The organism is Muribaculum sp. An289, from assembly GCF_002159555.1.
GTDB classification, from domain to species: domain Bacteria; phylum Bacteroidota; class Bacteroidia; order Bacteroidales; family UBA932; genus Merdivivens; species Merdivivens faecigallinarum.
The window spans coordinates 1-115,343 of sequence record NZ_NFIV01000004.1 but is presented as its reverse complement, the minus strand read 5'-3'; the positions used below and the strand labels follow the sequence as shown (position 1 = coordinate 115,343).

General features: G+C 49.9%; 95 protein-coding genes, 1 tRNA gene and 2 pseudogenes (1 of these 98 running past the window's edge). 57 read left to right on the top strand and 41 right to left on the bottom strand.

Going from position 1 to position 115,343, the window contains the following annotated elements:
* The 12 genes from B5F83_RS04450 to B5F83_RS04395 all read left to right on the top strand — a co-directional run.
* A protein-coding gene (locus tag B5F83_RS04450; protein WP_087277069.1) for an NADH:ubiquinone reductase (Na(+)-transporting) subunit B crosses the window boundary here: on the top strand, positions 1 to 507 show its final stretch. It extends 693 nt beyond the left edge of the window; 507 of the gene's 1,200 nt are visible here — the last part of the coding sequence; its start codon lies beyond the left edge, outside the window; it ends in the stop codon at positions 505 to 507.
* A gap of 11 nt (positions 508 to 518) precedes the next feature.
* Entirely contained in the window at positions 519 to 1,292 is a 774-nt protein-coding gene (nqrC, locus tag B5F83_RS04445; RefSeq protein WP_087277066.1) for an NADH:ubiquinone reductase (Na(+)-transporting) subunit C, read from the top strand.
* 3 nt (positions 1,293 to 1,295) lie between these two features.
* Entirely contained in the window at positions 1,296 to 1,919 is a 624-nt protein-coding gene (locus B5F83_RS04440) for an NADH:ubiquinone reductase (Na(+)-transporting) subunit D (protein ID WP_087277063.1), read from the top strand.
* Between the two features lie 21 nt (positions 1,920 to 1,940).
* Positions 1,941 to 2,549: an NADH:ubiquinone reductase (Na(+)-transporting) subunit E gene (nqrE, locus tag B5F83_RS04435; protein WP_087277060.1), complete on the top strand. Its 609-nt coding sequence runs from the start codon at positions 1,941 to 1,943 to the stop codon at positions 2,547 to 2,549.
* A gap of 18 nt (positions 2,550 to 2,567) precedes the next feature.
* Positions 2,568 to 3,827: an NADH:ubiquinone reductase (Na(+)-transporting) subunit F gene (gene nqrF, locus B5F83_RS04430; protein WP_087277057.1), complete on the top strand. Its 1,260-nt coding sequence runs from the start codon at positions 2,568 to 2,570 to the stop codon at positions 3,825 to 3,827.
* 447 nt (positions 3,828 to 4,274) lie between these two features.
* Positions 4,275 to 4,547 (top strand): hypothetical protein, encoded by a 273-nt coding sequence (locus B5F83_RS10530; protein ID WP_158094151.1) that lies wholly within the window; start codon positions 4,275 to 4,277, stop codon positions 4,545 to 4,547.
* A gap of 624 nt (positions 4,548 to 5,171) precedes the next feature.
* Positions 5,172 to 5,477, top strand: a complete 306-nt coding sequence (locus tag B5F83_RS04420) for a hypothetical protein (RefSeq protein ID WP_087325251.1) — start codon at positions 5,172 to 5,174, stop codon at positions 5,475 to 5,477.
* Between the two features lie 82 nt (positions 5,478 to 5,559).
* Positions 5,560 to 5,778 (top strand): hypothetical protein, encoded by a 219-nt coding sequence (locus tag B5F83_RS04415; RefSeq protein ID WP_087277051.1) that lies wholly within the window; start codon positions 5,560 to 5,562, stop codon positions 5,776 to 5,778.
* Between the two features lie 899 nt (positions 5,779 to 6,677).
* On the top strand, positions 6,678 to 7,916 hold the full coding sequence (locus B5F83_RS04410) for a DUF3575 domain-containing protein (RefSeq protein ID WP_239383824.1): 1,239 nt from the start codon (positions 6,678 to 6,680) through the stop codon (positions 7,914 to 7,916).
* A complete protein-coding gene (locus B5F83_RS04405; protein ID WP_087277045.1) occupies positions 7,913 to 8,854 on the top strand; it encodes a DUF5119 domain-containing protein in 942 nt (313 codons plus the stop codon). The genes B5F83_RS04410 and B5F83_RS04405 overlap by 4 nt, the downstream gene beginning before the upstream one ends.
* 29 nt (positions 8,855 to 8,883) lie before the next feature.
* Positions 8,884 to 10,107, top strand: coding sequence for a fimbrillin family protein (locus B5F83_RS04400; protein ID WP_087277042.1), 1,224 nt, complete (start codon positions 8,884 to 8,886; stop codon positions 10,105 to 10,107).
* A 68-nt stretch (positions 10,108 to 10,175) separates the two neighbouring features.
* A complete protein-coding gene (locus B5F83_RS04395) occupies positions 10,176 to 13,073 on the top strand; it encodes a fimbrillin family protein (protein WP_087277039.1) in 2,898 nt (965 codons plus the stop codon).
* Positions 13,074 to 13,085: 12 nt separating this feature from the next.
* On the opposite strand, the gene B5F83_RS10630 is transcribed toward B5F83_RS04395, so the two are convergent.
* The gene (locus B5F83_RS10630) at positions 13,086 to 13,262 is read right to left on the bottom strand and encodes a LuxR C-terminal-related transcriptional regulator (RefSeq protein WP_158094150.1); all 177 of its coding nucleotides are present in this window, start codon (positions 13,260 to 13,262) and stop codon (positions 13,086 to 13,088) included.
* Positions 13,250 to 13,579 carry a hypothetical protein gene (locus B5F83_RS10625; protein ID WP_158094149.1) on the bottom strand — a complete coding sequence of 110 codons (330 nt, stop codon included), beginning with the start codon at positions 13,577 to 13,579 and terminating at the stop codon, positions 13,250 to 13,252. Before B5F83_RS10625 ends, B5F83_RS10630 begins: the two co-directional genes overlap by 13 nt.
* 137 nt (positions 13,580 to 13,716) lie before the next feature.
* Between B5F83_RS10625 and B5F83_RS04385 the strand changes: the two genes are divergently transcribed.
* The 7 genes from B5F83_RS04385 to B5F83_RS04355 all read left to right on the top strand — a co-directional run bounded on the left by B5F83_RS04385 (position 13,717) and on the right by B5F83_RS04355 (position 23,017).
* Positions 13,717 to 14,106 carry a hypothetical protein gene (locus tag B5F83_RS04385; protein WP_143822458.1) on the top strand — a complete coding sequence of 130 codons (390 nt, stop codon included), beginning with the start codon at positions 13,717 to 13,719 and terminating at the stop codon, positions 14,104 to 14,106.
* Complete coding sequence (locus B5F83_RS04380; protein WP_087277030.1) at positions 14,081 to 15,691, top strand: BACON domain-containing carbohydrate-binding protein; 1,611 nt, start codon at positions 14,081 to 14,083, stop codon at positions 15,689 to 15,691. The genes B5F83_RS04385 and B5F83_RS04380 overlap by 26 nt, the downstream gene beginning before the upstream one ends.
* Before the next feature lie 1,430 nt (positions 15,692 to 17,121).
* Positions 17,122 to 18,555 (top strand): aspartate ammonia-lyase, encoded by a 1,434-nt coding sequence (gene aspA, locus B5F83_RS04375; protein WP_087277027.1) that lies wholly within the window; start codon positions 17,122 to 17,124, stop codon positions 18,553 to 18,555.
* A gap of 251 nt (positions 18,556 to 18,806) precedes the next feature.
* Positions 18,807 to 19,559 (top strand): DUF2400 family protein, encoded by a 753-nt coding sequence (locus tag B5F83_RS04370; protein ID WP_158094148.1) that lies wholly within the window; start codon positions 18,807 to 18,809, stop codon positions 19,557 to 19,559.
* Positions 19,560 to 19,582: 23 nt separating this feature from the next.
* Positions 19,583 to 21,019 (top strand): TldD/PmbA family protein, encoded by a 1,437-nt coding sequence (locus B5F83_RS04365; RefSeq protein ID WP_087277021.1) that lies wholly within the window; start codon positions 19,583 to 19,585, stop codon positions 21,017 to 21,019.
* A 42-nt stretch (positions 21,020 to 21,061) separates the two neighbouring features.
* Entirely contained in the window at positions 21,062 to 22,411 is a 1,350-nt protein-coding gene (locus B5F83_RS04360; RefSeq protein ID WP_087277018.1) for a metallopeptidase TldD-related protein, read from the top strand.
* Between the two features lie 27 nt (positions 22,412 to 22,438).
* Entirely contained in the window at positions 22,439 to 23,017 is a 579-nt protein-coding gene (locus B5F83_RS04355) for a peptidylprolyl isomerase (RefSeq protein ID WP_087277014.1), read from the top strand.
* A gap of 41 nt (positions 23,018 to 23,058) precedes the next feature.
* Here B5F83_RS04355 and B5F83_RS04350 read toward each other — a convergent pair.
* The 5 genes from B5F83_RS04350 to B5F83_RS04330 form a co-directional block, all read right to left on the bottom strand.
* Positions 23,059 to 23,132, bottom strand: a tRNA-Arg gene (locus B5F83_RS04350).
* A 33-nt stretch (positions 23,133 to 23,165) separates the two neighbouring features.
* Positions 23,166 to 23,540, bottom strand: coding sequence for a 50S ribosomal protein L19 (gene rplS / locus B5F83_RS04345; protein ID WP_087277011.1), 375 nt, complete (start codon positions 23,538 to 23,540; stop codon positions 23,166 to 23,168).
* Between the two features lie 170 nt (positions 23,541 to 23,710).
* Positions 23,711 to 24,916 (bottom strand): molecular chaperone DnaJ, encoded by a 1,206-nt coding sequence (gene dnaJ / locus B5F83_RS04340; RefSeq protein WP_087277008.1) that lies wholly within the window; start codon positions 24,914 to 24,916, stop codon positions 23,711 to 23,713.
* A gap of 48 nt (positions 24,917 to 24,964) precedes the next feature.
* A complete protein-coding gene (locus tag B5F83_RS04335) occupies positions 24,965 to 25,576 on the bottom strand; it encodes a nucleotide exchange factor GrpE (protein WP_087277005.1) in 612 nt (203 codons plus the stop codon).
* 185 nt (positions 25,577 to 25,761) lie between these two features.
* Entirely contained in the window at positions 25,762 to 26,838 is a 1,077-nt protein-coding gene (locus B5F83_RS04330; RefSeq protein WP_204207328.1) for a DUF362 domain-containing protein, read from the bottom strand.
* A 205-nt stretch (positions 26,839 to 27,043) separates the two neighbouring features.
* Between B5F83_RS04330 and B5F83_RS04325 the strand changes: the two genes are divergently transcribed.
* Positions 27,044 to 28,417: an MATE family efflux transporter gene (locus B5F83_RS04325; RefSeq protein ID WP_158094147.1), complete on the top strand. Its 1,374-nt coding sequence runs from the start codon at positions 27,044 to 27,046 to the stop codon at positions 28,415 to 28,417.
* Positions 28,407 to 28,934, top strand: a complete 528-nt coding sequence (locus tag B5F83_RS04320; protein WP_087276996.1) for a DUF2148 domain-containing protein — start codon at positions 28,407 to 28,409, stop codon at positions 28,932 to 28,934. The genes B5F83_RS04325 and B5F83_RS04320 overlap by 11 nt, the downstream gene beginning before the upstream one ends.
* A 65-nt stretch (positions 28,935 to 28,999) precedes the next feature.
* On the opposite strand, the gene zupT is transcribed toward B5F83_RS04320, so the two are convergent.
* Both zupT and B5F83_RS04310 read right to left on the bottom strand, forming a co-directional pair.
* Positions 29,000 to 29,794 carry a zinc transporter ZupT gene (zupT, locus tag B5F83_RS04315; protein WP_087276993.1) on the bottom strand — a complete coding sequence of 265 codons (795 nt, stop codon included), beginning with the start codon at positions 29,792 to 29,794 and terminating at the stop codon, positions 29,000 to 29,002.
* On the bottom strand, positions 29,794 to 30,438 hold the full coding sequence (locus B5F83_RS04310; RefSeq protein WP_087276990.1) for a nitroreductase family protein: 645 nt from the start codon (positions 30,436 to 30,438) through the stop codon (positions 29,794 to 29,796). The genes zupT and B5F83_RS04310 overlap by 1 nt, the downstream gene beginning before the upstream one ends.
* 179 nt (positions 30,439 to 30,617) lie before the next feature.
* Between B5F83_RS04310 and B5F83_RS04305 the strand changes: the two genes are divergently transcribed.
* A complete protein-coding gene (locus tag B5F83_RS04305; protein WP_239383823.1) occupies positions 30,618 to 30,911 on the top strand; it encodes a hypothetical protein in 294 nt (97 codons plus the stop codon).
* A gap of 81 nt (positions 30,912 to 30,992) precedes the next feature.
* Positions 30,993 to 31,193, top strand: coding sequence for a Txe/YoeB family addiction module toxin (locus B5F83_RS04300; RefSeq protein WP_343234005.1), 201 nt, complete (start codon positions 30,993 to 30,995; stop codon positions 31,191 to 31,193).
* A 3-nt stretch (positions 31,194 to 31,196) separates the two neighbouring features.
* Here the strand turns inward: B5F83_RS04300 and B5F83_RS04295 are convergent, their stop codons facing one another.
* Both B5F83_RS04295 and B5F83_RS04290 read right to left on the bottom strand, forming a co-directional pair.
* Positions 31,197 to 31,934, bottom strand: a complete 738-nt coding sequence (locus B5F83_RS04295) for a nitroreductase family protein (RefSeq protein WP_087277386.1) — start codon at positions 31,932 to 31,934, stop codon at positions 31,197 to 31,199.
* Between the two features lie 13 nt (positions 31,935 to 31,947).
* On the bottom strand, positions 31,948 to 33,201 hold the full coding sequence (locus B5F83_RS04290; RefSeq protein ID WP_087276984.1) for a PDZ domain-containing protein: 1,254 nt from the start codon (positions 33,199 to 33,201) through the stop codon (positions 31,948 to 31,950).
* A gap of 95 nt (positions 33,202 to 33,296) precedes the next feature.
* Between B5F83_RS04290 and B5F83_RS04285 the strand changes: the two genes are divergently transcribed.
* Positions 33,297 to 34,676, top strand: coding sequence for a DUF4932 domain-containing protein (locus tag B5F83_RS04285; RefSeq protein WP_087276981.1), 1,380 nt, complete (start codon positions 33,297 to 33,299; stop codon positions 34,674 to 34,676).
* A gap of 270 nt (positions 34,677 to 34,946) precedes the next feature.
* Here B5F83_RS04285 and B5F83_RS04280 read toward each other — a convergent pair whose 3' ends face one another.
* Positions 34,947 to 35,096: a transposase gene (locus tag B5F83_RS04280; RefSeq protein ID WP_087276978.1), complete on the bottom strand. Its 150-nt coding sequence runs from the start codon at positions 35,094 to 35,096 to the stop codon at positions 34,947 to 34,949.
* 238 nt (positions 35,097 to 35,334) lie between these two features.
* Here B5F83_RS04280 and B5F83_RS04275 point away from each other — a divergent pair, with 238 nt between their 5' ends.
* The 5 genes and pseudogenes from B5F83_RS04275 to B5F83_RS04255 all read left to right on the top strand — a co-directional run bounded on the left by B5F83_RS04275 (position 35,335) and on the right by B5F83_RS04255 (position 40,321).
* The gene (locus tag B5F83_RS04275) at positions 35,335 to 36,180 is read left to right on the top strand and encodes a GLPGLI family protein (RefSeq protein ID WP_158094146.1); all 846 of its coding nucleotides are present in this window, start codon (positions 35,335 to 35,337) and stop codon (positions 36,178 to 36,180) included.
* A 34-nt stretch (positions 36,181 to 36,214) separates the two neighbouring features.
* Complete coding sequence (locus B5F83_RS04270) at positions 36,215 to 38,785, top strand: hypothetical protein (protein WP_143822456.1); 2,571 nt, start codon at positions 36,215 to 36,217, stop codon at positions 38,783 to 38,785.
* Between the two features lie 18 nt (positions 38,786 to 38,803).
* Entirely contained in the window at positions 38,804 to 39,607 is an 804-nt protein-coding gene (locus B5F83_RS04265) for a hypothetical protein (protein WP_087276969.1), read from the top strand.
* A gap of 32 nt (positions 39,608 to 39,639) precedes the next feature.
* Positions 39,640 to 39,759, top strand: a pseudogene (locus tag B5F83_RS04260) (cysteine peptidase family C39 domain-containing protein); the annotation flags it as partial.
* Position 39,760: 1 nt separating this feature from the next.
* A complete protein-coding gene (locus tag B5F83_RS04255) occupies positions 39,761 to 40,321 on the top strand; it encodes an HlyD family efflux transporter periplasmic adaptor subunit (protein ID WP_087276963.1) in 561 nt (186 codons plus the stop codon).
* Positions 40,322 to 40,345: 24 nt separating this feature from the next.
* Here the strand turns inward: B5F83_RS04255 and B5F83_RS04250 are convergent, their stop codons facing one another.
* From B5F83_RS04250 to B5F83_RS04235, 3 genes are all read right to left on the bottom strand, one after another.
* Entirely contained in the window at positions 40,346 to 41,779 is a 1,434-nt protein-coding gene (locus B5F83_RS04250) for a DUF4932 domain-containing protein (protein WP_087276960.1), read from the bottom strand.
* A gap of 88 nt (positions 41,780 to 41,867) precedes the next feature.
* Positions 41,868 to 43,523 (bottom strand): DUF4932 domain-containing protein, encoded by a 1,656-nt coding sequence (locus tag B5F83_RS04245; protein ID WP_087276956.1) that lies wholly within the window; start codon positions 43,521 to 43,523, stop codon positions 41,868 to 41,870.
* Between the two features lie 1,342 nt (positions 43,524 to 44,865).
* A complete protein-coding gene (locus tag B5F83_RS04235) occupies positions 44,866 to 45,825 on the bottom strand; it encodes a phosphoribosylaminoimidazolesuccinocarboxamide synthase (protein ID WP_087276950.1) in 960 nt (319 codons plus the stop codon).
* A gap of 92 nt (positions 45,826 to 45,917) precedes the next feature.
* On the opposite strand from B5F83_RS04235, the gene B5F83_RS04230 reads away from it, so the two are divergent.
* From B5F83_RS04230 to B5F83_RS04180, 12 genes are all read left to right on the top strand, one after another.
* On the top strand, positions 45,918 to 47,222 hold the full coding sequence (locus tag B5F83_RS04230; RefSeq protein ID WP_087276947.1) for a BamA/TamA family outer membrane protein: 1,305 nt from the start codon (positions 45,918 to 45,920) through the stop codon (positions 47,220 to 47,222).
* Between the two features lie 80 nt (positions 47,223 to 47,302).
* Positions 47,303 to 47,428 (top strand): hypothetical protein, encoded by a 126-nt coding sequence (locus tag B5F83_RS10830; RefSeq protein WP_255376113.1) that lies wholly within the window; start codon positions 47,303 to 47,305, stop codon positions 47,426 to 47,428.
* A gap of 3 nt (positions 47,429 to 47,431) precedes the next feature.
* Positions 47,432 to 48,724 (top strand): hemolysin family protein, encoded by a 1,293-nt coding sequence (locus tag B5F83_RS04225; protein ID WP_087276944.1) that lies wholly within the window; start codon positions 47,432 to 47,434, stop codon positions 48,722 to 48,724.
* On the top strand, positions 48,721 to 49,176 hold the full coding sequence (locus B5F83_RS04220; protein WP_087276941.1) for a hypothetical protein: 456 nt from the start codon (positions 48,721 to 48,723) through the stop codon (positions 49,174 to 49,176). The genes B5F83_RS04225 and B5F83_RS04220 overlap by 4 nt, the downstream gene beginning before the upstream one ends.
* Before the next feature lie 261 nt (positions 49,177 to 49,437).
* Positions 49,438 to 50,163, top strand: a complete 726-nt coding sequence (locus B5F83_RS04215; protein ID WP_143822454.1) for a hypothetical protein — start codon at positions 49,438 to 49,440, stop codon at positions 50,161 to 50,163.
* A gap of 623 nt (positions 50,164 to 50,786) precedes the next feature.
* Entirely contained in the window at positions 50,787 to 52,493 is a 1,707-nt protein-coding gene (ftcD, locus tag B5F83_RS04210; RefSeq protein ID WP_087276935.1) for a glutamate formimidoyltransferase, read from the top strand.
* A 16-nt stretch (positions 52,494 to 52,509) separates the two neighbouring features.
* Positions 52,510 to 54,540 carry a urocanate hydratase gene (locus tag B5F83_RS04205; protein ID WP_087276932.1) on the top strand — a complete coding sequence of 677 codons (2,031 nt, stop codon included), beginning with the start codon at positions 52,510 to 52,512 and terminating at the stop codon, positions 54,538 to 54,540.
* 66 nt (positions 54,541 to 54,606) lie between these two features.
* Entirely contained in the window at positions 54,607 to 56,082 is a 1,476-nt protein-coding gene (gene hutH, locus B5F83_RS04200; RefSeq protein WP_087277383.1) for a histidine ammonia-lyase, read from the top strand.
* Between the two features lie 2 nt (positions 56,083 to 56,084).
* A complete protein-coding gene (gene hutI / locus B5F83_RS04195) occupies positions 56,085 to 57,323 on the top strand; it encodes an imidazolonepropionase (RefSeq protein ID WP_087276929.1) in 1,239 nt (412 codons plus the stop codon).
* Between the two features lie 16 nt (positions 57,324 to 57,339).
* A complete protein-coding gene (locus B5F83_RS04190; RefSeq protein WP_087276926.1) occupies positions 57,340 to 57,876 on the top strand; it encodes a GNAT family N-acetyltransferase in 537 nt (178 codons plus the stop codon).
* A 47-nt stretch (positions 57,877 to 57,923) separates the two neighbouring features.
* Positions 57,924 to 59,090, top strand: a complete 1,167-nt coding sequence (locus B5F83_RS04185; RefSeq protein WP_087276923.1) for an MBL fold metallo-hydrolase — start codon at positions 57,924 to 57,926, stop codon at positions 59,088 to 59,090.
* Positions 59,091 to 59,127: 37 nt separating this feature from the next.
* Positions 59,128 to 60,987, top strand: coding sequence for an SLC13 family permease (locus tag B5F83_RS04180; protein WP_087276920.1), 1,860 nt, complete (start codon positions 59,128 to 59,130; stop codon positions 60,985 to 60,987).
* Positions 60,988 to 61,866: 879 nt separating this feature from the next.
* On the opposite strand, the pseudogene B5F83_RS10780 reads toward B5F83_RS04180, so the two are convergent.
* Positions 61,867 to 63,297 (bottom strand): annotated as a pseudogene (locus B5F83_RS10780) (potassium/proton antiporter); the annotation flags it as partial.
* 136 nt (positions 63,298 to 63,433) lie between these two features.
* Here B5F83_RS10780 and B5F83_RS04170 point away from each other — a divergent pair.
* Positions 63,434 to 64,612 (top strand): C1 family peptidase, encoded by a 1,179-nt coding sequence (locus B5F83_RS04170; RefSeq protein ID WP_087276913.1) that lies wholly within the window; start codon positions 63,434 to 63,436, stop codon positions 64,610 to 64,612.
* Positions 64,613 to 64,635: 23 nt separating this feature from the next.
* Positions 64,636 to 65,454: a CDP-alcohol phosphatidyltransferase family protein gene (locus B5F83_RS04165; RefSeq protein WP_087276910.1), complete on the top strand. Its 819-nt coding sequence runs from the start codon at positions 64,636 to 64,638 to the stop codon at positions 65,452 to 65,454.
* 524 nt (positions 65,455 to 65,978) lie between these two features.
* On the opposite strand, the gene B5F83_RS04155 is transcribed toward B5F83_RS04165, so the two are convergent.
* The gene (locus tag B5F83_RS04155) at positions 65,979 to 67,688 is read right to left on the bottom strand and encodes a phospho-sugar mutase (RefSeq protein ID WP_087277380.1); all 1,710 of its coding nucleotides are present in this window, start codon (positions 67,686 to 67,688) and stop codon (positions 65,979 to 65,981) included.
* Positions 67,689 to 67,829: 141 nt separating this feature from the next.
* Here B5F83_RS04155 and B5F83_RS04150 point away from each other — a divergent pair, with 141 nt between their 5' ends.
* A complete protein-coding gene (locus B5F83_RS04150) occupies positions 67,830 to 69,932 on the top strand; it encodes a DPP IV N-terminal domain-containing protein (protein WP_087276904.1) in 2,103 nt (700 codons plus the stop codon).
* Between the two features lie 28 nt (positions 69,933 to 69,960).
* Here the strand turns inward: B5F83_RS04150 and B5F83_RS04145 are convergent, their stop codons facing one another.
* Positions 69,961 to 71,277 carry a class I SAM-dependent methyltransferase gene (locus tag B5F83_RS04145; protein ID WP_087276901.1) on the bottom strand — a complete coding sequence of 439 codons (1,317 nt, stop codon included), beginning with the start codon at positions 71,275 to 71,277 and terminating at the stop codon, positions 69,961 to 69,963.
* Positions 71,278 to 71,439: 162 nt separating this feature from the next.
* On the opposite strand from B5F83_RS04145, the gene B5F83_RS04140 reads away from it, so the two are divergent.
* Positions 71,440 to 73,599, top strand: a complete 2,160-nt coding sequence (locus tag B5F83_RS04140; protein WP_087276897.1) for a S41 family peptidase — start codon at positions 71,440 to 71,442, stop codon at positions 73,597 to 73,599.
* 107 nt (positions 73,600 to 73,706) lie between these two features.
* Positions 73,707 to 74,126: a BACON domain-containing carbohydrate-binding protein gene (locus tag B5F83_RS04135; protein ID WP_087276894.1), complete on the top strand. Its 420-nt coding sequence runs from the start codon at positions 73,707 to 73,709 to the stop codon at positions 74,124 to 74,126.
* Here the strand turns inward: B5F83_RS04135 and B5F83_RS04130 are convergent.
* Genes B5F83_RS04130 through B5F83_RS04120 form a run of 3 tightly spaced genes read right to left on the bottom strand, consistent with a single transcriptional unit; the run spans position 74,111 to position 77,847 of the window.
* Positions 74,111 to 75,523 carry an AAA family ATPase gene (locus B5F83_RS04130; protein ID WP_239383822.1) on the bottom strand — a complete coding sequence of 471 codons (1,413 nt, stop codon included), beginning with the start codon at positions 75,521 to 75,523 and terminating at the stop codon, positions 74,111 to 74,113. The genes B5F83_RS04135 and B5F83_RS04130 overlap by 16 nt on opposite strands.
* 36 nt (positions 75,524 to 75,559) lie before the next feature.
* Positions 75,560 to 77,008 carry a TrkH family potassium uptake protein gene (locus B5F83_RS04125; protein WP_087276891.1) on the bottom strand — a complete coding sequence of 483 codons (1,449 nt, stop codon included), beginning with the start codon at positions 77,006 to 77,008 and terminating at the stop codon, positions 75,560 to 75,562.
* Between the two features lie 2 nt (positions 77,009 to 77,010).
* Entirely contained in the window at positions 77,011 to 77,847 is an 837-nt protein-coding gene (locus B5F83_RS04120) for a methyl-accepting chemotaxis protein (protein ID WP_087276888.1), read from the bottom strand.
* A 75-nt stretch (positions 77,848 to 77,922) separates the two neighbouring features.
* Here B5F83_RS04120 and B5F83_RS04115 point away from each other — a divergent pair, with 75 nt between their 5' ends.
* The 5 genes from B5F83_RS04115 (at position 77,923) to B5F83_RS04095 (ending at position 85,497) form a co-directional block, all read left to right on the top strand.
* Positions 77,923 to 78,768, top strand: a complete 846-nt coding sequence (locus tag B5F83_RS04115) for an HAD family hydrolase (RefSeq protein ID WP_087276885.1) — start codon at positions 77,923 to 77,925, stop codon at positions 78,766 to 78,768.
* A gap of 163 nt (positions 78,769 to 78,931) precedes the next feature.
* Positions 78,932 to 80,317 carry a DUF3575 domain-containing protein gene (locus tag B5F83_RS04110; RefSeq protein ID WP_087276882.1) on the top strand — a complete coding sequence of 462 codons (1,386 nt, stop codon included), beginning with the start codon at positions 78,932 to 78,934 and terminating at the stop codon, positions 80,315 to 80,317.
* Positions 80,318 to 80,329: 12 nt separating this feature from the next.
* Positions 80,330 to 81,364, top strand: coding sequence for a DUF6562 domain-containing protein (locus B5F83_RS04105; protein WP_087276879.1), 1,035 nt, complete (start codon positions 80,330 to 80,332; stop codon positions 81,362 to 81,364).
* Positions 81,365 to 81,379: 15 nt separating this feature from the next.
* Positions 81,380 to 82,288 (top strand): DUF6562 domain-containing protein, encoded by a 909-nt coding sequence (locus tag B5F83_RS04100; RefSeq protein WP_158094145.1) that lies wholly within the window; start codon positions 81,380 to 81,382, stop codon positions 82,286 to 82,288.
* 53 nt (positions 82,289 to 82,341) lie between these two features.
* The gene (locus B5F83_RS04095) at positions 82,342 to 85,497 is read left to right on the top strand and encodes a DUF6562 domain-containing protein (protein WP_087276873.1); all 3,156 of its coding nucleotides are present in this window, start codon (positions 82,342 to 82,344) and stop codon (positions 85,495 to 85,497) included.
* Positions 85,498 to 85,972: 475 nt separating this feature from the next.
* Here B5F83_RS04095 and B5F83_RS04085 read toward each other — a convergent pair whose 3' ends face one another.
* The 5 genes from B5F83_RS04085 to B5F83_RS04065 are packed head-to-tail and all read right to left on the bottom strand — an operon-like array spanning position 85,973 to position 90,386.
* Positions 85,973 to 86,551: a flavin reductase family protein gene (locus tag B5F83_RS04085; RefSeq protein WP_239383821.1), complete on the bottom strand. Its 579-nt coding sequence runs from the start codon at positions 86,549 to 86,551 to the stop codon at positions 85,973 to 85,975.
* A 30-nt stretch (positions 86,552 to 86,581) separates the two neighbouring features.
* Entirely contained in the window at positions 86,582 to 87,841 is a 1,260-nt protein-coding gene (locus B5F83_RS04080; protein ID WP_087276867.1) for a Y-family DNA polymerase, read from the bottom strand.
* Positions 87,842 to 87,865: 24 nt separating this feature from the next.
* Positions 87,866 to 88,300 carry a translesion error-prone DNA polymerase V autoproteolytic subunit gene (gene umuD / locus B5F83_RS04075; protein ID WP_162607152.1) on the bottom strand — a complete coding sequence of 145 codons (435 nt, stop codon included), beginning with the start codon at positions 88,298 to 88,300 and terminating at the stop codon, positions 87,866 to 87,868.
* 24 nt (positions 88,301 to 88,324) lie between these two features.
* A complete protein-coding gene (locus tag B5F83_RS04070) occupies positions 88,325 to 89,656 on the bottom strand; it encodes a HAMP domain-containing sensor histidine kinase (RefSeq protein ID WP_158094144.1) in 1,332 nt (443 codons plus the stop codon).
* A 28-nt stretch (positions 89,657 to 89,684) separates the two neighbouring features.
* Positions 89,685 to 90,386: a response regulator transcription factor gene (locus B5F83_RS04065; RefSeq protein WP_087277371.1), complete on the bottom strand. Its 702-nt coding sequence runs from the start codon at positions 90,384 to 90,386 to the stop codon at positions 89,685 to 89,687.
* Between the two features lie 172 nt (positions 90,387 to 90,558).
* Between B5F83_RS04065 and B5F83_RS04060 the strand changes: the two genes are divergently transcribed.
* Positions 90,559 to 93,060 (top strand): outer membrane beta-barrel family protein, encoded by a 2,502-nt coding sequence (locus B5F83_RS04060; RefSeq protein WP_158094143.1) that lies wholly within the window; start codon positions 90,559 to 90,561, stop codon positions 93,058 to 93,060.
* Between the two features lie 7 nt (positions 93,061 to 93,067).
* Here B5F83_RS04060 and B5F83_RS04055 read toward each other — a convergent pair whose 3' ends face one another.
* Entirely contained in the window at positions 93,068 to 93,490 is a 423-nt protein-coding gene (locus tag B5F83_RS04055) for an META domain-containing protein (protein ID WP_087276856.1), read from the bottom strand.
* Positions 93,491 to 93,634: 144 nt separating this feature from the next.
* Here B5F83_RS04055 and B5F83_RS04050 point away from each other — a divergent pair, with 144 nt between their 5' ends.
* On the top strand, positions 93,635 to 96,028 hold the full coding sequence (locus B5F83_RS04050) for a TonB-dependent receptor (RefSeq protein WP_087276853.1): 2,394 nt from the start codon (positions 93,635 to 93,637) through the stop codon (positions 96,026 to 96,028).
* A gap of 15 nt (positions 96,029 to 96,043) precedes the next feature.
* Here the strand turns inward: B5F83_RS04050 and B5F83_RS04045 are convergent, their stop codons facing one another.
* From B5F83_RS04045 to B5F83_RS04030, 4 genes are read right to left on the bottom strand one after another with little or no spacing between them, the layout of a single operon-like run.
* On the bottom strand, positions 96,044 to 96,757 hold the full coding sequence (locus tag B5F83_RS04045; RefSeq protein WP_143822453.1) for a hypothetical protein: 714 nt from the start codon (positions 96,755 to 96,757) through the stop codon (positions 96,044 to 96,046).
* 10 nt (positions 96,758 to 96,767) lie between these two features.
* Positions 96,768 to 97,091 carry a DUF4491 family protein gene (locus B5F83_RS04040; RefSeq protein ID WP_087276848.1) on the bottom strand — a complete coding sequence of 108 codons (324 nt, stop codon included), beginning with the start codon at positions 97,089 to 97,091 and terminating at the stop codon, positions 96,768 to 96,770.
* Between the two features lie 10 nt (positions 97,092 to 97,101).
* The gene (locus B5F83_RS04035; protein WP_087276845.1) at positions 97,102 to 97,869 is read right to left on the bottom strand and encodes a sugar phosphate nucleotidyltransferase; all 768 of its coding nucleotides are present in this window, start codon (positions 97,867 to 97,869) and stop codon (positions 97,102 to 97,104) included.
* Positions 97,866 to 99,314, bottom strand: coding sequence for an RNase adapter RapZ (locus B5F83_RS04030; RefSeq protein WP_087276842.1), 1,449 nt, complete (start codon positions 99,312 to 99,314; stop codon positions 97,866 to 97,868). The genes B5F83_RS04035 and B5F83_RS04030 overlap by 4 nt, the downstream gene beginning before the upstream one ends.
* A gap of 70 nt (positions 99,315 to 99,384) precedes the next feature.
* On the opposite strand from B5F83_RS04030, the gene B5F83_RS04025 reads away from it, so the two are divergent.
* The 3 genes from B5F83_RS04025 to B5F83_RS04015 are packed head-to-tail and all read left to right on the top strand — an operon-like array spanning position 99,385 to position 105,135.
* Positions 99,385 to 101,394, top strand: a complete 2,010-nt coding sequence (locus tag B5F83_RS04025; RefSeq protein WP_087276839.1) for a nicotinate phosphoribosyltransferase — start codon at positions 99,385 to 99,387, stop codon at positions 101,392 to 101,394.
* 31 nt (positions 101,395 to 101,425) lie between these two features.
* Positions 101,426 to 104,086, top strand: coding sequence for a putative porin (locus B5F83_RS04020; RefSeq protein ID WP_087276836.1), 2,661 nt, complete (start codon positions 101,426 to 101,428; stop codon positions 104,084 to 104,086).
* Positions 104,083 to 105,135: a transglycosylase SLT domain-containing protein gene (locus tag B5F83_RS04015; protein WP_087276833.1), complete on the top strand. Its 1,053-nt coding sequence runs from the start codon at positions 104,083 to 104,085 to the stop codon at positions 105,133 to 105,135. Before B5F83_RS04020 ends, B5F83_RS04015 begins: the two co-directional genes overlap by 4 nt.
* Here the strand turns inward: B5F83_RS04015 and B5F83_RS04010 are convergent.
* Genes B5F83_RS04010 through B5F83_RS04000 form a run of 3 tightly spaced genes read right to left on the bottom strand, consistent with a single transcriptional unit; the run spans position 105,122 to position 108,035 of the window.
* Positions 105,122 to 106,333 carry an ABC transporter permease gene (locus B5F83_RS04010; RefSeq protein WP_087276830.1) on the bottom strand — a complete coding sequence of 404 codons (1,212 nt, stop codon included), beginning with the start codon at positions 106,331 to 106,333 and terminating at the stop codon, positions 105,122 to 105,124. The two genes, B5F83_RS04015 and B5F83_RS04010, sit on opposite strands and share 14 nt — an antisense overlap.
* Positions 106,330 to 107,157, bottom strand: a complete 828-nt coding sequence (locus B5F83_RS04005; RefSeq protein WP_087276827.1) for a transglutaminase family protein — start codon at positions 107,155 to 107,157, stop codon at positions 106,330 to 106,332. Before B5F83_RS04005 ends, B5F83_RS04010 begins: the two co-directional genes overlap by 4 nt.
* Positions 107,154 to 108,035 carry a nucleoside phosphorylase gene (locus B5F83_RS04000; protein WP_087276824.1) on the bottom strand — a complete coding sequence of 294 codons (882 nt, stop codon included), beginning with the start codon at positions 108,033 to 108,035 and terminating at the stop codon, positions 107,154 to 107,156. Before B5F83_RS04000 ends, B5F83_RS04005 begins: the two co-directional genes overlap by 4 nt.
* An 88-nt stretch (positions 108,036 to 108,123) precedes the next feature.
* Here B5F83_RS04000 and B5F83_RS03995 point away from each other — a divergent pair, with 88 nt between their 5' ends.
* The gene (locus B5F83_RS03995) at positions 108,124 to 108,567 is read left to right on the top strand and encodes a DUF4293 family protein (protein ID WP_087276822.1); all 444 of its coding nucleotides are present in this window, start codon (positions 108,124 to 108,126) and stop codon (positions 108,565 to 108,567) included.
* Here the strand turns inward: B5F83_RS03995 and B5F83_RS03990 are convergent.
* The 7 genes from B5F83_RS03990 to B5F83_RS03960 form a co-directional block, all read right to left on the bottom strand.
* The gene (locus B5F83_RS03990) at positions 108,554 to 109,390 is read right to left on the bottom strand and encodes a metallophosphoesterase (RefSeq protein WP_087276819.1); all 837 of its coding nucleotides are present in this window, start codon (positions 109,388 to 109,390) and stop codon (positions 108,554 to 108,556) included. The two genes, B5F83_RS03995 and B5F83_RS03990, sit on opposite strands and share 14 nt — an antisense overlap.
* A complete protein-coding gene (locus tag B5F83_RS03985) occupies positions 109,387 to 110,166 on the bottom strand; it encodes a 5'-nucleotidase (RefSeq protein WP_087276816.1) in 780 nt (259 codons plus the stop codon). The genes B5F83_RS03990 and B5F83_RS03985 overlap by 4 nt, the downstream gene beginning before the upstream one ends.
* A gap of 9 nt (positions 110,167 to 110,175) precedes the next feature.
* Positions 110,176 to 111,534 carry an ABC transporter permease gene (locus tag B5F83_RS03980; RefSeq protein WP_087276813.1) on the bottom strand — a complete coding sequence of 453 codons (1,359 nt, stop codon included), beginning with the start codon at positions 111,532 to 111,534 and terminating at the stop codon, positions 110,176 to 110,178.
* Positions 111,531 to 112,478, bottom strand: a complete 948-nt coding sequence (locus B5F83_RS03975; protein ID WP_087276810.1) for an ATP-binding cassette domain-containing protein — start codon at positions 112,476 to 112,478, stop codon at positions 111,531 to 111,533. The genes B5F83_RS03980 and B5F83_RS03975 overlap by 4 nt, the downstream gene beginning before the upstream one ends.
* Positions 112,479 to 112,553: 75 nt before the next feature.
* Positions 112,554 to 113,135: a helix-hairpin-helix domain-containing protein gene (locus B5F83_RS03970; RefSeq protein WP_239383820.1), complete on the bottom strand. Its 582-nt coding sequence runs from the start codon at positions 113,133 to 113,135 to the stop codon at positions 112,554 to 112,556.
* A 112-nt stretch (positions 113,136 to 113,247) separates the two neighbouring features.
* Positions 113,248 to 114,300: an endolytic transglycosylase MltG gene (gene mltG, locus B5F83_RS03965; RefSeq protein WP_087276806.1), complete on the bottom strand. Its 1,053-nt coding sequence runs from the start codon at positions 114,298 to 114,300 to the stop codon at positions 113,248 to 113,250.
* A 3-nt stretch (positions 114,301 to 114,303) separates the two neighbouring features.
* Entirely contained in the window at positions 114,304 to 115,230 is a 927-nt protein-coding gene (locus tag B5F83_RS03960) for a glucosaminidase domain-containing protein (RefSeq protein ID WP_087276803.1), read from the bottom strand.
* Positions 115,231 to 115,343 lie beyond the last annotated feature (113 nt).

Sequence of the window (115,343 nt, the reverse complement as noted above, 5' to 3'; positions counted from 1 at the left end):
CTTGACGGGCTGAACGCTGCCGGAGACACGTTCTGGAACATGTTTGCCGGAATCATCCCGGGAGCTGTAGGCGAAACCTCAGTAATAGCAATCCTCATAGGAGCCGTGATACTTATCTGGACAGGAGTGGCAAGCTGGAAGATAATGCTTTCATCCGTTATCGGAGGCCTTGCGATAGGACTTCTCGGCAACGCGTTCGGAACGACTCCGGAAATGACGGTCCCTGCATACTACCAACTCGTGATGGGCGGTTTCATGTTCGGCACAGTATTTATGGCCACCGACCCTGTGACATCGGCACAGACCGAAACAGGCAAATGGATTTACGGTTTCCTTGTCGGAGCCCTTACCGTCACTGTCAGACTCTTCAACCCGGGATATGTGGAAGGAATGATGCTCGCGATACTTCTCATGAACACATTCGCTCCTCTTATCGACCATTATGTGGTATCCGCTTCGATAAGCAGAAGGGCCAAGAAAATTTCCAAGAAAGTAAAAATCGCTTAATATTTTAAGGTATGAACACAAACGGTAACACATATACGGTAATATATTCAGCGGTTCTCGTCATCCTCGTGGCTGCCATCCTCGCATACGTGTCGCTGGCACTCCAGCCACGTCAGAACGACAACATAAGGGTGGAAACGATGAGTAAGATACTGACCGCGGCAGGCCTGTACAATGCAGAGGAAGCCGAAGCGGCGGCGGACATCAACAAATTCACCATTGCGCTTTACAATGACAACCTCCAGGCCGCCATCTACGTTAACGGGAACGGCGAAAAAACAGGCGACATGAAAGAGGTCGCGGGCACGTCTGAACTGAAGGCACAATACGACATCATGAAGAAAATCGGGGACGGCACGGATGAAAGCCTCAAAGCCGGCCTCAGACTTCCGGTGTATATCTTTAATGTAAACGGACAGACCATCAGGGTCGTACCTTGCTACGGAGCAGGGCTCTGGGGCCCGATTTGGGGATATCTCGCCTTTACGGAGGACATGAACACCCTTGACGGTGCGGTGTTCGACCACAAGGGAGAAACTCCAGGACTCGGCGCCGAGATTGCCTTGCCTAAGTTCTACGACCAGTTCGGAGGAAAACAGATTCTCGATGAAAACGGGAATTTCGTGTCGGTTTCAGTCGTCAAGGGCGGCGCGAAAGGCGACATCCACGGAGTGGACGCAATCAGCGGCGGCACGATAACATCGAAGGCTCTGGAAACTACCATGCGTACATGGCTGTCCTTCTACAGGCCTTATTTTACCAACGTAATCAATGGGGAGGAATAAAAAATGAGCAATACTAACTGGAAAGATGTGATACTGACCCCTATTTTCAAGGGCAATCCGGTAACCGTGCTCGTACTCGGAATCTGCTCGTCACTGGCAGTTACGGTACAGCTCAAAGGAGCGCTCGTCATGGGGCTTTCCGTGATGATAGTCACAGGACTTTCGAGCTTCGTCGTTTCCCTGATGAGGAACAGTATTCCTAACCGTATCAGGATTATCGTCCAGCTTGTCGTAGTATCCCTCATGGTAATACTCGTAGACCAGTTCCTCAAGGCATATTCATACGGTGTCAGCAAGACCCTGTCGGTATATGTCGGACTTATCATTACCAACTGTATCGTCATGGGACGTATTGAAGCGTATGCCCTCGGCAACAAGCCGCTTCCTTCACTCCTCGACGGACTTGCAAACGGTGCCGGATATGCAATGATACTCATCATCGTGGCTTTCGTCCGCGAGCTTTTCGGCTCGGGAACGCTGTTCGGAATAAAAATCATTCCGGAATCGTTCTACGCGGCAGGCTACATGAACAACGGACTTACCATCCTGCCTCCTATGGCACTGATAATCTTAGGTCTCATCATCTGGGTACAGAGAAGCATACAGAAAGATTTACAGGAAAAATAACAACAATAAACTCGAATCGAAATGGATTACATAAGCTTGTTCGTAAGGTCGATTTTCATCGACAACATGATATTCGCCTACTTCCTGGGCATGTGCTCGTATCTGGCGGTATCCAAAAGCGTGAAGACAGCTACCGGTTTGGGAATTGCTGTTATATTCGTGCTTCTCATAACATTGCCTATCAACTACCTCCTCAATGAGTTCGTCCTCAAACCAGGCGCACTTTCGTGGGCAGGGCTCGGCGATATCGACCTGAGCTTCCTCAGTTTCATCGTATATATCGCCGTCATAGCGGCAATCACCCAGATTGTGGAAATGGTAGTGGAGAAATTCGCACCCGCGCTCTATTCGCAACTCGGAATTTTCCTGCCGCTGATAGCCGTAAACTGCGCGATACTCGGAGCATCTCTTTTCATGGCCGAGAGGGATTTCGTAAACCTTGGCGAGGCCACCGTATACGCCCTCGGTTCCGGAATAGGCTGGTTCCTTGCAATCGTGACCTTCGCCGCAATCAGGGAAAAGATGGCTTACTCGCAGGTACCAAAAGGCCTGAAAGGGCTCGGCATCGCGTTCATAACGGTAGGACTCATGGCTATTTCATTCATGACATTCATGGGTATTCAACTTTAAACTCGGAGGCAAGAGACTATGTTTACAACACTTATATCGGCGGTTATCGCCATTACGATAGTAACGCTCGTCCTTGTAGCTGTACTGTTGTTCATCAAAGTAAAACTGACCCCGTCGGGGAAGGTCAAAATAGACATCAACAACGGTAAGAAAGAGATTGAAGTAAATCCTGGGGCATCGCTTCTCGCCACCCTGGCCGATCAGAAGATTTTCCTGTCCTCGGCCTGCGGCGGAAAAGGAAGCTGCGGACAGTGCAAATGCCGTGTTCTTGAAGGCGGCGGCACAATACTCCCGACGGAAACCGGCTTCTTCAACAGGAAGCAGATTGCCGACCACTGGAGACTTGGCTGCCAGGTGAAAGTCAAGGAAGACCTGAAAATAGTCATTTCCGAGTCCGCCCTCAGCGTAAAGAAATGGGAATGCGAAGTCGTTTCCAACCGCAATGTGGCTACCTTCATAAAAGAATTCGTTGTCAAACTCCCTGAAGGAGAGCACCTGCACTTCAAATCCGGCGGATATATCCAGGTGGACGTTCCGGCCATTACCGTGGACTACAAGGATATAGACGTGGATCCGGAATACAGGGCCGATTGGGAAAAGATGGGAGTATTCGATTTGAAGATGGTTAACCCTACCCCTACCCTAAGGGCTTACAGTATGGCCTGCTATCCGGCCGAGGGCGACATCATCAAACTGAATGTCCGCATAGCAACCCCTCCTATCGACAGGGCTACGAAGAAATTCCTGCCTGTGAACCCTGGCGTATGCTCGTCATACATCTATTCGTTGAAACCGGGCGACAAGGTAACGATATCCGGCCCTTACGGAGAGTTCTTCCTTCCGGAGAACCTGCCGGCAGACCAGGAGCTCATCTTCATCGGCGGAGGTGCAGGAATGGCTCCTATGCGCAGCCACATCATGCATCTTTTCAAGACGGAAAAGACAACGAGGAAAGTCAATTTCTTCTACGGCGCGCGTAGCCTGAAGGAAGCATTCTATCTTGAAGACTATCATGAAATAGAAAGGGAATTCCCTAACTTCAAGTTCCATCTGGCCCTCGACAGGCCGGATCCAGAGGCTGATGCCGCTGGAGTGGCATATACTCCGGGATTCGTACACAATGTACTGTATGAGACTTATCTGAAAAACCACGAAGCACCGGAAGATGCTTTGTACCTTATGTGCGGTCCTCCTATGATGACCAAATCCGTACTGGATCTGCTCGATTCGCTCGGAGTGCCTAAGGAAAGCATACTCTTCGACGACTTCGGAGGTTGATTTTCGGAGGGTTGATTTTTCGAGGATTGATTTTCGAGGATTGATTTTTCGGAGATAGCTTTTCGGGAGTTGATTTTTCTGAAACAGCATTTTTTGAAATAGTGTTTCGGAAACAACGTTTAGAAACAGTTTTTGGAAACTGCATTTCGGAAATAGCTTCTTTGAGACAGTTTTTCTGAGACAGTTTTTCTGAGACAGTTTTTCTGAGACAGTTTTTCTGAGACAGTTTTTCTGAGACAGTTTTTCTGAAACAACATTTCTGAAACAGTTTTCGAAACAGCATCTCGGAAACAGAATACAAAAGAGGAGTCCGTTCCAAAAGTCATTTTGGAGCGGCTTCTTTTTTTGCTTTTTTAGAAACCGCTTGAAATTGATGTAGTTTGAAATTTATCGATTGACATGTAAGGCTTAGAGATACCGCTCACCAGAGAAGTGAAAGTTTTCCATGTGATTTTGGAACTGGCGGTGCATGGCGATTTTGAATATATTGATAATCAGTTTGTTAGTAAAGCGGGCGCACATTTCGGACGTTTAAAACTTTCGAAATGTGCACTTTCGTTTTTTAGTGTATTGATATTCAGCTCATTGCAAAAGTGCCTGCACCGGGCCTTCCGCTACGTTTACTTATCAGCCGAAGAAGCCGGGAAAGTGAACCGTATTTCAACAAATTTTTCGGGTACTCTTTCCCGCCATTTTTCGTTGTTTGTTTCCGGAAAGTGAACCAAATTTCCACGAATTCGTGGCACTTTCCCCCAGCCGCATTCCAGTACAACGGACATACATTGTTCCTAACGCTATTTCACATTCGTCCTTTGGGGGAAAGTGAACCAATTTACCACGAATCTGTGGCACTTTCCCCAGCTACATTCCAGTACAACGGACATACATTGCTCATAACGCTATTTCTCATTCAACCTTTGGGGGAAAGTGAACCAAATCCCCACGAATCAGTGGCACTTTCCCCCAGCCATATTCCAGTACAACGGACATACATTGTTCTTAACGCTATTTCTCATCCGGCCTTTGGGGGAAAGTGAACCAAATTCCTGCAAATTCACGGCACTTTCCCCTATGGTCCATACACTACAGGGCACTACTGGTGCCCTACACAGGGGGAGTGAACCCCGTAATTGAAATTTATCCGCTTGAAATTCGCCACTCTTGAGCATGACGGCATTGGGCCCGTTACATTCAAGCTCATTGTATTTCAAGCTCGCCGCATTCAAGCCCGTTGCATTCAGAACCGCTACATCAGCCCAGTCACAGTTCACAGTCATAGTTCACAGTTCACACAACAACATATCACATTTCGCATTTATCAAAAATTTCGTAAATTTGTTGTCCATGAAACGCTACCTGACAATATCTCTGCTGTACACTTTGGCGCTGATGGCACTACCAGCCCATGCTGCAATGGACGAAGCGGCAACGGATTCCATTGCCGAACTATCCAGAATAAACGGGGCTGACATTGCATTATACCAGATTTATCACGAAAACAAAGAGAAAGACAGGGATAAAGCCGCCGATTATGCACAGCTTTTCCTAGCAGGCCTCGACTCCAATACAGCAAACGTCTACATTGCACATGTGTGCGACTGGCTCGGGGATTACTATGAAATGGACAGATTCTTTTCAGCAAGGCCATAGAATGGAGGGAAAACGCCCTGAAGCAATATGAGGATTTGGGCGATGTCTACAAGAAGGCAATTTCAGACTCGAAAGAGACCTCATGAGAAAGGCTCTCACCAACAACGGCATGCCTCCTGACTGGGCCGACGAAACGCCGGAAATGAAAATCATCATCGACGAATTGTGCGATCCTTCAGGCTGGCACATCGAATCCAGGACCTTGGACGAAACCGGATTGTCGGAACTGACCCTGACAAAGGCCACAGACCCGGAAAAAAGACTTTACCACAGCTGCATACCAGAAGATTTCTTCAATTGAATGACTCGCTTATTTAAAACATAACAAATCCCTTTGCGCCGGAAAAGTTCACCAATACCTTTTCCGGCGTATTTTTCCGGAACTACAAACATATTGACTCAATCGGGATGAGGGAGAGTTCTTCCTTCGGGAGAACATGCCGGCAGACCAAGATCTTTATTCATCGGCGGACGTGCCGGAATAGCTCCTGCGCGCAGCCACATCACGTATCTTTTGAATATTCTCCTATCGCTATTCCTCATCCGTCCTTTGGGGGAAAGTGAACCATTTTGCCGGGAATTCGAGGCACTTTCCCGCCGGAAATGTTGATTTTACCGCCATTTTCGCCATTTTTTCCGGGGAAAGTGAACCATTTTGCCGGGAATCCGTGGCACTTTCCCCCGTAATTCAGAAAAAATAGGATGAAAAGCGGATGAAGGACGAATGATGGACGAATGAAGAACGGAGGAGGACGAATGAAGGCAGATATATGGCAGATATATGACACAGCTAAATTTTTTAATCGGATAGATTTTCTGCACTGGTGAATTTTTCTGTCGGCTAAATTGGAAAAAGCCAGGTATATTTGGAAAAAACCAGGCTAAATTTGGGAAAGCCGGCTAAACTTAGAAAACGAAGTAGACTTGAAAGTAAACTTGGAAAACAAAATGGATTTGGAAAAGCCAACGAGTAATTTGAAAAGCCAGGTAATTTTCAGCCATTTATCCAGCCGTTTTTTTTTAACGTTTCTTCAGACGTTTTTTTGGTAAAATATAAAAAAATATGTATTTTTGCGGCAAATTCATTTGGACAATTTTATTTGCAAATGGCGTAAAACTAACTACAACACAATATAAATCAAACAGTTATGTTACGTTTTAGTCATATAAGGGGGGGGGGGGAAATCTTTAATTTCCCTTTTGTTTACCTTATTGACATGTTCTCTTTCTCACGGTCAAGAGGTTGAGGACTCCGTAAAAATATTTTTCAGACAAGGGTATTCCGTTCTGGACCTTTCCATCGGAGACAACAGGAATTCCATAAAGAGGATAGCCGATAGCCTGCAATTGGGTTACAGCGACTCGATATACGTACTGACACGGATACACGTGACAGGGGGAGCATCTCCGGAAGGTACGATTCCTTTGAACAAGCGGCTTTCCGAGAAACGCGCAAAGGTAATTTTCGAATACCTTTCAAAATTCGGGGAACTTCCCGATTCCCTTACGACTTTCAACTTCATCGGACGGGACTGGTGGGGCCTGATTGAACTGGTTGAAGCCGACATGAACGTCCCATACAGGGAAGAAACCCTTGAATATCTCAGGGACATCGCCGACCGCTCGCTGGGAGGGGAAAGGTTGGAAGACAACAACGTAGGAAGACTTTCCAGATTCAAGGGAGGAGAGCCTTACCGCTATATGTACCGGAACCTCTTTCCAGAACTGCGTGCTTCCAGCGTACACCTATACTACAAAAAGATGCGGAACCCCATAGCATTGCCCCTGTTTTCGGGGATTGCCGCAGCACGTCCATCCGCACCTTCCGGGGCCATAAAGAACAGGACTCCGGCGCCAGTCATTTATAAAAAGCCGTTTTACATGGGCATAAAGAGCAACCTGCTTTACGACTTGCTGCTCGTACCGAATATCGGTGCGGAATTCTATCTCGGCAAGAACTGGAGCATCGCCGGAGACTGGATGTACGGATGGTGGAAAAACGACAATGCGCACTGGTACTGGCGCATATACGGAGGAGGGCTGTCCGTCCGGAAATGGTTCGGAAAGGCGGCCAATGAAAAACCCCTTACCGGACACCACATAGGCGTATACGGGCAAGTCATGACCTACGACTTCGAAGTCGGGGGGCTCGGACAGATGGGAGGCGAGCCGGGAGGAAGCCTCTTCGACAGGGCAAACTACGGTGCCGGAATAGAATACGGCTATTCCCTCCCGGTCGCAAGGCGCCTTAACATCGATTTTTCAGCTTGCGTAGGATTTTTCGGGGGACTTTACTACGAATACCTGCCGATGGACAACTGCTACGTATGGCAGGCTACAAAAAAACGGTTCTACATAGGCCCTACGAAAATCGAAATATCCCTTGTATGGCTGTTGGGACACGAGAATTATAACAGAGACAAAGGAGGCAGGAAATGAAAAAGTCAATCTTGATTATTGCAGCCCTGGCACTTCTCTCTTCCTGCATCCATAAGGAACTGTGCTTCCAGCATCCGCACGTAATACCGCTGGAAATACAATTCGACTGGAAAGACGCTCCGGATGCATCTCCGGACGGGATGTGCGTATATTTTTATCCGGTCCAGGGGAACGGAGGCCAGCGTTTCGACTTCAAGGACATCTCCGGAGGCGAAATCGAACTGCGGGCAGGAACGTACAGCGTGCTTTGCTACAACAACGACACGGAAATAGTACAGTTCTACAACTCCAATGACTTCGACAGCCACGGGGTCTATACGAGGGAAGGAAGCGTACTCGAACCGATATACGGAAACACGGCAAGTTACGCCCCGAGGGCCGAGGGTACCGAAGATGAGCGGGTAGTCATCTGCCCCGACATGATGTGGGGCTGTTCAGTTACCGAAATAACCGTGACGGACGATACCGAAATCATAACGCTGTATCCGCACGAACTCGTCTGCACCTACACTTACGAAGTGCGCAATGTAAAGAACATCGCCCACCTGTCCCAGATGAGCGGTACCATTTCCGGAATGGCCGGCACCCTTACCTTCAGCACGGAAGAAATCGGCACCGAACCGGTAACCCTGCCTTTCGGGGCGCAGTCCGACGGGCAGTCGACCATAACGGGGCAGTTCTACACATTCGGACATCATACCGACAATCCGGACCCGCACCGCATGGCATTCTATGCAGTGATGGACAACGGGGCAAAATACTGTTTCAAGGCCGGCGACAGGCTGGACGTGACCGAACAGGTACACAACGCCCCGGATTTCAGACACGTACACATAATCATCGACGGTCTCGACCTTCCGGAACCGATTGAAGGCGGAAGCGGCTACGACCCTGCCGTGGATGACTGGGTAGTCATTGAAGAAGAAATAATTTTATAGTTTTAGTTCAATCTTTTATTTATAAAAAAATGAAAAAAATCTTATTTGTCAGCGCAGGAGTGCTTCTTTTATTAGCATCCTGCTCAAAAAGCGAAACAGTCGATGTCAACAGGGACGGAGACGAAATTTCATTCAACATTGTTGCCAACAACGCCACAAAGGCAGCGGACATCTATTGCAACAACAACCTGCCTTCACAGTTCAGCGTTTACGCAATGAGCGAAGGCAAGACCTACATTGACGGAGACCTGATAGTGAACAAAGGCGAAAACTCCTGGGAAAACCAGAGCGGCACTCGTTTCTGGCCTGATGCTCCGGTAGATTTCTACGCACACGTCAATGCCGGGAATTATTTCAAATGGACCCCTGCTTCGGAAGACGGGACCGCACCTGCTTCCATAGTGGATTTCGAAGTCCCTACGGATGTCACTGCACAGAACGACCTGCTTTATGCGGTAAAGAAGAACCAGAGCAAGGCTGTCAATGCTGAAAGCCAGTCTCCTGTAGAACTGAACTTCCGCCACGCACTTTCGCAGATTGTCTTCAATGCGAAGAACACCAATGCCAACCTTTATGTTGAGATTTCGGGCGTAAGAATCATGAATGTCGGAAATGTAAACACTTTCGCATTCCCTACGGCGGACACCGACAACAACATCGCCGATGCCGACCATGACGGCTCCCTTTCATATACAATAAACTATGAAGACGGTTCATGGGGAAAATGGGACGGCCTGACCGGAGGTTCCGCAATATATCCTGTCGAATTGGGTGACAACATAGTAGTAGAAGGGAACAATGCGCTTGTAGACCTCACTACCAATGCCACTGTCAATAATGAATATAACGGAAAGGCCCTGCTCCTGCTTCCTCAGGCAACCACTGCATGGAATCCTGAAACGGTAGCGAATCCGGGCTACGAAGGAAACGAAAGCAACGGTACATATTTCCTCGTAAACTGCACCATATACAATGTCAGCGGAGAATCCTTCGATGAAAGCGTGGACGTACCTCTTTGGGGCACCGTTACGGAACACAAGGAAGTAGCCATCCCTGCTGCATTCAATTGGGAACAGGGCAAGAAATACACCTACACCTTCGTATTCGGCAAGGGCGGCGGATACAATCCTGACCCTGACGACCCTCAACCGGAACCAGTACTTGTGCCGATTACATTTGAAGTGACGGTAGACGACTTCGTAGAAGTTCCATCCACCGACATAGATGCCGAAGTACCAGAATCCGGCAACTAACAAACAGGCGTTCATGAATAACAGGCCGGGCGGGGTTGAATGTCCCCACCCGGTCACAAAGTAAAATTATGAGATTAAAGGAGAAGCATATCATGTCAGGCAACAGCGCATTCACGGCCTTGGGCATAATGGCCGTGGCGATACTGGCCGTAATGTCCTGCTCGAAGGAAAGGCTGATAGACGGCAGGAAGGCGGACGGCAATTCCATAAGCTTCGGGGTATCGGCCATCCCGGTTGAAGAAAATGTCGGCAGACAGCAGCCTGCCGAGGACTCTCCTTTGACCGTAGTCGGTGAAGACGGGAAAGATACCCTCTATCTCCATCCAAACATAAAAACCAATCTATCGGCCATAAAGGGGCAACAGGCCGAAACCAAAGGCGTACCAATCAACAGTAAGAATTTCGGAAGCAATTACAGCGATTTCGGAGTCATGGCATATCTCTCCGGAAGCGACGGCATATACATGGACAATGACAGAATCGGGAACAATTCCGGCACTGTCTGGTCATCGAGCGAAGGAGACCGTTTCTGGCCCGAAGACGGAACCCCTCTCGATTTTTACGCATACGCCCCATACACTTACCGCAATCAGGCCGTTTTTTCCGGAAACCAGGCAATTGCCCGTGACGACGATGGCAATATTAAATTCTCCTATTCCGTGCCTGTATCCGGAGACGGCCATGATGCGGAAATCCAACCGGACATCATGTTCGCCTACACCCCGGATTTTTCCCGTTCCGATGCAGGCAATGAGATTAACGGGACGGTCCCGCTCCGTTTCCAGCATGCCCTTTCGGGAATCAGGTTCGTGGTCAAGGATGTAAACAAATGCACCATCAGAAAAATCGCCCTTAAAAACCTGTACAAAGCCGGAAGCTGCACCTATACCGTCGACAAAACCGGAGGAGGGGGCGCGTTCGCGTGGACCCACGAAGGAGAACTGACCGATTTTTCGCAGATATTCGATGTTACGGTGGAAAACAATACCGGAACGAGCACACAGCCGGTAAGTTCCGACGAGACTACTTTCATGATGATACCCCAGGATATCAGCGGCGCTAAAATAGAGATTGTACTCGAAATCGACGGCACCGAATACCTGTTGGAAGGCCCGCTGTACAATCCGGCCCATAAATCAGCCGCAGGAGACGAAGACCTGAGCACCTGGGATGCAGGGAAAATTTACACATACGAGATTTCCACCGACTCCGTCAACTGGGTATATGTTTTCGAGATAACCTCCGAAGGCAACGGGTCCGTGCAGGACGGGACACCGCTCATAACACTGTCGCTCGGAAATACCGAGGGAAATTATTATGTAACGAGCTACCGTTACCGAAGGACCGACCCGAGCATTACCGAAAATATCGGCTGGACGGCGGAGTGGAACAGCGGAACGGAAACCGATGAAATGTACAATACTTCAGAGTCCGTCTCATACGAAGAAGCTGTCACGGCCTTTACAGGAAGCGGCAGCGGGGGAACCGAATCCGCCCGCGACAAAGGCACTGTAGGAGTCACGAAAAACACGATGAAGACGAATTATCCGGGAGACGAGATACTGATGTCGAGCGAGCCGAAAGGAAGTCCCGACAATCCTTACGACCTTTCCACGCATGACGAATCCGGCAACACGATAGCCCGGACGACCGCCAACTGCTATGTCGTGAACGCCCCGGGGACCTACAAGCTGCCATTGGTTTACGGAAACGCGATAAAGAACGGGGCTGTCAATTACAGTTCATGGAACTCTGACTTCAAGGATTATGTCGGAAACCAGATATCGGGACCTTACATTTCAGGAACTCCGCATGACTGCGTATTGGTATGGAGCGACGGCTTCTTCATGTTCAAGGACATACATCTCGACACAAAAAGCGCCGACGGCCCTTATCTCGTATTTTCAATCGACAGGAATTTCCTTCAGCAGGCCAACGGGGTGGTCGCCGTCCGGGACAATCAGGGTAGAATCATGTGGAGCTGGCATATTTGGGTCACCGAACGCAATATCTACACTGAAAACATACACAATCTGTACGATTACAAAGACGGCTCGTCACGGATTTACCGGATGATGCAATGCAACCTCGGCTGGGTGGACGGAAAGATAGTCTATTATAACGGGAAGGATCTGGAATTCGACTTCTACCAGTCAGGCTCGGGCAAGACGGGTAAACTCAAGGTAAGACAGACCGGCTACGAATTCAACTACAAGGACGTAGGCTCAACTTATTATCAGTGGGGCCGCAAAGACCCGCTTGTCGCCTTGAGGAACTGGGAAAATGTCGGATATGCCGATTACAGGCTCCATGAGACGGGGGAAGACAGTTATGGATACAGATACGTGGAAGGAAGGGTTTCCATCGGTACGGCAATACAGAATCCGAACGTCTTCTATCCGCGCCGCTCAGGCGACGGTCACGGCGACTGGCTTGACAGCGATCCCGTACCGACCCTGTGGGACACTTCTGGCGGAACCGGCATGGACAAGACTACATCCACCAAGACGATATACGATCCTTCACCGCGGGGATTCAAAGTCCCGGTTGCAAGGGCCTTTGCGGTGCTGGTAAACGGGAATACCGGCGACGGAAGCAATGCAGACAATATCGGCACGTTCAACGGGAAATCGCAGGGCGAAGTCCCTAACAACCCTCTGAACAACCAATATATAGGCTATCCCCAGCCGGGCATGGAAGGAGACCCGATTCCCATGACGGCGACCGGCCAGAGATCCGACCGCCAGGGGCTGCTTGAGAGATACGAAGAGGACGGCGCCAAGGCAGACCTCGGAGGACTTTGGGCCATGTACGGAGTCTATTACTGGTCATGCATAGACAGAGGGACATCAGCATATACCCTCGTAATCCGCAAAGATTATCCGAGAGGAATAGAAGTGTATTCATTCGGATTCACCGGTACTAAGACTATGGCACGCCCGGTGCGCCCGATAATCGACGAATAACGGGAGGCGCCGTCACAGCAGTTTGTGTATCATCGCCATAGTAAAGGCCTCATGGATGTTCTGCACGCCGAATTTGGCGATTACCGATTTGCGATAGCCGTTGATGGTATCCACCGACTTGTTCATTACACGTGACATCATGTCGCTCGTCATGCCGCTGCTTATATACAGCATCGTCAGTTTTTCCATTTGGGACAGCCGGATTTCCGAAAGATGCTCCAGCAGTTTTCCGTCTTGTTGTAGACCCAGCGTTTGCCCTGCTTCACGTTCCGCAGCACCAGCATGACCCTGTTGCAGCCCTTGCATTTTATCGTATAATTGAAGGATACCGAATAATCCTTCTTGTCCCCTACCGGCAGCCTTGAATAAAAATCGTCCATGAAAACGACGGCCTTCTTCAACGCCTCCCTTTCTTCCTCGACACAGGTCTCCAAAAGGAATCTCCAGCCGTTCTTACCGATATCCTCCGGCGTATAACCTCCGATGAATTCCTTCGTATCGCTCATATACAAAAATCTGTCACTGTAATAGTCCAATACGTGACGGAACTTTGTTGCAAATATAAATTTGCCATCGAAAATTAGTTTGAATTTTTAATTTTTTCAATTAAAAAAATATCAAATTTTAACTAAATTTTTAATTTATGAAACGTTTTACACTATTTGGCGCGGTTCTTACCGCAGCGGTTGCAGTTTTGGCAGGATGTAATCCGGTCGAAAACCCTACACCGAAATTTTCGTCTGGCATGGACGGGGACCTGCGTGTTCCGGCAGGCGAAAGCAAAGGGGAAATAAACTATGTTTTGGAAAATGCGGCTGAAGACGGCTTCGTCGAGGCCAAGTCCAATCTTGACGGTGAGGAAATATGGATTACGGATTTCGATTACTCTCAGGACGGGACTGTGGCCTTCAATATAGCGGCAAATGGTGAAGAGCAGGAACGTGAGGCCGTGGTTAACCCTCACCTATTCATATTCGGGTGGAAAAGACCAGAGCTTTGCTGTAAAAGTGATACAGGCTGCAAAGGGTGCTGATCCTGTACTGACACTGACAAGCGAGGCTGAAATCAATGCCGATGAAGAAGGCGGCGACTACGAAATAACCTTCACTTTGGAAAATCCTACGGAAGACGGTGAACTGAAAGCCGAGAGCGACGAATGGATTACGACTGTCGTGGAAGAGGCGAAAGTAGCCGTATCGATAGATCCTAACGAGAAAGAAGAAGCCCGTGAAGGCAAGGTTACCGTAACATATAACTGGGCAGGCGGAGAACCTCTCCACTTCGATGTTATCGTAAAACAGCCGGCAAAAGGCGGGAATTATCCTAACGCATTCAACATTGAAGTACCTGAAGATCAAATCACGGCCACATCGGCAATGGTACGTTCAAGCTGCAATTATTCCGAACTTACCTGGACCTCACAAATCATGTCCCAGGAACAGCTCGATACATATTGCGGTGGCGACAAGGAGAACATGAAGGAGTATTTCCTCGAACTTCTTGAAGAAAAACTCGCCGACACCGGCATACCTCCGGAAATAGCGCTGCCTCTCTTACTGTATCCTGGAGACAAAGTGGACGAATTCACATATTCCGTAACTCCGGAAACGCACTTCCTTACCTTTGCCGTTGCAATGGATTACGAAATGAATTATACCACAGATTTCTATTGGGGCCCTGAAATCACCACTCCTGAAAACACAGATCCGGAACCGGGCGGACTTACTTTCGAAATCGTTGTCGAGCCTAAAAAGACAAGCGCAATAATGAGCGTCTATCCGTCAGACAAGTCGGCAAAATATCTCGCTACTGCCATTGATGAATCATTCTTCACATCAGGACTGACCGATGAAGAAATAATGAGCGAAATCATATCGCAGATGAGCTTCCTCATACTGTTCATGCTCGACCAGGGCGATGTGGTAGGAACCGAGGTTACGGGCATGATTCCTGGAATGAACTACTACGCAGTGGCATTCGGAGTGGATACGGGAACCTATTCGTACAGTTCCGCTCTGGCAAAAGAGCCATTCACTACCCTGCCGAGCGAAGATACCGATGCATACGTAACGGGCAGCGCCGACAATTACTGGGACATCAATGACCTGATTGCATACAATCCGGAATATGAATCCATCATGCACAATGAAAGCACTCCTGTCCTGGTGGCCATAGATTTCGAATACAACGAAACCGCTACAGGATGCTACTATGCACTCTTCGTAGGAGACGTGACACAGTACGGAGACCAGGAAGAGCTCTATACACAGACACTTCTCGCACAGAAGACAGCCAAGAAGGGAGATGCTGCCCCTATGTTCTACCAGGCATTCGGCCAGATGAGCACCCTCGTTACAATTGCCAAGGATGCGAATGACAACCTCGGTGAAATGTACACCCACCTCATAACATTGACCGAAGACGGAAAATCCACAAACTACGCTCTGTTCGACGAGTACTACAATGCAACCATGAACCAGTCCGCCGCTTCGGTAGCATCCGAGGGTAACAGCCTTATCATGGTACCTTCAGAGTTCATCGTATGCGATGACAAAGAGCGTGAAGTCCTCACATACGACGGGAAACTGAACCTGAGATTAGACAACAGAAAAATGTAAGCTCATAGCTGTCAATAAATAAATTACGTTTCAAACCGGAAGGGTGTGCATTACCGGACCTCGGCTGCACACCCTTCTTTCTTGTTTTCCTGTCTTCCTTGTTTTCTTGTCTTTCTTGTTTTCTGTCTTGTTTTCTTTCCTTTCTTGTTTCCAGTTTTCCTTTTTTCCTGTTTTCCAGCACGGTTTCATTGGGTGCCGGAACTAATCGAAGCCGCTTGGGCGGTGACGGAACCTTATTTTTTGCAAAGTAGGGAACATGAAAATTTTAATGGACCTGCGGATAATTTTGGTAAAACCGGGAACAGGTCAATTTTGGCTATATTTATGTAATTTATTGATTTGCAATATTTTATGTAAGTGCAACAAATTATCCTTATTCCGAGCGGCATCCACGTGGACATCGCCGGGAACAAGGATTTTTATAGACTTCTGGTAATGTATTGACACATTGCCAATTACAAGCGATGCTGTTAAGTCGGGGCGTTCCCGGTCTTACACTATTCTCGCACACCGCGATTCTGTTTTTCGGGCCGGGATGCAACTTCTCCTGAGAAAGAATGACGGGAAAAGGGATGAAAGCGAATGGAAGCGGAATGAGGAGGAAAAATAGGATTTTGTCGTATCATTTTCCACCCCACAGCCATCCGACCTTTTTCGAAATAATTGATAATCAATAGCTTACAAAAATCCAAACTGTCTTTGGATGCCTCAGAAAGTACCCAAGCGCAGGAGTAATTTCAACAAGACATTTACTATCAACACATTACAAAAGCACAAGATGGCTGTGGGGTGAAAAAAGCATCCCATCTGTTCCCACTTCGCTGTACGGCCTTACGTATTATGAAGCCTGTTCTCCCGAAAGGAGGGCAGTCGATTTTGTTCGGGTCACAGGCGGGAAATGAGGCAACGGAAGATTCCGACCGGAATTATCCGCTGGCCCCCTTGATAACTAATTCATAACCACTTATATCACAACAAGTTACAAAACAACCCAACCCAAAAGTCCTGTTCCAAGCGGTATCCACGTGGACTTCGCCGGGAAGGGAGATTTTTTAGCAGCGCATTGTTTCACAACACACTAATTCACAACGACTTACCAAAAATACGTTCTTACCGCGATGTTTCCGGCTTTACAGTTTTTTCACAGTTTTCACAGCAAAAACATGTCCTGCCGGGAAGCCTGGAGCACCACACTGCTTTGTCAGAGCGATTAGCAAAAAATCAGCAGAGCAATTTGCAGAACAACTGGCAGAAGGGAGCCGACACAAAGCAAATAAATTTGTTTTGCTCTCGGCTTCTGCGTAATTTGGCCTGCGGCCATTTATACTGTTGCGCCTCGGCAAAGCAAATAAATTTGTTTTGCTCTCGGCTTCTGCGTATATTTGCCCCACTTTTAGAATTTTTAATTTAAAATATTAATTTTCATAAACATGAACAGAGTATTTTCCGGAAAGACCCGTACAGAGAGTGACCTTATCGGGCCTCGCGAGGTACCTGAGGAAGCTCTATACGGAGTACAGACCCTCAGGGGAATCGAGAACTTCGTCATCAGCCATTTTCATCTGAGCGAATATCCATTATTCATAAACGGCCTGGCTTACACCAAGATGGGTGCCGCCATAGCAAACCACCAGCTCGGACTGCTCACCGACGAGCAGAAAAACGCGATAGTTGCAGCCTGCCAGGAAATCCTCGACGGACAGCACAGGGAAGATTTTCCTATCGACATGATCCAGGGAGGTGCCGGCACAACCACCAACATGAATGCCAACGAGGTAATCGCCAACAGGGCTTTGGAACTCATGGGCCACAAACGCGGAGAATACCAGTACTGTTCGCCAAACGACCATGTGAACTGCGCACAGTCCACGAATGACGCCTACCCTACGGCAATCCATCTCGGACTTTACGCCACCCACCTCAAACTGATACCGGTGCTCGAAAAACTCATAGATGCTTTCAGCAGGAAAGGCGAAGAGTTTGCGCACATCATAAAAATGGGACGTACCCAGCTTCAGGATGCCGTTCCTATGACCCTCGGCCAGACTTTCAACGGCTTTGCTTCGATTCTCCGCGACGAAATCAAGCACCTTAACGAAGCCGCCGAAGACTTCTTGACGGTGAATATGGGAGCGACTGCCATCGGTACGGGCATCTGCGCCGAACCGGGTTATGCTGAAAAATGCGTCAAGGCACTCGGTGAGATAACAGGATGGAACATAAAACTTTCCGACGACCTCGTAGGAGCGACTTCCGACACATCATGCATGGTGGGCTATTCTTCGGCGCTGAAGAGGCTTGCCGTAAAACTCAGCAAGATTTCCAACGACCTCAGGCTTCTTTCGAGCGGCCCTCGTTGCGGTCTCGGCGAAATCAATCTCCCGGCAATGCAGCCAGGTTCTTCAATCATGCCGGGTAAGGTAAACCCTGTCATCCCGGAAGTTATGAGCCAGATTTGCTTCAAGGTAATGGGCAACGAAGTGTGCGTGACCATGGCCGGCGAGGCTTCCCAGATGGAACTCAATGCAATGGAACCGGTAATGGCACAGTGTACATTCGAATCCGCCGAACTCTTGATGAACGGAATGGAAACACTCCGCAGGCTTTGTGTTGAAGGCATCACCGCCAACGAAGAACGCTGCCGCAGCTATGTCCACAACAGCATAGGAGTAGTCACTGCCCTCAACCCTATCATCGGTTACAAGAACTCGACCAAGATAGCAAAAGAGGCCCTCGCTACAGGCAGAAGCGTTTACGAGCTCGTACTCGAGCACGGCGTTCTCACCAAAGAGGAGCTTGACACGATACTTCTTCCGGAAAACATGATAAAACCGGTAAAACTTGACATCAAACCGAGAAAATAAGGGAAAACAACCCATAAAAACGGTTTTACATAAATAAAACTCGGCGACCGGTGCATGGTTGCCGAGTTTTTTTTGATGTGGATTGCCCGAGTTTTTTGTAAAACCGGGAACAGCCACAAAGGCCGAATAAACGACACGAACAACTTCTAAAGATAATTAATTTTTAAACGGCAATTTGCCAAAATGACGGATTGGTGCGTATCTTTGCAGATTGTTTGAGGGCATACAGGAATGTAACAAACAAAATGGCAATGGACGACGGGATTTTGGCCGAGAGGCTCAGGGAGTGGGCCGACACATACGAAGACGAAAAATATTTTCAGGAAGACCCGATAATTTTCCCGAAATTTTTCTTCAACCGCATGCGCACCGACAGTATCGATGGCATCAACGTCACGAATGACGGCGGTTACCGCCTCGAAGACATCGAGATAGCCGGCATTATCGCTGCACATCTCGCATGGGGACGGCGCTCCATGATTGTAAGGGACTGCAAGCGGGCTTTCGACGAAATGGAATGGAGGCCCTTCGACTATGTGATGGGACGGAAATGGGAAAGCCGGTTAGAAGACAGCGCATCCCTGCACCGCACAGTGAGATGGAGCGAATTTGCAGGAATCTGCCGTAACATCGAAAAATTCTATGCGGCGGGCAACCACAGCATGGAAATCCTCGGAATAAACGGGATAAGGACAGAGATTTACGGCAAGGCAAACGACCCGAAGGCAGCCAACAAGAAGATAAACATGATGCGCCGCTGGTTTGTAAGGCGGAACAGCCCGGTAGACCTCGGAATATGGACAGGGACGGACCCGGCGGATCTCCTGCTGCCCCTCGATGTGCATTCACACCGCCAGGCCTTCGAACTCGGACTCACCGGAAGGAAGGGCAAAGACCTGCGGACAGTGGAGGAAATCACTGAAAAACTCTCCGGAATTTTCCCTGGAGACCCTTGCAGAGGCGATTTCGCCCTTTTCGGATACGGGGTGACGAGCGGAAAATAGCAGGACAGAACATAAAGACACAAATGGATAAGACAGCATATCTTGAACATTTCAAAGTTACCGAGGAAAACCTCAGGGAACTTACCGGCCTCGCCCTGTCGAAGGGAGGGGATTTTGCGGACCTATATTTCGAGCACACCGTATACAACGAACTGTCGATGCGTGACGGGCAGGTCAACTCAGGAGGCAGCCATATAGATTACGGCATGGGAATAAGGGTCCTCAAAGGTGAAAAGACCGGTTACGCCTACACCGAAAGCACGGAATGGGAGGACATTCGCAGGGCTGCATTGAACGCGGCCATGATTGCCGACAGCCCTTCGGGAACGGAACCGGGCTACGCCTACTCTGACGGACTTCTCAAAAACCGTATTCCCGGAAAGCACTACTGGTCCGTGGCCCGTATAGAAGAATACGGCGCGGCCAAGAGGCTGCCGTTGCTCAAACGCCTCGGAGACAGGGTTGCCGAAAGCGACGGAAGGGTCATAAAGGTACAGGCAAAGATTGCTGACTCATTTTCCATGATAATGATGTACAACTCCATCGACGGCCTATCCTTCGATTCCCGCCCATTGACGTCAGTCACTGCTGCCGGCATATTCAAGGACGGCGCAGGCAATACCGAAACAAATTCCGCATCGAGGAGTTTCCGCATGGGCTTCGACCTGCTGTCGGCCAAACTGATAGACGAAGTGGCGGCAGACGTGACAAAAGGAATCGATGAAAGATTTGCCGCAATAAGGCCCAAAGGAGGCGAAATGCCAGTCGTAATGGGAGCCGGAGGCAGCGGAATCCTGCTTCACGAAGCCATAGGACACGCCTTCGAAGCCGACTTCATCCGCAAAAAACAATCGGTATTTTCGGAACAATTCGGAAAAACCGTATGCGACCCGTCCATAAGCGTGGTAGATGACGGCACGCTGGCATACAACCGCGGCTCGGTGAATGTGGATGACGAAGGCGTACCGGGACAGAAAACATACATGGTACGTTCCGGAAAGCTCGAATCCTTCCTCCACGACCGCATAAGCGCCGCACATTTCAAGACTGCCCCTACAGGCAACGGGCGCAGGGAATCCTTCCGCTTCCCCCCTATTCCACGGATGCGCTCCACTTATATGGAAAACGGCAATTGCTCACCGGAAGACATCATAGCCGAAGTACGCCACGGCATATACGTGGATGATTTTTCCAACGGACAGGTAAAAATAGGCGAAGGAGACTTCACATTTTACGTAAAAAACGGAAGACTTATCGAAAACGGAAAACTCACCGCCCCTATCAAGGACATAAACATCATCGGCAACGGTCCGAAAGCGCTGTCGGACATTGTCGCTGTCGGAAATGACCTGAAAATAGACAACGGGACATGGACATGCGGGAAGGAACAGAACTGTGTCGTCACCTGCGGCATACCGACGGTCCTGGTAAGGTCGCTTACCGTAGGAGGCGAAGCGTAAACCGGCAACCGGCTACCGCAAATTTTAAAAGACGGAACGAAAATGAAAATTACGGAAAACGAACGGAAAATAGCCTTGGATTCATTGGACTGCGCACTGAGGGCCGGAGCCTCGGCGGCAAAAGTCTGCCTGAACAAAAGCGTAATGTCCACCTACTCGGTATTGGACAAGGAATTCGACAAACTCGTGCATTCCGCCGACAGGTCCCTGTATTTCCACATATTCGCCGATGGAAAATACGGCAATTTTTCAACCAACAGATTCGAGCCAGGAGAATTGAAGGGATTCCTTGAATCCAGCGTGGAAACGGTAAGGATGCTTGCCGCCGATGGAGCGAGATGCCTGCCTGCCAAGGAATTGTATTACAAAGGGACAAGTTCCGGACATGAAATGGAGATAGACGACCCGTCCTTCGACGATGTACCACCGGAAAGGAAAAAGGAAATAGCGATGGAATGCGCTGCGGCCGCTCCGGGAACGGCAATATCCGCCGAAACCGAATTTTCCGAACAGGCCGACGGCTTATTTATCGCCGACACCCAGGGATTCACCGGGCTCGGCTATGAAACCACATACGCCATATCTTCGGAAATAACCGTAAAAGGCAAGGGAAACTCAAGGGCCAGCGGATATTTCTGGTCCGCCTCCCCCATGCTTTCCGGCCTGAAATATGAAGATTGCGCGACAAAGGCGTATGAACGCGCCACGGCAAGGCTAAACCCCAAGAAAATCAAAAGCGGAAAGTACATCATGGTCGTTGAGAACTATGTCGCATCGAGGCTTTTCGCACCGATAATGGCAGCCCTGAACGGGATGGCCATCGAGCAGCACAACTCGTTTCTGACCGATTCGCTCGGAAAGCGCGTTTTCCCGGAATGGCTCGACGTTATCGACAGGCCGCACGTCAAAGGCGCTCCCGGGTCAAGACTTTTCGATTCCGAAGGGGTGGCGACAAAGGACTGCGACATAATCAGCCGCGGCACAGTGGGGATGTACTTCATCAATTCATACGCATCACGCAAACTCGGGATGCCCCAGACTGTCGAATCGGCCTCAAGGCCCGTCATCGTCCCTTTCGACAGGACTTCCGGCAAGGGAACGGGCCACGGCATTTCCTCTTTAGACTACATACTCCGGCAATCGGGCTCGGGAATACTTGTTACAGGATTCAACGGAGGCAATTCCAATCCGGTAACAGGGGCCTTTTCCTTCGGAATCGAAGGATTCCGTTTTGAAAACGGGGAAATACTGTATCCTATAAGTGAAATGCTCATAACCGGCGACATACTGTCGCTTTGGGCAAAATCATTATTCGCGGGAACCGACCCGCTCGAAAGCCTGCGCTGGCAGGTACCTACCCTCGCATTCGAAGATGTGGATTTTAACGGATAAAATTTAACTGATAAAAATATTTTTAACATGAAAATCACCAAAGACAAAGTAGTTTCAGTACACTACACACTTACAGTAGACGGACAGGTAGCCGACAAGACAACCCCTGAAAAACCGCTGGATTTCATTTTCGGCAAAGGGATGCTGCTTCCAAAATTCGAGTCCAACCTCGAAGGGAAAACCGTCGGAGACAAAGTCGAATTCACACTCACCCCTGAAGAGGGCTACGGAGTATCAGAACCGGAAGCGATAGTGGAACTTCCCAAGAAGATATTCGAAAACGACGGTGTCGTACGCGAAGACATCCTTTTCGTAGGCAACATGATTCCGATGATGAACGACCGCGGCCAGATCATGCATGGCAAAGTGGTGGAAATCAAGCCGGACATAGTTGTCATGGACTTCAATCACCCGATGGCCGGGAAGACCCTCAACTTCTCTGTAGAAGTGGCGGAAGTGCGCGAAGCCACTGAAAAGGAACTCACCGAAGGACTGCATGGCGAATTTGCCGGACACGGATGCGGAGGAGGCTGCTGCGGAGATGAAGGCGGCTGCGGAGATGAAGGCGGCTGCGGAGACGGATGTTGCGGAGGCTGCGGCAAATAATAAAACGATGGCGGTTAATGTCTTAACCGCCATTATTTTTGTGACCCCTACAGGATTCAAACCTGTAACCTTCTGATCCGTAGTCAGATGCTCTATTCAGTTGAGCTAAGGGGCCGATATTTTCGTACTACGATTGTCCGCTTTCGGATTACTCCTCCGTAGCCACATTGACTCTGCGGCGCTCTTTAATCCTTGCCTTCTTACCGGTGAGGTTTCTCAGATAATATATCCTTGCCCTGCGTACTTTACCGTACTTGTTGACTTCCACGTTTTCGATGAACGGTGAAATCACAGGGAAGATACGCTCAACACCTATTCCGCTGGAAATCTTCCTTACGGTAAAGGTAGCCGTAGTGCCGTGGCCTTTCCTCTGTATTACGACTCCACGGAATTTCTGAAGCCTTTCCTTGTTTTCCTCTTTAATCTTGTAGGTAACGGTAATGGTGTCACCTGCATTGAACTCCGGAAGTACCGGCCTGTACTCATTTGCGCATGCCTGCTCGGCAATCTTAATCAAATCCATTTCAAATTCAGTTTAATACAGTAAAAAAAAGCAACGTTGCCAAAAAATTTCAAAACCACGCAAGAGGTTGCTTTTATTTTGGGACTGCAAAGGTAACGAGTTTTTCAATATCTCCAAAAAATATTTTCGTTTTTCGACAAAAAACGGCGAAAAAATGCGAGATATTCCTTTTATCCGAAAATCCTCTTGAATTTATCGAAAAAGTTCCTGTCCTCCTTTACAGGCTTGGGCTCGAACTCGGGCTTCGACGAAAGGCCCTCCACCAGAGCTTTCGTTTCCTTGTCGAGTTTTTTCGGAACCCAGACCTGGACATATACGAGCAGGTCGCCCTTTCCATAGCCGTTCAGCACCGGGATACCCTTGCCGGAGAACTTTATTACCTGGCCCGGCTGCGTTCCCGGCTCGATTTTCACCTTGAGCCTTTCATTGAAATACGGGATTTCCACAGTCTTTCCGAGGATGGCATCCGGAACGGATATGAACAGCGAGTAAATCAGGTTGTTGCCCTCGCGCCTGAAGTCAGGATGCGGCTCTTCGCTGATAAGCACCAGCAAATCGCCTGGAGTACCGTTGTTCTTTGCCGCATTTCCAGCACCCCGCAAACGGAGTTCCATACCGTCGGACACACCGGCCGGGATGGTAAAATTGATTTCCTCTTTCGATTTGACGATTCCGTGCCCGGCACACCTCGGACATGGATTGACTATCACCTTCCCTTCTCCGTGGCACACCGGACATTCCGAATATTCGTAAGACTGTCCGAACAGGCCACGCACCACACGGACCTGCTGGCCGCTGCCCTTGCAGGCATCGCAGGTCTTGATATCGGAAGAAGATTTCGCACCCTTGCTCCCGCAGTCGGGACAAGGGATATATTTTTCAATCTTGATGCTCTTCTTCGCACCCTTGACGATTTCTTCAAGGGAAACTTTCACGCGCACACGTATGTTGGAGCCGCGGTAGACCTTCTGCACATTGCCGCCCTGGCCTTCGAAGCCACCGAAGCCGCCAAAACCTCCGAAGCCACCGAAACCGCCACGGCCTCCCCTTCCGCCGAAAATATCACCGAACATGGAGAAAATGTCATCCATGGAGAAACCGCCCTGGCCGCCGAAGCCTTCGAAGCCGCCGAAACCGCCCTGGGCACCGTCTACGCCGGCATGTCCGAACTTATCGTATTTCGCACGTTTGTCAGGATCGCTCAGCACGCTGTAAGCCTCGGCCGCCTCCTTGAATTTTTCTTCGGCGTCCTTGTCGCCCGGATTACGGTCCGGATGGTATTTCAGCGCTACTTTCCTGTACGCTTTCTTTATGTCATCGGCCGATGCCGACTTTTCGACACCGAGCACTTCATAATAATCTCTTTTTTCCGCCATTTTAAAACACTCCCTTAATCAACCGGCACACTGACAAAACGGCAGGCATCAGACCGCTACGACCACTTTGGCGAAACGAATTACCTTGCCGTTCAATGTATAGCCCTTCTGGATAACATCGTAAATAAGCCCTTTCTTGGATTCTTCCGGGGCAGGTATCTGCGCCACGGCCTCATGGAAATCGGTATCCAGAGGCTTGTCCTTGCTCTCTATCTCGGAAAGTCCGCGGGACTTGAGATAATCCTTCAACTTTGTATATATGAGTTCGGTGCCTTCCTTGGCGGCAGCCATGGCATCCGAGTCCCTCAAGACCGCCATTGCCCTTTCACAGTCATCGAGAACAGGCAGAAGGCCCTTTATCACATCCTCGCCTGCCGTGGAGATTAGCTCCAACCGCTCTTTGGCAGTACGGCGGCGGAAATTGTCGAATTCGGCCATGAGCCTCAGATACTCGTCATTTTTCCTGTCTACCTGTGACTGAAGCTCGGCAACCTGGTTTTTCAAAACATCCTCCGCCTTTTCCTTTTTGGAAAAAGTCTTGTTCTTCTTCTTGTTTTCAGATGATTTGGCCTCACCGGAAACCCCTGTTTCGGATTTGATTTCCGGCCCTTCGGCCCCTTCCGTCTTATTTACATCCTTCAAATCTTCTTTATCAGCCATAATATCTTATATTTTTTTATTATTCAACCACTTATTTTACGCAGAACCGGACTCTTGCCTTGCGACAGACGGCCCGACCCGTGCAGCCTGAAAAAACAGGCGCTTGGCTCTGTCCAAAAAATCTGCCAAGCACCTGCCTTTCAGCAAAACGGACAATATGTCAGTCCTCAAAACCTCAGGTACGGCTATTCCTGTCCCTGGACGAAAGGCTTCAGACCTTCTACCGCCTCAGCAGCAGTGATGCGTTTTCCTCCATTGTCCAAATCGATAAGGATATAGCGGTCGTTGCCCATGCCGAGCTCTTTCATGTAGGAAAGCTGGCGCAGACCGTGGCGAGTCTCGATACGCTCTACAAGGTCATGATGATCGGCTTCGGTCATCGCATAAACCAAATCCACGCAGGCTTGATCGATGGCAAGTATGTCGGTAGACGAGAGGATGCCTACGTTAGGAGTCACGACAGGAGCGGCGTTCACTCCTTCGCAATCACAGGAAACAGACATGTTACGCATTACGTTGACATAGGTTATGTGCTTTCCGAAATAATCCATGACAGCCTTTGTGGACTCGGTCATCCTTTCCATGAACTCTTCCTTGGCTATGTCCCACTGGTTGTCCTGCCCCGGAGTAGTATGTATCCATGCTTTTCCGATACGCCCGTCGGCACAGCCTATGCCTATGTTTTTGTTGCTGCCTCCGAAACCTCCCTGGGAGTGGCCTTTAAAATGGGTAAGCACTACCAAGGAATTGTAATCCGCGATATGGCTTCCCATCGACATACGGTCGAACCATTTTCCCCCGCGGACAGGAAGAGTCAGGGTATCCTCCTCGTCCATTATGTCCACCGGGCAGAATGTCCATCCGTTCACTTCCAATGTCTTGCGGTGTTGCTCCGTAGTATAGCGGTCACCTGCATAATAAGTGTTGGTCTCGACTATCGTGGCATCCGGGAGAACCTTCTGGAACAAAGCCTTTACCCATTCGCTTGGAATAATATTCGGGCCGTTCTGCTCACCGGTGTGCAGCTTTACGCCTGTATGCCCTTCAATGTTCCCGCACACCTGTTCGTAAGCCTTTATCAGTCCCTCCGCGCTCAGGTCGCGTGTGAAATATACTATGGATTCGTTTCCCGTGCGTTGTTCATACGGGACATACTTGTTACCGTCTTTACCGGGTTCAGGTCCCGACTGTGCCGTTACTATCATTATAACTGAAAATAAAACCGCCGCGATGGCGGCAATCGTGATTATTGTCCGTCTCATAAGTGATGAATTTCATGATTTTAATTTATATTTTGACAACCCATTCAATAAGGCAATCTCATCCAAAGTGCAATTCAAAGTGTCATTTTGGCTCTTTGAATCATTAGTGTTGGCACTTTGGGAAGCTGTTCCATTACCGGACAGGATTCAACTTGCCCGCACAAAATTAACTTTTTTTTCGAAAATACTGAATATCTTTGCGGCCATGGAAAACAAAGTGACTTTACAAACCATACTCAAACGCCTGCTCTCGCTTGCGGGACCGATTGTCATAGGACAGCTCGGGGTCGTGTTCGTATCCTTTGCCGATACGTTCATGGTGGGACATTACGGAGTGGAAGAACTCGCGGCCGCTTCTTTTGTGAACAACCTTACCATGATTCTGGTCGTGACCGGACTCGGTTTTTCCTTGGGGCTCACGCCCCTCGTCAGCGAAGCCGAGGGCAAGGCAGACAGGCGCCGCGCCGGGGCATTGTTAAGAAACGGACTGAAGTCCAACGGGATACTCTCCGCCATCGTATTCGCGGTAATGCTCATACTGTATTTCAACCTCGGCAACATGGGGCAGCCGGATGAACTGCTTCCGCTTATCAGGCCGTATTTCATAGTCGTTTCGGCATCAATACTCTGCACATACATTTTCAATGCGTTCAAGCAATTCACCGACGGGCTTACCAGAACAAAAGTGTCCATGGTCGTCATAATCACGAGCAACGTGATGAATATAGCAGGCAATTACGTTCTGATATACGGTAAGGCAGGATTTCCGGAAATGGGCCTACTCGGAGCCGGCATAAGCACTCTGGTTTCAAGGATTTTCACAGTAGCAGCAATGGCAGGATACGTATTTTTCAACAAGACAATGAAAGAATATGTCGCCGGTTACAGGGACAAGGCCATCGGCAGGGGAATGCTGAAAAACGTCGCGAGGCTCGGTACGCCGATAGGCCTGCAAATGGGCATGGAGACGGCTTCATTCTCACTGATAGTCATCTTTGTAGGCATGCTCGGAACCATGGAACTGGCCGCCCACCAGGTAATGGTAACAATTTCACAGATATGCTACATGCTTTACATTGCCCTTGCAAGCGCATCGGCCATAATGATAAGCAGTTTCAACGGGAGGAAAATGCACAGGGAAGTGGCCCTTACCGCCCGTGCGGCATACATTTCAATATTGGGGATGACGGTAATCTGCGCAGGAAGCGTAATCGTTTTCCTGAAACCGCTCACATCCCTGTTTACCGAATCGCCTGCCGTAGCGGCGATGGCCGCCACCCTCGCCCTGCCTTTCCTGCTTTACCAATTCGGAGACGGGCTTCAAATCGCATACGCCAATGCGCTCAGGGGACTACAGCGAGTAAAGCCGATACTACCAATCGCCTTCGTATCATACTTCATAATATCGATTCCGGCAAGTTATGTGTTTGCCTTCCCACTCGGCATGGGATTGCAGGGAATATGGTTCGGATATCCGGTATCGCTCACCTTCGCCGGGATATTTTACTACCTGACATACAGGAAAACATATATGAAAATCACACTAAACGCTCAAAAGGAACCGGGAAATGATAATTGACGAAAAAGCAAAACGCCGCACGACTCTGGAAGCCGTGGCTGAGAAAATGATGGTCGCGGCACGTACCGCCCCAAAAGCAAGGGGTACTGACAACCTGCATATAGCGACGGTAACGGGAGAAGACCTTGCAAGGCTTTCCGCCGAAATGGAAAGAATCGGGGAAAAGACAGGACAGGCGTTCTTCGTCCGCGATGCCGGTTGCGTGGCAGCCTCGGAAGCGGTAGTGCTCATAGGCACGGAAAACAAGCCTCTCGGCCTCGATTGCGGCTACTGCGGCTTTCCCACCTGCACTATAAAATGCTCTGATTCGCCGGACACGCCATGCATATTCAACTCCAACGACCTCGGCATAGCTGTTGGCTCGGCAGTCTCGGTAGCGGCAGACAACCGGGTGGACAACAGGGTGATGTTCTCGGCCGGAGTGGCAGCCCGCTCACTGGGAATGATGCCCGGGGCCTGCTATATCCTGGCGATACCGCTGTCATGCTCGGGGAAAAGCCGATTTTTCGATAGATAACGGTAGCACCGAGCACACGCACCCCGTCCAGAATGCACTGCAAGGCCGATTTGTGTGCGCGATGGTTATAATAGAATCAAGCTGAAAGCCATGACGGCCATTCCGGAAACAAGGCCGAGAATGGAAATGTGATGTTCCCCGAATTCGTGTGCGGCCGGAAGCAGCTCATCGAAGGAAATGAACACCATGATTCCGCTCACCGCCGCGTATGTACAGCCGAGAAGCATCGGCGAGATAAAAGGCATGAGTATCGAAAACGCCAGCACTGCACCGAGCGGTTCGGCAAGGCCGGAAATCAATGTATAGGAAAAGGCTTTTTTCCTGCTTCCCGTCGCCTGGTATATCGGCATCGAAACCGCAATGCCCTCGGGGATATTGTGGATGGCGATGGCTACAGCTATCGCCATCGCAAGCGAGGAATCCTGGAAGGATGTGACGAAGGTGGCGATTCCTTCAGGAAAATTGTGTATCGTTATAGCAATCGCCGTGGCTACGCCTACTTTCTTGAGTTTTTTCTCATGTGCAATCTCATGCGGGTTTTCCTCCGAAGGAACGAGGCGGTCTATCAGGGCACAGAGTCCTATGCCTCCGAAAAACGCAAGGGACACAATGATGTCGTCAACCTTGGAACCATCGCCGTAGAGGGGCGAAATAAGACCGAGCGCAGAAGGCATCAGTTCCATAAAAGAAATATAGACCATGACACCCGCCGAAAGCCCGAGAGAAAATGCAAGGAATTTCTTCCTGCGCCCTTCCCCCTTTTCCCCCGACGATATGGGGACAATCGAAATCAGCCAGCCTATCAGTGTGGACAGGCCGGCTATCATCGTCATTGAAAGGGCAAGGAAGAACTGGCTCATCAAATGAATCTGATTACTTCCTTGTTGCGCGGTTTTGCCTGAGGCCGCTCGTCAGGATAGCCAACGGCAATGATATACTGGACTTCGTATCCCTCGCTGAACTGAAGGGCCTTCAACCATTCGGCAGCTTCTGGAGTGTTAAGGAACCTTGCGGACGAACCGAGGCAGCAGGTGCCAAGTCCGAATGAATGTGCCGCAAGCATGATGTTTTCTCCCATGAGCCCCGCATCTATGAAAGTCATCGGACTCGGTTTCACAGCCACGACGAACAATGCTGTCCCGTTGCGGAAAGCGTTTCGGAACGACGGATCAGACTTCATCTGGGCCACCATCTGGGGATCCATCATCGACAGCTGGAGGTCGCTCATTCCCTGAATCCATTCCTTGTTGTCCACGATGCGCACTTCCCATTGCTGGGCGTTCATGGCATTAGGTGCATTGATGCCGCATTCGGCGATACGCATGAGCAAATCGCGCTCTACAGGCCTGTCCTGATATTTGCGGACACTGCGCCTTTCCATAATCGCCTCCACCACTGGATTTTCATAAGCCCCGGACACGGCATCGGAAGCCGGGGTGTTTTCCTTACACGACATTACCGGAAGTACTAAAGCCATAGACAATAAAATAAAAATTTTCTTCATAACGATTAATATTTATCGGAGCAAAATTAATAAATTTTAGACAGTATTTTAAACTGATTGCCTGTAAAAATCATTGGACGGATAACACGGACATACAATGACACTCAAACAATATATGATATATTTTTGTATATAATATATTTTATATATACTTTTGCAAAAAAATTGAAATGAATACGATGAATACAGAAATAAAAAGAAAAAATATCGATTTGCCCGTAAACACATGGCAAAAATTGTCTTTCATGGCCATTTCCCAAGGCAAAAGCCTTAAAGCGTACATAGAGCAAATACTCATATCCAAAGCGGACAGCATAAAAATAGAAGTAAACGAAAATCCTTCCCCTTCAGGTGACAAATGGTTCGATGATATTGAAAACATTAAATCCATAGCAAAGGGCATGAACGAATTAAAAGAAAACAAAGGCAAGGAATACACTATAGATGAAATCAAAACATCTCTCGGCTTATAACATTGAAATACAAACTAATACTGATGCCAGAAGCCGAAAAGCACCTAAAGGAATGGCAAAAATCGGGACAGAAAAAAAGTTCTGATTAAAATCGTATCATTATTCGAAGAGCTACAGTCGCACCCAACAACAGGGACAGGACAAGTGGAACAACTCAGAGGCAATCTACAAGGCCTCTGGAGCAGGCGTATAGACAAAGGCTCCCGACTCATTTACAAGATTGAGGAAAACGAAGTTACCGTATTTGTCATTTCACTGAAAGGCCACTACTCCGACAAATGAAGTTTAAATAAATCCTTGCTTTTTCAGGGCCGTAATCATTTTTTCCGACATTGAAAGGTTGTCCTTTTCGGTAAAACGGAATCGCGTAAAGACCTGGGCAAGATTGTCCGTACCGTTCAGGGAAACGAAATACCTGCTTTCGGGCAGAGCCTCTTTTGCGGCATATATCCTGTCGATTGCATCTTTCGGATAATCAGCGTACCTGTCATGATGGACAATGCCTTGTACCGGCAGCCTGTCGGTCTGCTCAGGACACTCGTCGGGATAACCGAGGGTCACGGTAAGCACGGGAAAGACGAGGCGTGGAAGCCCGAGAATGTCGATAATCATCTGCGGATTGTCCACCGTGGTGCCTATCACGCAAGTCCCGAGCCCTTTTTCCTCGGCAAGGGTACAGAACGCCTGCGCAAAAAGCATAGCATCGGTAGCGGCATTGAAAAAAGACACAAAATTGCCATAGCCCGGAACCGCATCCCGGAATATGCACCATTTGCAGAAACGGTTGAAGTCGGCACAGAAAGTAAGCACCGCCGGTGCCTCGACGACCATCGGCTGGTGATGGTGGGCTTCGGCAAGGCGGGCCTTGACCTCCGGATCGGAGGTGATCACAAGGCTGTACAGCTGCATATTGCCCATGGTGGCCGCACGCGATGCCTCCGCGGCAATATCCTCTATCAATTTTCCGGAAACCGGCCGCGACTGATATTTCCTTATACTCCTTCTTTCACCGAATGTTTTCATATTTTCAAAACTTTTACTGATTTTCATTCCCGCATACAATCCGCAGGTCTTTCACATCCCGGGAGTCCTTCAACACGAGGCCGAGCACGGAAAGGCTGTCCATGACGGCATAGACCTCTTCCACATCCAGCCCGGTGACCGGTTTGCCGTTTATGGACACCACCGAATCGCCAGGCGACACACCCGCCTCGTCAGCCGGGCCTCCCACACGGATTGCACTGGCAATCCACGCATCGCCTATATCGGTACGGTCCACGAATGAGATACCCCACGGTTTGCCATCCCGGGGAACTTCGTATGCCGGATTGCGCTGTAGGTAAATCAATGAATCCAGAAGATCGAGGACCACATTGTAACGCTCCAATAATTCATTCCCTATGATGCCCTTATAACTTCCTCCGGCCATTACTCCGTTCTTTCCTTCATACCACTCGATTTCTATGTTCCGCAAAGTATCATTTCCGAAAACCGCATATTCCGCATCGGCGATACAGGAAACCGTCTCCCCTCCAAGGCCCCGCGAGCCACCCACATAACGGCATACCGGTTTTCCGGCTGAACCGAAACCTTTGGCCGAAGCCTCATCCGCCGTAAAGAATATGGAACTTCCGCTGCCCGTATCGAGAATGAACCAGCCTCCGGATGAGACACCGTCGGAAAGACGCACGTCGCAATACACGAGCAGACGGCCGTCCTCAATCTTCATCGGAAAGGCGGAAAAGCCCTCAAGGCCAAGAGAATCCACCTGCACGCGCTCCAGTTTTCTCAGATAATGCCTCTCGTAGTTGATTTCCCATGCGCTTCCGTCCAACATTATGCCGGCGATTCCGTCAGCCCTACGCCCCAGCACATCCCTGAGATTTACGAACAGGGCACCGGCGTGCGGCAGCTCCAGTCCTCCGGAAACCAGCACGGTGGAATCCTTGTAAAGTTTCGTAAGGTAGCGGTCTTCCCCCACCCCGCCGTAAATGGCCATCGTGAGCCTCGATGAATCGAGAAAGGCAGGTCTGCATTCAGAGCGGAAAGTACTGTCGAGATACAGGTAAAGACTGCCGAGGCCTGCTCCGGTATCGAAAACGATACAGCATTCCGTACTGTCCTCCAGAAACGAAGACAGATAAATATGGTCCAGATAATACACGAAAGGCACGGCCCCTTCGGGAAGAAGTTCCCGAGCGGGCTCCTTTCCGCCACTACAGGAAACGGTGGCAAGCAAAGACAAAAACGATATCGCTGCAACAATAGACGAACGGAAAAACGGTTTCATAATCTTAAAATTTTCATACAAAATTAGTGAAAATCTATGGCTTTATTTTTGTTACACAGCGGAATCGTTCATAAATCATCAAAAAACATACAATTATGAAATCGGATAAATTAATTTTAGCATCCCTGTCCCTGCTCATGTTCCCGCTGCTGTGCTTCGGACAGGCAAAAGTCGGAGTCGACAAGAAAATCGAACTGTTAGGAGCCGTATATGCGGCCGCACAAATCTCAGACAACCCGCAAATCAGGTATACCGAACTGATGGAAGAATGGCTGCCGTATCAGGAAAGAGACGACGAAGCCGTGGCTTTCGTAAGGGAGATGATTGAAAACAACGGACTTACCTATTCCGACATCATCGCCGTTTCCACATACATCACCCTCAACGGCTCACGGATTTCCGGAAAATTGCCAAAAGACGGAAACGGACCGGAGAGCGTATGGAACGAAAACAATTTCAAGAAATTTGTAAAACTCATCGACACTTTCTACCGCAACCACAGGGACGGCTTCGAAAACTATCTGAAAGCCAATGAAGAGACCTACGCAACGGCCATAGAGAATGTCAGCCGTACTGCCGACAGAATCGATTTCGCCTGGTTCGGATATTTCTTCGGCACACGGGAAGACATCACAATCTATATTACCGACAACGGAAAAGAAGACAATGTCATATATTCCGAACCGGCATACTTCAAGGACAAGAACGGGATTTCGGTGGTGATTTCGGTCTACCCGTCGGCACCTCTGTACGAATGCCTCCTGCACGAAATCTGCCATCCTTACGTTGCCCGACTGGACGGTTTCTGGCCGCAGGCCGAGAAGGCCATGGAGAAGATATTCAATGCGGAAGAATGGAAAGGGATATATTCCGATGCACGATACCCTTCCGCTAAAAGCCTTTATGAGGACTGGCTCACCGAACTCGCCGTGGCAATGTACGTAAAGGACCACCCGCTCTCAGAAAAGGATATCCCTTACCTGCTCATGATGGACAGGCTCAGGGGACTGTTCTGGATGGAGCGTTCAATCGGCTTTACGGATAACTTTTCAGAATCGCGCAGCATGTACGGATGCTTCGGGGATTTCATGCCGAGACTGTGCGAATTCCTTGATTTTACAGTCCTCGATGACGACAACTTTTCAAGGCTCGTGGAAGAAAGCTGCATTCAAGCCCCTTACATTACATACGTATACCCTGTTCCAGGAACCGACCTGGCCGGATACAAGGCATTGGACTACATAGAAATCAAGTTTTCCGAGCCTATGTTCACCAACAGTGTGGACATAATGCAGGATGAAGATTTCATAATCCATTCATACTGGAAAGACGAAATGACATACATCATACTGCTGAACAGTAATTTCGATTACGGCAACAGGGAAGAATACACCATTACTGTCCCGAAAATGCTGCAAAGCAAAAAGGCCGTCTCGATGGAAAAGGACTATGAGATAAAATATTATTTCCGGTAGACCGTCAATACTATACGGACTGTCCGCCCGATTGAAGCGCCCATACGAAACGTACGCCATGCAACAAGAATCCCCGTCCCCGATCAGGACAGGGATTCTTAGTGTTTTTTAGAAGCTGCTTGAATTTTATTCAAAAATAATTTTATGGCAGCGATATGCATCATGGTTTCGTGCGTGTCGGCCCTGAGTACGACTTCCAGATCGCAATGCAGCAGTCTCCTGACCGTGGTGCTGACACTCCTTGAGCCGATGATTCCCAGGCCTGGACTCTCAGTCCTGCCCGAAAGACGGCGGACAATGCCGCGGAGCGAAATCCGAGGGGAGCATTCTCCACTGCGCGCCGGTCTTCACGATATACGTAATGCCGTCAAAAACAGAGCGCAGCGAATATTTTCTGAATCTTTCTTTGATATCCGACATATTTTTTATAACTTGCCACTGTTTATCAGTCAGGTCGGTTGGGTGTTGTGCATAACATTAATGTCTTGATAATCATAAAGCCATGAAAAACAGTTCAAATAACACGCTGATTTACAATTAATTGTAAGTAAATTTAAACAGCTTCTAAGTTCCCTGAAAACTATTATAATTCAGCATACCATTCACGTATATTAAAAAAAAGGATTTTAAATAAAATAATATGTATAAAACAATTGTTATGAAAAGGATTTGTTGTCTGTTGGCAGGGTTCCTGAGCTTTTTCTACGTCATACCCGTAGCTTCACAAAATACTACCCTGGAATGTATGTATGAACAATGCTTCGTTACAGATACTGCTGCTGTGAAAATGTCAAAATACGGGACTGCGGAAAATGGGGACAGTACGAGAATCTCCAAAGAAAACTTTCTTTTGCATTGCGGGGGGAGTGTTTCTTCGTTTTACAGCTATGATCGGATGGTAGTGGATTCTATCTCCGCAGCAAATAAATCGGCAGGAAAATTTTCACTGTCTGGATACAAAGGACCTCTGGGAAGCGAATTGAGGATATATAAGAACTTTGAGGACAATGAGATAACTATGATTGATGAGATTGGGATGGACTGGTTCAAGGTCGTTGAACCGATTCCCGAGTTTGAATGGGAATTATGCGACGAATGGAAGGAAATATCCGGTTACAAAGTGCGTAAGGCCGTCTGCAATTTCAGAGGCCGTGATTATGAAGCATGGTATGCTTCCGATATACCTGTTTCCGATGGCCCGTGGAAGTTCTGCGGATTACCCGGGCTGATATTCGAAGTATATGACACACGTTGTCATTACTATTATCGCCTTACGGGAATCCGGCTGAAGGATGCTCCGCTGTATTATCCTGATGTGAATGCCATTGAGACAAATATGAAGAAGTTCAATGATGCAAAACGCCGCTATCTTGAAAACCCTGCATTGTATATGTCGAATACATACGGAGGGAGTGTCTCATTTGTTGACCCGGAGGGTAATCCCATAGATCCGGAAACATTGAGGTCAAAGCTCCGACACGACTTCGAGGAGATAGAGTTTTAATGAATGTGTTTTGAAAAGACAAATATACATATTGTTGGCAGCTTTATCCGTATTCGGCACGAATCTCATGGCACAGGAGCGGGAGTTTGTGCTCAGGGGCATTGTCTTCGATGATGACGGGCCTTTGCCCGGAGTTGTCATTTTTTATATGTATAACGGAAATGAAGGTACTGAATTTGCCGTATCTGACAATGAAGGGAATTTCGCTTTGAAACTGCATGGCCGTCCGACAGCCGCGGATTCTGTTAAAGTATCCATGCTCGGATATGCGACCAGAATCATTCCTGCCGATATGGCCGATATCATGCATATTAAGATGGAAATTGAACCGATACGGCTTAATGAGGTCATAGTCCGTGCGCCAAAGGTAAAACTTGCCGGTGATACGGTCCGGTTCAATGTCAATAGTTTTGCTGAAATTCAGGACAAAAGCGTATCCGATGTTCTGAAACGGATGCCAGGAATCGAAGTACGTAAAGACGGCAGCATTTACTATAATGGAGAATTGATAGACAATCTTTACGTTGAAGGTACGGACATTCTCGGAGGAAGGTATTCGTTGCTTACGGAAAATCTGTCTGCCAAGGATGTCAGGAGCATAGAGGTAATGACACGCCATCAGCCTATACGGGCCCTTGCGGAAATCGGCACTAAAACCAGACCTGCAATCAATCTTAGATTGAGTGAACGGTCAAAAGGCAAATGGATAAGCAATGCCAGGCTTGCGTGCGGATTGACTTCCGCCCCCGAAATATTGTGGGATGCGAACCTGTTTTTTATGAGAGTAGGACTTAAATGGAACAGCCTGAACAATATCAAGACAAATAACACTGGAGAAGATCTTTCCCGAGAGTTGCAGGTCAAGAGTTACAACAACCGCTCTATGGGAACCAGGCCGGAAGGTTTCATATCGGTGGGTACGAGCAACGCCCCGCTTGACGAGCAACGTGTCAGATTCAATACGTCTCTTCTTTTCAATACCTCCAATATGTTCAATTTGAAAAACGACTGGAAAATAACTTCGTCGTTTTCGTATCTTTTCGACAGATTGGAATCCCGGAATGAATCATCGACCACGTATTATTTCAATGACGGCATACAAACTGTAAACGAAGGCGAAAATACTATGACCCGGAAGCATCTGCTACGGGCAAACATTGATGCCGAGGCGAACAAGAAAGATTATTATTTTCTCAACACTATGACCGTAGAGGGCGAATTCGCCCATGCAACGCAAATGATAAACGGCGAATTTGCGAATACACAACAGGCGTCGCTGCCTTATTTTATGGTAAATGACGATCTTAAATATATTAAAAGAACCGGGGACAAAGCATTTACCGTGGAATCGCATAATGATTATTCCTTTATTAACCAAAAACTGACGGTTCTTCGTGCGGGGGATGATATCCAGCGCCAGTCGGTAAGGGTTATGGATTACAACAATAACACATTCTTTTCATCCGATTTCATTGTCATGGACGGCATGTCTATAGGTGTTTCTGCCGGATTCGAAGCATCAATACGGTCTTTGGAAAGTCTTTTGAACGGTGTAGGCGCTGCGTATGATGCCGATTTGTTATGCAATAATCATATTGCCGCATATATACGTCCTTATGTAAGGCCGAATATGGAATTCCGCTCAAAAAACTGGGAAATCAGACTTGCCGTGCCTGTCGGGTGGTCAAAATATTGGGGAGTCGATGCCGGGCATTTTACATACAAGGCATCAGGTTCTGTCAAATATACTCCATGGCCGAAACTGAGTTTTGAGATACTTGGTACCGCATCGGCAATAGGCCTGGATATACACGATATGTATTCAGGTTACATAATGCGCAACTACAGATATCTGAAAGCGGGTTCTGCAAATGATGAGCAAGACCATTATTACAGCGTGACGGGGCACATAAATTTCAAGGATCCTGTAAATATGTTGTTTATAGACGGAATCGTCGGCAAATATTGGAATGTTTTTCAGACATCCGCTACACAAGACTTTCTCGGAGACTATATAATACTGGGTACGGAGTATGCGCCGAGCATTGGAGAAAGTTTGTATGCCTCAATCGGAGGAAGCGTAGGCATATACGGTATTAATGGAAAATTCGGGGTAACGGTTTCCTACAGGGACTATTCCTCGACATCGATTCTTCAAAACGGGGTCCGTACACCGTATTTGTCGCAGACTGTCTCTTTCATGCCTGTTTTCTCCGGACGTTTTGCCGATTGGATAAGCATGGAATACAAATTACTTTATTCTCATAATATTCTTTCCTTGCCCGAAAGAGGGACTCATGATTCCAAGGATAATTTCAGCCATACATTATCCTTCAATATAAGTCCAATCAATAATCTGGATTTAAAAATTTCGGCAGAACACTATTTCACCATGTTTACGTCTGAACAGACAAAAAACGCGGTGCTTTTCGATGCTTCACTCGCTTATCGTTTCAACAATGGCCTGGAAATAAGCATTACCGCCCGCAATCTGCTGAACCAGCAGACCTATGCCTATTCCGTTTACAGCGGTCTTGAGGAATTTTCCTGCGAGTACCGTATAAGACCGTTGAACATACTTATTGGGGCGTTTTTCAACTTTTAACAAATTTTACAGACTACGATGAAAAGAATTTTGAATTTCCTCTGCCTCTCTATTGCTTTGGTGTCGTGCGGGACAGTCAACAACATGTCTCCCTGCCAAGAAAATGTAACCGTTTCTTTGAAAGAAGACTGTGTTGCCTGCAATCTTCATGAAAAAGATTTTCTTATATTCCGATTGGAATCGCTATGGTCAGAAGATGAGCCCTTTCCTGTAATAACCGGCCGGGCTCTCGAAAATTATAATGAATGGATAGCTTACATCGAAGATAAACCGGAGTACCGGAATATATTGTCCGAAAAGGAATACATGCGTTGGAAAAGGACGGTCAGGTATTTGATTGGCAGGTACTCCAGAAAATTCGACGACCTATTGTTCACTGTCCCCGGGAGGGTCATAGCCTATACCGAGAAATGCACGGATGTCAGAAAACTTTATCCTCGGCCGGATTGCGCCATGTACGGTTACGGAGTAAATACCAAGAGGTATCGTTATCTTGATTTCGACTATAAGCCAAGCAATATGGAAAACAATCCCGAAAAATATATATTCAGGACTTTCGTGAAAAATCATTCGAAAAATATGCTTGTGGCTATTGACAGGATTTTCCTTAAAAACAGCGATAAGGTGCTCTGTCTGATGTATACATGCGTGGGACTGTTCGATTACGTTTATGATAAAGACCATATATACCACTATCATGGAAGTACTTCATGGGAAAGGTATGATCCGCTGAAGAACCTGCCTATGGCCTTTGAGTTTATTTATAGGCATTGCGATCCGGTTTCCATTGAGGTATTGAAATCCTTAAAGGCTGTCCGTTAAAGGGACGTGGATATAGTTTATATTGATTTGTCATGAAAATATTTCCGACATACCGCCAGTTGGACTCGATGGATTGCGGGCCGACTTGTCTGAAAATCATAGCCAGGCATTATGGCCGAAATTATTCATTGCAACATTTGAGGGATTTGTGCCATGGAACTTTCGATTCAAGAAGATGACGATATTTTGGGATATGAGCAGGAAATTGCCGTATGTCTTGAACGGATGAAAGCGCAGATTGACAGTTGGAAGCTTTCATATCTTTTGACATCCCCGATTGACGGACATGTGTCCTTTGTGCGCAAATGGGACGAAGGACAGTTCATAGGTGCCGGAGAATCCTTTCTGACCGTAGTGCCCGCGGACAGCAGCATGGCTGTCGGCATTGTGAATATACCGCAGGCAAGTTTCGGTAAAGTCGCCGTCGGCCAAAAGGTCAATGTCTGTCTGAACGGCTATCCTTATATGGAATATGGCATGTTGGTGGGCGAAATCGGTTATCTTTCATCTGTTCCCGATGAAGCTTCCGGTTCTCAGGCTGAACCTCAATATACGGCAGAGATAGTTTTTCCCGACGGTTTTATAACTACGTATGGGAAAGAGTTGCGCCTCATACAGAAGATGGACGGTACGGCCGAAATCATTACTGAAGACCGTCGTCTCATCATGCGTTTCATAGAACCTATAGTGGCTTTGTTCCGGAACGGTATTTAAAATTGCTTTTTTAGAAGCTGTTTCTTAATACTTGAACTTGAATACATAATCCCCTTTCATCGGGTAGCCTTTTTGCGAGTAGAACAATTTCCACGGAAGGGTAAAGCCGTAAATGCGGCCCTTTTCGAGATCCGATTTTCCTATCTTCACGACAAGGCTGCCGGCATCATCCGGAACAATGGCCGGCCGGACTGTCACGACCCCGTCTTCATCATAAGGATAGGCTCCGGTATCCATGGACTCCGCATGCATCGGAAGCGAAAAGACGAATTCCACCGCAAGGGTATCGGAAGAATAGTTTTTACGGACCTTCGCGGAAACCACTTCCGGGAACAGCGAGGCATAATGTTTCCTCTCGCGCCTGATGTTTTTCGCAGCATCGTCAAAATATTCCGCAAGTTCGGGAACAAAGCCCTCGAAACTCCCGTAACCGTCCCTTCCTGCATAAAAATCCTCCATCTTCCCGATTGACGAATCCAACCAGAAACAACCCTTGCGGGCTGCCGAGGAAACCACGGATGCATAATCGAAGGACACAAGACCGTTATCCTTGAAATACAAGGCAGTACACAGGGATTGCAGCCAGTCGTAAACCAAACGTTCCGGCTCTTCCACCCCGTTTTTGCGCATTATGTTCCGGATATCGTATTGGTTGAAAAACACATCCGCCGCATCTTCGAGCAGACTTCCGTACTCCTCGACTATCGGCGACACCATCACCCCGCACAAATTCGAAATGACTCCGGGAATGTAGACATCGGCAGTACGCCCGTCTATTTGCTGCGGGTCAATCATCGTCGGGTCGAAAAACAGTCCGTACACCAGACTGGTACCGTCGATTATCCCGTTGTCCGGCATCAGATAACTGTTGGGACCGTTCACGAATGCCAGGCAAAGCCCGACCTTGGACATGTCTTTTCCGAAAAAGCCGCCGAACCACGAAGTATCGACAGGCGCGATTTTCGCCATCAGTTCATTGCCTCTGCGGTAAAGGGACGAATTGTCCACATAAAATTTATGAAAATTCGTTTCGCGGTAAAACCGGTCCGTCAGTTCCGCAAATTCTATGAAATCGTCTTCCGTCCACCTCGGATCCGTCTTGCACAGTGCGGCGATATCAGCATCCTGCGAGACAGAAATGCCCCCGTTTTCGATTACAAGGGCCTGCGTGGCCCTCGGAACGGCATCATAAGCGATACGATTTTCATTCCTGATTCGCTTCATGAATGTTATCAGGTCGTGTCCGGCAAATTCTGCAAAATAACTGTCTATCGCCGCATTGTAACTCTGCACTACCCCCTGGCGGTACTCCTGATACCCTGCAAGACGGGCCGCTATGCCGGTAAGCTCGAAACGCTCGTCCGCCCTGAACGATACAGTCTGCGCCAGGCAGCCCGCCGAAACCAAAATGCCTAAAACAAATGCGCTTATACTGAAAAATATACTTATGCGTTTCATCTATATGTCATTTTATGGGTTTATTCTGATTATGGATTTATCGATTGGCACTTACACCTTGTCACGGTCGTTATGCCGCCGCACGGTTTCATTCATATGCAAACTCGAAAGGATAATTTTCCATCATCGCATACTGGCGCATGCTGCGGAAACCGAAGCCGTTCACGAGTCCGCCGTAAGTCCTGCCTTTTTCGAAATTCCCCTTTGCAAAACTCACGGTAAAGGTGCGGTCGCCTTCAAAGCCGACGGCGACAGTCCCGGTCGGAGGCTGGACATCACTTCCGCCATAGCCCGAAGGGTAGATTCTCGAATCGAAATAACGAGGATTCATCGGGACGGAAAAAGTGAAGCGGAGTTTTACCGTATCTGCGGCAGACGAATCCACGGCAAAACCCGTTATCCTCGGATAGAGAGCCTCATATTTTTCTCTTTCCGACATGATGTCTTTGGAAAATTTTTTATAAAACCTGACGATTTCCGGCATGAAATCCTCAAAATACGGGTACTTGTCCCTGTGTCCATAAAACCTGTCCATCAGCTCAATGGTAGAATTGAACCAGAAAAATCCCTTATAGGCTGTAACAAAAGCGGAATATCCGTATGCATCCGATTCATACGAGCCTATCAGTCCGTACTCTTCTGGGTAGAGAAGGCCTTTCTCCCTGAAATACATCATCTCGCAAAGATTGTTGAGCCACTCGTGGGTCATTATCGAAGGGTCGCCGTATGCTATCTCTGACATGGATGCGCAGACATCGTCTTCGAAAAATATGACGTCCGAAGCACCGGCAAGCTCTTTCATGTATTTACCCGTTATCGGATTGGTAAAATTGTGGCAAAGTTCATGGATTATCACATCAGTGAAGCCGCACCTCTGCTGCACGCTTATGTTTTCCAGAGTGACTGTATTCGGGTCGAACCACAGCCCCATCAGTATGCCGAATCCCGGAACCGTCCCGGAATCCGTGAGGGCATAGTTACTCGGACCGTTTACAAACGAGATGTACAGTTCCGGAGACTTCAGGGGCCGGCCGTAAAACGACCTGAACCACGAGGTATCCACCTCGGCGAAACCGTTGACCAGCTCCTCCCCTTTGCGGTACAGTGCCGAATTTTCCTCGAAAAACCGATGAAAATCAGTTTTCCTGTAAAAATCGTCCATGTACTCGACGAATCTTGCAAAGGCCTCTTCCGTCCACCTCGGATCATTCTCGCAGAGTTTTTTCACATCGGCTTCCGGGTTGAGCGAGATTCCGCCGTCCTTTATGACAAGGAGCCTCGTGGCGGAAGGTATGGCGTCATATCCTATCGAATTGGACACCCTGATATTTTTAAGATGGTTTATCAGTTTGTGGAACCGATGTGGAGAGAAATAACCGTTTATCGCGGCATCGTATTCCGGAATCGTCCCCCGCGAATACTCATAATAGCCCGCAAGCCGTGCCGCTATGCCGGCAAGTTCGAAACGCTCGTCCACCGTAAAGGGCGCCGCAACCGTGGCAGCGGCGGGTTCGGTGTTTTCTTCAACGGCAGTTGCCTCAGCGGCGGTTGCTTCAACGGCGGTTTCCTCAACGGCGGTTGTCTCAGCGGCGGTTGTCTCAGCGGCGGTTTCCTCAGCGGCACTTGCCGGCCCGGGGGCAGACATGGCGACGGTTACGGCTGCCGGGCAGGAGGCTGAAAACGCTGTTGCCAGCCCGGCCAGCGGCAGTGTCGACAAAACAAAGAACAACAATATCCGTTTCATTATCTTAAAGTATTATTTTGATTCATTATTTCTGCTTTCCGGGAAATTTCTTTTAACGGCTTCAAATTTAAGAAAATTATCCTTGACTTCAAACAGATAAGGCCTATTTTTGTCTCCAGGCAGAAACATTGGGCAGATCATCCGCCATGAATTGACTCGTCGGAAAAGTGAACCATTTTTCCGGTTTTTCTGTACACTTTCCCACGGAAATATAGCCCCTACACTATTTTTCTCCGCACTTTCTGGGGAAAGTGAACCAAATTCCTGCAAATTCACGGCACTTTCCCCGGGACAAAATTAGGCAATCGCTTCTACGGCCATTCTGCTTGCATTCTTCGTTCGTCCTATCAGGGGAAAGTGAACCATTTTCCCGCTTTTTTTGTGCACTTTCCCGCCGAAAAAGTTGATTCTACCGCCATTTCGCCTTTTTTCCCCGGGAAAGTGAACCATTTTGCCGCGAATCAGGTGCACTTTCCCCCGGAGGTGAATTTATGAGGTGAATTTATAATTTATAAAATACAGATAGCATCCATGAAGTAGGCTATACTTCACAGTTCCATTTCGTGACAGATAAAGCAACATCCCGGGAGAAAAATGACGAGGCAATGATGAAAGAAGGAAAACCGGATTTTATCGGCATATTTTCCACTCCATGTCCATCTTGTTAGAATTTATAGTATTGATAATCAGTATGTTGTAAAAATACGGGCTGGCTTTGGGTACCTCAGAAAGGACCCAAGCGCAGGATGGTTTTTAGTAAATTATTAATTATCAATGACTTACAAAAGCACAAGCTGGCTATCAGGTTCGTCCCGTTCTGAAAAAAGTTTACCTGTCCTGAAAAGGTTGTAATTGCTTTATGGCTTTATGTCGTTGACGGCTTCCCCGTCAGTCATCCCGCCTGATCCCGCCTGCCTACCCAGTCGGTGCATGATAATTTTGAATGCATTGATAATCAAGAAATTAGTAAAACAGGTGCACATTTCGGCCGTTTAAAACTTTCGGAATGTGTACTTGAATTTTTAATATATTGATATTCAATTTGTTGCAAAATTATCTGCACCAGTACTTCCGCTACGTTCACTTAACCGCGAAATGAACCAGCCTGCCGCAGGCCACTTCACACCTGCAAGCGACTCCGGTACGGCAGGCGACTTCGCTCCCCCTGACTAGTTCAGACCAGCAAGCAACTTCAGCCGGACAGCTACAACAACTCCCGCCCAGCCTGTCACTTCATGCCAGAGAAGCAACTTCACGCCGGAGAGGCCACTTCACACCAGAGAAGCAACTTCACGCCGGAGAAGCCACTTCAAGCCAGAGAAGCCACCTCACGCAGGAGAGGCTACTTCAGGCCGGAGAGGCAGTCGGAGATGTTGCGCCGGATGCGGTCAAGTATCTGGGCACGTGTAAGCGACTCCTCGGTACGAGGAAAGCGCTCCCCGGTAATGTGCTCGTAAAGCTCGATATAGCGGTCTGTTATGCCGGCAACGACGGACGGAGTCATTTCGGGGATTTTCTGACCGGACTGACCCTGGAAACCGTTTGACATCAGCCACTCACGCACGAACTCCTTCGAAAGCTGGCGCTGCCTCTCCCCTGCTGCAAGCCTCTGCTCGTAGCCCTCGGCATAGAAGTACCTCGAAGAATCCGGAGTGTGTATTTCATCCATAAGATATATCCTGTCGCCGATTTTGCCGAATTCGTATTTGGTGTCGACAAGGATGAGCCCCATCTTGGCGGCAATCTCGCAGCCGCGGCGGTAAAGGGCACGGGTGTATTCCTCAAGGCGTTCATAATCCTCGCGCCCGACAAGGCCCGAAGCAATGATTTCCTCTTTGGAAATGTCCTCGTCATGTCCTTCGGCGGCCTTTGAAGTAGGAGTGATTATCGGCTCCGGGAACTTGGCGTTCTCGACCATGCCGTCAGGCATCGGCACACCGCAGATGCTGCGTTTTCCGGCCTGGTATTCGCGCCATGCATGCCCGGAAAGATAACCGCGGATGACCATCTCCACCTTGAACGGCTCGCACTTGTAGCCCACTGTGACCATAGGGTCCGGAACGGCCACTTTCCAGTTGGGGAGTATGTCCGAAGTAGCATCGAGGAACTTGGCGGCTATCATATTGAGCACCTGGCCCTTGTACGGTATCCCTTCGGGAAGCACCACATCGAAGGCAGAAATCCTGTCTGACACTACCATCACGAGGTATTTGTCATCTATATCATAAACATCGCGCACCTTGCCGACATATTTTCCACGGCATCCCTTGAAATCAAAATCAGTTTTTACAATGGCTTCCATATCATCAAAAATTAATACGAAAAATTATTAGTTTTGCACGGAAATTTCACCGGACGGATGAAATCCGCCACAAAGTTATTCGAAAAACGGAAATGAAGAATATCGGAAAGGCTTTTTTGTCAATAATCTTGCCGCTGACCATTATTTTTCCGGCCAAGGGACTGGCACAGGCGACAGACGGCGGGAAGAGGAAAGCCAAGACAGGCTGGAGCATAAACCCCTGCCCTGTCGTTGCTTACGAAACGGATTTGGGCTTCCAGTACGGGGCGATGTGCGACATCTATTATTACGGCGATGGAAAGGATTTTCCCGAATACGAACACAAATTATTCCTGGAAGCGGCATATTCCACCAAACATTCCGGACTTTTCCATATTTTCTATGACTCGGAACATCTGATAAAAGGTCTGAGACTCACGGCATCGGCGACATACATACCCGAAAGGATGCACAATTTTTACGGATTCAACGGTTTCGCTTCGCCTTATTTTCGCGAATTGGACAAAAACAGGGCAGAGAAAACGGCATATTACAACATCGATTACCAGATGCTCCGCGTATTTGCCGACCTCCAGGGAGGGCTTGCAAAGGATTTCCGCTGGGCGGCCGGAGCGGCATTTTACAGATATTTCATCGGGGATGTCAGACAGAAGCCATACGCGGGAAGCGGGAAAGGCTCGCTTTACCGTGACTACATCGATGCAGGGCTCATCGGAAAGGATGAAGCCGGAGGCGGGGCCCATATAGAGTTCAAGGGAGGTATCGTCTATGACACACGCGACCATGAAGCCGCACCGGGGAAAGGCATCTGGGCAGAAGCCATACTGTACGGCTCGCCGGATTTTTTCTCCACAGGATTCAATTACCTGAAAGGGGCCTTCCACTTCAGGCATTACGTACCGCTGTGGGGAGACAGGCTGGTTTTCGCCTACCACCTCGCCTACCAGGGAGTCCTTGCCGGGAAAGCACCGTTCTATTCGCAGCAGACCATTTCAAGCCTCTTCCTCTCGCGGCCTTCATCCGAAGGGCTGGGAAGCAGCAACACCCTCAGGGGAATCAACTATAACCGCCTGCTCGGGAACGGCTATGCCTGGGCCAATTTCGAGCTCAGGGCAAGGATTGTCAGCTTCGAGTTCATCAAGCAGCACTGGTACATAGCCCTCAACCCGTTTTTCGATGCCGGGGCGGTGGTGCAGCCCTACCGTCTTGAAGCGCAGGAAGCCACCGGAAACCGTCTGCTGTACAGCGGGGACAGCGAATCGCTGCACCTTTGCGCGGGAATCGGAGGGAAAATAGCCCTCAACTACAATTTTATCTTCAGCGGCGAAATCGGCTTCGCCCTGGACCGTCGGGACGGCAATTATGTAATCGCGCTGGGGCTGAATTATATTTTCTAAAAATTTTCCATCGCGACTAAAAATTTTTCATTGCAACACGAAGTTTTTATATATTTGCGCATTGATTCGAAAATTTTTATATGGATACTGAAACAAATTGGACATTTCTCATTGTAGTCATCGCCGTACTGCTCGCGCTTTTCATCGTATTGAAAGTGCAGCAGGCCAAGATTAAGAAACGAAGACAGGACAAAAACAGAAGGTAATCCATGGAAGAAATTTTCGTCATTCTCGGGCTCATCCTTTTGAACGGCATCTTCGCAATGGCCGAAATAGCACTTATTTCAGCAAGGCGCAGCAGCATAGCCTCGGATGCGGGCAAAGGCAATTCTTCGGCCAAGACGGCACTGAAACTGATAGACAACCCGGACAATTTCCTTTCGACTATACAGATAGGAATCACGTTAATCGGTATCCTCACCGGTATTTTCTCGGGAAACAAGATAGCGCAGCTGCTTTCGGAGGCGTTCATCAGATGGAACGTACCGGTAAACCTCGCCTCGGGGCTCGCACAGACTATCATCGTCATCATAGTGACCTACCTCACTCTCGTTTTCGGAGAACTCCTTCCGAAAAGGATAGGCATGAGCACGTCCGAGAAAATCACCAAGCTGATGGCCAAGCCGATGTACGCCCTGTCGATAATCGCATCCCCTTTCGTATGGCTGCTTTCCAAGAGCACGCGGATGTTCTACAAGATACTCGGCATACACGATTCGGCGGAAAAAGTCACCGAAGAGGAAATCAAGTCCATGATACAGCAGGGAACCGAAGAAGGGGAAGTGCAGCCTGTCGAGCAGGATATCATGCAAAGGGTCTTCGTCATGGGAGACCTGAAAATCAATTCGCTCATGACACACAAGAGCGATGTCGTATGGGTGGACACCGACGATGACATCTCAAGCGTGCTTCCGATACTCAGGGACAACATGTACGAAATGTACCCGGCGGCCAAACGTGACCTGGACCACATAGTCGGGCTCGTATCGCTGAAAGACCTGTTTTTCAACATAGACAAGAAGGATTTCCGTTGGGAAGACATAGTGCGCGAGCCGGTCTATTTTCATGAAAACATGAGTGTTTACTCGGTCCTCGAAGAGATGAAGCGCAAGAAAATCAGCCGTGCCTTCGTATGTGACGAATTCGGCGATTTCCAGGGAATCATCACGCTGAAAGACATACTCGACGGGCTTATCGGAGCCGTGACCGACGACCACGAGGAAGACACCATCATCAAACGCGAAGGCAATGAAGGCTGGTTCGTGGACGGACAATGCTCAATGTACGATTTCCTCTGCTATTTCGAAAGGGAGGAGCTTTATGAAAATGCCGACTACAGCACCGTCGGAGGCCTGATTCTCGACAAACTGGAGCACATCCCTACGGTCGGGGAACAGGTCGACTGGAAAGACTTCCATTTCGAGGTGGCCGACATGGACGGCGCACGCATAGACAAGGTGCTCGTGACCATAGAAGAACCGCAAGAGGAAGAAGGGGAATGATGCTTAAAGGCACATCCCTGAAAGCGACGGCGGCCATCGTCCTTCTGCTGTGCCTTGCCTGCACTGTTTCCCACGCAGGCAGAGAAGACGGCTCGGGCTTTTATTACGGCATATACGACGGGGATTATACCGATTTGGAAGAATGGCCTGAAGAAACAGTAATAGACGCCCTGATTGCCAACGGCATAACCGAAGCTACCGGAAATTATCTCGTTGCGTACAACACCACCCGCACGGCACTCGGAGTGGCATACGATGCAAGGAAAAACTTCGGAAAGGTATTCAGGAAACTCGTTTACTGCACCGAGGACGGGGTAACGCCTGCGGAAGATTTCAAACCGGCAAGCGCAATGCTTTCCGAAGCCAGTGCAGCTGCCGGTGCCGCCACTGAAGACGGGTACGGAATCCAGGCCGGCAGGATATTTTCCAACCCCACAGCCATCAAGCATTAATATAGGTAGCTGATTATCAATAATTTACGAAAACAACCGAAGGATTTGGGTACTTTCTGAGATACCCAAATCCTTCTCTATTTTTCACAATACACTGATTATCAATGACTTTCAAAACTACACTCTGGCTATGGGGTGAGTTTCGTCCTGAAAAAGTTTACCTGGCCAGTCCTGAAAAAAGTTTACATGTCCCGGAAAAAAGTTATCTTTACCGCAAAATTGAAAACTGTTCAAACAGTTACTAAAATTAAAATGATGGAGATGGAGAGAGAACTGAGGCTGGAGGATATCTATCATGTCTGCACCGACGGGATGTCCCGTAACATTTTATTCAAGGACGACAAGGATTTTATCAAAGGAATGAACGCAGTGGCCGTATGCAGGCTGACATTCGGCGTGAGGATTCTGTGCTTTTGCCTGATGTCCAACCATGTACACTTCATTATCAAAGGGACTTACGATGAATGTGTAGGATTCATAAGGCTTTACAAAAAACGTATGAACGGGCTGCTGGAGGGGGCGAACACGGACGTGTCGGTCAAACAGATTGATACGGAGGATTATCTTAAAACGGCAATTGCATACGTGTTGCGCAATCCTGTAGCCGCAAAGTTGCCGATAGTCCCGGGAGAATACAGATGGAGCTCGGGAAACTGTTATTTTGCCGATGGGAGCATGTATGGCCGACGGTTTACAAAAGCATCCGATTTCGGTTCAACTGAAATGCGGCAAAGGTTCAACACCCGCCATGCCCTGCCCGGTGATTATCTTATAACTGAAGAGGGAATCATTTGGCCCAGATGTTATGTCGATTACAAAACAGTCGAAAGGCTTTACCGCACTCCGGCCGCTTTTCTGTACCACCTTGCAAAAAACATGGATTCTGAAAAGAAGCATTGGGCCTGCTTTCCATCGAAGAAAAACTGTCCATCGCCAGGATTGTCCGTAAAAAATACGGAGCAAGCGCCAAACAGATTTCCCGCATAACAGGTCTCGACCCGCAACTGTTGAAAGAACTTTTGTAAATGCTGCGAGAAGTGTTACGCGGCAGGGAAAGGTGCTGCGCGACAGAAAGAGGTGCTGTGCAGCATGGAAAGGTGCATCGGGGCAGAAAATGTGTTGTGCGACGAGGAAAGAGGTTACGTGGCATGGAATTTTCCACCCCATAGCCAGCCCACTCTTTTGCAAAGTACTAAAAATCAATAAATTACCAAAAATAGCCCTGCGCTTGGGTACCTCAAAAAGTACCCAAAGCCAGCCTCTGTTTTCATAATACACTGATTATCAATACTTTCAAAAACCACACCCTGGCTATGGGGTGGAAAATTCCGGACAAATCCACAGCAATCCCGGGCAAACCACAGCAATTACCGCGCAAATCCCGGACAATTCCCGGCAGTTCCCCGTAAAACCATAAGCCATAAAACGAGAAAAACCGATAAAACTGAAAAAACGAAAAGCCACGGCCGAACGGAATAATTGAAAACAAATTACTATCTTTGCATGTTTAAGGTTTTCATGCCGCGGACTGACTGTTTTTAACGGTTTTCCCGGTTTTTACTGACGGTTGACAACAAAAAAGACATAAAAACAATTAATTTTCAAAAATAATGGAAAGGATTATCGAATGCGTTCCTAATTTCAGCGAAGGGCGCGACATGGCAATCATCAACAAAATCGTAGAATCGATAGAAAAATCCGGAGGGGTGAAAGTCCTCGACGTAGACCCGGGCGAAGCGACCAACAGGACGGTCGTTACTTTCGTAGGTTCACCGGAAAACGTGCTTGAAGCGGCATTCAACGGCGTGAAGAAGGCCGGAGAACTCATCGACATGAGGCACCACAAGGGCGCACACCCGCGTTCAGGGGCGACGGACGTACTTCCTCTCATCCCTATAGCAGGCATCACCCTCGAAGAATGCGCGGAGCTTGCAAGAGGCCTGGCAAAAAGGATATATGAAGAACTCGAAATCCCTTGTTATTGCTATGAGGCCGCAGCCATGAAGCCGGAGAGGAAAAACCTCGCAGTCTGCCGTGCAGGCGAATACGAGGCTCTTCCGGAAAAGATGTCCGACCCGCAGAAGGCACCTGATTTCGGCCCGGGAAAATACACCGAAAGGACCGCAATATCGGGAGCCACCAACGTAGGAGCGCGCGATTTCCTTATCGCCGTGAACTTCAACCTCAACACTACTTCCACAAGGAGGGCCAACGCGATAGCCTTCGATGTAAGGGAGAAAGGCCGTCCGGTACGTGAGGGGAACCCTATCACCGGCAAGATTGTAAAGGACGAAAACGGAAACCCAGTTATGAAACCGGGCACCCTGAAAGGTTGCAAGGCCATAGGCTGGTACATAGATGAATACGGCATAGCCCAGGTTTCGATGAACATAACCGACATCAACGCCACCCCGCTCCATGTGGCATTCGAGGAAGTATGCCGCGCGGCACACGAAAGGGGAATAAGGGTGACAGGCACGGAAATCGTCGGCCTCGTCCCTAAGCGCACACTCATCGAAGCGGGAAAATATTTTCTCGGAAAACAGCAGCGTTCTCTCGGCATAACCGAGGAAGGCATCATCAGGTGCGCCGTCAAATCAATGGGGCTCGATGACCTGAAACCGTTCGACCCTAAGGAGAAAGTAATCGAATACATGATGGTAAGCGAAGAAGAGGAGGCAGCAAAGAGCCGTCTTATAAGGATGACCTGCAAAGGTTTCGCAGAAGAGACGGCATCCGAGTCCCCTGCCCCTGGAGGCGGCTCGATTTCAGCATACATGGGAGCGCTCGGAGCAGCCCTCGGAACCATGGTAGCCAATCTTTCCGCACACAAACCGGGCTGGGACGAAAGATGGAAAGAATTTTCCGACTGGGCCGAAAAAGGCCAGGCAATCATGAGGGAACTGCTTGCCCTCGTGGACGAAGACACGGCCGCCTTCAACAAGATAATGGACGTATTCGCAATGCCTAAGGGCACGGAAGAGGAAAAGGCGGCAAGGGCCCAGGCCATGGAAACCGCTACCCTCTATGCGACCGAAGTTCCTTTAAGGACAATGAAGGCTTCGTTCAAAGCCTTCGAAGTGATACGCGCCATGGCCGAGACAGGAAACCCTAACTCGGTTTCCGATGCAGGAGTGGGAGCGCTTGCGGCAAGAAGCGCCGTACTCGGAGCCTGCCTCAACGTGAAAATCAATGCCGGCAGCCTGAAAGACAAGGCAAAAGCGGCGGAACTAATAGGTGAAGCCGAAAAAATAGCGGCGGATGCACGCCGCGAAGAAGCCGGAATCCTCGAAATAGTCGAAAGCAAGATAAAATAACGGGAGGAAACAGTATATGAATCTCAATGAATTTCAGAAAGACATTCTCGGAGGCATTCCGGACGAACTGCCCGCACCGAAACAATACGACAGGAGCATAAACCATGCTCCGAAACGCAAGGACATCCTTACGGACAGGGAAAAAGTCCTCGCCATAAAGAATGCCTTGAGATATTTTCCTAAAAAATACCATGAAATCCTTGCCAAGGAATTCGCCGAAGAACTCCGCGAATACGGTCGCATATACATGTACCGTTTCCGCCCGGACTATGAGATGTACGCCAGGCCTATAGACCAGTATCCGGCAAAATGCCGTCAGGCGGCAGCCATCATGGCCATGATACAGAACAACCTCGACTACAGGGTCGCCCAGCATCCGCATGAACTTATAACTTACGGCGGAAACGGGGCCGTATTCCAGAACTGGGCACAGTACCGCCTCGCGATGCAATACCTTGCGACAATGACCGATGAACAGACACTCGTCATGTACTCGGGACATCCGCTCGGACTTTTCCCGAGCCACAAGGACGCGCCGAGGGTAATCGTCACGAACGGAATGGTTATACCTAACTATTCTTCGCAGGACAACTGGGAACGCTTCAACGCAATGGGGGTTTCGCAGTACGGACAGATGACGGCAGGCTCTTACATGTACATAGGGCCTCAGGGAATCGTACACGGGACGACAATCACCGTGATGAACGCGGCACGCAAACAGCTCCGCGCGAGAGGCATCGCCCCTACTTTCGAGAACATCCACGGAATGCTTTTCGTGACTGCCGGACTCGGAGGAATGTCGGGAGCACAGCCTAAGGCCGGAGTGATTTCGGGCGTGGTAAGCGTTATCGCCGAAATAAACCCGAAGGCTACCCAAAAGAGATACGAACAGGGCTGGGTAGACGAAGTATATGATTCTTTGGACGCCCTGCTTCCGAGGATACGGGAGGCGCGGGAGAAGAAACAGGCCGTTTCGCTCGCATACCAGGGAAATATCGTGGACCTGTGGGAAAGGCTTGCCGAAGAAGGGGTACAGGTAGACCTCGGCTCCGACCAGACCTCGCTCCACAACCCTTGGGCCGGCGGATATTATCCTGTGGGATATTCATACGAAGAATCGAACAGAATGATGGCCGAAGAGCCTGAAAGGTTCCAGGAATGTGTCAAAGAGTCCCTCCGCAGACAGGCGGCAGCAATCAACAAACTGGCGGACAAAGGCATGTATTTCTTCGATTACGGCAACGCCTTCCTTCTCGAAGCATCCCGTGCAGGTGCCGACATCGTAAGGCCGGACGGCACATTCAGGTATCCTTCATACGTACAGGACATCATGGGCCCTATGTTTTTCGACTACGGCTTCGGCCCGTTCAGATGGGTCTGCATGTCCGAAAAACCGGAAGACCTGCAAAAGAGTGACGACATAGCAGTCAGAGTGCTCGAAGAAATAGCAAGCACCGCACCTGAAGAAATCCGCGGACAGATGGAAGACAACATCCACTGGATCAAGGAAGCCGGAAGGAACCATCTCGTGGTAGGCTCCCAGGCCCGCATACTTTACGCCGACTGCGAAGGCCGTACAAAGATAGCCCTCGCTTTCAACGAAGCCATCAGGAAAGGCGAAATCTCCGCCCCTATCGTACTCGGCCGCGATCATCACGATGTATCGGGCACGGATTCGCCATACCGCGAGACGTCCAACATCTATGACGGTTCCGCATTCACCGCCGACATGGCCGTCCAGAACGTCATCGGCGACTCGTTCAGGGGCGCCACCTGGGTATCCCTCCACAACGGCGGAGGCGTAGGCTGGGGCGAAGTAATCAACGGAGGCTTCGGAATGGTGATAGACGGAGGCAGCGACTCGGAAAGGCACATACGCGAAATGCTCCTCTGGGATGTGAACAACGGCATAGCCCGCCGCAGCTGGGCCCGCAACGAAGGCGCCATCTTCTCTATACAGAGGGAAATGGAACGCACTCCGGGCCTGAAAGTCACCATGCCTAACATAGCCGACGAGGAATTGGTACGGAACGCCCTCGGCAAATAGGAGACCGGTTTTAAAACATAAAAATTTTTAAATTTTCAATTGAAAAAGCAGAAAAAAGGACGTAAAATGATTCATCATATATCACACGAGCGGCTCACGATAGAACGTGTACGCGAAATAATCGAAAAAGGCTACAAGCTGGCCCTCGGCGAAGAGGCTAAGGCAGCAATCGAAAAATGCCGTAAATACCTCGACACCAAGATGGAGGACATAGGGCGCCCCGTATACGGAGTGACTACCGGATTCGGCTCGCTCTGCAACATAACCATCCCCGCCGACGACCTTTCGCAACTCCAGCACAACCTCGTAATGTCGCATGCCTGCGGCACGGGGGAAAGGGTTTCATCCGAAATAGTAAAAATCATACTGTTGCTTAAAATCCAGTCCCTTTCATACGGCAACTCCGGAGTGCAGCTGATTACGGTCCAGAGGCTCATCGACATGTTCAACAACGACATCATACCGGTTGTTTACCAGCAGGGCTCCCTCGGAGCATCCGGCGACCTCGCCCCTCTGGCACACCTCTGCCTGCCGCTCATAGGCATGGGAGAAGTCGAGTACGAAGGAAAGGTACAGCCGTCCTGCGAAGTATGGAAAAAATTCGGATGGGAACCTATCCGCCTCCAGTCCAAGGAAGGCCTCGCCCTCCTGAACGGAACCCAGTTCATGAGCGCGCACGGAGTGTGGTCGCTGATTCAGGCCGACAGGCTGAGCGAGTGGGCCGACAGGATAGGCGCCATGTCCCTCGAAGCCTTTGACGGAAGAATCGAGCCTTTCTACCCTCAGGTACACAGGGTAAGGGCACACAAGGGCCAGATGGCCACAGCCGACCGTTTCCGCGAACTTTTGGAAGGCAGCGAACTCATAAAGCAGCCTAAGACCCACGTACAGGACCCTTATTCGTTCAGGTGCATACCACAGGTACACGGAGCAACCAAGGACACTATCGCATACGTCCGTTCAGTAATAGAAACCGAAATCAACAGCGCGACGGACAATCCTACCGTCTTCCCTGACGAAGACCTCATTATCTCTGCCGGTAATTTCCACGGACAGCCTATCGCACTGGCCATGGACTTCCTCGCAATCGCCCTTGCCGAACTCGCCAACATCTCCGAGAGGAGGATTTACCTGCTGATTTCCGGAGAGAGGGGGCTGCCTAAGTTCCTCGTTGCGAAACCGGGCCTGAACAGCGGCTTCATGATTCCGCAGTACACGGCCGCTTCCATCGTAAGCCAGAGCAAAGGGTTTTGCATGCCGGCATCCGTAGATTCCATACCTTCATCACAGGGACAGGAAGACCATGTGAGCATGGGAGCGAATGCCGCGACCAAACTCGTAAGAGTGGTTCTGAACACCGAAAGGGTGCTTGCAATCGAACTGCTCAACTCGGCACAGGCCCTCGAATTCCGCCGTCCGCTGAAATCCTCACCTGCCATCGAAAAGATATTCGGCGACTACCGCAAGGAAGTGCCGTTTGTCGACGAAGACAGGTACATGCACCCGCTCATCGAGAAATCGATTGAATTCATAAGAAAATAATAATGAGACACCTGGTTAAAAACATAGGCACTCTTGCCGGTATCCTTGAAGACGGTTCCCTACGCAAAGAGGGAACCGCCATGGATGCCGTCGGTACCCTTGAAAACGCATACCTGACAATCGAAGACGGGAAAATTGCAGGCTACGGACCTTCGGAGGAAATGCCGGATGAAAACGCCTTCGACACTGTCATCGATGCCGGGAGAGGCTTCGTGCTCCCGTCTTTCTGCGACTCGCATTCGCATGTAGTCTATGCGGGAAGCCGTGACGGGGAATTCCTCGACAAGATAAACGGCCTGTCCTACGAAGAGATTGCAAGGCGCGGAGGCGGGATACTCAACTCGGCGGACCTGCTCCACAACACCTCCGAGGACGAACTCTACCGCCAGTCGGTGGAAAGGGTCCGCGAGGTCATGCGCATGGGGACAGGGGCCCTCGAAATCAAGAGCGGCTACGGCCTTACGACCGAAGACGAGCTGAAGATGCTCCGTGTCATAAGGCGGATAAAAGAAAACGTGCCAATCATCATAAAGGCCACCTTCCTGGGCGCCCATGACGTAGGCAGGGCATACAGGGGAAGGCAGGCGGAATACGTCAGACTTGTCTGCTCGGAGATGATTCCGGCAGTGGCCGCCGAAGGGCTCGCCGAATTTGTGGACGTGTTCTGCGACCAGGGATTCTTTACTACCGAAGAAACCGCGGCCATCATGGAAGCCGGGGCGAAATACGGCCTCAGGCCTAAAATCCATGCAAACGAGCTTGCCGTCTCGGGAGGAGTACAGGTCGGGGTAAGCCACAACGCACTGTCCGTAGACCATCTGGAACGCACGACACAGGCTGAAATCGAATCCCTGAAAGGCTCTGGCACGATGCCTACCATGCTTCCTGGCGCATCATTCTTCCTCGGAATGCCTTACGGTGCGGCGAAAGACTATATCAAGGCCGGGCTCGGAGTGGCATTGGCCTCGGATTACAACCCAGGTTCTTCACCGAGCGGAAACATGCGTTTCGTAATGGCCTTAGGCTGCATCAAGATGAAGCTGACACCAAACCAGGCACTGAACGCCTGCACGCTCAACACGGCATACGCCATGGGCATAAGCGATATGGCCGGTTCGGTGACAAAGGGAAAGATTGCCAATCTCCTCGTCACCGCGCCGATGAATTCACTGGCGTTCCTCCCTTACAGCTACCAGACCCCGCTGATAAGGAAGGTCATAGTAAAAGGGGACGTGCTCTGAAAAACGACATAAGGCCATGATAAGATTGATTGACGGACTGCAACTACCTGAAAAAGACCTGGATACAATCCGGGACATATACACGGGAGCTTTCCCTCCGGAGGAAAGACGCGACTGGAAACAGGTGCAAGGCCTGCTTGCCGGTGAAGGCTCTTTCTGGCTCAAGGCGGCATACGCGGAAGATGGACTGGTAGGGTTCATCACCGGATGGGATTTTACCGATTTCATCTATATGGAACATTTTGCCACAGCCCCGTCCGCAAGGAACAAAGGATACGGAGCCGTTATTTTCCGGGAAATACTTTCATCCTGCGAAAGGCCGCATGTCATCGAAGTCGAACGCCCGGACAACGAAATGGCCATGAGAAGGATAGGCTTCTACGAGCGCCTCGGACTGAAAATCAGCGACAGGGACTATCTCCAGCCCCCATACGCGGAAGGAGGCAGTCCGGTACCGATGTTCATCATGACCGACAAAGGCTACGAAAAACGCTGGGCGGAGGAAATCCGCAGGAAAGTCTATTCTGCCACGTCACCGGTGAAAACGCACTGAACGGAAACAATTATTTTTATTATTAAACAAAATTTCACATAAAAGACATGAACGACACTTACATTTCACCTCAAATCAAATACATCGGCGTAGACGACAAGGACATAGACCTGTTTGAAAGCCAGTACAAAGTACCGAACGGAGTCACCTACAACTCATACGTGATTTTAGACGAAAAGACGGCCGTGCTCGACACCGTGGACATGAGGCGCTGCGACCAATGGCTCGCGAACCTCGGAAAGGCCCTCGACGGAAGGCAGCCGGACTATCTCGTGGTACACCACCTCGAACCGGACCATGCAGGAAGCATAGCGGTATTTGCGGAAAGATATCCGGAAACAGTCATTGTACTGAGCAACAAGGCAGCCGGAATGATAGGCCAGTTTTTCGACAACATCGTTCCCGCACGCCTCAAACCGGTTTCCGAAGGTGAAACGCTGGCACTCGGCAAGCACGTACTGACCTTCGTCATGGCCCCGATGGTACACTGGCCGGAAGTCATGGTATCCTACGAAAGCACTGAAAAAATTCTGTTTTCGGCTGACGGATTCGGAAAATTCGGAGCGATGGATGCCGACGAGCCTTGGGATGACGAGTCGAGAAGATATTTCATCAACATCGTAGGAAAATACGGTGCGCAGGTACAGGCGCTGCTGAAAAAGGCCGCAACCCTCGATATCAAAACCATAGCGCCTCTCCACGGCCCTATCCTGAAAGAAAACCTCGGCCATTATATTGAAAAATACGACATCTGGAGCAGCTACCGTCCTGAAGAGGAAGGAGTCCTCGTCGCCTTTGCCTCGATTCATGGAAACACGGCGAAAACGGCACGCTACATAGCCGACGAACTGCGGTCCAAAGGTGTGACCGTTGCGGTTTCCGACCTTGCCCGCGACGACATGCACAAGGCCGTTGCCGATGCCTTCAGATTCGACATGATGATTCTTGCCGCATCTTCATACGATGCCGGAGTCTTCCCTCCTATGGAAAAATTCCTCAACCACCTGAGGGCGAAGAATTTCCAGAACAGGAAGGTCGCGATAGTCGAAAACGGTTCCTGGGCTCCGAGCGCCGGAAGGACAATGCGCGCCGCCCTTGAAGGAATGAAGAACATCACTATCTGCGAAAATTCGGTCACAATCCGTTCTTCGATGAAAGAATGCGACAAGACCGCAATAAACGCCATGATAGAAGAACTTATCGGCACAAAATAATTTTTATTTTAAAACGACAATAAACACCCCTCCGGCCATGTGGATAACAATCGGCATACTTGTACTTTCAGCGATTTTTTTCGTAAACGGGAAAATCCGCTCGGACCTGGTGGCACTCTGCGCCCTTGTCGCGCTGCTTGTCTGCCAGATACTGACACCGGAAGAAGCCCTGTCCGGATTTTCCAACTCGGTCGTGATAATGATGATAGGACTGTTCGTGGTCGGAGGGGCGATTTTCCAGACGGGACTGGCCAAGATGATAAGCTCCAAGATATTACGGCTTGCCGGAAAGAGCGAGACAAGGCTGTTCCTTCTGGTCATCCTCGTCACATCGGCCATAGGGGCATTCGTAAGCAATACCGGTACAGTGGCACTGATGCTCCCTATAGTTGTGAGCCTCGCCGCAAGCGCGAATGTGTCCCCGAGCCGTTTCCTGATGCCGCTGGCCTTTGCAAGCAGCATGGGAGGAATGATGACACTCATCGGTACTCCTCCCAACCTTGTAATCAATGACACCCTCGTTTCGGCAGGCCTCGAAGGGCTTTCGTTCTTCTCGTTCCTGCCCGTAGGCCTCATATGCGTGGCCGTAGGAATCCTCGTGCTGATGCCGCTAAGCAAGATATTCCTCAGCGGCAAGAAGAAAAAGAATGCCGGGACGGGAGGCAAGAGCCTCCAGCAGCTTGTAAAGGAATACGGGCTTGCAAGCAACCTGTTCAGGGTCGAGGTGTGCAGCGATTCCACCGTCATAGGGAAATCCATCATCGAACTCGACATACGCCGAAGATTCGGACTGAACATAATGGAAATCCGCAGGGGGGACTCGTCCCGCTACCGCTTCCTGAAAACAATCACCCAGCTGACCTCCCCGGAGACTACACTCGAAAACGGGGACATACTGTACGTATCCGGAAATTTCGATGAAGTAAGGAGATTTGCGGGGGAGTGCAAGCTTGACATCCTTGACGGACACCATACCGAAGAAGCCGTGAAGATTCAGGAAGGCAATTCATTGGATTTCTATGAGATAGGCATAGCGGAAATCATCATCGTGCCGACTTCGGGACTCATAAACAAAAGCATCAAGGACATAGACCTGCGGGGAAAATTCAATATCAACGTATTGGGCATACGGCGAAAGAGCGAATACCTCCTGCACGACCTCGGAGACATAAAGGTCCACGGAGGTGACGTCATGCTCGTACAGGGTAGCTGGGCCAACATAGCCAGACTGAACAAAGAGGATGCGGACTGGGTCGTTCTCGGCCAGCCACTCGCAGAAGCCGCGAAAGTGACCCTCGACTACAAGGCGCCGGTAGCAGGTGTCATAATGCTGCTAATGGTGGCCATGATGGTATTCGACTTCATCCCTGTGGAACCGGTAACGGCTGTCATGATTGCCGCCATCCTCATGGTACTTACCGGCTGCATACGCAATGTGGAAGCGGCATACAAGACTATCAACTGGGAAAGTGTCGTGCTGATTGCCGCCATGATGCCCATGTCGCTCGCACTCGAAAAGACCGGAGCTTCGGCCTGGATTTCGAACACCCTTGTCCAGGGGCTCGGAAGCTACGGCCCCATCGCACTGATGGCGGGGATTTATTTTACGACATCACTGATGACAATGTTCATCAGCAACACGGCGACAGCCGTACTGCTCGCCCCGATAGCCATGCAGAGTGCCGCACAGATGGGCATAAGCCCTGTGCCCCTCCTTTTCGCGGTAGCGGTCGGAGCAAGCATGTGCTTCGCTTCGCCGTTCTCCACACCGCCAAATGCCCTCGTCATGCCTGCCGGACAATACAAATTCATGGATTACATCAAAGTCGGGCTTCCGCTGCAAATCATCATGGGCATAGTCATGGTCTTCGTACTGCCGTTACTGTTCCCGTTCTGAGTGATTGGAATCCGAGTGACTGGAACCCGAGTGATCGGATGAACCGGTGACAAAGCCGGAAAGCACTTCCATGATTTTCGGAGCAAGAAGCGTACGGACATGTTCTTCTTCCATGAAATGCCCTCCCGGATATATCGCATAAGTCGGATAAGCCGCCCCTCCTCCGGCGTTATCACGGTCAGGGACGAGGCACCGGCATTTACGGCTATGGAAGAAATATTTTTCGTAAGTCGCGATTGATACTATCCCGCTGCGGCGGTAGTGGTCTTTCTTCCCGAAAAATGCAAAGAAGTAATCGGCACGGTCTCCGAGCATTTTCGGCGAACGCATGAGCGCGCGTGCCCGGTGATCGCGGTACGAATGCAGTATCTTCGCCTTGAAATGCAGCTCCTGACGGTCTCCCGGCTTGGGCCTGTAAATCTTTTCCAGCAACAGTCGCAGTCCCGGAATCCATACGAGGAAAGAGGCCGCATAAAGATACAGAGGGGCATTGAGCGACGGGGAAACAAGAATATGCGGCAAACCTTTGATGCGGATAGCCTGTACGGCCCCGAGGGACTCGCCGACTATGAGGTCCGGCTTGAGTTCTTCCATCCATGAAGCAATCTGGCCGTAGGCCTCGTCCGGATCAAAGGAATAAGTCCTTACGACTACATGGTACCTGTCCTGCGGCAATTCTTCGGAAAGTATGGACGGAATACGGCTGTCTCCTCCCCCTCCCATACCGTGTATGTAAAGGATGACGTAATAATCCCTATCAGGCCGCTGACGCTCTACCGTATCGAGAGGGCAGAACTGGCCTTCCGGGAAAATTCTCATATAATTTTCTATAGCCTCCGGAGAAATATTTTCCTTATCCGGTATGAACTGCTCGTCGGCTGAAAGCATGAGCAGCTTGTCCCCCACCTCAAGGCTCATGTCCCCGTTCGGCACCTTATAATCGTCCCCGCGTTTTACCATGATGACAAGTACCCCTTTCGGGAAGCCGACGTCCATCAGCAGAGGCCCGTTCGAAAGGATTTTTTCGTCCACCGTTATGTCCCAGACTTTGGATTTCAGGTCTTCCGGCAGCTCCACCCCGAAGTCATTCCCCTCTTTCGGAGTCGCGGCGGTAAGTTTCAACGTCTTCGCGAAATAATTCACGGTAGTGCCCTGGACAAGCAGCGAGACGAGGGTTATGAAAAATACGATATTGAATATGTTGCGGGCTCCCGGGACGTCCTCTATGACAGGATATGTCGCGAAAATTATCGGAGCCGCACCCCTCAGGCCGACCCATGAAACATAGAGCTTGCTCTTGAAAGAAAATTTTCTGAACGGGAGCATTGTCAGGAAAACGCTGAGCGGACGGCCCACGACAATCATGAAAATGGCTATCAGCAGGCCCGGCACGGCTATCGGAAGCATCTCCGACGGGTTCACGAGCAGGCCGAGGGTGAGGAAAATCACTATCTGGAACAGCCAGGTCATGCCATCGAGGAATTTCGTCGTCTCCCGTTTGTTTACCAAAGGATTGTTCCCCACGACCATGCCGGCTATGTAGACCGCGAGATAGCCGTTGCCCTTAATCAAATCCGTAATCGAAAAGGTGAAAAATATGATGCAGAGCATCAGTATGGGATACAGCGACGAATAATGCAGGTTGATTTTATTTGTAATCCACACGGCCGCCTTTCCCATGCCGAAACCGGCCAGCGCGCCGATGGCGAGTTGGGCGAAGAAGGTAAGTACAATCGAGCCGAAAGAGGAATTGTCACCCAAAAGTATTTGTATCAGCACGATTGTCAGCATATAGGCCATAGGGTCGTTACTGCCGCTCTCGAACTCCAGGAGAGGCTTCAGATTGTGCTTCAGCCCTGTTTTCCTGCTCCTGAGCACATTGAAGACGGAGGCGGAATCGGTGGACGACATGGTGGCGGCAAGCAGCAGCGAGAATACCAGAGTATATCCCGCCATGTCGAAAAGCCTGTTGCAGAGGAAATAGATGAAAACTCCGGTGATTAACGTCGTGAGCAGGACCCCTACGGTAGACAGGGCGATACCTGGGGCTAGCACCGGCCTGATGCTCTTGTAATCCGTATCCATTCCGCCGGAAAACAGGATGATGCTCAGGGCGACCATTCCGATGAACTGGGCAAGGTTCATGTCGTTGAACTGAAGTCCGAGTCCGTCCGACCCGAACAGCATCCCCGTAAAAAGGAAAAGAAGGAGGACGGGGACACCGAATTTGAAACTTGCACGACTCGCGAGCAAGGCCACAAAAATTATTATCGAAGCTATGAGAATGAAATTACCGGCTGTCAAATACATCTTGGTTTTTTATTTGTGAGGACGACAAATTTACAAAAATAATGCTTATATTTGTCGGATATAATGGAATATTTCATAAGGTTTACCGTTAAAATTTTGACAATTTGAATTATAATAACTTTAAAAAACATTTGAAATGTATTTGAAATCGATTACCGCAGCCGCGTTACTGTCGGCAATTTCTTTCGGTGCAATGGCCCAGGAGCCGCAAAAGGGAGAACCTGAATATCAGTTCACTACCATCAAGGAACTTCCTATCACTTCTATCAAGAACCAGTACATGTCCGGCACCTGCTGGTGTTTTTCCGGCCTTGCATTCATAGAGTCAGAGCTCATCAGGATGGGCAAGGGAGAGCATGACCTTTCAGAAATGTTCGTCGTTTCCCACTCATACTCGGACAGGGCCGTGAAATATGTACGCATGGACGGCAAATTCAATTTTTCAGCCGGTTCTTCATGCGAAGACGTGCTCCATGTAATCAATGACTACGGCATCGTGCCGCAGGAAGCCATGCCGGGATTCAATTACGGTGAAGAACTGCCTGTACACGGTGAAATCGACGCCGTGACACTGGCATACGTCCAGGAAATCGCAAAACGCCCTAACGGCAAGCTCTCGACTGCATGGAAGCGCGGTTTCGACGGTATCCTTGCGGCTTATTTCGGAGAATATCCTGAAACCTTCACATATCAGGGACAGGAATATACCCCTAAGAGTTTTGCAGAAAGCCTCGGAATCAATCCTGACGACTATGTATCCATTACATCATACAACCATCATCCGTTCTACTCCCAGTTCGTTCTCGAAATATGCGACAACTGGAGATGGGATTTCTCATACAACGTACCTCTCGATGACATGATGGAAATCATGTACAACTCCATCGACAAGGGATACACCATCGCATGGGGTTCGGATGTGAGCGAAAGGGGCTTTACCCGTGACGGTATCGCCGTTGTAGTCGACGAAGCGGCGAAGAAAGCCGGTTCCGACCAGGAAAAATGGGTAGGAAAATCGGAAGAGGCACAGCCTGAAAAACTCCTCCCTGCCGAGCTCGAAATCACCCAGGAACTCCGCCAGATCGGTTATGACAACAAGACTACAACCGATGACCACGGAATGCTCATCTACGGTATCGCCGAAGACCAGGACGGCAACAGGTACTTCATGGTGAAGAACTCATGGGGTGATGCAGGAAAATACCACGGGATATGGTATGCATCCGATGCCTTCGTAAGGTACAAGACCATGAACATCATCGTCCACAAGGACGCCATTCCTAAGGATATCAAGAAGAAACTCGGTATCAAATAAGGTAAGGCATTAAACTGCAATCCATGGGATTATCAAGACATATACCAAATACGATAACACTCCTGAACCTTGTTTCAGGAGTGTTCGGTATTATTTACGCGGCTAAAGGCGATATCGGCTGTGCCTTCGTGCTGATGCTCGCGGCAGCCTTGTTCGATGTGCTCGACGGCGCGGCCGCACGCGGGCTCAAAGCCTACTCGGCCATAGGCAAGGAACTCGATTCCCTCGCCGACCTCGTAAGTTTCGGCACCCTTCCGGCGCTGATGCTCTTCTACATGATGCAGGAAAACTTCATAGGGCCGCTATGGTTCACCTACATACCTTTGCTGCTCGTGCCTTGCGCCGCATTGAGACTGGCCAAATTCAACACCGACGAAACGCAGGCACACGGCTTCAGGGGCCTCCCTGTACCGGCCGCCGCAATGTTCATCGGCTCGGTGGCAGCAATTATGGATTTATATGAAATCGGCTGGATTCACAACCTGATGGCAAGGAGCTTCATAGCCATGCCGGCCATAGTCTACATAGCTTGCAGGCTGATGTTGAGTCGCGTTCCGATGGCCTCGCTGAAAAGCTTTTCCAAAGCTTCCGGGACACAGGGCAACGGGACACGGGACGGGGCACAGGATGAAGCAGGGGCTTCCGGACAGCAGCCATACGGCTCACGGGCCGCACTGATTGCCATTTTCGCCACTCCGATTGTTGCCGGCATCGCGGTACTCCTCACCTTCCTCGCAGACGGCTTCCTCCACGCACTGGCAGGAGGCATCTGCACATTCTCCACGGCATACATCATTATAAACACCATAGCTGGCGGAATAGCTCGTTACAGAAAGCAGTGAAGGATTTGCAGAGTGATAGGGCGATGGATTTGCGGGGCATGGATTTGCGGAGCTGATTTTTCAACGTCGGGAGCGAGTAAAATATTTACAAGTAACTGATTGTCAATTATTTAATAAAATTTAACTCACTTTTGACCATGTCCGCATACCCCTCAAAAGCGAGTTAAATTTTAACAATCAACTGATTATCAATAACTTAACAAAACACAACTCGCTCTAAACTTTTTCGGGCGGCCAGGGAACCTGCATCTCAGATGACGAATTGGCTGGAAGAGGGACGAAGGAGGAAAATCGGATTTTGTCGGCAAATTTTCCACCCCACAGCCAGCCTTCTTTTCTGGAGCAGCTGATAATCAATAACTTGCAAAAACAGGGCTGTCTTTGGGTACTTTCTGACATACCCAAAGACAGCTCCAATTTTTATAAAATGCTGATTATTAATATATTACACAATTAACAGATGGACATCGGGTGGAAAAATCCCCCGCACAAAAACGCGCTACACAAAAATACCCCCGCGGGTTTCAGCTCACCATAGCATTTACTTCGTTCTCGATGGCGGCAATCCTTTCGTCGGCACGGACGGCGGCATCGGTCAGGGAACAGCCGTCGGCTTTTTCGGAAAGCCCGATATAGAACTTGATTTTGGGCTCGGTACCCGAAGGCCTGACTGTCAGCACGGTACCGTCTTCCGCAACATACTGGAGCACATTCGATGAAGGCAGGCCTGTCTTTTCGGGTTCAGCATAATCGATGACACGCGCGACAGGAGCACCTCCTACCGATTTCAAAGGAGCGGCACGGAACTCCGCCATGAGAGAAGCTATCTTTTCAAGCCCGGATTTTCCCTTCATTGTATATGAAAGCAATTTTTCACGGTAATAGCCGTATTTCGAATAAATCTCCTCAAGCAGGCCGTAAAGTGTCTTGCCCCTGTCCGCCGCCCATGCAGCGGCTTCGGCTACCATGGAACAGGAAATCACCGCATCCTTGTCGCGCACGAATTCTCCGACATTGAAACCGTAACTCTCCTCGCCTCCGCACACGAAGACCGCACGCCCTTCGTTTTCCTCCACTACCTCGGCGATATATTTGAAACCCGTAAGCACATCGTAGGTCCTGACTCCGAAATCAGAAGCTATGGCCTTCAGCAGCCCGGTGGTTACGATAGTCTTGACTATGTACGGGTTCCGACAGGAGAGTTTCCCGAGTTCCTTCCAGCGGGTGAGTATGTAATATGTCAGTATGGAGGCTGTCTGGTTGCCGTTCAGCAATATCATCTTACCGTTGCCGTCACGTACCGCCACCCCTACCCTGTCGGCATCGGGATCCGTTGCAAGGACTATGTCGGCATTGTTGCTCTCCGCCATTTCAAGAGCCATTTTCAAAGCCGACGGCTCCTCAGGATTAGGAGATTTCACGGTAGGAAAATCCCCGTCGTTCACATCCTGTTCCGGCACATGGAAAACGTTTTTGAAGCCGAGCATGTCAAGGGCACGCGGCACGAGCCTGACACCGGTCCCGTGCAAAGGAGTGTAGACAATCCTGATATCATTGTGACGTGCGACGGATTCCGGAGAAAGTGTCAGCGAGAGTATGTCCTTCAGATAAGCCGAATCCACATCCTCGCCCATCGTGCGGATAATTCCGGCACCTTCTCCCGGGACGAACCTGACTTCGGCCGGGCTGCCGATACGGTTTACCTCCGCCACGATTTCCTTGTCTACCGGAGAAGTCACCTGCCCCCCGTCGGACCAGAACACCTTATAGCCGTTGTATTCTTTCGGATTGTGGGAAGCCGTAATCATCACCCCCGCCACGGCCTTTTTCAGCCTTACGGCATAACTCAGTTCCGGAGTAGGCCTCAGGCTATCAAATATATACACATCGAAACCGTTAGCCGAAAGCACATCCGCCGTTATCAACGCAAATTCGCGGCTATGGTTGCGGTTGTCGTGCGAAATGCAGAGACAGGTACCTACAACCGGATGGTGCTTCCTGATATAATTGGCAAGGCCCTGCGTAGCCATGCCCACGGTGTAGCGGTTCATCCTGTTCGTCCCGGCACCCATTATCCCGCGGAGTCCTCCGGTACCGAATTCGAGGTTCCTGTAAAACGCATCTTCAAGCGCGGCAGGGTCTCCTGCCATCAACGCCCTTACTTCCTGTTTCGTAGCCTCATCGTAACCGCCGTCGAGCCAGCTCTGGGCGACAGCCCTGTAATCCCTTTCCATAATCGAATATTTTTTAGTCCGTTTTTTCGAAACTGTTTCCAATAATAACATCCTTCAAATTTACCGATTTTCTTGGCATGAAGAAAAATTAATGCTTATTTTGCAGGAAAATTGTTTTAAAATAAAGATATTTTCATAAATATGAAACATTCAGGTCTCGTTCTCGCCGCGATAACGGCGGCACTGCTGATTTCAGGGACTACCCACGCAGAAGAATTTCCCGACAATACCGGAAAAATCCGTCTCACCGAGGAAAACATTTCAGGAAAACTGCCGGAAGGCATCCTCAACGACATACCGCAGGAATATTACTGGAACGGCAGGAAATTCGTTTTCTCGAAAGAACCTGCAAAGAAGACCGTCTTCCCCGAAAACATGCCGGCCGGGGCAGTAAACCCGACCTACTCTCCGGACAGTACGAAGATAGCATATACGAAGGGAGGGGACCTTTATGTATACAATGTCGCAGACGGGAAGGAAATCAGGATTACCCATGACGGCAACGACATGATTACCAGCGGATACGCTTCATGGGTATATTATGAGGAAATACTCGGACGTGCCACGAATTACAAGGCTTTCTGGTGGTCTCCGGACAGTCGGAGAATAGGGTTCTACAGATTCGACAACACCGGAGTGCCGGTTTTCCCGATTTATCTGTCCGACGGACAGCACGGTGAACTGTTCAGCTACCATTATCCGAAAGCCGGTGACAGGAATCCCGAGGTAAGAATCGGGATGGCCGACATATCTTCCGGAGAACCTGAAACCGTATGGGCCGATTTCGATGAAAAACTTGACCAGTATTTCGGAATACCTTTCTGGGGCGACGACAGCAGGGAATTTTACATAGCGCACATGCCGAGGGTTCAGAACGAGCTTACCCTCTATGCCGTCAGCGCGGAAAACGGGGAGAAGCGCCTCGTCTACGAGGAATCCTACCCTACATGGATAAACTGGATGCAGGAAATAATCTTCGAGAAGGACGGACTTTACATGGTGCGCGATTTCGAAGGCTGGCAGCAGATATATTTCCTGCCGTATGACGGAAGCGGGGTAAAAAGGATTACCTCGGGGGAAAACTGGGACATATCCCTTGTCGGCGTGGATCCGAAGAACGACGACATCTTTTTTCTTGCAATGCGCGCTTCAAGAATAAGGCGTGCGCTTTACAAGGCCGACACGGATGGGAACATCACGGCCCTCACGGATGAAGACTATGATGTGCACAAGGTCGTATTTTCAGATGATTTCAAACAGTTTGCAGCGACTTATTCCAACGCGGTCACTCCTCCGAAAGTCTCCGTTTTCCGCACAGGTAAATACAACCGCGACGGAAGCCTTAAGGAGGAAATAATCGCCGACATGAAAGGAAGCGGATTCAACAGTTATGCCATCGCCATGCCGGAAACAGTGTATCTCGAAACCGAAGACGGCTTTATCCTTCCGGGGCTGATTTTCTATCCTGTCGATTTCGACCCTTCGAAAAAATATCCTGTCCACTTCGATATTTACGGCGGCCCGGACACTCCGATGGTACGCGACAGATGGAGAGGGATAAACGATGCCACCCAGTGGTGGGCTAACAACGGCATCATCGAGGTAATCGTGGACAACCGCGCCTCGGGATGCTGCGGAAGAAAGGGTCTGGACATGATTTACCGGAACCTCATGAACTACGAGTTGCAGGACTTCATAGCATGGTCCGAATATTTCAAGTCTCTTCCACACGTGGACGGCAACAAGATAGGTGTCGAAGGATTTTCATTCGGAGGCACGATGACGGTGATGTGCCTTACCAAGGGACATGAACATTTCAATTTCGGAATAGCCGGAGGCGGGGTATACGACTGGATGCTGTACGATTCACACTACACCGAACGTTATATGGATACTCCGGAAAGGAATCCGGAAGGATATGCCGACAAGGTACTGAACTATGCGGACATGTATCCTACCGAATACATGAAGACAGTCTCGGGCGGCACGGACGGAGAGCCTGCATCAGGGCACGGCATCGACATGTCCAAGCCTACCCACATGCTGAAACTCACCCACGGAACGGCGGACGACAACGTGCATTTCCAGCAGACGATGCAATTGGTGGACCTGCTCCAGAAAGAGGGCAAACGCTTCGAGATGATGATTTATCCGGAAGGAAAACACGGATACCGCGGTTACCAGGCGGAACATTTCAATGCGGCCAACAAGTTCTTCTGGCTGAAATGGCTCAAGGACATGTAGAAAAACCGTTTCAAACGGCTTCCAGGCATCATTGAAGCCTTTCAGCAAGAAACAATATATTTTTTCCGGCGGCACGGCATCCCCAGACATGGAGCCCTCCGCCGGATTTGATTTTCAGCCGGCGGGCAAGTTCTTCCGATGACAGAGGGATGTTTTTGGCTGTGACATCGGCACGTCCCTTTATTTTATCAGAGACCTCCGCAATGCCTTTTTTATCGAAAGAAAATACATCGATGATTCCATACGCCTTTCCGGGGATTCCGCACAACCTTCCGGAAACCTCTCCGTCTTCGCCGGAACGTCCCAAATAAAGGTGGGTGCTCACATCCAGCTTCGTCAGGGAAAATTTTTCAGCGAAAAGGTTGTAGGCCCCGGCCTTGAGGATTGCAGGCGAAGGCACGTACAGGACCATCCCCGGCCTGATTTCATCGGCGGATTCCAGAAAATACGGCGATGCGGACGCTTCTTCCTCCTTGGAAAACCCGAAAATATCAGTTATGCCGTCATCGGAAAGCGAAACAGCCACCCGTTTTCTCTTTTCCACGGCGACATGGCTTCTCTCCACAGCGCCTTGCATTTCCTTGCCCGCCACGGGCACGGGCCAGTCCCTGTCCAATACGAGCAAAAGCTCCTTGCATTCTCCTGCGTACGAAACCACATGGATTTCACGGCATTGCGGAAGCGATTCGAACACCGAGTCCAGGTCTTCCATAGGCGAAATCTTCACGAGAAAATAACGGCAATGCCTGAAAACATCCCCGACGAAGGCCGTTATATCGGGTTCATAATCCCTGATGGAAAACGTCCTGCCTCCCCCGCTGTTCCTCCGGGCAGGGTCGGCATACACCAAAGACGGTTCCGATGCGGAAAGCAAAAGCCCGATGTTTTCCTGCGAAACCTCCTCGTTGCGGACTTCTATGTTATCCCTGCCGAGCACCTTGAAATTGTGCCTCACGCAATCCGCAAGCAAGGCATTCCTTTCAAAACAAACCACACGGGAACAGACCCGGGACATTCGGCAGGCATCGGCCCCGAGCCCTCCGGTAATATCCGCAACGACGGCTCCGGGAACGAGGGACTGCACGAGAGAGGCCTTATAAGCCGCACATGCGCCCGAACTGCACTGCTCCGTACAAAGGCGGCCCGGATACAGAAGTCCATCCACCGCCGCAAAATCAGGAAGTTTGCGCGACAAGCGTTTCCTTCCCGATATGGTATCAACGGCAAGGCGCATGTCTATTCCGGGATATTTCGCGGCATTGAAAAGAAGACGGTCGCAATCGTCCCCGGCGTGCTCCGAGGCGAAAGCGGCCGTCCGTTCCAGAATATTTTCATTTTTTCCCATCGTTTTCCTCTCTTTCCGTCCTTCATACAGGCTTAATGCGAGACAAAGTTACCGATTTATCCCGAAAAATTCCCAAATGATTTGTATTGAAAATTTGCATATAACACTGATTTTTTTAAAATTGCACAGACATTCGGGCATTTATAAAAAAAACGCAATATCATGAAAAAAATCATCATCGCATTATCGGCCCTGCTGGCAATATCGGCACTGGCGACAAGCATCCAGGCCACGGATGGAACGCCGAAGGAAGAGCAACTTCTGTCATGGCCCGTAAAAGGCAAGGCTGCCGGAGAAGACATAATCTACCGGCCTCAGGAATACATCGGGAGAGAACTCAATTTCGGCGACCTTTACATCGGGGCCGCATTCGGAGACACTATCATCGCACCAGCCGACGGAACCGTGATTTCCTACGGCATTCTTATCAAGACATCCATTAATTCCATGTCCACAGTGGGATGCAGGGCGGAATCCCCTACCCTCGACGCTTTCCTCGAAGATGCGAGAAAACCGGAAAACTCGTATTCCGTGCCGAAGAAATACGTTACCGGATATGTGTCCATAAGAATCGATGACGGCAGTACAATAAACATTATAGGCATTGAAGGCGACAAGGAATACAAGACCGGAATGAAAATCAGGAGAGGCGAATATTTAGGGACAGCCGGCTATGCCTACAAGGAAATCGAGAAATCCCATATCCGTCTCAGCATCTCTACCCGGAAAGGTACCGTTTCCGACCCGATGGCACCATTCGGACTGACAAGCACGTTCATCGCCCCTGAAAAGCTCGTCATACCCGAAACACTTACACGGGAAAAGGCATTGGAAGACTTCGATATTCTCATCGGTTCCATCGAAGAACTGTTCCCGTCCGTTTATGACGTAGTAACTCCCGGGCAGCTTGCCGCATTCGACTCTACAATGAGGGTCCGCATCGGAAGCTCGGACAAGATAAGCTACCAGGATTTTTATGACATCGCATGGAGAACCGTCGCCTTCATACACGACAGCCATCTAAACATGCTTACACCGGATCCCCGTTTCGAGTCCTACAGGACATTTTACGCCCCGCACATCATGTTCGGCAAATTCGGCGACTCGCTTACAGTCACATACGTACAGGAAGGTTATGAAAACATGACAGGAAAATGTATCGTATCCGTGGACGGAATCCCGGCAGACAGTTATATCCGGTCGATAGAAGAACTCATTACCGGCTACGACACGGGAAACGAAAGCATCAGGGACTTCTATATGGCATACAACTGGAACCTCATGTACGGGCACAAAATATTCGAGCCGAGAACGACCGTACTCGAATTCAGTGACGGTGAAAAATTCACTGACGAATGGGTTCCGAGCACAAAAATCCGCAAAGTCACTCCCTCGATGACAAAAAAAGGGGTGCAATATTATGAAAAACGGGAAAAATACAAAGACACCCCATACGTTTTCGAAGCCTTAAACGATTCCACGGCATATTTCGGCCTGTCCACCTTCGTTTTAGACGAAACACAGACAGAAACCCTCGCCGATTCCCTTGGAAAATATTTTTCCTACCTTTATATGATAATCGACCTGAGGAACAACAGCGGAGGCCATGTAGAGATAGAACGTAAGTTGCTCACATGGTTTCTCAACGGGCCGTCGCGGGAAACAGACTCCTATTCGTACGTGAACAAAACCGGCGGTTTCAAGTACCTTAAATATTCCATGAACTACGACACTTCCCAAATCATTTTCCCTGATGCAGTAAAAGATGAAAACGGAGAAGGCTATTTCGTAACAGGCGAGATAACCTCCAACGACAGGATAATGCCGGACTCGCTCCTGAATTACAAAGGGAAACTGTATGTACTTACAGACGAGACATCGATATCCGCCGCATCGGCCTTTCCGGCCACGCTTGTGCGCAACCACAGGGCGGTAACCGTAGGAAGGGAGACAGCTTCCGGCTATCATTTCATGACGGCATTGAAATTCGCACAGATACGCCTGCCAAACTCCTACATCATGATAAACATCCCTTTGGTAAAGGAAGTGTTCGACACCGCGGTCACGCCGCGCACCCCTGCCGGAAGGGGCCTGATGCCGGACTACCCTGTACCTCTCAGTTATGAGGAGCTCTATACCGCCGGAAACGACATCGTATTGGACGAAGCCCTGCGGCTTATCTCGGAGGGCAAATATCTCGGGGAAGACCATTTTGCCTTCCTCGACAAAGAGCCACGCAACCGCACTTGGATGTATGTGGTCCTCTGCTGCATCGCGGTCATCATCACCGCTGCCGCCATTTCCCGCCGTAAACGCAAGTAAGAAGCACCATTTATATATTCTTTTTCGCACAAAAGAAGCGGAAAAACACTATATTTGCAGCCGGTTTTCATAAATTGATTTTTATTTATTTACAAACACGATTGAAAATGAAAGGAAAATTTTTATCATACGCCATTATGGCCGCAGCAACCGTTTTCGCACTCTCATCATGCACGAAGGAAGTGATTCCGCTGCACCTCACCGTATCCACGTATGAAGTCGGTTTCGGAGCGGAAGGCGGAAACGAACAGATTAATTTCTGTTTTGTGGGAAGCTGGGCCGAAGCGAACGAAGAATGCGACTGGATAGAGACGAAGATTTTCATTTCACCGGACGACGCTTCGATGAAGATACTGAGCATAGATGTCAAGGAAAACACGACCGGAGCCGAAAGGGAAGGGGAAATCATTGTGTCCGTATTCCGTGAAGGGAAGAAGACAGGGTCCATAGCGGAAAGGCTCGACAGGGCCGTGAAAGTACGGCAGTCGGCAGAACCGTCCCAACCGGAGGCTCAGTCCGCTGAATAATATTCTTCCGGAAAATTAACCAGATATACTTTCTCCACGGCACGGGTGATTGCCGTGTAAAGCCATTTCAAGTCGTCAACAGTGGGCTCGTTCCACAGCATATTGTCTATAAACACGCATTTCCACTGTCCTCCCTGGGACTTGTGGCAGGTAATCGCGTATGCGTATTTCAGTTGCAGGGCATTGTAATAAGGGTCTTCGCGTATCAGCTTGTACCGCTTCGCCTTGGAGCGCGTATCCGAGTAGTCTTCATTGAGGCCCTGGAAGAGCATCTCCTGTTGCCCGGCCCCGAGCGACGCGGTCTCGCTTTCAAGGGTATCCAGAATCACCTTGGCCGTCATTTCCGCCTCCCCGTAATCCGTAAGGGAGAGCTCGGCGGTCGCAAAATGGAGCCCGTAACGCTCCTCGTACCTGTAAATCCTTTCGAGCCGCGCCAAATCGCCGTTGGCGATAAAATCTATGTCTTCGAGCCCGTCCAGAAACTGGTAACAGTTTTTCACTATCATCAGACGTTCGTCGCGCACCAGTCTCTCTTCACTGAAATTCACGGTAGCCCGTATGCCGGCATTGTACCTGTTCGCCCTGCGGTTGCTGCGGCACAGTACCACCGTCTCATCCATCCCGTATTGCGAATACGCATCGGAAATGCACTCGATAAGCTCCCCGCCCTTGATTGCGCTGATATCGGAAAAACCTTTGAGTTCGAGATGCAGGGACTCCGGCGACATGGAATTTATAAGATTGCGGATAATCGTGGCGTTATACAGTATTCCGGACTCCTCAGCCTGCCTTACGACAGTCTTCAGTTCGCAGAACTCCCCTCCTCCGAGCATCGAAATATAATCCATGTCCAAAGCCGGGCTCAAATCCATACCCACCGGAGGAAGCTGTGCGGAATCCCCGATGAGTATCAATTTGTTATCCATACCGTTACGCAGATATGACAGAAGGTCGTCCAAGAGATTCCCGCTCCCGAAAATCGAATTTCCGCCGCCGTCCGTCCCAATCAGCGAAGCCTCGTCGACTATGTAAACAGTATCCTTGTCCTTATTCGGGGAAAGGGTGAAGCTGCCTATGCCGTCCTTCATGGAAGCCTGCCTGTATATCGTCTTATGGATGGTATAAGCCTTCTCTCCGGTATAATGCGCAAGTACCTTTGCGGCCCGCCCTGTCGGCGCCATAAGGCGGAACTGCCTGCCATGGGCCTTCAACGCCTTTACCAAAGAAGTCACGGCCGTCGTCTTCCCGGTGCCTGCATAGCCGTTCACCACGAAGATATCACCCCCGTCCCCCACCACATAGCCGGCCAGCATACGGAAAAGACCGTCCTGGCAGCTTGTCGGCCGGAAAGGCATCCCCGACAGAAACTGTTTGTACAAATAATCGCCGACCCCCATGTCCCTTTTTTCTGTAAAACGTTTTTCCCGAAAAATCTATTTTCTTGAAAATATCCCGGACACCAACAAAAGCAAAGGATATAGCTCGACACGCCCGAGCAGCATGTCGATTGAAAAAACGACCTTCCCCATCGTCGGGATATGATTGTAATTTGAAACAGAAGAAATGCTTCCGAAGCCAGGTCCCGCATTGGACATCATCGTAACTGTCCCGGAAAAGGCTTCCGTAAGATCCATATTGCAAAGGGTCAGAAGCAAGGTCGAAACGAAAGCGATGAAAAGGTACAGGGCTATGAAAAGCACGACAGGAAAAAGCACCGAACTGTTCACAACGCTGCCTCCGACCTTGACCGTAACGACGGCGTTTGGATACAGAAGCTGCTTCAACTGTTTCTTTACCCCGCAAAAGAATATCCACATCCTGTCGCTCTTTATACCGCCTGTCGTGGAACCGGAGCAGCCGCACTGGAAAAGCAGGAATATGAGTATCATGATGGAAAACGCGGGCCATACCGAAGTATCCACAGTCGCGAAACCGGTGGTACTTATCACTGAAGCCACATTGAAGAACGCCTGCCGCAGTGCCTCTGGAAAGCTCGAATAAGTCCCGGAAGCGACGAGATTCAGGCTTATCGCCACAGTCGCCACGAATATAGTCATAAGATAATATCTCACTACGGGAGAGCGGAAAATCCGCAACGACCTGTTGAAAATCAGCATATACAGCATTCCGAAATGAATGGCCGAGATAATCATGAAAAACTCGCATATCAACTCAATGGCAAGAGAGTCGTATGCGGCTATCGATGCGTTTTTCGTACTGAAACCTCCGGTAGCAACCGTACTGAAAGCATGGTTTACCGCATCGAAAAACGACATCCCGGCAATCCACAGCGCAAGGGTATTGGCGATTACCAATATCATATATACGGACAGTATCACATACACCTTGTCCTTCGAACGGAACTTGAAGTCTTCACGCGAAACCTCGGAAGCCTCCATTTTCGACAGCTTGAACCTCACGGAACTCATCTCCGGCAACACGAGCAGGATGAACACCACTATTCCCAAACCTCCGATGAAGTGTGTGGACGAACGCCAGAACAGGAGCCCTTTGGGAAGGGCCTCCACATCCGTCAGTATCGTGGCACCCGTAGTCGTAAGCCCCGACACGCTCTCGAAAAAGGCATTTACCAGGGTATATTCCCCGCCCCACATGAGATACGGAAGCATCGCGAAGATACACGACAGGAACCACGCAAGGATGATTATTATGAAACCCTCCTTGATAGAAGGGGCATGGTTGTCCCTTACGAATATCATGGGGAATATGCCGGCCGCAAAAGTTATGATGCCGCTGATGACCAAAGGGACGAAAGCCGAATCGAAACCGTTTATCGCCGACACTCCGGCAGACAGGAACATGAATATCGAATTGGCCAGAAGCGCGATACCGAGATACCTTGATATGACATTTATATTCATTTTCAGTCTTCCCTGTTTGAGTTATAATGACGCTTCAGCGAGATATTCTGCTCAATTATGTCCTTTACCTCCTCATTCAGCTCGGAGAGCTCGTCCCCGCCCTCGAACGTATAGGTATATGTCTTGTCGAATCTTTCATAATCATGGATATTGGACAACATCTTCCGTATCGGAGAGACATAACGGGACACTATGAAAAACATGAACAGGAAGGCAATCAGTATCCCGACAGATACGGCGATGACCTCGGGCATTATACTGCGGTAAAAACTCTCCTGAAGGGCCTCCGAGTTGGCCTGGAGGGCATTGTACGAATAGTCCGACAGCCTGTCGATATATCCTTTCAGTCTGTAATAGATAGGTTGCAGACGGTTGAAATACCAGTCCCTCGTATTGTTGTCCGAAAAATCTGCGAGCCACACCGCCTCAATCTCTCCCGCAACCAGAAGGTAGGCCGAATAGGCATACCTGACCGAATCCGCCATGCTCAGGGCCGACTGCCCGCTCACCGCACCGCGCAGATACTCGTAATCGTCGGCAAACTGCTCCTCGTCGAAGCCCGGAAGCACCTTCACGCTGTCATCGCTGATTGCAGTCAGCAGTGTCATGTTGTAATTGTCGCACGAGCTCAGCAGCTTGTGCGCCGTATTGATGCTTTTGATGTTCTCGGCAATCATCTCTGACACATAATTGCTCATGTGGCGGTATTCGAATACCGCAATGATGCTCGACAGGAAGAGTATCAGTACCAGAAGCGAGAAACCGAGCACTATCCTGCCCCGCATCCCCATTTTCCTCTTCCCGAAGAATCTTTTGACACGCCTTTTTAAATCCATCATGCACATTTTTTAGTACATTATGCAATAATACGTATAATTTTTGTAATTTTAATGCCCGAATAAAAAAGATTGAGGATGAAACGCGACAAACGGCCCATAGTTGCCATTATCTACGATTTCGACGGGACACTTTCACCGGGGAACATGCAGGAATTCGGATTCATACAGTCCGTAGGTTTTTCGCCCATGGAGTTCTGGGAAGAAAGCAACCGGATTGCCTCCGGACAGGATGCCAGCGACGTGCTCAGCTACATGAAACAGATGTTCGATGCTGCCAAAGCGAGCGGAGTGAGACTCAGACGGGAATCATTCAGGGAGTTCGGAAGCCGTATCGAGCTGTTCGAAGGGGTGCGGGAATGGTTCGGAATGGTAAACGCCTACGGCAAGTCCAAAGGGGTCATCATCGAGCACTACATCAACTCATCGGGGCTCGTCGAAATGATTGAAGGAAGCGAGATAGCCAAGGAATTCAAGAAAATATTCGCCTGCTCCTTCATGTATGACAGCAACGGGGATGCCATCTGGCCCGCCGTCGCAGTGGATTATACCGGAAAGACACAGTTCATATTCAAAATAAACAAGGGCATCCTCAGCGTGGCCGATGCCGTCCTCGTCAACGAAAGCTGGGCCGATGACCGCAAGAGGATTCCGTTCAGCAATATGATATATATAGGTGACGGCGAAACAGACGTACCGTGCATGAAGATTGTAAAAATGTTCGGCGGACACTCCATAGCCACGTTCAATCCGGAAAACAGGGACAAGGAGAAAACGGCCGCGAAACTATTCAGACAGAAGCGCGTAAACTTCATGGCCCCGGCCGATTACCGGAAGGAAGCCCCGTTATACGGGATAGTCACGAAAATCATCGACAAGATTCGCAGCGACAGCGATCTCCAGAACCTCGGAGAGACAAAATAAGCGCCGCTGACAGATTAATATATATGTAAAATCGTTCATCATAAGGAAAATAATTGTAAAAAAATTTTGATTCCCCGATTTTTTGTTATAAATTTGTAGGCGATGTATTGATTTTCGTGTTTCTAACCTGTTGAGACCGATTTTCGCTAAACCAACAATCATTATGAAAAACAGGGAACATATCGCAATCCTTGCGCTGGTACTTTTCTTTTTAGTATCGGTGTTCGCTCCTCCGGGATTTGGATTTGCTGCCGTGCCTGACACACAACAGCATGATGCGGACGAAAACGCCTGTACCGCCGGAGACTCAATCCTAATCTATTTTTCCTTGGACCAGACGGACGTACGTCCTTACATGGAACAGAACCATGAAGAAACCGCTTCCTTCATCGAATCCCTGAAAGAAGCATACGCCTCCGGCAGACTGAAGAAGATAGAAATCCGCGCCTACTCATGCCTCATCGGCACGAGCCTCAGCTGCAACAATGTTGCACACCGCAGGGCCCAGAGCCTCGCAGACTACATCATCGCCAATTCCGGCATTCCTTCACGATTCGTACACATAGAGCAGACCGGCATCGGCTGGGATACGCTTGCCGGACTTGTCCGGGACGATATGGACGTACCGGGACGTAACAACGTACTTAAAACACTGTCCGACACCCCAGTATGGATTTTCGACAGTGAGGGGAAAGTCATCGGAGGAAAGAAAAAACAACTCATGGAAATCAGTGGCGGAAGGGCTTTCGCCTACATGAGGGAGCATTTCTTCGAAAAAATGAGGTACGCTTTGGCGACCTTCTCGATAACCGCACCTGTTTCCGAACAGGAGCCCATAACATTTACGGAACAAGCTCCGGCCACGGCTCCGGCAACGGAAGAGGCACCGGCCACAGTACCGCAAGAAACGCCGGCAACAGTGACACAAGAGCCTGCGGAGACGGATGCCGCAGCCGAGCCTGAAACCATATCCGAGCCTGCACCGGCAGCAACTGAAACAGCTGTGACGGAAACAGCAGCCGCAACGGAAAAAAGCCGGATGAAAAGGGAAGAATTCTGGGAGACATCGAAAATATGGCTCAAGACGAACATCCCTTACTGGGGCCTCGTCGTGCCTAACATCGCCGCCGAAGTAAGGCTTGCCGACCACTGGTCGCTCGACATCCCCGTATTCTACTCGCCTTTCACCGTCGCTAACTCATACTGTTTCAGGGTACTCGCGATACAGCCGAGCGTAAGGTACTGGCTCAAGCCTGAGATGAAAGGGCACTTCTTCGGAGTCCACCTCACAGGAGGCGCCTTCAACATAGCGGTCGACGACAAATTCCGCTACCAGGATACCGACGGAGTATGGGGCGCCGGAATCGACTACGGATATGCGCTCAAGTTCTCGCGCCACTGGGGAATGGAATTCAATATCGGAGTAGGATACCTCTGGACGAAGTACCAGACGTTCTACAACGTAGAAAACGGGGCACCATTCGCTACCGACACGAAGAACTACTTCGGAATCACGAGGGTCGGGATTTCATTAATATATAAACTATAAGGAGGCGACAACATGAAAACATCGATATCAACGATAACAGGGGCCGCATTGAAATCATTCGCCTTTTTTGCCGCGGCGCTCACGATTGCCTCATGCGTACACGAATATCCGGACGACGGCAAGGGGATAGACCCTACCCGGATATCCCTTACGGTCGAACTTACCACCAATCCTAAGATAAACGCCTCATCCGTATTTTCAAAGAGCGCGAACACCGCACCTTACGTGTGGTTTGTCGTGGAAATATACGAGGAAGATTTTGGAGGGAAGCCTGTACTGAGGCACGAGGCAAGCGCACCGAAGAATGAAGACGGTTCCGCATCCATTGTTTTGAACACATCCCTCAATGCAGGGAAATACCGCCTGGCGGCATTCGCGACATGCGTTGAAGACGAACAGGGAAACGGAAGCCACTACGACATGACTGATTTGGGAGGCATAGTCTTCGCCAATGAAGAATATACCGGTTCTACAGACCTCAAGGAATGCTACGACCTGCGAATGGACATAGACCTGCCTAACGACGAATGGCTCGGAGAGAAAACCCTATCGGGAACCCTCGAACCGCCTGTAGGCAGGGTTGAAATCATCGCCGAAGATGCGAAGGAATTCCTGACGAAGCAGGCCGAACTGCTCTCCAAGAGCGGGATAGAAACCGAAGAGGAACAAATGTGGGAAGGATATAAGGCAAGATGGGACTACGCCCTTTATTTCCCTACGAAATACAACGCCTTCACGGGAGTTCCTACGGATGCCCAGACCGGAATCATGTTCTTATCGGAAATGACACCGCTTAGCGATAACGAGGTGCTGATGGGCTATGACTATGTATTCGTAAACGGAGACAGGACAAGGGTCAACATCACCCTCAGCCTCGTGGACAAGGAAACCGGTGAAATCCTCAACTCCTACTCCGGCCTTACCGCCGAAATCAACAAAGGGGAGACTTCCGTCATCAGAGGCGACTTTCTGACTACCAGCAACAAATCGGGAATCGGAATCGACACCGGCTTCGAAGATGAAATCAACATTCCATTGCCTGACTAACAAATGGAGAATAACATGATGGACAGACTGATGAAAATATTTTCATATTTCATTTGCGCCGCAGGAACATTGGCGCTCATGCCGGGATGCGAAAAGGACAACGGCACAGATATTCCCGACAAGGAAGAATCCTCAATCACGATTTCCGTAAGCCTTGCTCCGGAAACCAGGAGCGATGAGACTCCGGGAGACGGTGCATATATCAACAGATGTGTCATGCAGGCCTTCACCGTAGCGGAAGACGGCACGCTCGCCGTTTTCGGCGAAAAAGTGACGGTGGCGGTATCCGACAAGACAGCGGCATTCAACGACATCCACCTGCTCGGGGGCCAGGACTACAGGCTCATTTTCTGGGCGGACTGCACCGATGACGAAGCCGGGTTGGGCGATTTCATATACAATACCTCGGAACTTCCCGATGTAAGGATCTTCAGTAATAGGATTACAGTCAACGACGACCGCTGTGACGGTTTTTTCGGAATTTATGATATTGACAGGGAAAACGGGCTTCCGGAGTCAATCAACGTTACGCTTAAAAGACCTTTCGGGCAGTTGAACCTGTTCGCTACCGATTACGGCGAAGCGGAAGCCATACCGCACAGCACATCGCTCTCATTTATAGATGCCGGCCTGCCTGTCGGAATGAATCTACACACCGGGGAAATAGAGTACAGCACAGAGATTGTGACATCCCTTCCGTCTGCCCTGCCTGTGGCAACGGACGACAAAGGTGCATACCTCGGATTCTGCTACATCTTCGCTCCGGACGATACCCCTTACGAACTTCCGACATTTGATATGAACTTCTTTGATGCTGACGGAATGGTGCTTATAGATCCATACAGGTTCCAAAGCGGTATCAGCATCCAGGCCAACGTTAAATCCAATGTGACCGGAGCCCTGCTCACCGGAAACGGGATTTAAAATTAAAAATAAAACCCATTAATTATACAACCATTTTTATTAATACTTCAATTATGAAAAACAAAATTTTAACCTATTGCCTGTTAGCATTAACGGCAATCTCCCTCAGCGTGGTATCATGCCAGAGGGATGACCTCAAAGACAACGGGACAAACGGTGAAGTCACCATCTCCGTTGTAGTTCCTAACGCTCCTACTGTCAGAAGCGCAGAGAATCCAGGCGACGGTACTTTGGTAAACCGTTGCATCCTCGAAATATATGAAAACGACGAACTCTACGGGGAAAGGATGTACGCGGACATTACTCCTGGCTCCCTGACCGCACAGTTCTCGGCAAGGCTCGTTACCGACCACACCTATACTTTCGTTTTCTGGGCCGACCATGCCGAAGGTTCCGCCGAGACCGGATACACCGAACTCTATTACAACACAGAGAACGGGCTTTCGGACATCAAGCTGATTACGGACGAATACGTGAACAACAATGACGAGAGGGATGCATTCTACTTGACAGAAAGCAAGACCATCACCAGCGCCGAAGATCTCAACTTCACACTCAGGAGGCCTTCCGGACAGGTGAATCTGGTTGCTACTGACCTCACGTCGCTCCCTTCCGACTTCGACTTTTCGAACATTACCGTTAAGGTAGGCTTCACGGAAGTACCTGCCGGATTCAACGCACTTACAGGGGAAATCACTGAGGAACGTACAGTCATCGACCCTGTTTCATTCTCCGTACCGGTAGACTTCCCTGCCGTAGGGGAAACCCCGGCCGATGAGGCGCGTGCAAGCTTCGACTACATCTTTGCAAACGTGGGAACAGACCAGACCCTCCTGAACTTCACATACGAGTTCCAGAACAACGGAATCGCCATTTCCACCGGCGGATATGACAACTTCCCTGTTTTACAGAACTACAGGACAAATCTGAGGGGTGCGCTCTTTACCGACGGTATTGACATTACCGTGAATATCGACCCTATACTTATCGACCCTGAAAACCCTCAGCCGGGCGAGCTCGTCGAAGCGACCATAGCCGAATTCCTCGCAGCAGAAACAAGCACCGACACATGGTACAAATTGACAGGAACCATAACCAATATCGCGAACTCTACTTACGGAAACTTCACAATCAAAGACGAGACCGGCAGCGTATACATTTACGGACTGACTGCAACCAAACAGGACGGTAACGACAAGTCGTTCGCCGGACTCGGACTTCAGGTAAACGATATTGTTACGCTGGCTACCGTCCGCGGGGAACACAATGGTGAAGCCCAGGGAGGCGGCAGTACAACCCCGGCATATTATATAAGCCACGAAAGGCCTGAACAGCCGGAAATCCCTGAAGGAGACCCTACTGCCCTGATTATCTCCGAATACTCCGAAAGCACAGGTTATAACAAATTCCTGGAAATAACCAATATATCGGACAAGGACATCGACCTTTCCGCATACCTGCTCAGGATTTACACCAACGGCGACGAAAGCAACACACGCCCGGTACAACTTAGCGGCACCCTTGCTGCCGGGGCATCCAAAGTATACAAAAACAGCGGAGCCGATGCCACCCTCCCTGACGGTGTAGAAGCCGAAGCCATAGATGACAACGTAATCAATTTCAATGGCAACGACCCGATAGCCATCATCTGCAACGACGAGATTACCGATATCCTCGGCACCATCGGGAGCAATGCGGACTTTGCAAAAGATGTTACCCTCAGACGTCTCTCTACCGTAACAGCCCCTACAGCGACATATAATCCTGATGAATGGGAAACCCTCGACATGGACGACCTGACCGGTTTCGGTTCCCACGGCGGCGAAGCAATTACTGAATTATATCCATCAATAACAAAAGTCGAAGGGGAATATTGGGGAACGGCCGACAGCGAAAATGCCAATTACAAGGTTGTATTTACCGATGAAGCCGAAGGACATACTTACACTATCGACATTTACGGAAAAGAGTGGCCTAACGACGGCAGCAGCATCGGCATCCAGAGCGCTACGTACACTATGAGCGAAACCCAGGATGAATACAACACATTCTACTCTGCAAACTCATATTATTCAAACCTGACAGAAGGCATTGAAAAGAAAGCCTTTACGTCCGGCACACTCAATATCACATACTATTATGGCAGTTATCATGACATTAGTCTTGAATTCGTAATAGACGGAGTTACACACTACGTCAACTATTATGGAGACATTGTACTTGAAAACAAAGGTCCTGTCACTCCTCCTACGGGATTTGAGAACGACATAACAATGCTTTCTAACACCATTATGGGACTTTTCGACTATAGTAACGGTTATCAGGGTATCAGGGGTGACCTCTATTGCTTCCGCATTGAACTGAACGACTTCAACGGCAGCGGTTACAACGCATATCTCGACCTCGTAACCAAACTCGATGCAGACGGACACATCGCCAACGGCACATACAATGCAGGTGAAAATGCAGAAGAGTTCACACTCCTCATAGGAGAAGACAGAAGCTACTGCAACTACACCGACCTGGACTGGAATCAAACAAACGCCCAGATAACCGGCGGTACAGTAACAGTTTCCAGCTCCGGAATCGAGATGAATGTGACGGTAACAGGCGGCTCTACAGTGACAGCTTCATGGAGCGGTTCCCTTCCTTACACAGACATCACTGACAACTTCCGTTTCCCTACCGCACAGTCTACAGTTACCGGACCGGTAGATGCTTCATACAACGGGGATGTCAATGCAAACGGATATGGGCAAAGCGATTGCTACCGCTTCAATGTCGGCCCTACATACGGAAACCAGGGACCTGCCCTGTACTTCGACATAGTTCCTCAGGACCTTACTTTCGGTTCTGACATCAGCGGCACATACACCTGCTCCAACACTGGAGAAGCCGGAACATTCTTTGCCGGAGCCATCTACGCCAATGGTTCAGACTATGACTACTGGGGTACAGTATACTTTGATATGGTCAATGCAGGAAATACCGGTACATACGCTACAATCAACGGCGGAACGCTTACTATAGATGTAACCGATACTGGATCGAATGAGTGGGGAGACGTGCTGTATACATGCAACATCACATTGAACGGACTCGACACCAATGGAGAACAAATCAATGTAAGCTACACCGACATTGTAATAACTTGCTTAAACCAGTCAACTACAGCCTGGTACAGCAGACTTGGTTGGTTTGCCAGATAACTAACGGCTTTATACTGGACACAGTCACACAATATGATGTCCATTTAAAAACTAATTTAACAAAAGGCGGCTTCCGGAAACCATTACGGCCCGGGGCCGTTTTTTTTTATTCAGGCCACGGATATTGCCCGGCTGATGGCTGTTCACGCTTGGCTTAAGTAAGGCGGCCGGCTTCAGATATGGTTCCGGCGGGCACAGGGCGTTTTTATTTATCTTGTTGATATTCAATATATTACCCCACTTTACAGAGACAAAATTTGTGGATGAGAGCAGAAAAAAAACTGCTGTAATCCACAGGTACATTTTTACTAAAACGCTTACTTTCAGTAACTTACACAAGAAAATCCCGCATTTTGTGTGCTCGCTGCAACAAGAACCTGAAGCGCATGCCACAGGCCATGTCCAGATGCCAGCCAGATGTCGTATGTGCCCGCCGTTACAAAAACCGGAAGCGCCGGAGGGCACGAGGCCGGCCTTACCTGCGGGAGATTTTGCGTTTGCTGACCGACCAGCCGAAAAAGCCGAGGACTTTTCCCAATGAAAAATATTCACCGTGGCAATAGGAAATCAGACCGGCGGCCCGCATATCGAAGCGACCGGATTTATCGATATATTTAGGGTCTGCTGCCACGTTCACCACATCGAGCAGGAACATGTCGTGCGAACCGAGCGGTATGATTCTGTTCACCCGGCATTCTATCGAGACAGGGGACTCGGCCAAAGAAGGAGCGGAAACTACCGCGGAAGGCTCCGGAGTAAGCCCGCATTCGGCAAATTTGTCATGGTCGCGGCCGGAGTTCACACCGCACCAGTCGGTCGCCCGGGCAAGCGCCTCCGTAGTCAGATTGATAACACATTCTCCGGTGCGGGAGATTATGCCGTACGAATGCCTGTCCTTACGCATCGATATATAGCACATCGGGGGCTCCGTACATACGGTACCAGTCCACGCCACCGTTATCAGATTGTACTCCTCGCGCGAGGCCCCACAACTCACCAAGACCGCAGGGAGGGGATATACCATAGTCCCCGGCTTCCAGTTTTCCTTAGCCATAACCAAACTTATTTTTAACAGCTTCTTAAATCACACTTTTATTTTCAAAATATCGTCGAATTTCGTGGTGTATTGTGGCGAAAGATGGCCTCGGTTCATTTTCACACCGCCGAATCCTTGGGAAGCGAAAACCACGCTCCCGGCGCCTTCTTTCCTGTTTATACTGTCAATTACCGACATCAATTTCCCGTTGTCCCGGGTTTCACCGCCATCGAAAAGCGACATCTGCATGCCTTCGGAAGGAATTATCCCGGAAAACGTCACGCCGGCCTTCTTGAAACGCACCCTGCTGTCGTAAATCTGCTCGAAAGCATAACGGGCGGTCTTCAATATGGCGAATGTGTCGGACGTGGGAGGTTCGAGCCTTTCGAGGCGGTTGCGGCTGTAAAGCCTGTCGGTATCCTTGAAACGGTTTGTAAGCAGGAAAATATCCATCTCGGAAGCCAAACTCCCCTGCTTGCGCAGTTTCTCGGCAGCCATGGAAACAAACTGGGAAAGCTGCTCGTACAGTTCCTCCTTGTCGGTAATCTCATGCGCGAAACTCCGCGACACGCAAATCTGCTTTTTCGGCTCCGGGTCTTCACCGAAACTTATGGAAGGCACGCCGTGCAGTTCAAGCCAGGTACGGAGTCCGGTAAGCCCCATCCGGGCCTTCACCCATTCTTCCGGAAGCGATGCGAAATCAAAAGCAGTCGACACCCCGTGCAAATGCAGCCTTGCGGCATAACGGCGGCCTATCCCCCATACGTCTTCGACAGGAAACTTCCTCAATACCTTCTCAATATCCTGGGGCCTCTTCATCAGGCACGCCCCATCGAGACGGGGATACTGTTTGCAGAGTTTCGAGGCTACCTTTGCAAGGGTCTTGGTATGCGATATGCCCACGCTCACCGGAACCCCAACATTCCTCATGCACATACGGTTCAGCCTGTGTCCCAGACTGTCGAGCCGGTCATCCGGTATCCCGGTCAAATCCAGAAAGGCCTCGTCTATCGAATAAATCTCTATTACAGGAACCGCTTCACGCAACGTGGCATGCACCCTGTGGCTGATGTCCCCGTAAAGCATGAAATTGGAAGAAAACACGGTTACCTTGCCGGAAGACACGAGATTGGAAAACTGATACAGCGGCTGGCCCATCTTAATCCCGAGGGCCTTGGCCTCATTGCTCCTCGCGATGGCGCAGCCGTCATTGTTGCTCAGCACCACGACCGCCTTCCCGTTCAGGTCCGGACGGAAAAGCCTTTCGCAGGAAACGAAAAAATTGTTACAGTCAGCCAACCCGTACATGATTCAACCCTCCTGCCCGAAAAATCACAGTTTTTTTATCACGTACCTCACGACTCCCCAAAGGGTGAACTGGTCTTCGGGAGATACCTTTATGGGCCTGAACGATGGATTCGCCGGCAACAGGGTCAGGCCGTCAGGACCGGTTTTGACATATTTTAGGGTAAATTCCCCGTCCAGAAAACATACCGCCACGCACATGTCGTATGGTTCCACTGCCCTGTCGATGACGAGAAGGTCCCCGTCCCCTATCCCGGCCCCCGTCATGCTTTCCCCGCAGACACGGGCATAAAACGTAGAGGCAGGATGCTTTATAAGTTCGCGGTTCAAATCAATATGCCTCGGCATGAAATCCTCGGCCGGAGACGGAAAACCCGCCCTTACCCCGCCTTCCGAATACGGAAGTCCGAGTTCCTTGTCCCTGTCGGGAACCATTATCTCTATCCTGTCTGAACCGTCCATGACCATCTTCAATATTATTACCGTCTACAATATTATTTCCGTACTGAAACCCCTCGGAGACACATTTGAATAAACCACCGTCCCCTTGTGGAGCCTTATGATTTCCACCACTATATACAGACCGAGACCGTGCGCTCCCCGGATATTCTCATCGGGAGCCGTAGCCCCGGGCAAAGTCCTCAGATTCAACTCGCGTATCATTTCTGGAGAAATCTCCGTTCCGTTGTCCGAAACCGTCAGCCGGAGTCTCTTGCCCGCCATGCCGAGGGATATGGAGATATCGCAACCTGACACATTGTGGACGATGGAATTATACAGCAGATTGTAAAGCGCCCTTTCCAACAAATGCCTGTCACCGTATACATACTTGTTTTCGGCGCTTTCCGCAACCGATACCGACAATGAATATCCGGAAGGGAGGGCATTGAGGAAATCCGTAGCCGTATTCCTCACGAAAGCTGCGGCCCTGAAACGGGATTTGTCGAGGGCTTCGCTGAACTCCAGAGCCGAATACAGGTTCAGGTCCTTTATGAGTTCCCTTATCCTCACGGCCTGGAATTTTATATCTTCATCGCCCGTCTTGTCCGCTTTCCCGAGGATTATCGAAAGAGGGGTACGGATATCATGCGATACTCCGGCTATCCATTTCTTCCTGTGCTGGGAATAGCCCTGGAGCCTGTCAGAGGCCGCATTGACACAAGTGGCTATGGCCGAAAAACGCCCAGTGGTTTTCAGATGCACGGCCTTTCCCAAAGACAGGTCCTCGATGCCCTTTACAATGCCCTTGAGAGCCCTGTAGGAAGTCCAGCCGTAACCGAAACTCACGACAATCAGCAAAAGGATGCTGATAATTATAAATGACAGGGTGATATTCCTTATCCTGCTTATATTGTTGTAAGGCTGCGAAACCAGGACGTTTATATATGAATCCCGGGGATAGCCCGTTATCACGAGGCCCTCCGGATGCGAAGCGGTAAAAATAGGATAACCGCACAGATTCAGAGTGGAAAGGCTGTCAAAGTCCCCGAACCTGTAATGGAGGGGGACTTCCCGGGGAAGATTGCGGCTCCATACCACATCTCCGGTGGAATCGGAAACCAGCATGGCCCATACTCCGAGGGAATCCATCCTCCGCCCGATATCTCCACTGGCGCTGTAATTCCCTCCCAGGCCGATTCCCGACGATATTTCATCGGCAAAATTTCCGGGAACATGCCTGTCGTTTACATACATATTGGAAAAACTTATGGACAGAGTCATGTACAAACATACATTCAGGATGAAAACCGCCAGAATCAGGACGAAAATCCGCATGAATTCTTTCCGCAAATGACGGTTTTCTATATTTTCCAACATCCTTTTTCTCCCGGGCATGGCTCGAAGTTCAAATTTTCAATTTATAACCCAACCCTTTCACCGTTATCAGCGATACGGGATGTGAAGGGTCGTTCTCGATTTTCTCACGGATATGGCGGATATGGGCCATCAGCGAATTTTCATAACCGTAACGGTTGTCGCCCCAGACCGCCTCGCAAAGCCTGTCTAAGGAAATTACCCGGCCGGCATTGTTATATAACATAAGCAGGATGTCATGCTCCTTTCCGGTAAGCGGAATCCTCTCACCTCCCTTTAAGACTTCGGCACGTGAAAAATCGACCGCCGCTCCGTCCAGCTGCACTATCCTCCCGTCTTCACGGTAACATCTTCTCAAAAGCGCTATTGTCCTTGCCACCAGTTCCTTGGGGATAAATGGCTTGGTAATGTAATCGTCACCGCCTCCTTCGAAACCTGCAACGATATCATCGGGGTCATCCCTTGCCGTAAGGAAAATCACGGGAACGTCCTTGATGCTTTTCAATTGCGGCATAAGGGAAAATCCGTCTCCGTCAGGCAGGTTCACGTCCAGCAAGGCTATGTCCGGAAGATTTTCCCCATATACCCTGAGGGCCTCGGCCACGCTTCCCGCGACGAACACAGATTTAAAGCCGGAATCCCTGAAAATCCCGGACAAAGTGTCCCGCAGGACCGGTTCATCTTCCACGATGAAGACCTTGCGCATCTTCAGCAAATCCAGATTAGAATCCATTATCCAACTACCCCCCCCCGTGGCATTTTCCGTTGCATTGTCATTTTCCGATTTTCTTGCAAATTTAGGAATTCTTGGAAGCTGTTTGAAATTTTTAAGGTAAAAATAAGGAGAGTTCAAGGAAGAATTAAAGTAGCGCAAATACTTTTGCATGGTAAAACGTAATTTATATATGAAAACGAAAATCAGCATTGCATTATTTTTCTGCATCGTCATTGCCGCATTTCCGGCATTCGCGGACACACCTTACAAAGTCCTCGGCACAGTAGCGGACCAGATTTCAGGAGCGGGAGAACCGATGGCCACCCTGATAATCAGCGGCCCCATGGGCGACGACATCGTAATGACGACAGACATGGAGGGAAGATTCGAAATAAGCCTGCCGGCTCCGGGGGAATACACCCTCAGGATAAGCTCGACGGGACGGAAGGAGAAAATCCTGGAATTTTCTGTGGACGACGGAAAACCTTCGGCCGATTTCGGGAAAATATTCATGGAAAACGATGCTGATTTCCTTGAGGCGGCGACCGTCAGCGCACAGGTACCATTCGTAAAGACCGAAGTGGACAAACTGACCTACAAGATTTCAGAGGACCCTGATTCACAGACGAGCAACGCCCTCGACATGCTCCGCAAGGTTCCGAGGGTGACGGTGGATGCCGACGACAACATCATGGTAAACGGCCAGGGGAGTTTTAAGATATATGTCAACGGAAAACCCTCCAACATGTTCACTTCCGAACCGGGGAAAATCTTGAAAGGCATGCCGGCTGAGAGCATAAAGAGGGTCGAAGTGATAAGCGACCCCGGCGCGAAATACGATGCCGAGGGAGTCGGAGGAATACTCAACATAGTCATGAACACCAAACGCGCCGACGGATATAATGTTAGCCTGAATGCCGGAGGAGGCAACAGGAACGCCAATGCCGGGGCATACGGGGCCGTAAAAATCGGAAAATTCTCCATATCCGCCAATTACGGCTTCAATTACATGAACAATCCTCTGATAACCACGCAGAGCGAAAGGGAGTTCCAGTCAGGGGGCAACAGCTTCCACTCATCTTCGGAACAGGCCATAACGAACCGTGCGCCCATGCATTTCGGTGCTTTGGAAATGAGCTACGATATAGATTCGCTCAATCTGCTTACCCTGTCCGGCAACCTGTATCTTGCCGATGTTTCGGCCGGCTACAATCTTAGCAGTTCCATGTCCTCCGCCTCACCCATATACAGCTATACGCAAAACGGGACGGCCAGTACGCTTGCCGGTTCCGGAAGCATAAGCGCCGACTACCAGCACCTGTTCCGCAAACGTCCGGGAGAAATGCTCACACTTTCCTACATGTACAGCAACAGCCCGAGCGGGCTCAATTCGGAATACGCACTCGAAGATTTTACCGGAGACCGTGGAATGATAACGGTTTTCGACTATACAAGGATAACTAACAAGGCATCATCGCAGGAGCATACCGGACAGATAGACTATGTACTTCCTTTTGCAGGGAAACACAAAATCGAAGCCGGAAGCAAATACATTTTCAGACTGAACGGCAGCGACGGACAGAACCTCATCAAGTCAGCAGGGGATTCGGAATGGTCGGAAAATCCCGAATATCCATCCCAGCGCTACAGGCACGAACAGCATATAATCGCCCTGTATGCCGATTATTCCCTGACTCTCGGAAAATTCGGGATAAAAACAGGGGTAAGGGCCGAACATACCATGCAAACGATAAGTTTTACCGCCCCGCAGGAGCAACGGTTCAACTCCTCATTCACCGACATAGTGCCTTCGGCTTCCATATTATGGTCGCCGACACCGATGGAAAGCCTGCAACTGACATACAACATGAGGATAAGCCGCCCGGGCATCACATACCTCAACCCGTTCATACAGAGCATCGGCACGGCCGAGATAACCTATGGAGACCCTGACATCGTTTCCGAGAAGAACCATACCGTCTCATTGAACTACAGCCTTTTTTCAACAAAATACGGGCTCAACGCCTCATTGCGCTACGGGTTCACCAACAACAGCATAAGCCATTTCCAGTTCATGGACGACGAGGGAGTGCTGAACAATACTTACGGCAACATCGGGAAAAACAGGAATGTCGGCCTCATGGCATACGCCTACTGGAACCCGAGCAACAACACGCGGATTTATTTTAACGGAAATGTAAGCTGGATACGTTTTTCCGGAAGTGCGGCCAGCATATATACCGAGAATCTGAAAAACGAAGGATGGACAGGGAACATCTTCCTCGGTGCGCAACAAAGTTTCGAATACGGATTCAGGCTGAGCGCCAACGGAGGTTATTTCTTCCCCAACATCAGCTTGCAAGGAAAAGGATACGGGAGCTATTTTTACGGACTTACCCTGAACAAGTCCTTCCTCGACGGGAAACTCGACATTTCCCTCAGCGCGGTCAATTTTTTCGAGGCACGCATGAAAATGAGCAATACGACCCACACGCCATACCTCAGGAGCACCGACAGCATGGTTTTCGACAACAGGTATTTCATGATAGGCATTTCCTACAATTTCGGAAACATGAAACAGATTGTCAAGAAAACACAAAGAAGCATTGTGAACGATGACATCCTCGAATCATCCACAAAAGGGAACAATCCTGCCGGCACGGCCGGGAACACGTCACCGGCAGGACTATAAGCCTTGGCTACAAAGCCTTTTCGAGAACCATACGGACTTTCCCTTCGGAATCGCGGAATTCCATACGACTTTCACTTACAGCGTAGTAGCTCTTCACTTCACGCAATGCAGGGAGGAAGACGTTTTCCACCGACATGTCGGCACACATCATCATCGTCGTGCCTATTGTCGAAAAATCCGCTACCGTGGCATCATCCCCGAGTCCGATACGCCCTACGAGCCTGTTGCATCCTGCACAGCCGAAGATGGAAGTATCGGCGGGGGAGAAACCGATATACGCCCTGTTTTCCAGAGAATCGGCGACAACCTGCATACCGTCGATTTCAACTACGTTCCATTCTCCCTGAAGCTCGGTCCACACACCTGCTTTCTCACTGGCGCAACCTGCAAAAAACGCAGCCGCCAAAACAGCCAAAACAATCTTATACATGACTTCTGATATTTAAAATTAAAATTAAAACGTTTCTGAAAATCCCAGACATCCGCTGCGGATGCAGGTGCTAAAATACGGAATTTTCCAGACCCGGAAAAATTACCGGGCATAAAATTCAAAACAACTTCCTATCTTTGCCGAATGAAAAACACTCTGTTCAAGACACGGCCGGCATCGATACCGACAGCCATAACAGTGGCAGTCAGCATATTGGCAATGGCCATCGCCATACCAGCAGCCGGCGCGGACGGCTCTTCTGAAGGCCCCGGCATTCCGGAAGGCAAGGACATGCAGGAATACACCGACAAGCAGGAGTCCATCAGCAAAGATACACTCAGACAAAGCACAATAACGGGAACCGCCAGAATCAGTTTCCTCAACGAAGGCCGCACCGTTCCGGCCACGAAGGTATACATGAAGAGGATTGAAAGCGAAAGGATAATGAACTACAAGGACTTGTCCGCAACCGTACCCAATCTGTTCATTCCGGAATACGGTTCGAAGATGACCTCATCAATATACATACGCGGGCTCGGCACGAGGATAGACAACCCCGTGATGGGCCTTTACGTGGACGGGATAGGCTACTTCAACAAGAACGACTTCGACATGGAGTTTTTCGACATACGTTCCATTGAAGTATTCAGAGGACCGCAAGGAACGCTTTTCGGAAGGAACACCACAGGAGGCATCATCGACATAACCACCCTGTCGCCACTTTCCTACCAGGGCACGCGCGCCTCGGCAGGCTACGGGAACGGGAACAGCCTTGAAGCGAAACTGTCGCATTATGCAAAACTGTCCGACAATTTCGGCATAGGGGCCGGAGGATATTACAGGCACAGCGACGGTTTTTATGAAAACGAATATGTGCGTACACATCCGCAATGGCTTCAGGAATACGGCAGCGGGGCATGGGCTGACCCTGCACTCTGCGACTGGAGCGATGAGGCCGGAGGAAGGATAAGGGCGGAATGGAAGGCCGGCGACAGGGCCGAATTCGACAACACCCTCACTGCCGGCTGGCTGCGCCAGGGAGGATTCCCGTACAGGATGCCCGGGCAGGCGATAAATTACAACGGTTATTGCGGATACGAACGGCTCAACATAACCGAAGGCCTGAGTTACAGGTTCAGACTCGGCGGCCTGTCTCTGTCCGGCACGACATCCTACAGATACGGGAAAGACAGGATGGACATGGACCAGGACTATCTTCCGCTATCGTACTTCACCCTCGTACAGGCACAGCGGGAACACTCCGCCTCACAGGAACTGGTACTGAAAAGGAGCGAAAGCCCCGAAACCGGTTGGGACTGGATTTCAGGAATATCGCTTTTCTACAAACACAATGTCATGTCCGCCCCGGTCACATTCCTGAAAGACGGTATAGACGACCTGATACTCGGGGCCGCCAACGCCGGAATCGGCTCGGTATTCCCCGGGCACAGTATAAAAATCGAACAGGACAGTTTTGTAATGGAAAGCGACTTCACCACCCGCTCCGCCGGTGCGGCCCTGTACCACACATCCTATTACAAGACAGGCAAATGGATTTTCGAAGCAGGCCTGAGAATAGACTATGAACATATCGGTTTCGATTACGCCTCGGGCACCGGGATAGATTACATGTTCACGCTTACCATGGATGACTTCAGACACCTTGAAAGCCGGCTCGACGGACGGAATGCTCTCGACTACATCGAAGTCCTGCCGCGCCTGGCAATACAGTACGGAACCGAAGCGCGGAACCTTTATTTTGCCGTATCCAAAGGCTACAAGGCCGGAGGATTCAACACGCAGCTGTTTTCCGACATACTCCGCAACAAACTTTCCTCCGACATGATGGCCGGTCTCGGAATGCCTTCCGGCGACGGCACGCAGGACATTGCCGGACTGATAACATACAAGCCGGAAAAATGCTGGAACTTCGAACTCGGGGCATCCGGAAGTTTCGAATACGGGAAATCCGTTTTCCGTGGAGGCATCACGGCCTTCCTTGTCGAAACCATCGACCAGCAACTGACCGTCTTCCCCGAAAAGGGAACGGGAAGGATGATGACAAATGCCGGAAGAAGCCGCAGCATGGGCATGGAAGCCTCGTTCAACTACCGGTACGGGGAATTGTCCATCGACATCGATTACGGGTTCACCGATGCGAGATTCGTAAGATACGATGACGGCCAGAACGATTATTCGGGAAAATATGTCCCGTACATACCGGCAAATACCCTGTCCGCTTCGGCTTTCTACTCGCTGAAAACAGGAAAGAATTTCCTCAAAAGCATAGATTTCAATGTAAACACGAAGGCTTTCGGGAAAATCCGGTGGAATGAGGAAAACAGCCTCGCACAGCCCTTCTATGCCCTCCTGAATGCTTCCGTGGAACTCGTTTTCAAGGGATTCTCGGTCGAACTATGGGGCAAGAACCTGACTTCCACCGAATATGCGACATTCTATTTCGAATCCGTAGGGAACGCCTTCCTTCAGGAAGGGCTCCCTGCAAGATACGGCATAAGTGTGAAACTCGAACTGTAACGTACTGATGGCCTGCTATTTCGCCGTTATAGCGTTGAAAAATTCGTAGGCGCTTCTGACATCCGAAAAATCGGTTTTCATTTCATCCGCAAGCCTTTTAATCAGATCTTTCTTTTCCGGGAAGACTTTCATGAAGTTCTTTTTGGAAGAAAGCATTATTTTGTTGCCTTTGACCAATACCGGCCTTACGGTCATGTCATATTCCAGCTCCATGTATTTTCCGACATTGCTCGTATTCATCGTACCGCCCATGTCAGGCAAGGCATTGACAGTCTTGGCAGTGGAAGTGGCCGGGAGCCTGCCGTAGGAAGTCATGGCCTGCAACTGCTCCACGATTACGTCCTTCACGAAACAGAAGGAGCAGTCCCCCTCGAACCTGAGCACCTGGGCATAACCGAACTGTGTCTTGTAAAACGTCTTGTTGGCGGCCACCACATACTTTACCTCGTTCTCCTTGACGAGACTGAGGGTATCGCCGGAAGTGTCTATGAATTTCACGCACTGGTCTATATTGGATATGTTCAGCCTGGCCGACGAAGAACTGAAATCCTCGAAAAAGATTTTTCCGTCTACGAATTCAGGCAAAGCGAAAGCCACCGTATCCGAAAGGGCGTCTTCCAGCACCTGTCCTTTTGAATAATCTATCGTCTGGCTCTGCGCAACGAGCATAAGCGGAAAAACGGATGCGGCAAGCGAGATGACGGCCGTCATTGTAAATTTTAGTTTCATAATCAACCTCTTACTTATTATTATCATTCAATTTTCTTCCTCCATTCTTCCTCCGCGGATTTTCCGGAAACCAGCCTTTTTCCACCCGTTTTTCCTGCTCCTTTATTTCCTTCACGCTCCAGAACATGGAAAAGGCCACGACTCCCAACAGTATCGAAAACACCAAATCCCTTACCAGCAAGGCGACGGCCGAAAGCACGATTCCGCCCGCCAGGAACCACCACCGGGACTTCAGTCCGAAATAGTAATGGGCCTTTATGACTATCGGATGGAAAACCCCTATTATGACAAAGGTGGCCGCACCGACTATCAGTCCCCAATAATTCAGATCCATCTTCTCAAAATTATTCCTCCACAAAATTATAATATTTTTCGACAATCTGTTCCGCTTTCCGCATATTATCCGGCCTGCCGGCATCTGCAAGTACGAGATTTTCCTGGACGAATGCCTTTATCCTGTATGAAGCACAGGCGCTTACATACAAGTCGACGATGGAAAATTTTCCCGAAAAACCAAGGTCGCGGGCACAGTCGAAGATGCCCGGAGATGCCGTATGTATGCCCGAAAAGGCCAGCATCCTGAAATCCCGCGGGTCGATTTTCCCCAGAGGAGAACGGACTTCGCCCGTAGAGGCATTGTACCAGCCGCAAAGATACTTGCCGCTGTCGAACAGCAGATATCTGGAAGATTCCCTTTCACTGACAAGCAGGGTGGCCATACTGCCGCAGTCGTGCGCGGTCGCAAGTGCCGTAAGGTCCGCGTTAGAAACGATGTCCGAATTGTGCATAATGAAAGGCCCTCGCGACAGATGTTTTTCCGCAAACAACATCCCGCCACCGGTCTCCAACAGACAGCCGGACTCATCGGAAACACTGATATCCAGGCCCTGCGACATCGAAAGGAAATCTTCCGAAGCGAGGTATTCCTCTATCATCGAGGCGAAATGATGCACATTGACCGTTATGCCGTCAACAAGGCCTGAGCGCTTGAGTTTCAGCACAGTCCAGTAGAGCAAAGGCCTGCCGCACAGAGGATACAGGGCCTTCGGGGCATGCAGCGTAAAAGGTCTCAGGCGGGTTCCGAGACCGGCCGCAAAGACCAGGGCCTTCATCGTCCGGCCTCCAGTTCACGGTGTACGAGCCTTATGCGCACCCCGTATTTTCCTGACAGATGGGAGGCAAGCCTTTCGGCACAGTATACAGACCTGTGCCTTCCCCCAGTGCATCCGAAGGCAACGAAAAGATGGCAGAACCCCCTTGAAATGAATGTCTCGACATGCATGTCTACAATATTGAAGACATTTTCAAGGAAAACGGGCATCTCAGTCTTTTCCTCTATAAACCTCGCCACTGCCCCGTCACGCCCGTCAAGGGCGGCATATTCCTCGAATCTCCCGGGGTTCAGTATGCCCCTGCAATCGAACACGTAACCTCCGCCGTTCCCGCTTCCGTCCTCCGGTATGCCTTTTTTATATGAAAAACTGTATATTTCCACTTCCAGAACGGCGCCTGAATGCCAGATGGAATGCAACAGGCCGCGAAGATAAGGCACAGCCCCTTCCAGATCGCCGCCCGGAATCTTCCTGAGGTCTCCGGTATCATGGCCGAGAAATGTTCCCGAAAACAGGGACTCGATGTTGTCCAGCGCATAAGGGATGCTCGTCATGAAATGGGGCTTCCGCTCATACAGGCCGCGATAACCGTATGCCCCGAGCACCTGGAGCATCCTGAAGAACACGAAAACCCGGAGTCTTGCAATGAAAACCATCCGGTCCGCCGGGATTAATTGTCCGAGTTCCTCCAGATAAGCCTCCACAAGCCTCTTGCGCAGCTCTTCCCCGTATCCGGCCTTCGACTGCCAGACGAAAGAGGCGACATCGTATTCAAGAGGACCCGGTCTCGCGCCCTGGAAATCTATAAAATACGGACAACCGTCCTTCAGCATGACGTTCCGCGCCTGGAAATCCCTGTACATGAAATATTTTCCGTCCGCGGCGAGCAGCTGCCCGGCCAGGGCTTCGAAATCGTCTTCGAGCCTGTTTTCATCGAAGACCATATTCTTCAGTTTCAGGAAACAGTATTTGAAATAATTCAAATCATAAAAAACCGTCCGCCGTCCGAAAGCTGGATACATGCAGTCCCTGGCAAAATCGAAGCCCTCCGCCCCTTTCACCGCTATCGCCGGCAACCTCCTTATCGAATTTTCGAGAAGTCCGGCCTCTTCCGCTCCGTATTTTCCGGATGTCCTTCCTCGAGACAGAAAACCGAAGAGGCTCATATCTCCCAAATCTTCCTGAAGATACACGGAAGAGTCTTCACTTACGGCATAAATCTCCGGCACCCGGATACCCTTCGACCGGAGATGCAAGGCCATCGCAATGAAAACCCTGTTTTCATCAGCGCTTTCACCTACCGTCCCTATGGCGGAAATTCCGTTCTCTCCGGCCAGCCTGAAATATTTCCTTCCGCTCCCGGCACCGGGAAGCCTCCCACACGAAACCGGGGCCTTTCCCGCCCACCGCGAATACAGATTCTTTAATTTTTCCAACTCATCCATCACAAAAACATTGATTTGGCGAATATACGTTTTATTTCGCTATATTTGCACCTCATTAAAATTATTTGTGATGCTTAACAACGCTTATTGTTCGGACAAGTACCAATATACGATGGGAAAATCTTTTCTTGAAAGCGGGAATGCCGAAAGACGCGCCGTTTTCAATCTGTTTTACCGCACGGCCCCGGAAAACAACAACTGGGCGGTGGTGAGCGGAGTCGATGAAGTCATCGAAATGGTCGGGAATCTCGGGAACATGCCGGAAAGTTTCTTCGAAAAATTCCTTCCGGGAGACGAATATGCCGGATTCCGCAAATACTTGTCCACAATGAAGTTCACCGGAAACATATATGCCATGAGGGAAGGCGAGATAGCTTTCCCGAAAGAGCCGGTAATCATTGTCGAGGCACCTCTCGTACAGGCGCAGGTGCTCGAAACCCCGATGCTTTGCATCATGAACCACCAGATGGCCGTCGCCACAAAGGCGTCGAGGGTCACAAGGGCTACGTCCAAACCTGTAAGCGAGTTCGGTTCGAGGCGCGCACACGGTCCGTGGGCTGCAACATACGGCGCGAAGGCAGCGGTAATAGCCGGATGCGCAAGCACTTCCAATGTCCTTACGGAAATCCTTTACGGGAAACCGTCGACAGGGACAATGGCCCACAGCTTCGTTTCATCATTCGGATGCAGCGTGGACGGGGAGTTACAGGCCTTCGACACATATATCAAAAGCCACAGGAACGAGGGCCTTACCCTTCTGATTGACACTTACGATACGCTCAGATGCGGAATCAGGAACGCGATAAAGGCATTCAAGGCCAACGGGATAGACAACAGCTACCCATACGGTTACGGGGTCAGGCTCGACAGCGGGGACCTCGCCTACCTTTCCACACAGTGCCGCAAGATGCTCGACAGGGCCGGACTGACGGAATGCAAGATTTTCGCGACAAATTCGCTTGACGAATACCTGATTTCCGACCTCGAAAAACAGGGGGCGCGCATAGACTGTTACGGCGTGGGGGACGCAATCGCGACTTCCAAGAACAACCCTTGCTTCGGGAACGTGTACAAACTCGTGGAAATAGACCATGAACCGGTGCTGAAAAGGTCGGAAGACAAAATCAAACTCATAAATCCGGGATTCCAGATTACCTACCGCATAGTCAAGGCCGGGCTTTTCCGTGCGGACGTCACCTGCATAAGGGGCGACGCCCTGAGCAGGAAAATCGAGCGCGGCGAAACCATTACCATCAGGGACGAATTCGACAGCGACAAATACACCACCTTCTACAAGGGTACGTACAAGGCAAGGGCGTTGCAGACCGAAGTAATGGCGGCAGGAAAGGACGTTTCCGAAAAAATCTCACTTGACGGGAAGCGCCAGTACTATCTCGACAACCTCTCCCGTCTCGGGGCAAGCGAGAAAAGGCTCGTGAACCCGCATTATTACAAGGTGGACATTTCCGACACCCTTTATGATACGAAAATGGGCCTTCTGGACAAGATACAGAAGGAAATCGAATCGAAGGCCATCTCCGCCCACGTTTCGGTGGACATGTTATATGATTTCATAGACGGCACGATGGCATGCCACAACGGGAACAAGGCAGCAGTGGCCGCCCGCGGCTTCATCAAGGCGCATCCTGAAATGCCTGTGCTCTTCGTCTGCGACCATCATCCGGCAGACCATTCGTCGTTCAAGGAGAACGGCGGAATATGGCCCGCCCATTGCATACAGGGGACGAGAGGCGCGGAAATCGAAGAAGGCCTTGCCGCCTTCGCCTGCGAAGAAATGACCTTCTACAAAGGCAGGGAGAGGGATACGGAACAGTATTCCGGCTTCGAAGGCACCAACAATATGGGAGAAAGCCTCGATGACAAGCTACAGGAGCTCGGCGCGAGACGGGTCTACGTAAGCGGGATAGCTACGGAATACTGTATCAAGGCCACCTGCACCGACCTGCTCGCGGCAGGCTATGAGGTATACCTGCTTACCGATGCCTTAGCATACGTAGACGAAGAAGGCCATGAAAAAGCCATCGCCGAAATGGACGGGATGGGGATAAAAATGCTTTAATCCGTAATAATTTGTATATTTGCCGGTTACGATGAAAACAGAGAAAGTATTCATAACCATAGCTGTGGCGGCGGTAATCGCCGTCGCGGCAAACATAACCGGCATAGAAGCAAGGGAAAATTTCCGCCGCGAATATTTCGGGACCGCCAGTGATTCCGTGTCTTTCAGACCGGCGACCGACACTTCTGCCGTCGCCGACAGTTCCGATACCGTCGGTTTTGTCGCTGACAGCTCCGACACCGTGTCCTTTGTGTCGGACACGTCCGGAACCGCTTCCGTAGCAGACAGCACTGCCGCGGATTCATCAAGGTCAGGAACCGCTCCGGCACCGGCATACGCCCCGCCGGTAGATTCCGCAAAACTCATGAGGGACACTCTCGGAATACCGATGAGGGATTCGATAGGAAGGTTCATAGATACCTTGGGACATTCGATAGACTCCCTCGGACGTTCCCTCGATTCGTTGGGAATGCCAATACCGACAGGAAGGGTGCTTTCCAAGGCAGAGATACGAATGTTCCGCAGGGACAGCATCAGGGCCGTAAAGGACAGTATCATACAGAACACCCCGAGAATACTCGAAACATACGTAATCCCGGATTCGCTGTGGTACAAAAGGATTCTGTTATGGACACACGACAGGGATTTCAACGACATCCACATGGTCGGGCTCGACACCACTTACAATTATCATTATTACGACCTGCCTTTCCTTAAAGACGATGTGGACGGAATCTTCCTCGGAGTCTTCGGCTCGCCTGTAATGCGGACGAATTATTTCAAGAGGGAGACCGATGAGGATGCCAGGTTCTTCGACTACTATATTCCTTACACCTACACTCCTGAATCCCTGCCGATGTATAACACGAAGACCCCTTACGTCGAGCTGCAATACACCGGAACGCTGCTGGCAAACAGGGACAAGGAGGAGGCCAATGTGAAGGTGCTTGCGACCCAGAACATTACTCCCGAGCTCAATATCATGCTGGAATACAAACGCTTCGGTGGCAACGGAATGCTGATGAACGAGGATACGGACAACCGCACGGCCGTGATTTCCGGCAACTACATCGGGAAAAAGTACGTAATGCATGCCGGCTACATATTCAACCGGACGAAAAGGACTGAAAACGGAGGATTGAAAGACAGCCGGCTGATAAGGGATACCATGGTGGAACCGAGGGAAATAGCAGTCTGGCTCAATTCGGCATCCTCGGAAACAAGGAAAAACACCGTCTTCATCGACCAGTCCATAAGGATTCCTTTCGGATTCATAGACAGGCTGAAACGCAAAAAACGTGAAAAGGTTTCGGAGTCGGCAGCCATGACCGACAGCACGTTTGCGACGGCAGACACAACCGCAACGGCAGCAGACACGACATTGGCAATGGCTGCGGACAGCACATCGGCAGTTGCGACTGACAGCGGAATGGCAGTGGCGGACAGCGCGGAAACCGACAGCACGGTACAAATCGGCGTACATGAGGATGTGACAACCGCATTCATAGGCATGAGCAACGAATACACCGCTTACAGACGTACCTACAGGGATGAAATTTCCCTTAGCGACACTGAGCAGAGAGGATTCTACAACAATGCCTTCTACCTCAACCCGACGACTACCTACGATTCGATGAGGGTCGCGAAATTCGACAATAAGATTTACATCAGGATACAGCCATGGGCCGAAGACGCCATTGTGTCGAAAATAAGCGGAGGCTTGGGATACAAGCTGTCCCAGTATTATCTTTTCGATGAAAAAGACTATGTGACTGGCCCTTCGAGCACCACGTTCAACACTTTCTACTTCTACGCAGGAGCCGAGGGTTCATACAGGAAATACCTTAAATGGGATGCATTCGCAAAATACAACTTCGCCGGTTACACCAGCAACGATTTGGACGTAAGGGCAAATGTAGAAGTAGCGTTCTACCCGTTCAAGGACAAGTCGTCCCCTATTTCCCTGACAGCAAGGTTTTCACAGACCCTCAAAGAGCCTTGGTTTTACGAGCAGTACTACAATTCGAACCACTACAGGTGGAGCAACAATTTTTCAAAACGCTCGGAAACCAGAATCGAAGGCTACGTTGACATACCGAAATACAAATTACAGGCATTTTTCGGATACAGCCTGATTGCCAATGACATATATTATGACACTCTCGGCATTGTAAGGCAGCACGACAGGCCGATAAGCGTAATGAGTGCGTACCTAAGGAAAGATTTCAGGATATGGAAATTCCACTTGGACAACAGGATTCTGTTCCAGCTGTCTTCAGACAACAATGTCCTTCCTCTCCCGCTACTGGCACTCAATCTGAGGTATTATCTGGAGTTTCCTGTAGTCAGGAACGTCATGAACATACAGCTCGGAGCCGAAGCCACATTCAACACAAAATGGTATTCTCCGGCATACAACCCGGCCTTAGGCACGTTCCAGAGCCAGAACAAGGAACTGATTGGAGGCACGGACCCTTACATAAACGTTTTCCTCAATGTCCAGTGGAAACGCGCCTGTGTCTTCATCAAAGTGCTCAATGTCGGTGAAAACAAACACGGAAGCGATTATTTCGCCACATACGGATATATCCGCAGCCCTATGTCATTCAAGGTCGGAATATTCTGGCCGTTCTACACCCAGCCTTACAAGAAGATTCCGAAAAGCGAATACACTCCGCCTCCAACGAAATGAACAAGCCTCTGAAAGTCATCATAATAGCCATTATTACGGCCGTACTGTCATGCCTGTCAGCCATAGACCGGAGCCCGTCCTTACTGCCTGAACCGGAAAGGAGATTCGCCGGAGACACCCTCGTATGCCTGATGGACATAAAAAGCGCAAGGTACGAGGCCGAAGACAGCGGATTCAATTATGCCCTGGCCGACATGCTTGAAAAGGATGAAGGCTGCACCGTACACATAGTAAACGCAAAGCGGGGCCTCAACAGGGAAGACTCATCATTTCTGGCCTCTAACGGAGGAAAATACGATATAATAATAACGAATTCCGAAATGGACAGCATTGCCGGCAGAAACGGAGGACTGCTGTTGGTAGCCAGACTTTCGGATGAATCGATATGGGCTGCGGGGACCGATGACCTGCACGTATTCCGCGCCATGTCCGGATGGATTGCCAGAATCAAGAGCGACGGAAGCTACGAACATCTGTACGACAATTTTTTCGGAAAGGGAGATGCCGGCAAAATATCCCCTTACGACAGGATTGTAAAGCATTTCAGCAAAAGGCTCGGCTGGGACTGGAAACTTGTTTCCGCCATAATATACAGCGAATCGATGTTCATAAACGGCACGTCCTCCCGTAAGGGGGCCATCGGCCTCATGCAGATAAAACCGAGCACCGGGGCCGCATACGGCATATACGACCTTTCCTCGCCGGTAAGCAACATCGATGCCGGGACCAGGCACCTGAGATACCTTGAAAGGCTGCTCGAAAGAGAGGGCATACAGGATTCGACCGACCTGGTAAGATTCACGCTCGCAGCCTACAATGCCGGGGAAGGCAGAATCGAGGACTGCCGCGCGCTCGCATCCGCATTGGGTAAAAATCCGGATGAATGGGAGAACATCGTGGAAGTGATGCCTCTCATGTCCCAAAAGGAATATTACAGCATGGAATGCGTGAAAAGAGGGCGCTTCAACGCAAAAGAAACTCTGAACTATGTCGAGAAAGTCCTTTCAAAATACGAAGAATACAGAAAACCGGACACTAAAGCATCTTGACTGTCTTTGCCGGATCCACTTTTGAAATGAACAGGCACGGAATCAGGAGCACTATCATTATGGCGGCATAGGCACAGACATCGAGCAGCACTATGCCGGCCGGATTGAAAGCCACCGGAACAGAATCGACTATATAATTTTCGGGATTGAGTTTTATAAACTGCGTGCTGTCCTGCAATATTCCCAAGGCAAACGCTATGACATTCCCTATGGCAAGCCCCTTGAGCACTATGGAGGAAGCCTTTGCCATGAATACCTTCGCTATTTCCCTGTTTTTCATGCCCAATGCCTTGAAAAGGCCTATGGACGACATGTTTTCGAAAAGTATTATCAATATTCCGGAAACCATATTGAAGCCCGAAACCGCAAACATCAGCACAAGCACGGCGTACAGATTGAAGTCGAGCAAATCCAGCCAGTCGAAAATCGAAGGAAAACGGTTCCTCGTCTCGTAGACTATGGCCGAAGGATCGTCCGTCGAAGAATAACTGAAAACGGTAAACGAAACCTCTCCGGAAACCTCCGAAGGCTCCTCCCCTTTTTTCAGAAAAATCTCTATCGCGGAAACGGACTCTTCATCCCATCCGTTCAGCCGCCGGAGATTTTCCAGGTCCGAAAAGACAAAATTGCCCTCCTGCTCCTCTATGGGCGAACGGTATATCCCACAGACACGGAACCTCCTCGCCTTTACTTCCTCCCCTATGAAATAGGCCAGAAACGTATCTCCGAGACCTATACCGGCCTCCTGCGCAAGCGAAAGTGGTATTGCGGCCTCGGTCGAAATGCGCCCTTTGCGCAATACTGGGAAAGAGCCTTCCACAAGACGTCCCGACAGCATGGAAAAATCGTATGTCGAGTCCACACCCTTGAAAACCACGCCGGAAATGCCCGTACCGCTTTTGACTATGCCGGCCCTGTATATTGACGGCGAGACCCTTTTCACTCCCGGGCATCCGCTTATCAGGTCCTTATACTCGTCCGTACAGCGCACATAATGTTTTTCACTCATAATGTCCATATACGGAGAAAGCACCGCCATGTCGCCGGAAACGGCGGATATGGACCCCTGTATCGCCGAACGGAATCCCGAGGACACAAAAAGCGCTATGAGCATCACTACCGCGCTTATCGCCACTGAAACGACAGCGAGGCCGGATTTTGCAGAAAGCCTGCGGGATATGAAAAATATGCCTTTCATCTTCTCTGCAAAATGGTATGGACCTTCATCATCAATTTGCTTCTTTCCCCTTCTCCCGAAATCGAAAAAATATCCGACAGCACCGCCGCATAGATATCGAGAAGGGAGCTTACATCGTCGAAATACAGATTGGAAACGTCATCGTCGCCGTCAAGCACGTCTGAGATGGAAATCATCCTGCCCTTTTCCCCTAAATTTATGAAAAACAGGGGACTGCCGTCATCGTCCACCCATACCGGGATGAACCCCATGTCGCTCACGAAAACTTTGAGGGGATAATCCAGCAAATCCGCAAGAAAGACATACAGCATATCGATGACGAGGGATATCCCGTGCCTCGTTTCCAGTACAGAAACGGGAAGCAGCGCTTCCAGCGGAATGTCCTCATCCCTGAGGGCGGTCATGGAGAACTCCTCGAAAAAGACCCGGTTGATTGCGTCTACCTTATGGGCCGGCAACGCTCCCGGGGAAATTTGGGATTCTACCTTGTATGACATCGTGAGCAGGGTCGCGTACATGGAACTGTAGTCCGCCGGGAACAGAATCAGCTTGTTCATCAGGAACCACTCGTAAATATAGTTCTCCCCGTCCGTCTTTACCACCTGCTCCAGTTCCTTCAGGGTCAGTTCGCTGTTCAGCGAGCGCATTTTGCCGACAAGCAAGGCCCAACCGCCATCCTGATTCCGGGCATACGCAATATCAGGCAATTGTGCAGACACTTCATCAAAATGCTCCCTGAGATACGAATCGACGCTTTCACTCACAACGCCGTCCGTATCTTCAAGCAGTGCGACTATTGCCTTCAATTGTTGCGATATGCTCATGATATTCCACAAAAACGGTCCAATACGAATTTTATAAAATCATTCATGTCCGCCTTGTAATCGGGATTGCTGGTGCCGGCGTAACGGCTGGCAATGATGCAGCATATCGTCCCCGCCTTGTGCCCGAGGTGTCCCGATATGCCGGCTATGGCCGAGCCTTCCATTTCAAAGTTCGTAATCCTCAGCCCTTTGTACGAAAAACGTTCGAATCTGTCTATCATGTTATCCAAGGCGAGAGGCATCCTCAACACCCTGCCTTGCGGCCCGTAGAACCCTCCGGCCGATACCGTACATCCCATGATGCAGTTCCCGGCAAACCTGTCCTCGATTTCCTGCGAAGCCCTTGCGAAATATGGGGTAGGCAGATGTACGTTCCAGCCTACCTGGCGCATGAATTCGTTTTCAAGCTCGACATCCGTAATCTTTTCCCTATCCGCATACCAGTTAAGAAGTCCGTCGCATCCGACGGAATAACGCGAAAACACGTATGAGCCGATGGGTATGTCGGGCTGTATCGCCCCGGAGGTGCCGAGCCTCAGTATTTCAAGGCTCTTCTTCTCCTCCTTGATTTCGCGGGTTCTGAAATCTATATTGGCAAGGGCGTCGAGCTCGTTCATCACTATGTCTATGTTGTCACACCCGATTCCCGTTGAAAGCACGGTCATGCGCACACCGCAGTATTTTCCTGTCACGGAAACGAATTCACGCGAACTGTGCTCGGCCTCTATCGAGCCCGCATCGAAAAACGACCTGACCAGGGCAACCCTTCCCGGGTCCCCTACGAGCAATATCTTGTCCGCAAGTTCCTCCGGCCTGATGTGGAGGTGGAATACGGAACCGTCGTCATTTATTATCAATTCTGAAGCTGCTATAGCCATAATACTGTCATTTAATTGTTCATAGGAACAAAAATAATCATATTTTGCCTATTTTTGCATCATTGACAAAACAGAAATACCAAAATTTATGTGGAGAAGAATCCATACCCTTTATCTGGCCCTTGCCGCGCTGCTCATAGCCGCGATGTTTTTCATGAAATTCGCCACCGTAGTCGCACCTGACGGCGAAGAGGACATAATGTATTATGAAATGACACCTACGGCCCTGCTGATGCTGTCGGCCCTTTGCGCAAACGGGGTGGCAGTCTTCACATACAAGAACAGGCTTCTCCAGATGAGACTTGCAAGCACGGCGGCACTGGTTTGCCTCGCCCTCCAGATATATCTGGCATATCATTTCTTCAGGGCTGACGACCAACTGGTATTCTCGATAAGCATGGCCTTCCCTCTCGTAGCCTCTATACTCGATTTCCTTGCATTCAGGGCCATCATCACCGATGACATAGCCGTCTTTACGGCAATAAGGACAAGGGGGAAGAAAAAAGAGGACGGGGAAATTACAAATCCTTGATTACCATCATTCCGACATTCACTCCGCCCCAACCGTCCTGGACTATTACAATCCGCTGTCCGTCGGCATCTTCCATCTCCACTGGCTCTGTCAGGAAGGTATGTGAATGCCCGCCGATAATCAAATCCACATTCTTCAGTTTTCCGGCAATCTCGAGATCCGTCCCGGAGGCCGTACCGGTATCGTAACCGCGGTGTGAAAGCAATATGATCAAATCGCATTTGCGGGCCAGCTTGCGGGCGTATTTGTTAATGGACTTCACCGCATCCAGCTGCTTTATCCCGTCGGTTATCCCCTTGTCGCTCACCCGCTCCAAATCCGTAGTCGCCCCGATGATTCCTATCGTCTTGTCGCCCTTCACAATGACCGTATACGGCTTGACATACCGGGCGAGAGGGGTGCCGCGGAAAGAATAATTGCAGCATACCGTCTGATATTCGGCCATGGAAAGCCTGCGGGCCAGTTCGTCTATCCCGTTGTCGAATTCATGGTTGCCGAGGGTGGTGACATCATAGCCCAAGGCATTCATCAGGCTGACCTCCAGGTCTCCGGAATATTCGGTAAAATACGGGCTGCCCTGGTTGTAATCCCCGGCATCGAGTATCAGCACTATCTCCCTGCCGTATTTGCTTATTACTTCCTGAAACAGATTGTAGCGCCTTTCAACTCCTCCGAGCCCTGCATATTCGCCGCTTTTCTGGACATCAATCTGGCTATGGGTATCATTGGTATGGAGTATCACCAGGTCCTGCGCGACGGCTGCCAGCGAAACAGCCAGAAAAACAAGGACGGATACGGATAAGCGAAGTATGTTTTTTTTCATTTTCCTTCTTTATTTACAATTACATAACGTCCCTCGATACCGGAGCAAAGTTTCACTCCGGCCTTGTACGACTCCTTGCAATAGGCGATTACGGCATCCTTGACCTGCACTCCGGTATCGACAATCCTGTCCGCATATCTTTCCAAATAAAACCCGTCTCCGCCGGAAACAAGGAAACTTATCGATGCCAGACGGTACGTCTTCGACGGATCTATCTCTTTCCCTCCTACCGTAACCGAAAGCAGGTTGCCGTCTTCAGTGACCTCCATCTTCGCTCCGCTTATCGCCTCGGGCTGGTTCATGGCCGCAAAGTCCTTGAAAAACTCCGCCAGCCTGTCACCCTTGATTTCGGCGACTATCAGCGTATTGTTGAAAGGATAACAGCTCACGATATCGCCCAGCGTTATCTCGCCTGCGGGCAATGTAATCCTGATGCCGCCCATATTGTACAGGGCACAGTCGACTTCCATCCCCGTCAGAACCTCGGCACGGTCGTATATCATGTCGGCGGTAAGGTTCGAAAGCGCGCTTTCAGGTTTCGCAACAGCCATTTCGCAAGCCGAAACCGCCACAACTTCGTTCAGATATTCCATGCCTTTGCGTGCTTCCGCCACAATCTCCGCAACCGGAGTCCCGGCCGGCAAATCGTATTTGTCAGTCACCGGAATCACGCTCCAGTCATACTTGAAATCCTGCGCCTCTGCCTGGAAAAAGACTTCCGCCTGGAAGGCTAACGACAAGGCCACGCAGGCGCAATATACCGAAAATCGTTTCATTACCAATTTTTATTTGTATTTCAACCACTTCCACATGTCCTTAAAGGAACTCTTCTTGCCGAACATAAGTATGCCGACCTTATAAATCTTGGCAGACAGGTACATCATCAGGAACGTAGTCACTACCAATATCGCCAATGAAGTCCACATTTCCCATGAAGGAATCCCGTTCACGACACGCATCATCATGCATATCGGGGAAGTAAACGGAATATAGGACGCCCAGACAAGCAGCGGGCTCGACGGATTGTCTATCGCTGAAAACGCTATGAAAAACGCAGCAAGTATCGGAATCGTGACAGGAATCACGAGCTGGTTTGTATCCTGCTCATTATCCACCGCGCTTCCTATCGCCGCGAACATCGATGAATACAGCAGGTACCCGAAGACGAAGAACAGGAGGAACGAACCGATTACCAGCGGGAAGTTTATCTGGGAAAGGGTGGACATGACGGCCGCGAATTCCGAGTTGGCGGCAGTCCCGACCATATCCGTCACCATGTCGCCCTGGCCCCCGGCCATTTCCATAAGCTGTTCCGTAGCTTCCGGCGATTGCATCATCTTGTCCATTCCGATGAAGGAATTGACTCCTACGACAATCAGTAGCGTAAGCACAATCCACAGGAAAAACTGGGTAAGCGCCACGGCGGCGATTCCAAGTATCTTCCCTATCATCAAGTCGATTGCCTTTACCGAGGAGACCATGACCTCCACCACCCTCGAAGTCTTTTCGTTGATTACGGCAGACATGACCATGCCTCCGAAAGAATATACGAAAATGTATATCAGGATGGAAAATATTATGGCAATCGCCCTGTATATGCCAGTAACGGTAACCTTCTCGCTCCCGTCCTCTCCGATCGTATACGAGGTTATCGAAGAAGAATAACTGATTGAGGAAATCATGTCTTCGAGCCCTTCGATATTATAGGAACGCACCCTGTAGTCCTCTACGGCCTCGTCCACGGCATCCTTTACACGGTCGGAAATATCCGACCCGAGAGGCTCGTAGGAATACGAGAAAACAGAAACGCCCTTTGAAGAATCGATGGCGGATATCGTCACGAGGGCCTTGTATCCGAGGCTGTCAAGATGTTTTTTCAGATATTCACTGTCCTCTCCGGTACAATCGGTGAATGAAACATATTCATCGCTTCCGAGATATCCCATCACTATTCCGGAATCATCCGTAACGGCTACTTCCTGACCTTTCTCCTCCGAAGAACCGTAAAGCATGATTATCGTCGGAAGGACCATGAGAAGCGCCATGAGAAGCGGGGTCACGAATGTGATTACGAGGAAAGATTTTTTCTTGACCCTCATGGCGTATTCGCGCCCTATTACCACACCTATCTTTTTCCAGTTCATGCCCTGTCCTCCTTTCCTCCATCTGCCGCATTGTCACGGCCTGTTACTATCTTTATGAAAATATCGTTCATGCGCGGCAGCAGCTCCCTGTACGAGACAATGTTCGCATGCGGGATGATTTCGGACAACAGTTCACCGGAAGAAACCCCGTCCGCCCTTTCAAGCACGGCAGTACGGAGTCCGGATTCCTCCACATCCGATATCACCCTGTAGGCCCTGCCTTCCGGAATAGGCCTGTTTTCCTCCGAGGCATACACGACTTCCACATTGTCGGTACCGTATTTATGCCTTATTGCATTTATATCCCCGCTCTCCACTAAATGAGACTTGTTTATAAGGGCTATGCCATGGCACAACTCCTCGACAGACTGCATGTTATGCGTGGACAGGACTATGGTCGTCCCCTCCTCGTTAAGCCTCAGCATCTCATCCCTTATGAGCTGGGCGTTGACAGGGTCGAAACCGCTGAAGGGCTCGTCCATTATTACCAGCTTCGGACGGTGCACCACCGTAGTGATGAACTGGACTTTCTGCGCCATTCCCTTGGAAAGCTCTTCAATCTTCTTGTTCCACCATGATTCTATTTCAAAACGCTTGAACCACTTCTTCAGTTCCGTCATGGCATCGCTGTGGGACATGCCCCGCAACCGCGCAAGATAGAGCACCTGGTCCCCGACCTTCATCTTGCGGTAAAGCCCGCGCTCTTCAGGCATGTAGCCTATCTTCTCGACATCGGCATCGGTCATGTGCCTTCCCTGTAAAAATATCTCTCCGGAATTGGGAATGGTAATCCTGTTTATGATCCTGATCAAGGTTGTCTTGCCTGCACCGTTCGGTCCCAACAAACCGAAGATACGGCCTTCTGGGATATCCAAGTTGATATCATCGAGCGCCTTATAAGTCCCGAAAGTCTTGGAAATACCCTTGCATGTAATAATACCCATAAAAATTTCCAAATCAGATTTGCGGACACAAATATAGGGTATCGGCCTTTAATTTTCAAATATTTCAGAAGCTTCTCATTCAAAATAGAGTTTCAGCCCCGCCGCACTGCGTTCGGAAATAATCCCCTCCTTCACAAGGGAGTCTATCTTCCATGCGGAACGCGGATGGTTTTCCCTGAATATGACGATGGCCCTTGCCGAATACGCATCCAGATAGGGATGCCTGCTGATGGAATCCGCCGGAAGCTCCCAGATGTCGGGAGTCCAGACATCTTCAGGAAGGATTACGATTTCCGGGGCCATCCTCTTATATTTTTCATAATCGATGCCCCGTATCTCCATCAGCTGTTCCTTGACGGCGAAGGCACCGAGACGTTCCCTGTAACGCAGTATGCGGGAAGCATAGTAGGGTCCAACCCCGGGGATATCCAACAGGGCAAGCGAATCCGCCCTGTTCAGATTGATGGGAATGGGGGCGAAATATTCCTGGGAGAGTTCGAGCGTATCGGCATCCCCTGCAAGCCCGTCCTTATGGGGAAGAGCCGACTTCCTCGGATTGAAAATATTCCCTGCAAGCAACAGGGCCACTTGAAAACCGGTCAATAAAAGTATAAGGGCCGCTATGCCGGTCATGACGGATTTTGCTGGTCGTTTCATTTCGAATCGTTTTCGGCAAAACTAATGTCCGCCGACCGATAAAATGCTCAAAAAAGGATATTTCGCGAAAAAATATCCTTTTCCGGAATCTTCAAACGTCTACAAACGTTTACTAAACGGCTTCAGACCTGGAGGAGAGCCATTCCTTATAGGCTTTCCTGTAAGCGGCGGCATTACGGAGATGCTCGGAATATGTAGCGGCGAAATTGTGCCTTCCGTCGAATTCGGGCCTGGCGCAAAAGTACAGATAATCATGCTTCTGTGCGTGCAGGACACCCTCTATTGCAGCTTTTGAGGCTACATTTATCGGTGCGGGCGGCAAGCCGTGATACATGTAAGTGTTGTATGGCGAATCAATCCTTGTATGCGACTTCAGCACTCTCGTGAGCGTAAAATCGCCGGAGGCGAATCTCGCCGTAGGGTCGGCCTGCAATTTCATTCCCTTATGCAGACGGTTCAGATAGACACCGGCTATTACAGGATATTCGTCCGCGACATTCGACTCTTCCATGATTATGGAGGCAAGTGTGCTCACCTCCAAAGGTGTCAGGCCTATGGCGGCGGCCTCGGAACGGCGGCGCTCATCCCAGAAACGTCCGTATTCGGTTCCGAGCCTCCTGATGACTTCCTCCGGAGAAGCAGTCCAGAAAATATGATAGGTGTCCGGCAATATCATCCCGAGCACGGTTTCGGAATCGAAGCCGAATTCCGAAAGGAACCCGTCATCATAAAGCAGGGGTGCGATATCGGCGGAATCGATTTGCAACGGCCTTGCCAGCACCGCCGCAAGCCTGCCCTTGTCCCTGATATAGCCCGATATGGTAAGTCTGGCCTCTGTCTGCCAGTTGTTAACTATCATCCTGATTACATACACGGACGACATTCCCGGCTTTATCTCGTAACGGCCTTCTTTCATGGAGGCATCGAGCCCTTCTTTCACGGCCATCCGCTCAAGGCTTCCGGGCCTTATCACCCCGGCATTGCGTACAATCGAATCAAGAACGGCCTGCCCGTCCATGCCTTCGTCCACATAAAGCACGTATGCTTTTGTAAAATTGGACACCTTATTGTCCACATAATAACGGACCGCCATGAATGCAGCCACAGAGAACACGGCAGCGGCTACCGAGAGGACCGCGACAGAGATTTTTTTAATCCGTGACATGGTTTATCTGAGTTTTATTTCATCGCCCGGCCCTACCTTGCCGTCCGCTTCCAGACCGTTCATCCTGCACAGGCTTTTAAGCTTTATACCGTATTTCTGCGATATGTCCCACAAGGTTTCCCGGCCCTCCACGACATGGGAAGAGGCAGTACCCTTCGGGGCCTTCCTTTTTTTTGACACGAGATAAATTTTCATTCCTTCGTCAAGGAGTTTCCGTGAACCCGTTTTCAGGTCATTGTACCTTTTAAGCTCGCGGTTGGTAAGGTTGAATTCCTTAGCGATGGAACGTATGCTTTCTTCACCCGAAGTAACGATATACGCAAGGCCGTTCACGTCCTCAAGCTCGCGTGTCAACCTGAATCCGTAAAAACCTTCTTCCAGCCCCTCTGCATAAGGAGCCACGTAAGACAGGGTTTCGGCAGCGCCTATCCTGTCGTATTTCATCAGATTATGGGTTTCGATGATTCTGATCAGGGACTGCGGATAACTCGGGTCGGTGGCATAGCCCGCTTCGGAAAGCCCGTATGCCCAGCCCTCGTAATCGGTAGGCTCCAAATCGAAGAGTTTTGAATAACGCGACCTGCTTACAAGAAAATCGCTGTGATCGCGGAAAGATTCGATTGCATTCCCGTAACTTCTGAAGCATTCATTGCGCCTGTCATCATCCCTCCTTATCGACTTGCCGTCCCAGCCGTGGCATTTGATTCCGAAATGGTTGTTCCCCTTGACGGCCAGATAAGAATTACCGTTATCCGATTCCAGACAGGCCTGGGCGAGCGTTATACTTGCAGGGATGCCGGATTTGTGCATCTCCTCCACCGCCACGCGCCAGTATTTTTCAATATAGGCTCCGCGTGTATATTTTTCCTGCGAATACATAAGCGCGGGAAAAACGAGAAAAAAGATGAATATGCCAGAAATTTTTTTCATTCTGCAAATATACGCAGAAGCCGAGAGCAGAGCAAATGAATTTATTCAATTTGCTATGCCGAGGCGTGAACAGTATTTCTGGCCGTCAGGCCAAATATACGCAGAAGCCGAGA

What these genes read in the sequence shown, in the direction of transcription:
- B5F83_RS04025 (WP_087276839.1), top strand. Translation starts at nt 99,385, where the DNA reads ATGCTTAACAACGCTTATTGTTCGGACAAGTACCAATATACGATGGGA.
- B5F83_RS04095 (WP_087276873.1), top strand. Translation starts at nt 82,342, where the DNA reads ATGAAAAACAAAATTTTAACCTATTGCCTGTTAGCATTAACGGCAATC.
- B5F83_RS04250 (WP_087276960.1), bottom strand. Translation starts at nt 41,779, where the DNA reads ATGAAACGCATAAGTATATTTTTCAGTATAAGCGCATTTGTTTTAGGC.
- B5F83_RS04325 (WP_158094147.1), top strand. Translation starts at nt 27,044, where the DNA reads ATGGAAAACAAAGTGACTTTACAAACCATACTCAAACGCCTGCTCTCG.
- B5F83_RS04305 (WP_239383823.1), top strand. Translation starts at nt 30,618, where the DNA reads ATGAATACAGAAATAAAAAGAAAAAATATCGATTTGCCCGTAAACACA.
- B5F83_RS04220 (WP_087276941.1), top strand. Translation starts at nt 48,721, where the DNA reads ATGATGCTTAAAGGCACATCCCTGAAAGCGACGGCGGCCATCGTCCTT.
- B5F83_RS04255 (WP_087276963.1), top strand. Translation starts at nt 39,761, where the DNA reads ATGGAACTTTCGATTCAAGAAGATGACGATATTTTGGGATATGAGCAG.
- B5F83_RS04385 (WP_143822458.1), top strand. Translation starts at nt 13,717, where the DNA reads ATGAAACGTTTTACACTATTTGGCGCGGTTCTTACCGCAGCGGTTGCA.
- B5F83_RS04130 (WP_239383822.1), bottom strand. Translation starts at nt 75,523, where the DNA reads ATGGGGGTCGGCGATTATTTGTACAAACAGTTTCTGTCGGGGATGCCT.
- B5F83_RS04370 (WP_158094148.1), top strand. Translation starts at nt 18,807, where the DNA reads ATGGACGACGGGATTTTGGCCGAGAGGCTCAGGGAGTGGGCCGACACA.
- B5F83_RS04360 (WP_087277018.1), top strand. Translation starts at nt 21,062, where the DNA reads ATGAAAATTACGGAAAACGAACGGAAAATAGCCTTGGATTCATTGGAC.
- B5F83_RS04420 (WP_087325251.1), top strand. Translation starts at nt 5,172, where the DNA reads ATGAAACGCTACCTGACAATATCTCTGCTGTACACTTTGGCGCTGATG.
- B5F83_RS03995 (WP_087276822.1), top strand. Translation starts at nt 108,124, where the DNA reads ATGTGGAGAAGAATCCATACCCTTTATCTGGCCCTTGCCGCGCTGCTC.
- B5F83_RS04245 (WP_087276956.1), bottom strand. Translation starts at nt 43,523, where the DNA reads ATGAAACGGATATTGTTGTTCTTTGTTTTGTCGACACTGCCGCTGGCC.
- ftcD (WP_087276935.1), top strand. Translation starts at nt 50,787, where the DNA reads ATGGAAAGGATTATCGAATGCGTTCCTAATTTCAGCGAAGGGCGCGAC.
- B5F83_RS04275 (WP_158094146.1), top strand. Translation starts at nt 35,335, where the DNA reads ATGAAAAGGATTTGTTGTCTGTTGGCAGGGTTCCTGAGCTTTTTCTAC.
- B5F83_RS04290 (WP_087276984.1), bottom strand. Translation starts at nt 33,201, where the DNA reads ATGAAACCGTTTTTCCGTTCGTCTATTGTTGCAGCGATATCGTTTTTG.
- B5F83_RS04070 (WP_158094144.1), bottom strand. Translation starts at nt 89,656, where the DNA reads ATGTTGGAAAATATAGAAAACCGTCATTTGCGGAAAGAATTCATGCGG.
- B5F83_RS04040 (WP_087276848.1), bottom strand. Translation starts at nt 97,091, where the DNA reads ATGGATCTGAATTATTGGGGACTGATAGTCGGTGCGGCCACCTTTGTC.
- B5F83_RS04285 (WP_087276981.1), top strand. Translation starts at nt 33,297, where the DNA reads ATGAAATCGGATAAATTAATTTTAGCATCCCTGTCCCTGCTCATGTTC.
- B5F83_RS04355 (WP_087277014.1), top strand. Translation starts at nt 22,439, where the DNA reads ATGAAAATCACCAAAGACAAAGTAGTTTCAGTACACTACACACTTACA.
- B5F83_RS10630 (WP_158094150.1), bottom strand. Translation starts at nt 13,262, where the DNA reads ATGGAAAAACTGACGATGCTGTATATAAGCAGCGGCATGACGAGCGAC.
- B5F83_RS04150 (WP_087276904.1), top strand. Translation starts at nt 67,830, where the DNA reads ATGAAACATTCAGGTCTCGTTCTCGCCGCGATAACGGCGGCACTGCTG.
- B5F83_RS04060 (WP_158094143.1), top strand. Translation starts at nt 90,559, where the DNA reads ATGAAAACGAAAATCAGCATTGCATTATTTTTCTGCATCGTCATTGCC.
- B5F83_RS04190 (WP_087276926.1), top strand. Translation starts at nt 57,340, where the DNA reads ATGATAAGATTGATTGACGGACTGCAACTACCTGAAAAAGACCTGGAT.
- B5F83_RS03990 (WP_087276819.1), bottom strand. Translation starts at nt 109,390, where the DNA reads ATGAAAAAAAACATACTTCGCTTATCCGTATCCGTCCTTGTTTTTCTG.
- B5F83_RS04225 (WP_087276944.1), top strand. Translation starts at nt 47,432, where the DNA reads ATGGAAGAAATTTTCGTCATTCTCGGGCTCATCCTTTTGAACGGCATC.
- B5F83_RS04230 (WP_087276947.1), top strand. Translation starts at nt 45,918, where the DNA reads ATGAAGAATATCGGAAAGGCTTTTTTGTCAATAATCTTGCCGCTGACC.
- B5F83_RS03980 (WP_087276813.1), bottom strand. Translation starts at nt 111,534, where the DNA reads ATGAACTGGAAAAAGATAGGTGTGGTAATAGGGCGCGAATACGCCATG.
- B5F83_RS04050 (WP_087276853.1), top strand. Translation starts at nt 93,635, where the DNA reads ATGAAAAACACTCTGTTCAAGACACGGCCGGCATCGATACCGACAGCC.
- B5F83_RS04030 (WP_087276842.1), bottom strand. Translation starts at nt 99,314, where the DNA reads ATGGATGAGTTGGAAAAATTAAAGAATCTGTATTCGCGGTGGGCGGGA.
- B5F83_RS04125 (WP_087276891.1), bottom strand. Translation starts at nt 77,008, where the DNA reads ATGAATATAAATGTCATATCAAGGTATCTCGGTATCGCGCTTCTGGCC.
- B5F83_RS04415 (WP_087277051.1), top strand. Translation starts at nt 5,560, where the DNA reads ATGAGAAAGGCTCTCACCAACAACGGCATGCCTCCTGACTGGGCCGAC.
- B5F83_RS04145 (WP_087276901.1), bottom strand. Translation starts at nt 71,277, where the DNA reads ATGGGAAAAAATGAAAATATTCTGGAACGGACGGCCGCTTTCGCCTCG.
- hutH (WP_087277383.1), top strand. Translation starts at nt 54,607, where the DNA reads ATGATTCATCATATATCACACGAGCGGCTCACGATAGAACGTGTACGC.
- B5F83_RS10625 (WP_158094149.1), bottom strand. Translation starts at nt 13,579, where the DNA reads ATGAGCGATACGAAGGAATTCATCGGAGGTTATACGCCGGAGGATATC.
- B5F83_RS04105 (WP_087276879.1), top strand. Translation starts at nt 80,330, where the DNA reads ATGAAAACATCGATATCAACGATAACAGGGGCCGCATTGAAATCATTC.
- rplS (WP_087277011.1), bottom strand. Translation starts at nt 23,540, where the DNA reads ATGGATTTGATTAAGATTGCCGAGCAGGCATGCGCAAATGAGTACAGG.
- B5F83_RS03975 (WP_087276810.1), bottom strand. Translation starts at nt 112,478, where the DNA reads ATGGGTATTATTACATGCAAGGGTATTTCCAAGACTTTCGGGACTTAT.
- B5F83_RS03985 (WP_087276816.1), bottom strand. Translation starts at nt 110,166, where the DNA reads ATGAAACGATTTTCGGTATATTGCGCCTGCGTGGCCTTGTCGTTAGCC.
- umuD (WP_162607152.1), bottom strand. Translation starts at nt 88,300, where the DNA reads ATGGACGGTTCAGACAGGATAGAGATAATGGTTCCCGACAGGGACAAG.
- B5F83_RS10830 (WP_255376113.1), top strand. Translation starts at nt 47,303, where the DNA reads ATGGATACTGAAACAAATTGGACATTTCTCATTGTAGTCATCGCCGTA.
- B5F83_RS03970 (WP_239383820.1), bottom strand. Translation starts at nt 113,135, where the DNA reads ATGAAACGACCAGCAAAATCCGTCATGACCGGCATAGCGGCCCTTATA.
- B5F83_RS04185 (WP_087276923.1), top strand. Translation starts at nt 57,924, where the DNA reads ATGAACGACACTTACATTTCACCTCAAATCAAATACATCGGCGTAGAC.
- B5F83_RS04065 (WP_087277371.1), bottom strand. Translation starts at nt 90,386, where the DNA reads ATGGATTCTAATCTGGATTTGCTGAAGATGCGCAAGGTCTTCATCGTG.
- B5F83_RS04115 (WP_087276885.1), top strand. Translation starts at nt 77,923, where the DNA reads ATGAAACGCGACAAACGGCCCATAGTTGCCATTATCTACGATTTCGAC.
- B5F83_RS04100 (WP_158094145.1), top strand. Translation starts at nt 81,380, where the DNA reads ATGATGGACAGACTGATGAAAATATTTTCATATTTCATTTGCGCCGCA.
- mltG (WP_087276806.1), bottom strand. Translation starts at nt 114,300, where the DNA reads ATGTCACGGATTAAAAAAATCTCTGTCGCGGTCCTCTCGGTAGCCGCT.
- B5F83_RS04330 (WP_204207328.1), bottom strand. Translation starts at nt 26,838, where the DNA reads ATGAGACGGACAATAATCACGATTGCCGCCATCGCGGCGGTTTTATTT.
- aspA (WP_087277027.1), top strand. Translation starts at nt 17,122, where the DNA reads ATGAACAGAGTATTTTCCGGAAAGACCCGTACAGAGAGTGACCTTATC.
- dnaJ (WP_087277008.1), bottom strand. Translation starts at nt 24,916, where the DNA reads ATGGCGGAAAAAAGAGATTATTATGAAGTGCTCGGTGTCGAAAAGTCG.
- B5F83_RS04440 (WP_087277063.1), top strand. Translation starts at nt 1,296, where the DNA reads ATGAGCAATACTAACTGGAAAGATGTGATACTGACCCCTATTTTCAAG.
- B5F83_RS04140 (WP_087276897.1), top strand. Translation starts at nt 71,440, where the DNA reads ATGAAAAAAATCATCATCGCATTATCGGCCCTGCTGGCAATATCGGCA.
- B5F83_RS04170 (WP_087276913.1), top strand. Translation starts at nt 63,434, where the DNA reads ATGTATTTGAAATCGATTACCGCAGCCGCGTTACTGTCGGCAATTTCT.
- B5F83_RS04335 (WP_087277005.1), bottom strand. Translation starts at nt 25,576, where the DNA reads ATGGCTGATAAAGAAGATTTGAAGGATGTAAATAAGACGGAAGGGGCC.
- nqrC (WP_087277066.1), top strand. Translation starts at nt 519, where the DNA reads ATGAACACAAACGGTAACACATATACGGTAATATATTCAGCGGTTCTC.
- B5F83_RS04400 (WP_087277042.1), top strand. Translation starts at nt 8,884, where the DNA reads ATGAAAAAAATCTTATTTGTCAGCGCAGGAGTGCTTCTTTTATTAGCA.
- B5F83_RS04120 (WP_087276888.1), bottom strand. Translation starts at nt 77,847, where the DNA reads ATGATGGATTTAAAAAGGCGTGTCAAAAGATTCTTCGGGAAGAGGAAA.
- B5F83_RS04265 (WP_087276969.1), top strand. Translation starts at nt 38,804, where the DNA reads ATGAAAAGAATTTTGAATTTCCTCTGCCTCTCTATTGCTTTGGTGTCG.
- hutI (WP_087276929.1), top strand. Translation starts at nt 56,085, where the DNA reads ATGAGACACCTGGTTAAAAACATAGGCACTCTTGCCGGTATCCTTGAA.
- B5F83_RS04215 (WP_143822454.1), top strand. Translation starts at nt 49,438, where the DNA reads ATGGAGAGAGAACTGAGGCTGGAGGATATCTATCATGTCTGCACCGAC.
- nqrF (WP_087277057.1), top strand. Translation starts at nt 2,568, where the DNA reads ATGTTTACAACACTTATATCGGCGGTTATCGCCATTACGATAGTAACG.
- B5F83_RS04085 (WP_239383821.1), bottom strand. Translation starts at nt 86,551, where the DNA reads ATGGCTAAGGAAAACTGGAAGCCGGGGACTATGGTATATCCCCTCCCT.
- B5F83_RS04320 (WP_087276996.1), top strand. Translation starts at nt 28,407, where the DNA reads ATGATAATTGACGAAAAAGCAAAACGCCGCACGACTCTGGAAGCCGTG.
- B5F83_RS04395 (WP_087277039.1), top strand. Translation starts at nt 10,176, where the DNA reads ATGAGATTAAAGGAGAAGCATATCATGTCAGGCAACAGCGCATTCACG.
- B5F83_RS04165 (WP_087276910.1), top strand. Translation starts at nt 64,636, where the DNA reads ATGGGATTATCAAGACATATACCAAATACGATAACACTCCTGAACCTT.
- B5F83_RS04205 (WP_087276932.1), top strand. Translation starts at nt 52,510, where the DNA reads ATGAATCTCAATGAATTTCAGAAAGACATTCTCGGAGGCATTCCGGAC.
- B5F83_RS04110 (WP_087276882.1), top strand. Translation starts at nt 78,932, where the DNA reads ATGAAAAACAGGGAACATATCGCAATCCTTGCGCTGGTACTTTTCTTT.
- B5F83_RS04235 (WP_087276950.1), bottom strand. Translation starts at nt 45,825, where the DNA reads ATGGAAGCCATTGTAAAAACTGATTTTGATTTCAAGGGATGCCGTGGA.
- B5F83_RS04180 (WP_087276920.1), top strand. Translation starts at nt 59,128, where the DNA reads ATGTGGATAACAATCGGCATACTTGTACTTTCAGCGATTTTTTTCGTA.
- B5F83_RS04295 (WP_087277386.1), bottom strand. Translation starts at nt 31,934, where the DNA reads ATGAAAACATTCGGTGAAAGAAGGAGTATAAGGAAATATCAGTCGCGG.
- zupT (WP_087276993.1), bottom strand. Translation starts at nt 29,794, where the DNA reads ATGAGCCAGTTCTTCCTTGCCCTTTCAATGACGATGATAGCCGGCCTG.
- B5F83_RS04405 (WP_087277045.1), top strand. Translation starts at nt 7,913, where the DNA reads ATGAAAAAGTCAATCTTGATTATTGCAGCCCTGGCACTTCTCTCTTCC.
- B5F83_RS04020 (WP_087276836.1), top strand. Translation starts at nt 101,426, where the DNA reads ATGAAAACAGAGAAAGTATTCATAACCATAGCTGTGGCGGCGGTAATC.
- B5F83_RS04080 (WP_087276867.1), bottom strand. Translation starts at nt 87,841, where the DNA reads ATGTACGGGTTGGCTGACTGTAACAATTTTTTCGTTTCCTGCGAAAGG.
- B5F83_RS04310 (WP_087276990.1), bottom strand. Translation starts at nt 30,438, where the DNA reads ATGAAGAAAATTTTTATTTTATTGTCTATGGCTTTAGTACTTCCGGTA.
- B5F83_RS04015 (WP_087276833.1), top strand. Translation starts at nt 104,083, where the DNA reads ATGAACAAGCCTCTGAAAGTCATCATAATAGCCATTATTACGGCCGTA.
- B5F83_RS04000 (WP_087276824.1), bottom strand. Translation starts at nt 108,035, where the DNA reads ATGGCTATAGCAGCTTCAGAATTGATAATAAATGACGACGGTTCCGTA.
- B5F83_RS04135 (WP_087276894.1), top strand. Translation starts at nt 73,707, where the DNA reads ATGAAAGGAAAATTTTTATCATACGCCATTATGGCCGCAGCAACCGTT.
- nqrE (WP_087277060.1), top strand. Translation starts at nt 1,941, where the DNA reads ATGGATTACATAAGCTTGTTCGTAAGGTCGATTTTCATCGACAACATG.
- B5F83_RS04055 (WP_087276856.1), bottom strand. Translation starts at nt 93,490, where the DNA reads ATGTATAAGATTGTTTTGGCTGTTTTGGCGGCTGCGTTTTTTGCAGGT.
- B5F83_RS04155 (WP_087277380.1), bottom strand. Translation starts at nt 67,688, where the DNA reads ATGGAAAGGGATTACAGGGCTGTCGCCCAGAGCTGGCTCGACGGCGGT.
- B5F83_RS03960 (WP_087276803.1), bottom strand. Translation starts at nt 115,230, where the DNA reads ATGAAAAAAATTTCTGGCATATTCATCTTTTTTCTCGTTTTTCCCGCG.
- B5F83_RS04035 (WP_087276845.1), bottom strand. Translation starts at nt 97,869, where the DNA reads ATGAAGGCCCTGGTCTTTGCGGCCGGTCTCGGAACCCGCCTGAGACCT.
- B5F83_RS04005 (WP_087276827.1), bottom strand. Translation starts at nt 107,157, where the DNA reads ATGAGCATATCGCAACAATTGAAGGCAATAGTCGCACTGCTTGAAGAT.
- B5F83_RS04010 (WP_087276830.1), bottom strand. Translation starts at nt 106,333, where the DNA reads ATGAAAGGCATATTTTTCATATCCCGCAGGCTTTCTGCAAAATCCGGC.
- B5F83_RS04045 (WP_143822453.1), bottom strand. Translation starts at nt 96,757, where the DNA reads ATGAAACTAAAATTTACAATGACGGCCGTCATCTCGCTTGCCGCATCC.
- B5F83_RS04280 (WP_087276978.1), bottom strand. Translation starts at nt 35,096, where the DNA reads ATGTCGGATATCAAAGAAAGATTCAGAAAATATTCGCTGCGCTCTGTT.
- B5F83_RS04365 (WP_087277021.1), top strand. Translation starts at nt 19,583, where the DNA reads ATGGATAAGACAGCATATCTTGAACATTTCAAAGTTACCGAGGAAAAC.